The 112,139-nt window shown below is 66.6% G+C and carries 100 protein-coding genes and 1 tRNA gene (2 of these 101 only partly in view); 30 read left to right on the top strand and 71 right to left on the bottom strand.

Annotated elements, in window-relative coordinates; all coding sequences use genetic code 11:
• The 11 genes from METLW4_RS0114405 to METLW4_RS0114355 form a co-directional block, all read right to left on the bottom strand.
• Positions 1-389: the 5' portion of a hydrogenase accessory protein gene (locus tag METLW4_RS0114405; RefSeq protein WP_043332790.1), read on the bottom strand. Its footprint begins 52 nt before the window's first position; the window shows 389 of its 441 coding nt (coding positions 1-389); it begins with the start codon at positions 387-389; its stop codon lies beyond the left edge, outside the window.
• Positions 390-565: 176 nt separating this feature from the next.
• Positions 566-859: a HypC/HybG/HupF family hydrogenase formation chaperone gene (locus tag METLW4_RS0114400; protein ID WP_018266923.1), complete on the bottom strand. Its 294-nt coding sequence runs from the start codon at positions 857-859 to the stop codon at positions 566-568.
• Positions 860-872: 13 nt separating this feature from the next.
• Positions 873-1,094, bottom strand: a complete 222-nt coding sequence (locus METLW4_RS0114395; protein ID WP_018266922.1) for a hypothetical protein — start codon at positions 1,092-1,094, stop codon at positions 873-875.
• The gene (locus METLW4_RS0114390; protein WP_018266921.1) at positions 1,091-1,672 is read right to left on the bottom strand and encodes a HyaD/HybD family hydrogenase maturation endopeptidase; all 582 of its coding nucleotides are present in this window, start codon (positions 1,670-1,672) and stop codon (positions 1,091-1,093) included. Before METLW4_RS0114390 ends, METLW4_RS0114395 begins: the two co-directional genes overlap by 4 nt.
• A 103-nt stretch (positions 1,673-1,775) precedes the next feature.
• Positions 1,776-2,501, bottom strand: coding sequence for a Ni/Fe-hydrogenase, b-type cytochrome subunit (cybH, locus tag METLW4_RS0114385; protein WP_018266920.1), 726 nt, complete (start codon positions 2,499-2,501; stop codon positions 1,776-1,778).
• A 12-nt stretch (positions 2,502-2,513) separates the two neighbouring features.
• Positions 2,514-4,304, bottom strand: coding sequence for a nickel-dependent hydrogenase large subunit (locus tag METLW4_RS0114380; RefSeq protein WP_018266919.1), 1,791 nt, complete (start codon positions 4,302-4,304; stop codon positions 2,514-2,516).
• Between the two features lie 212 nt (positions 4,305-4,516).
• Positions 4,517-5,590: a hydrogenase small subunit gene (locus tag METLW4_RS0114375; protein ID WP_018266918.1), complete on the bottom strand. Its 1,074-nt coding sequence runs from the start codon at positions 5,588-5,590 to the stop codon at positions 4,517-4,519.
• A gap of 191 nt (positions 5,591-5,781) precedes the next feature.
• Positions 5,782-7,227, bottom strand: coding sequence for a nickel-dependent hydrogenase large subunit (locus METLW4_RS0114370; RefSeq protein ID WP_018266917.1), 1,446 nt, complete (start codon positions 7,225-7,227; stop codon positions 5,782-5,784).
• A complete protein-coding gene (locus tag METLW4_RS0114365) occupies positions 7,224-8,240 on the bottom strand; it encodes a HupU protein (RefSeq protein WP_043332789.1) in 1,017 nt (338 codons plus the stop codon). The genes METLW4_RS0114370 and METLW4_RS0114365 overlap by 4 nt, the downstream gene beginning before the upstream one ends.
• 42 nt (positions 8,241-8,282) lie before the next feature.
• Positions 8,283-10,517, bottom strand: coding sequence for a carbohydrate porin (locus METLW4_RS0114360; RefSeq protein WP_018266915.1), 2,235 nt, complete (start codon positions 10,515-10,517; stop codon positions 8,283-8,285).
• A gap of 133 nt (positions 10,518-10,650) precedes the next feature.
• Complete coding sequence (locus tag METLW4_RS0114355; protein ID WP_018266914.1) at positions 10,651-10,974, bottom strand: hypothetical protein; 324 nt, start codon at positions 10,972-10,974, stop codon at positions 10,651-10,653.
• A gap of 428 nt (positions 10,975-11,402) precedes the next feature.
• Here METLW4_RS0114355 and METLW4_RS0114350 point away from each other — a divergent pair, with 428 nt between their 5' ends.
• The 4 genes from METLW4_RS0114350 (at position 11,403) to METLW4_RS0114335 (ending at position 14,897) form a co-directional block, all read left to right on the top strand.
• Positions 11,403-12,818 carry a circularly permuted type 2 ATP-grasp protein gene (locus METLW4_RS0114350; RefSeq protein ID WP_371212331.1) on the top strand — a complete coding sequence of 472 codons (1,416 nt, stop codon included), beginning with the start codon at positions 11,403-11,405 and terminating at the stop codon, positions 12,816-12,818.
• A gap of 42 nt (positions 12,819-12,860) precedes the next feature.
• The gene (locus METLW4_RS0114345; protein WP_018266912.1) at positions 12,861-13,802 is read left to right on the top strand and encodes an alpha-E domain-containing protein; all 942 of its coding nucleotides are present in this window, start codon (positions 12,861-12,863) and stop codon (positions 13,800-13,802) included.
• A 48-nt stretch (positions 13,803-13,850) separates the two neighbouring features.
• A complete protein-coding gene (locus METLW4_RS0114340) occupies positions 13,851-14,672 on the top strand; it encodes a transglutaminase family protein (RefSeq protein ID WP_018266911.1) in 822 nt (273 codons plus the stop codon).
• Between the two features lie 140 nt (positions 14,673-14,812).
• Positions 14,813-14,897, top strand: a tRNA-Tyr gene (locus METLW4_RS0114335).
• Positions 14,898-14,923: 26 nt separating this feature from the next.
• Here METLW4_RS0114335 and METLW4_RS0114330 read toward each other — a convergent pair.
• Entirely contained in the window at positions 14,924-17,407 is a 2,484-nt protein-coding gene (locus tag METLW4_RS0114330; RefSeq protein WP_018266910.1) for a putative bifunctional diguanylate cyclase/phosphodiesterase, read from the bottom strand.
• A gap of 269 nt (positions 17,408-17,676) precedes the next feature.
• On the opposite strand from METLW4_RS0114330, the gene cobT reads away from it, so the two are divergent.
• Both cobT and METLW4_RS28325 read left to right on the top strand, forming a co-directional pair.
• On the top strand, positions 17,677-19,605 hold the full coding sequence (gene cobT, locus METLW4_RS0114320) for a cobaltochelatase subunit CobT (protein ID WP_018266908.1): 1,929 nt from the start codon (positions 17,677-17,679) through the stop codon (positions 19,603-19,605).
• Positions 19,606-19,958: 353 nt separating this feature from the next.
• Positions 19,959-20,108, top strand: coding sequence for a hypothetical protein (locus tag METLW4_RS28325; RefSeq protein ID WP_198033177.1), 150 nt, complete (start codon positions 19,959-19,961; stop codon positions 20,106-20,108).
• Positions 20,109-20,309: 201 nt separating this feature from the next.
• Here the strand turns inward: METLW4_RS28325 and rpmB are convergent, their stop codons facing one another.
• Together rpmB and METLW4_RS0114305 are read right to left on the bottom strand one after the other, a co-directional pair.
• A complete protein-coding gene (gene rpmB / locus METLW4_RS0114310) occupies positions 20,310-20,609 on the bottom strand; it encodes a 50S ribosomal protein L28 (protein WP_026191519.1) in 300 nt (99 codons plus the stop codon).
• A 197-nt stretch (positions 20,610-20,806) separates the two neighbouring features.
• Entirely contained in the window at positions 20,807-21,373 is a 567-nt protein-coding gene (locus METLW4_RS0114305; protein WP_018266905.1) for a nuclear transport factor 2 family protein, read from the bottom strand.
• Here METLW4_RS0114305 and METLW4_RS0114300 point away from each other — a divergent pair.
• The 4 genes from METLW4_RS0114300 to METLW4_RS0114285 all read left to right on the top strand — a co-directional run bounded on the left by METLW4_RS0114300 (position 21,372) and on the right by METLW4_RS0114285 (position 24,545).
• Entirely contained in the window at positions 21,372-21,635 is a 264-nt protein-coding gene (locus tag METLW4_RS0114300) for a hypothetical protein (RefSeq protein WP_026191517.1), read from the top strand. The two genes, METLW4_RS0114305 and METLW4_RS0114300, sit on opposite strands and share 2 nt — an antisense overlap.
• A 213-nt stretch (positions 21,636-21,848) precedes the next feature.
• Positions 21,849-22,739, top strand: coding sequence for an NAD(P)-dependent methylenetetrahydromethanopterin dehydrogenase (locus tag METLW4_RS0114295; RefSeq protein ID WP_018266904.1), 891 nt, complete (start codon positions 21,849-21,851; stop codon positions 22,737-22,739).
• A gap of 135 nt (positions 22,740-22,874) precedes the next feature.
• Entirely contained in the window at positions 22,875-23,384 is a 510-nt protein-coding gene (gene fae / locus METLW4_RS0114290; protein ID WP_018266903.1) for a formaldehyde-activating enzyme, read from the top strand.
• A 141-nt stretch (positions 23,385-23,525) separates the two neighbouring features.
• Positions 23,526-24,545 carry a hydantoinase/oxoprolinase family protein gene (locus METLW4_RS0114285; protein ID WP_018266902.1) on the top strand — a complete coding sequence of 340 codons (1,020 nt, stop codon included), beginning with the start codon at positions 23,526-23,528 and terminating at the stop codon, positions 24,543-24,545.
• Between the two features lie 5 nt (positions 24,546-24,550).
• Here METLW4_RS0114285 and METLW4_RS0114280 read toward each other — a convergent pair whose 3' ends face one another.
• The 7 genes from METLW4_RS0114280 to METLW4_RS0114250 form a co-directional block, all read right to left on the bottom strand.
• A complete protein-coding gene (locus tag METLW4_RS0114280; protein ID WP_018266901.1) occupies positions 24,551-26,131 on the bottom strand; it encodes an ATP-binding protein in 1,581 nt (526 codons plus the stop codon).
• Positions 26,132-26,346: 215 nt separating this feature from the next.
• Entirely contained in the window at positions 26,347-26,913 is a 567-nt protein-coding gene (locus METLW4_RS0114275; RefSeq protein WP_018266900.1) for a DUF4337 family protein, read from the bottom strand.
• Positions 26,914-27,001: 88 nt separating this feature from the next.
• A complete protein-coding gene (locus METLW4_RS0114270; RefSeq protein WP_018266899.1) occupies positions 27,002-27,571 on the bottom strand; it encodes a DUF447 domain-containing protein in 570 nt (189 codons plus the stop codon).
• Between the two features lie 151 nt (positions 27,572-27,722).
• A complete protein-coding gene (locus tag METLW4_RS0114265) occupies positions 27,723-29,117 on the bottom strand; it encodes a DUF6513 domain-containing protein (RefSeq protein WP_018266898.1) in 1,395 nt (464 codons plus the stop codon).
• The gene (locus METLW4_RS0114260) at positions 29,110-29,679 is read right to left on the bottom strand and encodes a flavoprotein (protein ID WP_018266897.1); all 570 of its coding nucleotides are present in this window, start codon (positions 29,677-29,679) and stop codon (positions 29,110-29,112) included. The genes METLW4_RS0114265 and METLW4_RS0114260 overlap by 8 nt, the downstream gene beginning before the upstream one ends.
• Positions 29,676-30,455: an amino acid kinase family protein gene (locus METLW4_RS28320; RefSeq protein WP_018266896.1), complete on the bottom strand. Its 780-nt coding sequence runs from the start codon at positions 30,453-30,455 to the stop codon at positions 29,676-29,678. Before METLW4_RS28320 ends, METLW4_RS0114260 begins: the two co-directional genes overlap by 4 nt.
• Positions 30,433-31,614 (bottom strand): (5-formylfuran-3-yl)methyl phosphate synthase, encoded by a 1,182-nt coding sequence (locus tag METLW4_RS0114250; protein WP_026191516.1) that lies wholly within the window; start codon positions 31,612-31,614, stop codon positions 30,433-30,435. Before METLW4_RS0114250 ends, METLW4_RS28320 begins: the two co-directional genes overlap by 23 nt.
• A 178-nt stretch (positions 31,615-31,792) precedes the next feature.
• Here METLW4_RS0114250 and METLW4_RS0114245 point away from each other — a divergent pair, with 178 nt between their 5' ends.
• Positions 31,793-32,476, top strand: coding sequence for a type 1 glutamine amidotransferase domain-containing protein (locus METLW4_RS0114245; protein ID WP_018266894.1), 684 nt, complete (start codon positions 31,793-31,795; stop codon positions 32,474-32,476).
• A gap of 84 nt (positions 32,477-32,560) precedes the next feature.
• Here METLW4_RS0114245 and METLW4_RS0114240 read toward each other — a convergent pair whose 3' ends face one another.
• From METLW4_RS0114240 to METLW4_RS0114210, 7 genes are all read right to left on the bottom strand, one after another.
• Positions 32,561-33,868 (bottom strand): bifunctional folylpolyglutamate synthase/dihydrofolate synthase, encoded by a 1,308-nt coding sequence (locus METLW4_RS0114240; RefSeq protein ID WP_018266893.1) that lies wholly within the window; start codon positions 33,866-33,868, stop codon positions 32,561-32,563.
• Between the two features lie 19 nt (positions 33,869-33,887).
• Positions 33,888-34,748, bottom strand: a complete 861-nt coding sequence (gene accD / locus METLW4_RS0114235; protein ID WP_018266892.1) for an acetyl-CoA carboxylase, carboxyltransferase subunit beta — start codon at positions 34,746-34,748, stop codon at positions 33,888-33,890.
• On the bottom strand, positions 34,745-35,641 hold the full coding sequence (gene trpA, locus METLW4_RS24935) for a tryptophan synthase subunit alpha (RefSeq protein ID WP_018266891.1): 897 nt from the start codon (positions 35,639-35,641) through the stop codon (positions 34,745-34,747). The genes accD and trpA overlap by 4 nt, the downstream gene beginning before the upstream one ends.
• A 53-nt stretch (positions 35,642-35,694) precedes the next feature.
• Positions 35,695-36,027 (bottom strand): type II toxin-antitoxin system PemK/MazF family toxin, encoded by a 333-nt coding sequence (locus tag METLW4_RS0114225; RefSeq protein ID WP_018266890.1) that lies wholly within the window; start codon positions 36,025-36,027, stop codon positions 35,695-35,697.
• Positions 36,027-36,278: an AbrB/MazE/SpoVT family DNA-binding domain-containing protein gene (locus METLW4_RS0114220; protein ID WP_026191515.1), complete on the bottom strand. Its 252-nt coding sequence runs from the start codon at positions 36,276-36,278 to the stop codon at positions 36,027-36,029. Before METLW4_RS0114220 ends, METLW4_RS0114225 begins: the two co-directional genes overlap by 1 nt.
• Positions 36,279-36,336: 58 nt before the next feature.
• A complete protein-coding gene (gene trpB, locus METLW4_RS0114215) occupies positions 36,337-37,584 on the bottom strand; it encodes a tryptophan synthase subunit beta (protein ID WP_018266888.1) in 1,248 nt (415 codons plus the stop codon).
• 72 nt (positions 37,585-37,656) lie between these two features.
• On the bottom strand, positions 37,657-38,304 hold the full coding sequence (locus METLW4_RS0114210) for a phosphoribosylanthranilate isomerase (protein ID WP_018266887.1): 648 nt from the start codon (positions 38,302-38,304) through the stop codon (positions 37,657-37,659).
• Positions 38,305-38,540: 236 nt separating this feature from the next.
• On the opposite strand from METLW4_RS0114210, the gene hpnH reads away from it, so the two are divergent.
• Entirely contained in the window at positions 38,541-39,692 is a 1,152-nt protein-coding gene (gene hpnH, locus METLW4_RS0114205) for an adenosyl-hopene transferase HpnH (protein ID WP_018266886.1), read from the top strand.
• Here the strand turns inward: hpnH and METLW4_RS0114200 are convergent.
• From METLW4_RS0114200 to METLW4_RS0114190, 3 genes are all read right to left on the bottom strand, one after another.
• A complete protein-coding gene (locus tag METLW4_RS0114200) occupies positions 39,633-40,343 on the bottom strand; it encodes a phosphorylase (RefSeq protein ID WP_026191514.1) in 711 nt (236 codons plus the stop codon). The genes hpnH and METLW4_RS0114200 overlap by 60 nt on opposite strands.
• A 7-nt stretch (positions 40,344-40,350) precedes the next feature.
• Positions 40,351-42,315, bottom strand: a complete 1,965-nt coding sequence (gene shc, locus METLW4_RS0114195) for a squalene--hopene cyclase (RefSeq protein WP_018266884.1) — start codon at positions 42,313-42,315, stop codon at positions 40,351-40,353.
• Positions 42,316-42,391: 76 nt separating this feature from the next.
• A complete protein-coding gene (locus METLW4_RS0114190) occupies positions 42,392-42,691 on the bottom strand; it encodes a helix-turn-helix domain-containing protein (RefSeq protein WP_018266883.1) in 300 nt (99 codons plus the stop codon).
• Between the two features lie 306 nt (positions 42,692-42,997).
• Here METLW4_RS0114190 and METLW4_RS0114185 point away from each other — a divergent pair, with 306 nt between their 5' ends.
• From METLW4_RS0114185 to METLW4_RS0114175, 3 genes are all read left to right on the top strand, one after another.
• A complete protein-coding gene (locus METLW4_RS0114185; RefSeq protein WP_018266882.1) occupies positions 42,998-43,369 on the top strand; it encodes a Rieske (2Fe-2S) protein in 372 nt (123 codons plus the stop codon).
• A gap of 91 nt (positions 43,370-43,460) precedes the next feature.
• Positions 43,461-44,213 carry a hypothetical protein gene (locus tag METLW4_RS0114180; RefSeq protein ID WP_018266881.1) on the top strand — a complete coding sequence of 251 codons (753 nt, stop codon included), beginning with the start codon at positions 43,461-43,463 and terminating at the stop codon, positions 44,211-44,213.
• A 99-nt stretch (positions 44,214-44,312) separates the two neighbouring features.
• Entirely contained in the window at positions 44,313-45,197 is an 885-nt protein-coding gene (locus tag METLW4_RS0114175; RefSeq protein ID WP_018266880.1) for a TetM/TetW/TetO/TetS family tetracycline resistance ribosomal protection protein, read from the top strand.
• A gap of 46 nt (positions 45,198-45,243) precedes the next feature.
• Here METLW4_RS0114175 and rpsD read toward each other — a convergent pair whose 3' ends face one another.
• From rpsD to METLW4_RS0114160, 3 genes are all read right to left on the bottom strand, one after another.
• Entirely contained in the window at positions 45,244-45,861 is a 618-nt protein-coding gene (gene rpsD / locus METLW4_RS0114170) for a 30S ribosomal protein S4 (RefSeq protein WP_018266879.1), read from the bottom strand.
• Between the two features lie 314 nt (positions 45,862-46,175).
• On the bottom strand, positions 46,176-46,547 hold the full coding sequence (locus METLW4_RS0114165; RefSeq protein ID WP_018266878.1) for a hypothetical protein: 372 nt from the start codon (positions 46,545-46,547) through the stop codon (positions 46,176-46,178).
• A gap of 138 nt (positions 46,548-46,685) precedes the next feature.
• Complete coding sequence (locus METLW4_RS0114160; protein WP_018266877.1) at positions 46,686-47,537, bottom strand: hypothetical protein; 852 nt, start codon at positions 47,535-47,537, stop codon at positions 46,686-46,688.
• A 284-nt stretch (positions 47,538-47,821) separates the two neighbouring features.
• Here METLW4_RS0114160 and METLW4_RS0114155 point away from each other — a divergent pair, with 284 nt between their 5' ends.
• Positions 47,822-48,127 carry a hypothetical protein gene (locus METLW4_RS0114155; protein WP_018266876.1) on the top strand — a complete coding sequence of 102 codons (306 nt, stop codon included), beginning with the start codon at positions 47,822-47,824 and terminating at the stop codon, positions 48,125-48,127.
• A gap of 12 nt (positions 48,128-48,139) precedes the next feature.
• Here the strand turns inward: METLW4_RS0114155 and METLW4_RS0114150 are convergent, their stop codons facing one another.
• Positions 48,140-48,385 carry a hypothetical protein gene (locus METLW4_RS0114150; RefSeq protein ID WP_018266875.1) on the bottom strand — a complete coding sequence of 82 codons (246 nt, stop codon included), beginning with the start codon at positions 48,383-48,385 and terminating at the stop codon, positions 48,140-48,142.
• Positions 48,386-48,622: 237 nt separating this feature from the next.
• Between METLW4_RS0114150 and METLW4_RS0114145 the strand changes: the two genes are divergently transcribed.
• The 3 genes from METLW4_RS0114145 to METLW4_RS0114135 all read left to right on the top strand — a co-directional run bounded on the left by METLW4_RS0114145 (position 48,623) and on the right by METLW4_RS0114135 (position 53,642).
• Positions 48,623-49,099, top strand: coding sequence for a MarR family winged helix-turn-helix transcriptional regulator (locus tag METLW4_RS0114145; RefSeq protein ID WP_018266874.1), 477 nt, complete (start codon positions 48,623-48,625; stop codon positions 49,097-49,099).
• Between the two features lie 77 nt (positions 49,100-49,176).
• Complete coding sequence (locus tag METLW4_RS0114140) at positions 49,177-52,365, top strand: efflux RND transporter permease subunit (protein WP_018266873.1); 3,189 nt, start codon at positions 49,177-49,179, stop codon at positions 52,363-52,365.
• Positions 52,362-53,642 carry an efflux RND transporter periplasmic adaptor subunit gene (locus tag METLW4_RS0114135; protein WP_018266872.1) on the top strand — a complete coding sequence of 427 codons (1,281 nt, stop codon included), beginning with the start codon at positions 52,362-52,364 and terminating at the stop codon, positions 53,640-53,642. Before METLW4_RS0114140 ends, METLW4_RS0114135 begins: the two co-directional genes overlap by 4 nt.
• Positions 53,643-53,651: 9 nt before the next feature.
• Here METLW4_RS0114135 and METLW4_RS0114130 read toward each other — a convergent pair whose 3' ends face one another.
• The 6 genes from METLW4_RS0114130 to METLW4_RS0114105 form a co-directional block, all read right to left on the bottom strand.
• Complete coding sequence (locus METLW4_RS0114130; RefSeq protein ID WP_018266871.1) at positions 53,652-53,900, bottom strand: exodeoxyribonuclease VII small subunit; 249 nt, start codon at positions 53,898-53,900, stop codon at positions 53,652-53,654.
• An 83-nt stretch (positions 53,901-53,983) separates the two neighbouring features.
• On the bottom strand, positions 53,984-55,336 hold the full coding sequence (locus METLW4_RS0114125; RefSeq protein WP_018266870.1) for a cytochrome P450: 1,353 nt from the start codon (positions 55,334-55,336) through the stop codon (positions 53,984-53,986).
• 22 nt (positions 55,337-55,358) lie between these two features.
• Complete coding sequence (locus METLW4_RS0114120) at positions 55,359-56,963, bottom strand: Dyp-type peroxidase (RefSeq protein ID WP_018266869.1); 1,605 nt, start codon at positions 56,961-56,963, stop codon at positions 55,359-55,361.
• A gap of 9 nt (positions 56,964-56,972) precedes the next feature.
• Complete coding sequence (locus METLW4_RS24930) at positions 56,973-57,956, bottom strand: hypothetical protein (protein ID WP_018266868.1); 984 nt, start codon at positions 57,954-57,956, stop codon at positions 56,973-56,975.
• A 45-nt stretch (positions 57,957-58,001) separates the two neighbouring features.
• A complete protein-coding gene (locus METLW4_RS0114110) occupies positions 58,002-58,667 on the bottom strand; it encodes a hypothetical protein (RefSeq protein WP_018266867.1) in 666 nt (221 codons plus the stop codon).
• 102 nt (positions 58,668-58,769) lie between these two features.
• A complete protein-coding gene (locus METLW4_RS0114105) occupies positions 58,770-60,173 on the bottom strand; it encodes a cation-efflux pump (RefSeq protein WP_018266866.1) in 1,404 nt (467 codons plus the stop codon).
• A 168-nt stretch (positions 60,174-60,341) separates the two neighbouring features.
• Between METLW4_RS0114105 and METLW4_RS0114100 the strand changes: the two genes are divergently transcribed.
• Positions 60,342-60,893, top strand: a complete 552-nt coding sequence (locus tag METLW4_RS0114100; RefSeq protein ID WP_157235138.1) for a TlpA family protein disulfide reductase — start codon at positions 60,342-60,344, stop codon at positions 60,891-60,893.
• Positions 60,894-60,899: 6 nt separating this feature from the next.
• On the opposite strand, the gene METLW4_RS0114095 is transcribed toward METLW4_RS0114100, so the two are convergent.
• The 4 genes from METLW4_RS0114095 to METLW4_RS0114080 form a co-directional block, all read right to left on the bottom strand.
• On the bottom strand, positions 60,900-61,442 hold the full coding sequence (locus METLW4_RS0114095; protein WP_018266864.1) for a GrpB family protein: 543 nt from the start codon (positions 61,440-61,442) through the stop codon (positions 60,900-60,902).
• Between the two features lie 10 nt (positions 61,443-61,452).
• Positions 61,453-62,031 (bottom strand): cob(I)yrinic acid a,c-diamide adenosyltransferase, encoded by a 579-nt coding sequence (locus METLW4_RS0114090; RefSeq protein ID WP_018266863.1) that lies wholly within the window; start codon positions 62,029-62,031, stop codon positions 61,453-61,455.
• Between the two features lie 17 nt (positions 62,032-62,048).
• Positions 62,049-62,240 (bottom strand): twin transmembrane helix small protein, encoded by a 192-nt coding sequence (locus METLW4_RS0114085; protein ID WP_018266862.1) that lies wholly within the window; start codon positions 62,238-62,240, stop codon positions 62,049-62,051.
• A 221-nt stretch (positions 62,241-62,461) separates the two neighbouring features.
• Positions 62,462-62,959 (bottom strand): hypothetical protein, encoded by a 498-nt coding sequence (locus METLW4_RS0114080; RefSeq protein ID WP_157235136.1) that lies wholly within the window; start codon positions 62,957-62,959, stop codon positions 62,462-62,464.
• Positions 62,960-63,141: 182 nt separating this feature from the next.
• On the opposite strand from METLW4_RS0114080, the gene METLW4_RS0114075 reads away from it, so the two are divergent.
• Entirely contained in the window at positions 63,142-63,732 is a 591-nt protein-coding gene (locus tag METLW4_RS0114075; protein ID WP_018266860.1) for a TetR/AcrR family transcriptional regulator, read from the top strand.
• Positions 63,733-63,818: 86 nt separating this feature from the next.
• Here METLW4_RS0114075 and METLW4_RS0114070 read toward each other — a convergent pair whose 3' ends face one another.
• The 12 genes from METLW4_RS0114070 to METLW4_RS0114010 all read right to left on the bottom strand — a co-directional run bounded on the left by METLW4_RS0114070 (position 63,819) and on the right by METLW4_RS0114010 (position 76,923).
• On the bottom strand, positions 63,819-66,290 hold the full coding sequence (locus tag METLW4_RS0114070) for a TIGR02302 family protein (RefSeq protein ID WP_018266859.1): 2,472 nt from the start codon (positions 66,288-66,290) through the stop codon (positions 63,819-63,821).
• A 115-nt stretch (positions 66,291-66,405) separates the two neighbouring features.
• Positions 66,406-67,491 (bottom strand): hypothetical protein, encoded by a 1,086-nt coding sequence (locus METLW4_RS0114065; protein ID WP_018266858.1) that lies wholly within the window; start codon positions 67,489-67,491, stop codon positions 66,406-66,408.
• The gene (gene ccoS, locus METLW4_RS0114060; RefSeq protein WP_018266857.1) at positions 67,488-67,646 is read right to left on the bottom strand and encodes a cbb3-type cytochrome oxidase assembly protein CcoS; all 159 of its coding nucleotides are present in this window, start codon (positions 67,644-67,646) and stop codon (positions 67,488-67,490) included. Before ccoS ends, METLW4_RS0114065 begins: the two co-directional genes overlap by 4 nt.
• 150 nt (positions 67,647-67,796) lie before the next feature.
• Entirely contained in the window at positions 67,797-70,091 is a 2,295-nt protein-coding gene (locus tag METLW4_RS0114055; RefSeq protein WP_018266856.1) for a heavy metal translocating P-type ATPase, read from the bottom strand.
• 7 nt (positions 70,092-70,098) lie between these two features.
• The gene (locus METLW4_RS0114050; protein ID WP_026191512.1) at positions 70,099-70,605 is read right to left on the bottom strand and encodes a FixH family protein; all 507 of its coding nucleotides are present in this window, start codon (positions 70,603-70,605) and stop codon (positions 70,099-70,101) included.
• Between the two features lie 10 nt (positions 70,606-70,615).
• Positions 70,616-72,064, bottom strand: a complete 1,449-nt coding sequence (gene ccoG, locus METLW4_RS0114045) for a cytochrome c oxidase accessory protein CcoG (RefSeq protein WP_018266854.1) — start codon at positions 72,062-72,064, stop codon at positions 70,616-70,618.
• A gap of 11 nt (positions 72,065-72,075) precedes the next feature.
• Positions 72,076-72,963, bottom strand: coding sequence for a cytochrome-c oxidase, cbb3-type subunit III (ccoP, locus tag METLW4_RS0114040; RefSeq protein WP_018266853.1), 888 nt, complete (start codon positions 72,961-72,963; stop codon positions 72,076-72,078).
• A 4-nt stretch (positions 72,964-72,967) separates the two neighbouring features.
• The gene (locus METLW4_RS0114035) at positions 72,968-73,120 is read right to left on the bottom strand and encodes a cbb3-type cytochrome c oxidase subunit 3 (protein ID WP_018266852.1); all 153 of its coding nucleotides are present in this window, start codon (positions 73,118-73,120) and stop codon (positions 72,968-72,970) included.
• A 3-nt stretch (positions 73,121-73,123) separates the two neighbouring features.
• The gene (gene ccoO, locus METLW4_RS0114030) at positions 73,124-73,882 is read right to left on the bottom strand and encodes a cytochrome-c oxidase, cbb3-type subunit II (protein WP_018266851.1); all 759 of its coding nucleotides are present in this window, start codon (positions 73,880-73,882) and stop codon (positions 73,124-73,126) included.
• A 12-nt stretch (positions 73,883-73,894) separates the two neighbouring features.
• Positions 73,895-75,550, bottom strand: coding sequence for a cytochrome-c oxidase, cbb3-type subunit I (ccoN, locus tag METLW4_RS0114025; RefSeq protein ID WP_018266850.1), 1,656 nt, complete (start codon positions 75,548-75,550; stop codon positions 73,895-73,897).
• A 339-nt stretch (positions 75,551-75,889) separates the two neighbouring features.
• A complete protein-coding gene (locus METLW4_RS0114015; protein ID WP_018266848.1) occupies positions 75,890-76,360 on the bottom strand; it encodes an SH3 domain-containing protein in 471 nt (156 codons plus the stop codon).
• Between the two features lie 167 nt (positions 76,361-76,527).
• A complete protein-coding gene (locus METLW4_RS0114010) occupies positions 76,528-76,923 on the bottom strand; it encodes a hypothetical protein (protein WP_018266847.1) in 396 nt (131 codons plus the stop codon).
• A gap of 303 nt (positions 76,924-77,226) precedes the next feature.
• Here METLW4_RS0114010 and METLW4_RS24925 point away from each other — a divergent pair, with 303 nt between their 5' ends.
• The 4 genes from METLW4_RS24925 to METLW4_RS0113990 all read left to right on the top strand — a co-directional run bounded on the left by METLW4_RS24925 (position 77,227) and on the right by METLW4_RS0113990 (position 91,980).
• Positions 77,227-82,386: a hypothetical protein gene (locus tag METLW4_RS24925; RefSeq protein WP_051079680.1), complete on the top strand. Its 5,160-nt coding sequence runs from the start codon at positions 77,227-77,229 to the stop codon at positions 82,384-82,386.
• Between the two features lie 161 nt (positions 82,387-82,547).
• Positions 82,548-88,418: an alpha-2-macroglobulin gene (locus METLW4_RS0114000; protein ID WP_245258456.1), complete on the top strand. Its 5,871-nt coding sequence runs from the start codon at positions 82,548-82,550 to the stop codon at positions 88,416-88,418.
• A gap of 251 nt (positions 88,419-88,669) precedes the next feature.
• Positions 88,670-90,760, top strand: a complete 2,091-nt coding sequence (locus tag METLW4_RS0113995; protein ID WP_018266845.1) for a transglycosylase domain-containing protein — start codon at positions 88,670-88,672, stop codon at positions 90,758-90,760.
• A 101-nt stretch (positions 90,761-90,861) separates the two neighbouring features.
• Complete coding sequence (locus tag METLW4_RS0113990) at positions 90,862-91,980, top strand: aromatic ring-hydroxylating oxygenase subunit alpha (RefSeq protein WP_018266844.1); 1,119 nt, start codon at positions 90,862-90,864, stop codon at positions 91,978-91,980.
• A 63-nt stretch (positions 91,981-92,043) separates the two neighbouring features.
• Here METLW4_RS0113990 and METLW4_RS0113985 read toward each other — a convergent pair whose 3' ends face one another.
• The 6 genes from METLW4_RS0113985 to METLW4_RS0113955 form a co-directional block, all read right to left on the bottom strand.
• Positions 92,044-93,036 (bottom strand): hypothetical protein, encoded by a 993-nt coding sequence (locus METLW4_RS0113985; protein WP_018266843.1) that lies wholly within the window; start codon positions 93,034-93,036, stop codon positions 92,044-92,046.
• A 132-nt stretch (positions 93,037-93,168) separates the two neighbouring features.
• Positions 93,169-94,227, bottom strand: coding sequence for a lipocalin-like domain-containing protein (locus METLW4_RS0113980; protein ID WP_018266842.1), 1,059 nt, complete (start codon positions 94,225-94,227; stop codon positions 93,169-93,171).
• Positions 94,217-96,679 carry an ABC transporter permease gene (locus METLW4_RS0113975; protein ID WP_018266841.1) on the bottom strand — a complete coding sequence of 821 codons (2,463 nt, stop codon included), beginning with the start codon at positions 96,677-96,679 and terminating at the stop codon, positions 94,217-94,219. Before METLW4_RS0113975 ends, METLW4_RS0113980 begins: the two co-directional genes overlap by 11 nt.
• Complete coding sequence (locus tag METLW4_RS0113970; protein WP_018266840.1) at positions 96,676-97,371, bottom strand: ABC transporter ATP-binding protein; 696 nt, start codon at positions 97,369-97,371, stop codon at positions 96,676-96,678. The genes METLW4_RS0113975 and METLW4_RS0113970 overlap by 4 nt, the downstream gene beginning before the upstream one ends.
• Positions 97,372-97,387: 16 nt before the next feature.
• Positions 97,388-98,380, bottom strand: a complete 993-nt coding sequence (locus tag METLW4_RS0113965) for a TonB family protein (RefSeq protein ID WP_018266839.1) — start codon at positions 98,378-98,380, stop codon at positions 97,388-97,390.
• Positions 98,381-98,682: 302 nt separating this feature from the next.
• Positions 98,683-99,180 (bottom strand): winged helix-turn-helix transcriptional regulator, encoded by a 498-nt coding sequence (locus METLW4_RS0113955; protein ID WP_018266837.1) that lies wholly within the window; start codon positions 99,178-99,180, stop codon positions 98,683-98,685.
• Positions 99,181-99,256: 76 nt separating this feature from the next.
• On the opposite strand from METLW4_RS0113955, the gene METLW4_RS0113950 reads away from it, so the two are divergent.
• On the top strand, positions 99,257-99,754 hold the full coding sequence (locus METLW4_RS0113950; RefSeq protein WP_018266836.1) for a PaaI family thioesterase: 498 nt from the start codon (positions 99,257-99,259) through the stop codon (positions 99,752-99,754).
• A gap of 47 nt (positions 99,755-99,801) precedes the next feature.
• On the opposite strand, the gene METLW4_RS0113945 is transcribed toward METLW4_RS0113950, so the two are convergent.
• From METLW4_RS0113945 to METLW4_RS0113920, 6 genes are all read right to left on the bottom strand, one after another.
• Complete coding sequence (locus METLW4_RS0113945) at positions 99,802-102,096, bottom strand: TonB-dependent receptor family protein (RefSeq protein WP_026191507.1); 2,295 nt, start codon at positions 102,094-102,096, stop codon at positions 99,802-99,804.
• 74 nt (positions 102,097-102,170) lie between these two features.
• A complete protein-coding gene (locus METLW4_RS0113940; protein ID WP_157235134.1) occupies positions 102,171-102,518 on the bottom strand; it encodes a hypothetical protein in 348 nt (115 codons plus the stop codon).
• 115 nt (positions 102,519-102,633) lie between these two features.
• Positions 102,634-103,767, bottom strand: coding sequence for a M91 family zinc metallopeptidase (locus METLW4_RS0113935; RefSeq protein ID WP_018266832.1), 1,134 nt, complete (start codon positions 103,765-103,767; stop codon positions 102,634-102,636).
• Positions 103,768-103,929: 162 nt separating this feature from the next.
• Positions 103,930-104,739, bottom strand: a complete 810-nt coding sequence (locus tag METLW4_RS0113930; protein WP_018266831.1) for a class I SAM-dependent methyltransferase — start codon at positions 104,737-104,739, stop codon at positions 103,930-103,932.
• 21 nt (positions 104,740-104,760) lie between these two features.
• Positions 104,761-106,035, bottom strand: coding sequence for a phosphoribosylamine--glycine ligase (gene purD, locus METLW4_RS0113925; protein WP_018266830.1), 1,275 nt, complete (start codon positions 106,033-106,035; stop codon positions 104,761-104,763).
• Between the two features lie 96 nt (positions 106,036-106,131).
• The gene (locus METLW4_RS0113920) at positions 106,132-106,365 is read right to left on the bottom strand and encodes a hypothetical protein (RefSeq protein WP_018266829.1); all 234 of its coding nucleotides are present in this window, start codon (positions 106,363-106,365) and stop codon (positions 106,132-106,134) included.
• 205 nt (positions 106,366-106,570) lie between these two features.
• Between METLW4_RS0113920 and METLW4_RS0113915 the strand changes: the two genes are divergently transcribed.
• The 4 genes from METLW4_RS0113915 (at position 106,571) to METLW4_RS24920 (ending at position 110,653) form a co-directional block, all read left to right on the top strand.
• A complete protein-coding gene (locus METLW4_RS0113915) occupies positions 106,571-106,924 on the top strand; it encodes a hypothetical protein (protein WP_157235132.1) in 354 nt (117 codons plus the stop codon).
• Between the two features lie 55 nt (positions 106,925-106,979).
• Entirely contained in the window at positions 106,980-109,682 is a 2,703-nt protein-coding gene (locus METLW4_RS0113910) for a sensor histidine kinase (protein ID WP_018266827.1), read from the top strand.
• A gap of 162 nt (positions 109,683-109,844) precedes the next feature.
• Positions 109,845-110,171 carry a hypothetical protein gene (locus tag METLW4_RS0113905; protein WP_157235130.1) on the top strand — a complete coding sequence of 109 codons (327 nt, stop codon included), beginning with the start codon at positions 109,845-109,847 and terminating at the stop codon, positions 110,169-110,171.
• Positions 110,172-110,335: 164 nt separating this feature from the next.
• Positions 110,336-110,653, top strand: coding sequence for a hypothetical protein (locus METLW4_RS24920; protein ID WP_018266825.1), 318 nt, complete (start codon positions 110,336-110,338; stop codon positions 110,651-110,653).
• A 14-nt stretch (positions 110,654-110,667) separates the two neighbouring features.
• Here METLW4_RS24920 and METLW4_RS0113895 read toward each other — a convergent pair whose 3' ends face one another.
• Positions 110,668-111,900, bottom strand: a complete 1,233-nt coding sequence (locus METLW4_RS0113895; protein WP_018266824.1) for a hypothetical protein — start codon at positions 111,898-111,900, stop codon at positions 110,668-110,670.
• 129 nt (positions 111,901-112,029) lie between these two features.
• Positions 112,030-112,139: the final stretch of a tRNA epoxyqueuosine(34) reductase QueG gene (queG, locus tag METLW4_RS24915; RefSeq protein WP_245258455.1), read on the bottom strand. Its footprint extends 1,108 nt past the window's final position; only the last 110 of its 1,218 coding nucleotides appear in the window; its start codon lies off the right edge, out of view — the gene reads right to left on this strand; its stop codon occupies positions 112,030-112,032.

Raw genomic sequence — 112,139 nt, 5'->3', positions numbered from 1 at the left:
GGCGGCGCGGCCTGCAATTGCAGCAGCGCCTCGATCCGCGAGAGATATTCGGACCAGTCATAGACTTTCGGCAGCACGCCCAGCGTCTCGCCGCCATAAGTCACGACGAGGCTCGGGTAGACGCAAACGCTGAAGCGTCCCTCCAGCGTCTTCTCGGCCGCGGGCGCGATGATGGCGGCGCGCAGCCGGCCGGCGAAGGCCTTGACCAGCTGTGGAAAGATGATCGCCACATCATGGGTCTCGCTGCGCTGCGCGGGATCGCCGCCGAAGAAGAGCAGAGAATGCGCGCTCGCGCCGGGCGGCGGCGTGAGAAAAGCGTCGATATTGGTCTCGTCCAGCAGAGCGACGCCGGATTTTTCGCTCAGCGCCAGCTGCAACGACCCGGACATGCGGTCCTCCCATTTTACTTTTGCCGAGGAGGCCGCAATCGCCATGCCATGGGCGGCTCGCGACGGCGACGCGCTAGACGACTGAGTCGAAAGAAGCTTTCCAGCAGGAGCCGAAGCCTCGGTAGGCTGTATCTGGAATTTAGCTTATCATTCTGGATAGCAGCTTTCCAGAGTGGTCACTTGCGCAGGAATTCGGGCAGCTGCGGCTCGCGGTCGACGAGATCGGCGAAAAGGTGATCGACATTCTCGCCGGCGAGGGCTTTTTCCACCGCATCCAGAGCGTCGTCGATTTGCGCGGCCTCGAGCGGGTCCAGAACGCGGACCGCCGTGCCGACATGGACCAGCACCTTGGTCCCGGCGGGCTGCGCGCCGACCAGCGCCATGGAGATGGCGTGGCGTTCGCCGCGCCGCTCGCACTGCGCTTCGAAGGCGTCACCTTCGACGACCGTCATGGGAAAGCCGACGCACATGCTCGAGGGTCCGTCAGCGCCAGGAGGAAGCGCGCCAGGGCTTGAACCAGAACGCCACGGCGACGACCATGGCGCCCCAGCCGAGCGTCATCGCCATGGCGAGCAGATGGTCCGGCTCGGTGAAAATATGGATGATGTCATAGGCGAGATCGTTCGGATGCTCGCCCGGATGGGCCATGGCCGTGGCCGGAAGCAGAAAAGCGGCGGCGGCAGCCGCGAAACGGATCGCCTTCATGGTCTCGTCTCCTCATCGGCGGCGCCGAGGCGCCTCTCATAGGCGCTGTGGTCTAGGTCATGCGCCAGCAGGCGCTGGAAGCTCTGCGCGCTCTCCGCGCGTGGGCGGAGCTCGACGCCCCATTCTGTCAGAGTCGCGACCGCCGCGTCGAGCGCCGGCTCGATAGATGCGACGACCGGCGGCGTCAACGGACCGCCCCAATCCTCGAGGTCCTGTGGCTGGCAGCCGATCAGCGCGAGGCGCGAGGGATAGCGGCCGAGCAGATCGGCGGCGGAGAGCACCTCCTGAAAGCCGGTCTGATGCAGGCTCATCTTCTTCGCGCCCATGAAGCGCGGAACCTCGCCGTCGCGCACGATGCGCAAGGTCCCCGGCTCTAGGCCATAGTCTATGGCGTCGAAGACGAGCAGCTGATCGCAGGCCTCGACGAATTGCACGAGATAGAGGCCCTGCGTGCCGCCGTCGAGAATGGTGACGTCGCCGCCCGTCTCATAGCGCGCATGGAACTCCTCCACCGCGCGCACGCCGAAGCCTTCATCGGCCCAGAGAATATTGCCTATGCCGAGAATGAGAGTGCGCATCGCGTCTCCTCAGCTGTGCTCGATCGCGAGCAGAGCGAAGCGATCCAGGGGCCGTCTCGCGACTCTGGATTGCTTCGTCCCGCAGCTCCGCGCAATGACGATCTCACTTGTCGGCCTCGTCGCGGAACACGCGCTCGCCGGAGATCATCGAGGAGATGAGGCTCTGGCGGGAGACGATATCCTCGCGCACGGCGGTGTAGATGTGGATGATGACGAAGAGAATGACGCCCCACATGGCGAGATGATGCCATGTGTGGACGTCCTGGCTGTTCGGCCAGATCGCGAACACCCATCCGAACAGCTTGTATTGCCAGCTGTCGCGGCCCTCGCCCTCGGAGTAGAGCGCGAAGCCCGTCACCACCAGAAAGGCCAGGTTGAGCATGAAGAGATGCATCACCAGATGGCCGAGCGGATTATGGCCGATGTATTTCTTCGGCTGCTTCACCAGGAAGGAATACCAGCCCGCCTCGTAGAGAATGCCCGACAGCCATTGGCGGTCCCACACCGGCAGATAGAAAATCTGCTTGGCGTGCTCATTGCCGACGAAGGCCCAATAGATGCGCAGCAGCAGCGCCACGGCGAGCACATAGCCGGCCGAGAAATGGGCGAAGCGTATATAGCCCATCAGGAACTGTGAGCTCGCTTCGCCGGGAGTCGAAGGCAGCGGCGAGGCGATGAAATAGCCCGTCGTCGCCAGCACGACGATCGCCGCCGCATTGATCCAGTGCCAGAGCCGCACCGGCGCCTCATAGACATAGACGCTCTGCAGCTCGGCGGCTTTTTCGCCGTGAGCGTCGAGCACGCCATGGATTTGCGTCGCCTCAGTCATGACCTCGCCTCCTCAGCGAACCTTGACTTGCGTCATCTCCTGGCCGTCCTCGCTCATCACATGCGTGGAGCAGGCGAGGCAGGGATCGAAGGAGTGGATGGTGCGCAGAATCTCGAGCGGCTTTTGCGGATCGGCCAGCGGCGTGTCCATCAGCGAGGCCTCGAAGGCGCCGATATTGCCCTTGGGATCGCGCGGGCTGCCGTTCCATGTGGTCGGCACGACGCATTGGTAATTCTCGATCTTGCCGTCCTTCACCTTGATCCAATGGGCGAGCGCGCCGCGCGGCGCCTCGGTGAAGCCGAAGCCCTTGGCCTCCTTCGGCCAGGCCTGCGGGTTCCATTTGTCGATATTGGCGGTGGAGGAATCGCCGGCCTTGATGTTGGCGATCAGCTTGTTCTGGAAGTGCTCCATCTTGCGCACCGCCCATTGCGCCTCCAGCGCGCGCGCCGCCGTGCGGCCGAGCGTCGAGAACAGCGCCGTCACCGGCACGCCGAGCTTCTTCAAAAACTCGTCGGTCGGCTCCTTGAACTCCGGCTTGCCCTGGGCGTAGCCGACGATATAGCGCGCCAGCGGTCCCACCTCGACGGCGTTGCCGCGCCAGCGCGGCGCCTTGATCCAGGAATATTTGCCGGCTTCGTCCAGCTCCTGAATATTGGTCGGCGTGCCCTTGGCGTTGGGGCCGAGCTTGTAATTGGGCTCGGTGACGCCGTCCCAGGGATGCAGTCCCTTGGTCTCGTCAGGATATTTGTACCAGGAGTGGGTGACGAACTCCTGGATCTGCTCGGGATCGGTGTGATCGACCGGGAAAATCTCTTTCAGATTGCCATTGAGGATCACGCCGCGCGGCAGGCCGAGATTGCCGGGGGAAAAGTCGTTGGCGTGCTCGGGAATATCGCCATAGGCCATGACATTCTTGCCGGAGAGGCCGCCGCCATAGAGCCAATCCTTGTAGAAGGAGCCGATGGCGAGCACATCCGGCAGATAGACCTTCTCGACGAAGTCGATCGACTGCTGAATGATCGAGGTGACGTCGTTGAGGCGCTCCATATTGATCGCGCCGACCGCGCCATTGCCATCGACATTGATGGCGCAGGGCACGCCGCCGACGAGCCAGTTGGGATGCGGATTCTTGCCGCCGAAGATCGTCTGGACCTTCACGATCTCCTTTTGGAAATCGAGCGCCTCGAGATAATGCGCGACGGCCATGAGGTTCGCTTCCGGCGGAAGCTTATAGGCCGCATGGCCCCAATAGCCGTTCTTGAACGGGCCGAGCTGTCCCGACTCGACGAATTTCTTCAGGCGGATCTGCAGATCCTTGAAATAGCCGGGCGAGGAGAGCGGCCAATCGGAGATCGACTGCGCCAGCACGGAGGTCGCCTTGGGATCGGCGGAGAGCGCCGAGACCACATCGACCCAGTCGAGCGCGTGAAGATGATAGAAATGCACGAGATGATCGTGCACCTGCAGCGCCAGCTGCATCATATTGCGGATGGAGTTGGCGTTCTCGGGAATGGTGATGCCGAGGGCGTTCTCCACCGCGCGCACCGAGGTGAGCGCATGTGTGCCGGTGCAGACGCCGCAGATGCGCTGCGTGAAGGCCCAGGCGTCGCGCGGATCGCGGCCCTTCAGAATGACCTCTATGCCGCGCCACATGGTGCCGGTCGAAACCGCGTTGCGGATCACATTGTTCTTGTCGACATTGACCTCGACGCGGAGGTGTCCCTCGATGCGCGTGACCGGATCGACGACGATGCGCTTGCCGGAATTGTCGAGATTGAAGCCGTTCGGCGTCTGAATGCCCATGATCGCGTTTCCTCGAGATCGGCCGTTGCCGGTGTAATTCTTGTCCAGAGTGGCCAGTAGGAGCTTCCCTCATCCTGAGGAGCGGCCGAAGGCCGCGTCTCGAAGGACGAGGGAAGCGTCACGCGCGCCCTCTGGAACTCGCCCCTCGTGCTTCGAGACGGCGGCTACGCCGCCTCCTCAGCATGAGGGGCGAGGGTTGCGCTGTCGCGCGATTACCCTTCGTGCTTGGCAGTGATGCGTTTCACCGCGGTGACGCCGGCATGGACGGCGACGGCGCCGCCGACGACGGCCGCGGCCGCGAGGCCCACCTCATCGGCGTTATGCTCTATGCCGAAATGGTTGATCTTGGTCAGCCGGTCGTAGAAGGAGCCCTTATCCCAGAAATCCTCTTCCGAGCAGCCGATGCAGCCATGGCCGGACTGGATGGGGAAGGAGACGCCGCCGTTCCAGCGCACGGTGGAGCAGGCGTTATAGGTCGTCGGACCCTTGCAGCCCATTTTGTAGAGGCAATGGCCCTTGCGCGCCGCCTCATCGTCCCATTCCTCCACGAACTGCCCGGCGTCGAAATGCGGGCGACGATAGCATTTGTCGTGGATGCGCTGGGAGTAGAACATTTTCGGCCGGCCCTGCCGGTCGAGTTCCGGCAGCCGGCCGAAAGTGGTGACGTAAGTGACCACGCCGGTCATCACCTCGGCGATGGGCGGGCAGCCGGGAACCTTGATGATCGGCTTGTCCTTGATGACCTTGTCGATCGGCGTCGCTTGCGTCGGATTGGGCTTGGCCGCCTGCACGCAGCCCCAGGAGGCGCAGGCGCCCCAGGCGATGATCGCCATGGCGTCCTCGGCCATCCATTTCAGCTTCTCGACGAAGGGCTTGCCGCCGTCGATGCAGAACATGCCGCCCTCGTTCAGCGGCGGATTGCCCTCGACGGCCAGAATATATTTGCCCTTGTACTTTTCCTTGGTTTCTTCCAGAATCGCCTCGGCCTGATGGCCGGCGGCGGCCATGATGGTGTCGTCATAGTCGAGCGAGATCATCGACAGCACGACGTCCTTGGCCAGCGGATGCGCCGAGCGGATGAAGCTCTCCGAGCAGCAGGTGCATTCGAGCCCATGCATCCAGATCACCGGAATGCGCGGCTTGGTCTCCAGCGCCTGCGCCATTTGCGTGGCGGCGGTCTGGCCGAGGCCGAGGCTCGCCGCGGTGAGCGAGCAGAATTTGGTGAAGCTGCGGCGCGTGACGCCCTGACGGCGAATGACGTCGTAGAAGGTTTCGATGGCGGCCATTTCCTTCCCCACCCTTGTGCAATGCGGCATTCGCGCGAAGGCGCCGCTTGGGGAGAGAACGGCAAGATGCGGGCCAGCGCGAGGATAAGGAGAATCTTTCCAGGCTCTCAGGCGATTGCCGAAAATCTCTTCGCTGGGGGAGGGCGTCACGACGAGAAGCCGCTTTCCAGTCGCGGAAAGAGTCTAGACAGTCAATGCGCCGTGCAGACCATGCAGGGGTCGAAGGAGCGCACGATATGCTGCACCGCGACATTGGTCGCGCCCTCGTCGCCCACATCGAGCCCGGCCAGCGCCTGCTCCAGCGGGCCGGGAGTGCCGGCGGCGTCGCGCGGCGAGAAATTCCAGGTCGTGGGCGCGATGATCTGATAGCGCTCGATCTGACCGTCGCGGAACGTCGCCCAATGGCCGAGCGTTCCGCGCGCCGCCTCGACGAAGCCGACGAAGGCGCCGTCGGCGAGCGGCGCGTCGGGCGCGCAATAGGGCTCGTTCGGCGCCAGCGCGCGCGTCCAATCCTCCATCGCCTGCGTGAGCAGCGCAATCTCCAGGACGCGCGCGACGATGCGGGCGAGGACGGTGGAGCGGCCGCCACGCGCGAGCAGGTCGCGGATCAGCGCATGGCCGGCGACGGCCTGGCGCGCCAGAGCGCCCACCTCCACCGCGCGGCCCTCGAGCCGCGGGGCCTTGGCGAAACTATAGGCCCCCTCGCGGTGAATGTCGGGAAGCGTGTCGGCGCGCGCAGGATCGGCGGCGGTGTCGCGCATATAGGCATGCGAGACATCCTCCTCGATGTGATCGAGCGGCGGCTCGCGCAGCCCGCCCGTCCTCGTGTCGAGAAGGCCGGCGGGGAAGCGATGGCCCTCCGGCCCGAGATAGGCGCCGGCCGAGAGCAGCAGGCCAGGGCCGCGTCCCATCTCCTCGAGGCGAAGATCGCGCGCGATGCGCAGAAAGGCGGAAAAATCGCCGGCGGCGCTGTCCGCGAAGCGATCGAGCTCCTCGATCGAGGAGAGGGCGGTCACGGCCTCGAGCGGCGCGGCGAAGAGCGTGCGCTCGAGAAAGCCGCGAAAATCCGCGAGCAGGGCGCGCAGCCGCATCTCGTCGCCCAGCGCCAGCGCCCGCGTCACGCCGCCGGCGCGGAAGGCGAGGCTGTGCGGCCATTTGCCGGCGATCAGCCCCATCGTCTCCAGCAGCCGCGCGCGCGCCGGCAGCGCCTCGCGCAGCGCCGCGCCGGAGACCGCCTTGAAGCGCGCCTCCGCGGCGCCGTGCCAGGGCCGGCCGGCATAGGCGGCGCGGGCGAAATCCGGCATGAAGAAGATGTAGAAATGCGTGAGATGGTCTGCGATATTCTCCGCCGCATGGGCGATATTGGTGGCGAGCAGCCCGTTGGGCGCAGGCGCGATCGGCTGGGCCGCGCGCAGCACGGCGGCGGCGGCCAGAGATTGCGAGACCGAGCAAATGCCGCAGATGCGTGGCGCGATCGCCAGCGCGTCCGCGGCCGGGCGGCCGAGCAGCAATTGCTCGAAGCCGCGATAGAGCGAGGCCGAGACGCGCGCCTCGCGCACCACGCCATTCTCGACGTCGAGCGTCACCTCGAGATCGCCCTCGACGCGATTGAACGGCCCGACGACGATGCGGCTCATGGCTTCTTCTTTTCAGAGCCCGGCGTCGGGGCGCGGGCGATATGGTCGCTGCGGGCGTTCTCGCGCACGCGTTTGGGCGTCGCCGATTTGGAGAGGGCGGCGAGCGCGACGAACCAGGCTTTGGGCATGTCGAGCGGCAGGCCGACGGGAATGCCGCCGATCTTGGGCGTGCGATGGACGCCGCGGGTCGCCTCGAAGCCCGGCGAGGTGCAGGCGATGCAGGTCGAGCCCGCCTGGGTGCAGGAGCCGCCGCCGTTCCATGCGCGCTGATTGCAGTCGCCGACCGCCTGCGTCGCCTTGCAGCCCAAATGCTCCATCAGGCAGCCGCGTTCGGAGAAATCCTCGGCGCTGGCCTTGAACTCGTAGAATTCATTGCGGCTGCAGCCGTGATGGGCGAGATGGTCGGCGAAAATGCGCGGCCGGCCGTAATCGTCCATATCGGCCTGCGTGAAGCGGCCGAGCGAGAGCGCGAGCAGCGTCTCCATGATCCAGCCCGGATGCGGCGCGCAGCCGGAGACATTGACGACCGGCAGCCCTTTGACCGAGCGATAATCCGGCCCCAGCGCCCCGCCGATATCGACGCCGGAATATTGCAGCCCGCTGGCGCCCGTGGGGTCGGGCGCGCCGGCGGGCACGCCGCCGAAAGCGGCGCAGCTTCCCACCGCCACGCAATAATCGGCGCGCGGCGCCAGCGCGCGCGCCCAATCCAGCATGCTGCGGCCGGTGCCGGAGAGCTTGTTGAAAAGGCCGGTGCCCTCCGGCCCGTGGAGGATGGAGCCCTCTATGCAGAGCGCGCCGAGCTTTTGCTCGCCGCGCTCGACGCGGGCGAGAATGGCGCGGGCTTCCTCGCCGGTCTCCTCGCTCACGCTCGGATGCCAGAGCAGGCGCATGCCCAAGCCGCGCAGCTCCTCGAACCAGCCGGCGGCGCCGCGCTCCAGCGTCGCCATGGTGCAGCCGCCGCAGCTGCCCGCCTGCAGCCAGAGCAGAGTGAAATCGTCGCGCGCCTTGGTCATCACCAGCCAATTGTAGAACAATCGGCCGAGACGCCCAAATCGTCAAAATTGCGCGTGCAGCCGCAGGCCGAAGATATTGACCGGCCCCCGCGCGGAATTATGCGCGGGATTGCCGATGAGCTGATAGTCGAGCGTCAGCTCGACTCCGTCGCGGACGTTGTATTTGTAATAGGTCTCCAGCACTTTCTCGCCGGCGTAGGAGAGCCTGCCGTCGCCGATATAGACGCTGGTTCCGCCGAGGCCGAAATAGCTCACGCGCGGGCCGGCGAGGCCGGAGAACACCATGGCGCCGCCGATTTCGTCCTTGTCGCGGTCCCACAGCGCGCCGGCGGCGGTGAAGCCGACCGAGAGCGAGCGGTCGATGTCGGTGTAGTCCACGGTCTCGAAACGTCCGTCGGACATGCTGGCGCGCAGGAAGACGCCGACCTCCTTGGAGAGCTGCTGCTGCACATTGAGTCCGCCGCCGACCTTCACATGGCGCTTGCGAATCCATGGATTGTTGACGTCCGGCGGAAAATTGCCGGTGAGATAGGCGAAGTCGATGGCGTCCTGCACCTTGGCGAGATTGCCATTGTCGGCGAAGGCCAGAAATTTGATCACGCCCGGCTGCTCGAGGAGATCGTAGCGCGCCTCGAATTCGGCGACGCCCATGAACTGGCGGCCGATCTGCGGCTCGATATAGGGGCCGTTGGGAATCTCGGAGAGCTGGAACAGGCCGCCGCGCGCCGTCCACCAATCCTGCTTCCACTCCAACGCCGCGCCATAGGTGTAGCCCCAGGAATCGGCGGCGTAGTCGAAGGCGGCGAGCGTGTTGACGCCGAAGTTCAAGAAGCCCGTCGTTGGATCATGGGCGTATTTGTTGTCGTCGAAAATATCCGGCACGCTGAACTTGCCGATGGTGAGGATCACACGATCCTTGTCCACCTTGCCCGACAGCTGATTCTGCGTCGATTCCAGCACCTCGTTATAGGAGCCGGTCTCGGGGTCCTCGACCTTCTCGCCGCCATTGAGCCCGATGATCTGGCGCAGGAAATAGCGTTGGAAGCGCATATAGGGCGCGGCGCGTCCGACTTTTGCGACGGCGCCGTTCACATAAGAGGCGGCGCCGACGGAATTGGCGAGGCCATAGCCCATGTCGACCTCGGGATTGAGATAGACGGCGCCGCCGTCCCAAACGCGCATGCCGAAGAACAGATTGCTCGTCGAGCCGGCGTCGGCGAGGCCTTTGGGCGGAAAGCTGTGCGAGCCGGAATAGAGCGCCGGAAATTTGGGATAGCCCTGCACGACCGCGGTCGTCTGACCGTGGAAGCTGTAGATCTCCTCGTTCTTCTTGTCGTCCTTCTCGTCTTTCTTTTTCTCGTCCTTCGCCTTTTTTCCGCGCTTGCCTTTCTCGCCGCGCTTCTTCGCCTTGTCGTCGCCGGCGGCGTCCTCGCTCTTGGCCGCGTCGGACGTCTTCTCGTCGTCGCTCTTGACGTCTGCGCGCGCTTCCTCCTGCGGATCGAAGCGGTAGTTCAGGCCGAGACGCATCACATGCGCCTCGCTGCGTTGGCGCGCGGCGAATTGGAAGGAGGAATTATTGTCGTAGACGCGGTTCTGCAATTGCTGATTGACGAAGAGATATTCGAGCCGCGCCGAGAAATGGTCGTCGAGCGTCTGCTCGATCCCGCCGCCGATCGCATATTTCATGCGCGAGGATTTGGAGAGCGGCGCGAAGAACAGGCCGAGCGGCCCCGCCCCATAGAAGACGAGATTGGACGCGCCGCGCCAGCCGCCGGCGGCGATTCCCCCAGTGGCGTAGAGCAGCGTGCGGTCGAAGGCGTAGCCGAGGCGCGCGCGAATGCTGGCGAAGTAATCGCCATTCTCGTCCGAGGTCAGCCCATAGGCCGTGATTCCGAGAGGGCGATAGGCGGCGGGCGCCGGAAAAATTCCGGTGGAAGCGCGGCGCAGGCCGAGAAAATTCAAATCGGTCTCTAGGCCATAGACCCAAGGCCCGTGCTGCCAGTCATAGCCGATCTGCGCGCCGAAGCTCGCTCCGGCGCGATCGCGATTCGGCGCCGCGAGGTCGAAGGCCCGGCTCGTGAAGCCGCTGCCGGCCTCCAGCGTTCCGCCGCTCGCAATGGGCAGGCCGCCGCCGGCGTTCACTCCGACATGCAGTCCGGCCCATGTGAAGGCGGGCGGGGCGGACGTATCGGACGGCTTGTCGGCGGCGGTCGACGGGCTCGCGCATTGGAGCGCGAGAGTCAGCGTCGCCAGAGCGGCGAGAATTCGGAAATGCATCGGCTCGTCGTTCGTTCTCTATGCGATTCGCATATTGGCAGAGTTTCATGTCGCACGCGCGAAAGAGAAAAACGTACGAGCGGAGCCTTTACAGTTCAGCGTCATGAAGCTTTGATGACGATGGAAGCGCCTTCTATCGCAATCCGATCGCGCGCGATGCGAGATATGCGGATGGGCTTTCGCGGCTCCATCGGAAGAAGCGCGCCCGGCGATGCGGAAAGCCGCGCTGGCGACTCTGCGCATCCTCGTCCTCGGCGCGGCCGGGCGTGTCGGTCTCCTTGTCCCAGAGGCAGACGGGCCGGCGCGTCGCGGCGTCGATCGCCCATGCGGCGCGCGGCCGCGTGCGGCGTCCGGCGAGATGCAGATCGCGCAGCTCCGCCGGCGCGGCGATAGGCGTGACGCCGCTCTGCGCCGAGCGCAGGCGGAGGGTCGCATAGGGGCGGGAAAACATCTTCATCGCTCTCGTCCTTCTGGCCTTTGTGGCGGCCGAAGGCGTGAGCGGCGGGGGAGCGCTAGGCTCTGGCGACGCCTCTCACGCGGTCCTTTCGGCCGCGGGCTTCTGTGTGAGGCGCGACGCGCGCAGACGAGGCTGCTGCGGTTGCGCCGAGGCGGCTGTCGCCGAGGCTACTGCCCATGAGTCCTTCGCAAGTGTGGATCGCCGAGCGACTCGAAAATCGCGCCGACGCTCTTGGTTTTGCGGCGCGCCGCATGGCTTGTCAACGACAAACGGATTAGAAGACGGAGCAGGTCGAAAAGGGTTTCGGCGACGCTCGAGCCGTCTGGCTCGCTTCTTGCCATGCTCTGCCGCAAAGGCGCATCGTCCGGCGCGCCGAAACCTCGAGGGAGAGCGAGAACGTGCTTTCGAAGGTGGCGAAATTCGATGAGATGGACGGCGTCGACGGCGTGACCCGCGTTCCTTATGAAAAGCTCGCCAAATGGCTCACCTCAGTGGAGCCCGAGTTTCTCGCCTCCCGCCGGGCGCAGGCGGAGCTTCTGTTCCGGCGCATCGGCATCACCTTCGCGGTCTATGGCTCGCAGGAGGCGACCGAGCGGCTCATTCCCTTCGACATTCTGCCGCGCATCATCGCCCGCGCCGAATGGGCGCAGCTCGAGAAGGGCCTGATTCAACGCGTGAAGGCGCTGAATCTGTTTCTCGCCGATCTCTATGGCCCGGGCGAGATTTTGAAAGCGGGCGTGGTGCCGTCCGAGCTCGTCTATCGCAATCCCGCCTTTCGGCCGGAGATGGCGGGACGCCGCGTGCCGCACGACATCTTCGTGCATATCGCCGGCATAGACATCATCCGCACCGACGACGACGGCTTCTATGTGCTGGAGGACAACGCCCGCACGCCTTCCGGCGTCTCCTACATGCTGGAAAATCGCGAGGTGATGATGCGCCTGCTGCCCGATCTCTTCGGGCTGCATCGCGTCGCGCCGATCGAGAATTATCCCGATCAATTGCTCGCCACTCTGCGCTCCGCCGCGCCGCGCGGGGCGGGCGCCGATCCGGTGAGCGTGCTGCTGACGCCCGGCCAATATAATTCGGCCTTCTACGAGCATTCCTTCCTGGCCGACAAGCTCGGCATAGAGCTGGTCGAAGGACGCGATCTCTTCGTCAAGGACGATGTCGTCTTTATGCGCACGACCGAGGGGCCGCGCCGCGTCGATGTGATCTACCGGCGCCTGGACGACGACTTCCTCGACCCGCTGGCCTTCCGCCCCGATTCAGCTCTGGGCGTTGCCGGTCTGATGGGCGCCTATCATGCAGGCAATGTGACGCTCGCCAATGCAGTCGGCACGGGCGTGGCCGATGACAAGGCCATCTACACCTATATGCCGGAGGTGATCCGCTTCTATCTGGGCGAGGAGCCGCTGCTGAAGAATGTCCCCACCTGGCGCTGCCGCGAGAAGGAGGCGCTTGCTTATGTGCTCGACCATTTGGGCGAGCTGGTGGTGAAGGAGGTCAATGGCTCCGGCGGCTATGGCATGCTGGTCGGCCCGCACGCCACCAAGGCGCAGATCGCGGAATTCGCGGCCAAGCTCGCCGACAATCCCACCAATTTCATCGCCCAGCCGACGCTCGCCCTCTCCACCTGCCCGGTGTCGGTGGCGAGCGGCGTCGCGCCCCGCCATGTCGATCTCAGACCCTTCGTGCTCTATGGTCCGAATGGCGCGAGCGTGGTGCCGGGCGGCTTGACGCGCGTCGCCATGACGGAGAATTCTCTCGTCGTGAACTCCAGCCAAGGCGGCGGAACCAAGGACACATGGATCATCGACGATGCGCCGCTCGCGCGCGCATGACGAATTCACAGTAAGAACAGCGCGCCGAAACGACGGGATCTCATGCTCTCACGCACCGCCGACAACCTCTTCTGGCTGGCCCGATACATGGAACGCGCGGATTTCCTCGCGCGCATACTGCAGGCGTCCCGGCGCCTCGCCACGCTTCCCCGCGCCTATGGCGGCGTGGAGACGGAATGGGAGAGCGCGCTGCTCTCCTCCGGCGCCGCGCCCGCCTTTCACGCGGCGGGGCTGACGGTCGACGAGGCCAATGTCACGCAATTTCTGGCTTTCTCGCCGGATAATCCGAGCTCGATCCGCAATTGCATCGAGCTCGCCCGCGTCAACGCCCGCGCCGTGCGCACCGCGCTCACTGTCGAGATGTGGGAGGCGATCAATGGCGCCTTCCTCGAGCTCAAGGCCTTCGAGCAGGCGAGCCGCTCCGCCGAGGAGGTGACGCGCTTTCTCGATTTCGTGAAGCAGGTCTCCGCCGCTTACGATGGCGGCGCGCATCGGACCATGCTGCGCAACGACGCCTATTGGTTCTCGCGCGTCGGCCTCTATCTCGAGCGCGCCGACAACACCGCGCGTCTGCTCGATGTGAAATATCACGTGCTGCTGCCGGAGACGGAGGCGGTCGGCGGCTCGCTCGACTATTTCCAATGGACGGCGATATTGCGCGCCGTCTCCGCGCACACCGCCTATCATTGGGTCTATCGCGACAGTCTGAAGCCCTGGCTCGTCGCCGATCTCCTGATCCTGCGGCCGGAGATGCCGCGCTCGCTCATCGCCTGCTATGAGAGCGTGGTGCAGAATCTCGATCGCCTCGGCAAATCGCACGGCAAGCAAGGCCCGGCGCAGCGCCACGCCCGCACCGTCTTCGGCCAGCTCGAGCATGCGACCATAGAGAATGTGTTTCACAACGGCCTGCATGATTTCATTCAGAGCTTCATCGCCGATAATCATCGGCTGGGGGCTCTGGTGTCGGAGCAGTATCTTTTCTAGAATGAGATGTGGCGGAGCCGGCGTTTCCGGCTCCCTTTGCGGTGTAAGATGCACATAAGAGTCAGGCGCGAGACGATCTATCGTTACGCGGAGCCGGCCAAGGCGGCGATTCAGAAGCTGGCGCTCACCCCGCGCAATTACGACGGGCAGCATGTTCTCGACTGGCGCATCGACGTCGATCGCGACTGCCGCCTGCGCGCCTGCGAGGACGCCTTCGGCAATGTCGTGCACAGCATTTATGTCGAGGGGCCGCTCGAGGCGCTGACCACCGTGGTCGAAGGCGCGGTCGAGACCTTCGACACCGCGGGCGTCGCGCGCGGCGCGATCGAGCGTTTTCCGCCGGAGCTCTATCTGCGCGAGACGCCGCTGACCGAGGCGGATCACGCGATCTGCGATTTCGCGCTGGCGGCGACGGCGCGCGAGAAGGAGACGCTGGCCAAGCTCCATGCGCTGGTCGGCGCGCTCCACGAGGCCTTCGTCGTGGCGGAGGAGCCGACCAGCGGAGCCGTCGCGGCTTCCGACATCTTCGCGCGTCGCCGCGGCTCGGCGCAGGATGCGGCGCATGTCTTCATCGCCGGCGCGCGCAGTCTCGAGATTCCGTCGCGCTATGTCTCCGGCTATGCGCTGCGCGCGGACGCCGGCGCGGCCGTCCACGCTTGGGCGGAGGCGCATGTGGCGGGGCTCGGCTGGGTGGGCTTCGACCCGACGCGCGGCGCCTCGCCAGACGAGAGCTATGTGCGCGTGGCCGTGGCGCTGGATCATCTGGGCGCCGCGCCGATTCGCGCCGCCCATTCCGGCGGCGGCGACGAGACGGCGGAAGTGCGCGTCAGCGTCGCCCGCGCCCAGGGCCAGTCGCAGAGCCAGTCCTGAGCCGGCGACGGGCCGGCGACGCCTTCGGTCATTTTCGGGTTGACAGCGGGGACGCAAATTCCCCATATGCGCCCTGCTTCACCGGCCCTTCACAGGGTCGTCGCTCGCGGGACCTATCCTCTAGGGTCCGTCGAGAAGCTGGGGGAATGTCCCGAGCGGCAAAGGGGGCGGACTGTAAATCCGCTGGCTATGCCTTCGTAGGTTCGAGTCCTACTTCCCCCACCATTCTCCCTCTCGCCGCGGCGCAGAGCTCACGCAGCGCTCATTGCCTTCGTCCAGATCTCGCCGTCGCCCTCCAGCATGCGACGCAGCTCCGCCGCAGGCGTCGGGCGGCTGAACAGAAAGCCCTGCATCTGCGTGCAGCCTTCCGCGCGCAGCCGCGCCAATTGCTCATGCGTCTCCACGCCCTCGGCCACGGTGGCGACGCCGAGGCACTGCCCGATCCCGGCCACTGCGCGCACGATCGCCCCGCATTCCTGATTCTCCGGCAGCTCCTTCACGAAGGAGCGGTCGATCTTGATCTTGTCGAAGGGGAAGGAGCGCAGATAGCTGAGGCTGGAATAGCCGGTGCCGAAATCATCCATCGATATGCACACGCCGAGGCCGCGCAGCTGATGCAGCACGGCGAGATTGGCGTGGTTTTCGGCGAGCAGCACCGATTCGGTGATCTCCAGCTCGAGCCGCTGCGGCGCGAGGCCGCTCGCCGCCAGCGCCGATAGAACCGACTGCACCAGCGAGCGCGAGCGAAATTGCGCGGGCGAGAGATTGACGCAGACGCCGATCGGCTCCGGCCAGCTCGCCGCCTCGCGGCAGGCCTCGCGCAGCACCCATTCGCCGATCGGCGTGATGAGCCCGGTCTCCTCGGCGAGCGGGATGAACTCATTGGGCGAAATCGAGCCGCGCATCGGGTGGAACCAGCGCAGCAGCGCCTCCGAGGCGACGATGCGATTGGTCACAATGTCGATGAGCGGCTGATAATAGATTTCGAACTCGCCGGCGGCGAGAGCATGGCGCAGATCGGCCTCCATCGTGCGCCGCACGAGAATGGAGGCCGCCATCTCCGGCTCGAAGAAGCGATGCAGCCCGCGCCCGTCCGCCTTGGCGCGGTAGAGCGCTATGTCGGCGTTCTTGAGCAGCGTGTCGGCGTCGCCGCTGTCGATGGGCGCGACCGAGACGCCGACGCTGGCGCCCACCGTCACCACATGGCCGTCCACCTCATAAGGCACGCTCGCCGCGCTCACGATGCGCTCGGCGAGACGGTCCGCCTCGCTCGCTCCGGCGCCCGCTTGGACAATGGCGAATTCGTCGCCGCCGACGCGCGCCACCATATCGCCCGGCGCCAGAGTCTCGCGCAGACGCTCGGCGACGGCGATCAGCAGCCGATCGCCGACCGGATGGCCGAAGGCGTCGTTCACATCCTTGAAGCCGTCGAGATCGAGATAGAGCACGCAGAGGCTCGCCGCGCCATTGTCGAGCCGCTGCAGCTCCTCGGTCAGCCGCGCGCGGAAGAGCGCGCGATTGGCGAGGCCGGTGAGCGGATCATGATGCGCGAGATGGGCGATGCGCGCGGCCTGCTCGCGCTGCTCGGTGACGTCGACGATGGCGAGCAATATCGCCGGACGATCGTCGAAGGCGATCTCGCGCGCGTAATTCTGCACCTTTATCTCGCGTCCCTCCGCTGTGCGATTGATCCATATGCGGTCCGAGGGACGGCGATTGGCCGGGCTCTCATGGGCGATCTGCACCGCCGGCCATTCCTCCTCCGCATAGAGGTCGAGCAAGGTGGCGCGAAGGAAGCGCTCGCGGGCGTAGCCGTAATGGGCGACCGCCGCGTCATTGACGGCCATGATGCGCAGGCTCTGCGGATCATGCACCCACATGGGCATGGGATTGCTCTCGAACAGCAGGCGGAAGGAGGCCTCGCGCGCCTTCAGCGGCGTGACGTCGGTGAGCGTCACGCCGACGAGATCGCCCATGGGCGCGGCGGAGAGCCGCAAATGCCGCGCGCCGCCCTCGGCCGACCGATGCGAGACCTCGAATGTGTCGGGCCGCGCCGATCGGAAAATGGCGGCGAAGCGCTCGAAGGTCCCGTCGCTCATCCAGGCCGGGACGATCTCGCTGATGCGTCGCCATTGCAGATCGCGCTCCGCGCCGCCGAAGAGCCGGCTGGCGCTGGCGTTGAGGCTCACAATGACGAAATCGACGATGTCGCGGCCGGAGTGGACGGCGGCGAGCGTCGTCAGCCCGCCGTCGGTGGCGCGATAGATGGCGTCGACGAGATCATGCTTGGAGGTCCGCTCACGCGCGAAGACGAGAAACAGCGTCGCGCCCCAATGGCTCGACATTGGGAAGGCGACGATCTCGCAAGTCTGCACCAGCCCGCCGCGAATGCTGCGCGCGATGGCCGCGGCCGGCGTTCCGCTCGCCTCCGCCGCTTCGAGCGCCTCGCCGATGGCGTCGCGGTAATTGCGCTCCAGCGCATCGAGCCGCAGGCCGCGCAGCGACGCGCCCAGCCAGGCCTCGAAGGCGCCGCCGCCGTAGGAGAAGGCGAAGCCGCCATCCGCGCCGCGCGCCGCCAGCGCCAGATCGTCGGCGAGCCGGCCGAGGCTGCCCAGGGCGATCTGCTCATAAGGCGGCAGGCCGCCGTCCGGCGCCTCGACCTGCCATTTGAAGCATAGCGCGTCGACGTCGCGAAATTCGGTGACGACTCCATATCGGGAGGCGGTCTCATGCATGGCTCGGCTCGGATTCGGGGGCTTCCGGCGCGAGAAACTGACCGGAAGCTTTGAAAAAACAGTAAAAATTTCAATAGCTTATGTTGAGATCATGTCATCCGCCCGTCACATGGAGTCCCAAATCGCTGATAGCGAAGGAGAAACTCGGGCGCCGCGGGAATTCGCGCGGGATTTCGTCTTCGCCGATTTTCATAACTGCCGATCCGGCATAGGCTATATAGGCGCATTCGCCCGCGGCGGACGCAGAGCTAACGATCGAACGGACTTCCATGGCATCCAATCGCAAACCAGCTTCGCCGAAGGAGGCTCCGCAGGAGCCGTTCAAGCGCGCCGTCGCCGGCGCGATGCGCGCTATGGCCAAGCGCGCGGAGCTGGAAGTCTCCTTCTCGCCGGAGCGCGCCATGCTGCTCGGCGCCGACGACAAGGCCAAGGCGCGCCTGCCGGAGCCGCCGCGTAAGCTCACCGCGCATGACGCCGCCATCGTGCGCGGCCACGCCGATTCCATCGCTCTGCGTCTCGCCTGCCATGATGAGACTGTGCATCGCCGCGTGCAGCCGCAGTCGCCCGACGCCCGCGCCGCCTTCGACGCGCTGGAGCAGGCGCGCGTCGAATCGATCGGCTCGCGCCGCATGGACGGCGTCGCCGCCAATATCGGCGCCATGCTCGACGACCGCTATCAGCGCGCCCGCTTCTCGGAGATCGAGACGCGCGAGGACGCGCCGCTCGAGGACGCCCTGGCGCTCATCGCGCGCGAGCGTCTGACCGGCATCGCGCCGCCGCCGCATGGCCGCAAGGCGGTCGATCTCTGGCGCCCCTGGATCGAGGAGCGCGCCGGCGCCGATCTCGACAAGCTCGTCTCGGCGCTCGAGAATCAGCGCGGCTTCGCGCAGCTCGCGCATCGCCTGCTCGCGTCCCTCGAGCTCGAGGGAGAGAGCGCGGGCGGCGAGGAGGACGCCGAGGAGCCGAGCGAGGACCAGCCGCAAAATCCCGACGAGGCCGAGGGCGAGGAGACCGAGGAGGACAAGCAGTCCGGCTCCTCCGAGATGGACACCGCCACCGCCTCCGAGGAGGCGCTGGAGAAGGGCGAGAGCGAAGCCGCCGAAATTCTCGACAGCGAGATGCTGGAGGAGATCGACTCCGGCGATGTGGACGAGGCGATGGAGACGCGGCGGCCGCCGACCTCCTCGTCCGATCGCTCCGGCGGCGAATACAGGGCCTACACCACGCGCTTCGACGAGACGGTGAAGGCGGAGGATCTCTGCGACGCCGAGGAGCTCGATCGCCTGCGCTCCTATCTCGACAAGCAGCTCCTGCATCTCTCCTCTGTCGTCGGGCGGCTCGCCAATCGCCTGCAGCGGCGGCTGATGGCGCAGCAGAACCGCGCCTGGGAGTTCGATCTCGAGGAGGGGATGCTCGATCCCGCGCGCCTGCCGCGTGTCGTCATCGATCCGCAGCAGCCGCTCTCCTTCAAGCGCGAGAAGGACACGAATTTCCGCGACACGGTGGTCACGCTGCTGCTCGACAATTCGGGCTCCATGCGCGGCCGGCCGATCACCGTGGCGTCGACCTGCGCCGATATTCTCGCCCGCACGCTGGAGCGCTGCGGCGTGAAGGTGGAGATTTTGGGCTTCACCACCAAGGCCTGGAAGGGCGGCCAATCGCGCGAGAGCTGGATCGCCGACGGCAAGCCGCCGAACCCAGGCCGGCTCAACGACATTCGCCACATCATCTACAAGGCGGCCGATGCGCCCTGGCGGCGCGCGCGCCGCAATCTGGGTCTGATGATGCGCGAGGGCCTGCTGAAGGAGAATATCGACGGGGAGGCGCTCGACTGGGCGCATCGCCGCCTGCTGGCGCGGCAGGAGCAGCGCCGCATTCTGATGATGATCTCCGACGGCGCTCCGGTCGACGATTCCACTCTGTCGGTCAATCCGGGCAATTATCTTGAGCGCCATTTGCGGCACATCATTCAGGAGATCGAGACCAAATCGCCCGTCGAGCTGATCGCCATCGGCATCGGCCATGACGTCACGCGCTATTACCGCCGCGCCGTGACCATTGTGGATGCGGAGGAATTGGGCGGCGCGATGACGGAAAAGCTCGCCGAGCTGTTCAGCGAGAACGCCGCGCCTGCCCCGGCGCGCGCTCCGCAACGCACGGCGCCGCAGCGGCCGCGCGTCCTCGCCACGGCGCCGTGACGGCTCGCGTAGTGCCCCCTCCCTCACCTTCCCCGCTGCGCGGGAGAGGGAAGGCGGCGAGGTTACGCGAAATGTCGATGAAGCGCGAAATGTGCTCCCTCTCCCGGTAGCGGGGGAGGGCTGGGGAGGGGGCCGTTCGCGCTGCGAATCGCCTCTCGTATTTCACCGAATGGTGAATGAGTTTAAATCGAGTTAATTTCGCAACCAGCGCTCAACCGCGCCGAAAACGAGTCGGCGGGGGAACCTTCAGGGCGGCTGTTGCATTAATATTTCGGCGCGACCGTCTGGTGCGCGTGCAGTGACGATCGGATGTCCGAGCGATCGGCCGTCCGAGAGTGACGAGGGAGTTGCGTATGATTTCCTTTGGCAAAGTTCGAAATGCGGGATTGCCCGCGGCGTCTCACGAACCGCTCGACGTCCAGAGGGTTCTCTGCGTCGCCGCGATCTTCTCGCTGGCCACCCTTCCCCTGCTGCTCAGCGTAGCTTTGTCGATCTGGGGCTGACCCGCCGCCCGGAGCGATTGCCGGCGCGCGGCTGGGGGCTCGTGTCGGCAAGGGCGGCTGCAACAGGAAAGACCCCGCGCCCTTGTCCAGGGCGCGGGGTCTAATTGTCTTTGAGCCGGATGAGAGCGAGCCTGAAGGCTCGCGGTCCGAAACGGCCCCTGGACCGCGAGCCTCAAGGGCTCGCATCCGAGGCCGTCGAGATCAGGCGGTCGCGGGGGCGGCGGCCAACTTCTTGACGATCTCGCGCTTCAGCGCGCGGGCGTCGTCGGAGAGTTCCGTGTCGCGCGCCTTGACGAGGAAGCCGTCCAGGCCGCCGCGATGCTCGACCGAGCGCAGAGCCGCCGCCGAGACGCGAAGGCGGACGGAGCGCGCCAGCGCGTCCGAGGCCAGCGTCACATTGACCAGATTGGGCAGAAAGCGGGTGCGCGTCTTGCGGTTGGAGTGGCTGACGAGATTGCCCGTCTGCACGCCTTTGCCGGTCAGTTCGCAACGGCGGGACATTGTCTTTTCCTTTCGATCGGCGCAGAGCGCGGGAGGCCGCGCCATTCGATGGCCGTATGACATGAAAATCGCGCAAAGGCCCCGCGCCCCGGGGGGCGAGCCCTTGGTTGGGTGGTCTTATAGAGGCAGGGGCGGCGAAAGGTCAACAGGCGATGTCGCCTTCATGGCGATCCTGTGAAGCTTCGGCGAACCCGCCGTCAATGCAGCGAGCGCGTCGGCGGCGCCTGCGGGGTGGGCGGCGGCTCGCTCTGGACCATCAGCGGGCTCGCCTGATGATGCACCAGCCGCCACGCGCCATCGACGAGCCGGAAGCTGTTGGTGGCGACGAGCGCCGCCTGGCCGACCATCTCTATGCAGACGATGCGTCCCTCGGAGCCGCTGAGCAGCGCGCGCTCGCTGCGGCGCAGAACCGGGTCCTGCATGGGATTGCGCAAAATCTCGCGAAAGGAGGCCAGCACCTGCTCGCGTCCGAAGATCGGCGGCCAGCCGGGATGGATGCAGCAGATTTCCTCATCGCCCCAGATCGCCGCCATCCCGTCCAGGTCCGCGGCGACGAAGGCTCGATAATAAGCGGCGTTGGCCGCGAGCAGAGACGCCTCGTCCGACATGGGCGCGAAGAATGCGCTCAGCTCGAGCCGATGGCAATAAAATATCTCGAGAAAAGCGCTGGCGGATAAGGCCTCGCGCGAGGCCTTGACGCCGTCTTGCGCCGCCCGATTTTCCCCAGCGGAGCCGCATCTGCGGCCAATGGGGGCATGAATCATGAAAATCGGCGGCTTTGCGATCGTCCTGCTCGCCGGCGCGCTCGTCGCCGCCGCTCCCGCCGAGGCCAGGCGCTCCGCCCGCCGTCCGGCCTATGCGCCGCCGCCGGCCGCCGCTCCTGTCCACGCCGCTCCTGCCTACGCAGCTCCTGCGCCCGCCTATGCCGCGCCCGTTCGCCCGGCGCCGGTCTGGGGCGCCGACGGCTATCGTTTCGATCCGCCGGGCGCCGGCTCCTCCTTCGGGTCCTCGCCTTTCGGCTATTGAGGCGGCCGCCGCGCCTGCGCTGTCCAGCGTCGGGACAATAGGCTGGACATTCGTCCCGTTCTGCGGTCTATGCGTCTCGCCATTCGAGACCGGGCTCCGCCCGCGCCCGCCGTCCCGGTATCGCTCATCCGAAAGCTTGGCTAAGCTCGAGCGTCACGCAGGGCGCGCAGCGCGCTCGCACGCCGGCAAGGACAGAAAGGTTAGGAATTTCCCATGGCCGCCAAATCGATCCTTCATATGTTGAGCACGCTGAAGCATATGAGCCCGTTCGACGTCAACATGGCGCTCGACGCGGGCTTCGACGTGGCGGTCCCCTATACGAATGTCACTCTCGACGAGGTGACGGCGCTGGTGCAGGACGCGATGTTCTCCCGCGCGCCCTCGGCCGCCCTGCGCACCGGAATTTTCTTCGCCGGCCGTGACGCCGTGCTCGCGCTCGACATGCTGGACGCCGCCGAGAAGGCGCTGCTGAAGCCCTTCGAGATTTCGCTGTTCGCCGACCCCTATGGCTCCTTCACCACCGCCGGCGCCATGGTCGCCTTCGTCGAGAAGGTGCTGCGCGACAAGAAGGGCCGCGAGCTCAAGGGCGCCAAGATCGTCGTCTATGGCGCGACCGGCGTCGTCGGCTATTCCTCCGCCGTCATCGCCGCGCTCGAGGGCGCCGAGGTGACGATCGTCGGCTATAGCGGCCTCGAGCGCGTGACCGCCCAGGCCGACGAGATCGAGAAGCGCTTCGGCGTGAAGGTGACGCCCGCCGACGGCAGCAAGGCCGAGCAGGTGCGCGCGCTTCTCGTCGAGCATGAGATCGCGCTCTGCGCGGCCCGCGCCGGCGTGCAGGTTCTGTCCGCGGAAGATCTCGCCGCCGCCAAATCGCTGCTCATCGCCGCGGACGTCAACGCCGTGCCGCCGCTCGGCGTCGAGGGCGTCAAGCTGCACGACAAGGGCGTCGAGCTGCCGTCGGGCGCGCTCGGCATCGGCGCGCTCGCCATCGGCGACATCAAATACGGAACGGAGGCCGGTCTCTTCAAGCAGATGACCACTTCTGACAAGCCGCTGCGTCTCGACTTCCGCCACGCTTTCGCGCTGGCGCGCAGCCTGCTCTGAGCCGCTCGAATCTGGATCGGGCCTCGTCCCGACGGTTTCGTCCCGACTTGCCGCTGTCATGCGAAAATGATTGATGACGGCGGCTCGTCTTCCCTCGCTCGGATTCCCCCAGCGATAAGCCATAAGGAAAAGAAAATGGCCGTGATCAACAAGCTTCTGGTCGGCGAGTCGCTCGTCGGCGAAGGCAATGAGGTCGCTCACATCGACCTGCTGATCGGACCGCGCGGCAGCGCCGCCGAGACCGCCTTCGCCAATGCGCTGGTCAACAACAAGGACGGCTTCACCACTCTGCTCGCCGTCGTCGCGCCGAACCTGCTGGCCAAGCCGAACACGATCCTCTTCAACAAGGTCACCATCAAGAACGCCAAGCAGGCCGTTCAGATGTTCGGACCGGCGCAGGCCGGCGTCGCCAAGGCCGTCGCCGATTCGGTCGCCGAGGGCGTGATCCCGCTCGCCGAGGCCGACGACCTCTTCATCTCGGTCGGCGTGTTCATCCATTGGGACGCCAACGACGACAAGAAGATCCAAGAGTACAACTATCAGGCCACCAAGGAAGCCATCGCCCGCGCCATCAAGGGCGAGCCGAAGGCCGCCGAGGTCGTCGCCAAGCGCAACGACGTCAAGCATCCTTTCGGCGCCAACTGACGGCTCCGACCGGATCGCATATCTTCGGGGGAGCCGCTCGCGGCTCCCCTTTTGCTTTTTGAGGGCGCGCGCAGAATTCCCCCTCTCCCCGCCTGCGGGGAGAGGGTAGGGGTGAGGGGCGCGATCGAAACGGAAAGGCTCATGGCCAGCGTCATCGGCTTCGACATAGGCGGCGCGCATCTCAAAGCCGCGCGCGCCATCGATGGGCGGATCGTCGAGGTGCTGCTGCTGCCCTGCAATCCGCATTACGGCCTCGCGCGGCTCGAGGGCGCGATAGAGGAGGCGGCCGCCCGGCTCGGCTCGGCCGATCGTTTCGCCATCACCATGACGGCCGAGCTCTCCGACGCGTTCGAGACGCGCGCCGCCGGTGTCGCCGCGATCGCCTCCGCGGTCGCCCGGCGCGTGAAGGGCGAGGCGCTGTTCTACGCCGGCGATGGCGGCTTCCTGCCCTTCGCCGAGGTTCGCGGCGCGGCGCAGGCCATCGCCTCCGCCAATTGGCGGGCGAGCGCGGAGCTGGTCGCGCGGCGCCTCCCGCAAGCGCTGTTCGTCGACATGGGCTCGACGACGACCGATCTCGTTCCTATTTCCGGCGGCCGCGTCGGCGCCATCGGCGGCGGCGACGCCGAGCGCCTCGCCAATGGCGAGCTGGTCTATACGGGCTTCTCGCGCGGCGATCCGCTCGCCGGCGTGACGCTCGCGCCCTTTGCGGGCCGCTGGACGCCGCCGGCGCGCGAGAATTTCGCGACCATGGCCGATGTGCGCCGCGTGACCGGCGATCTCGCCGCAGAGGACGCCGAGCCGACCGCGGACGGGCGCGGCAAGAGCGTCGCCGAGTCGATCGCCCGCCTCGCCCGGCTCGCGGGCCGCGACGCCGCCGAGGCCTCGCCCGCCCAATGGCGCGCCTTCGCCGATTTTCTCGCCCGCGCGCAAATGCGCTCGATCGAGGATCAGATCGCGCTGCTGCGCTCGCGCGCGGCGGTGGCGGAAGACGCGCCCATCATCGGCGCCGGCGTCGGCCGCGCGCTCGTCGCGCGCCTGGCTCTCTCCGAAGGCCGCGCCTATCGCGACATCGCCGAATTCATCGATGCGGTCCCGGAGGCCGCGAGCGCCGCCGCCGATTGCGCGCCGGCCTGCGCGGTCGCGCTGCTCGCCTCCGGCTGAGCGGATTATTCCGCGGCCGCGGCGCGCGACAGCAGAATGCGCACGCGCTCGGTCAGCTCCTCGAGGGTGAAGGGCTTGCGCAGAACTTCGATGTTCGATGCGAGATCGAGGCTGTCGAGCGATTTGCCGGCATAGCCGGTGATGAGCAATATGGGCAGATCAGGGTGGGCGGCGCGGGCGGCTTCGGCCAGATGGCGTCCGCTGACGCCCGGCAGGCCGACGTCTGTGACCAGCAGACATAGGCTCTGCTCCGACTCCAGCACCTTCAGCCCGGCGTTTCCGTCATCGGCCTCTATGACCTCGCAGCCCATCTCCTCGAGCGTGTCGGCGATCTGCATTCGCACTTCCAGCTGATCCTCGACGAGCAGCATCTTTCCGCAAGGCGCGGCAGGGCAGCCTTGCTTTTGCTCCACGACAGCCGCCTCCGCCGGCTGGACCTCCCTCTGATCGCGCCCGGGCAGATAGAGGCGCACATTGGTCCCTTTTCCCGGCGCGCTGTCGATGCGCACGAAGCCGCCGGACTGCTTCACGAAACCATAAATCTGCGAGAGGCCGAGGCCAGTGCCGCGCCCCGTCGGCTTGGTGGTGAAGAAAGGCTCGAAGACATGCGCCAGCACCTCGCGGCTCATGCCGGCGCCATTGTCCTTCACGCTGATCTCCACATAATCGCCGGGCGTGAGATCCGGGTCGGCGGGGTCGGCGGCCAAACGGCGATCCGCCGTCGCGATCTCGAGCACGCCGCCGGCCGGCATGGCGTCGCGCGCATTGATGGCGAGATTGAGCAGCGCGCTCTCGAGCTGCGACGGATCGCAGACGACGCTGCGCCGGCAGCGGCCGAGCCGCAGATCGAGCTCGACGCCGGAGCCGAGCGTGCGCCGCAGCATATCTTCGAGGCCGACGACCAGCCTGTCCGGCTCTATGACGCGCGGCAGCAGCGTCTGCCGGCGCGAGAAGGCGAGCAGGCGATCGATGAGATTGGAGGCCGAGCTCGCCGCCTTGCGAATGGCGGCCACCGAGGGGCCGATCTCCTCGGCGCGCCCGCGCGCCAATTGCCGCTCTATGACGCCGAGCGAGCCGATGACTACCTGCAGCACATTGTTGAAATCATGCGCTATGCCGCCCGTCAGCTGGCCGATCGCCTCCATCTTCTGCGCATGGGCCAAGCGCTCCTCGCTCTCCCGCAGCGCGGCGTTGGCCCTGCGCAGCTGATCGGGCGAGGGCAGAGCGAGAAAGCTCGGCAGCCACCACCACAGCGCGATCGAGGTGCCGAGCGAGGCGAGCCCCGTGGCCGCCTTGACGACTCCCTGCACGCCATAGATCGGCTTCCACAAGGTCACGACATCGAGCCAATGCGTGGCGCCGCAGAGCAGGATGAAGGCGGCGAACAGCCAGAGCAATGGCCGAAACACGAGATCCGCGCGTCTCTGCCCAATGATGACCAGCGCCAGCGGGATGGAGAAATAAGCCAGCGCGATCAAGCCGTCGGAGATCGCGAAGAGCCAGATCAGGCCCGGCTCCCAGAGGAGGCAGAAACCATGCGGCGTCAAATTGTCGACGCCGAAGAGCCATTCGCTCAATGCAAACATCGGAAGCACTCCACAAGCGGAGAGATTGCAATGGCGGCTGAAAAAGCAACCCGCGCTCCGCTGGCGACGAGACGGGCTCGGCGCCGGCCGTTCGTCGCGAAAAACGAGACAAATCTACGAAATAAAGAACGAAAACCGGCAATGCGCGGATTTCGGGCCGGCTTCGGCCGGGGCGTCCGCGACGCTGCGCCGCGGGCCCGGCCGAAGCGCCACGCTCAAATATAGGCGTAGCCGGCGAGAAGAACGCCAGAGGCGGCGAGAGCGAGGCCGGAATACCACGGCCATTTGCGGCCGCGGGTGATGATCGCGATCGTCGCTATGGCGATGGCTGCGTGCAGCAGCGTCACCGCCATGGTCAGAATATGGTGGCGATGCTCGTGATGCTCGGCCTCGTGCAAATGCTCCTCGACGCGATGCTCGAGCGCCTCGGCGTCGGTCTTGATCGCCTTGCTCTCGTCGTCATAGCGCTTGGCCTCGCGGGAGAGCTGATCGGCCTGCGGGCCGCCCTGCTTCGAGACCGCCTCATTGACGCTCTTCTTGATGCTCTTGGCCTGGAAGAAGGCCCATTGATCGCTGGCCTTGCTCTGGCTCAGCGCGGCGGCGTTCTGCGCGCCGAGCGTGGCGGCGGTCTCGATCGTCTCCAGGCTGCCGATGGTCGCTGCGACCACTGCGAATATCGCGATCGTCAGCGACACTTGCGTCATGAAGGGCGTGCCTTCATGGGCGACGTGCTCGGCGTGCTCGGCATGCTCGAGATGCTCTGTCGTCATAGCTTCGGACATGGTCCATCCTTCGTGAAAATTTGTGTCGAAATTTAATCGAGCGAGCCGCCGGCGCGCCGCGCCGTTCCGCCCCCGAGGGGCGAATCGGTCATTCCGACTGCGTTTGAAGATAAGCCTCGATCTTGGCCGTCACCAGCTCCCACGCCTCGCGTTCTCCGGCTCCGGCCGTCTTGTCGATCGCTATGCGGAGATAGGCCAATTCTGTGTCGATTTTTTCGCGGGGAAGCATTCCGAGCCGCGTCGCCAGAATAGCGGCCTCGACGACCGCCGATTGCGCGCGGTTGAACCCCAAAAAGGGCTTGTGGGGGACGATTTTTCTTATCCGGCAGAAAAAGCGCGGCCGCTGCGGGTCGGCCTCGTTACGGACGACTTCCAATTCGGCGTGGGTGAGGGCGGCGGCAAGGCGCGGCGCCGGCCAATCGGGGACCGGCTCCATCGGCCAGCCGCTCCTGCCGCAGACGCAGCCGGCGAAGATGCGCACATCATCGATGAAGCTCGCCGTGGCGAAAGGCGCGGCCTCGAGATTGGCGAGCGTCGTCGAGGGGCGGAAGGGCGCGATGACCCAGAACTCGCCGTCCTCTATGAGCCCGAGCGGCGCGATGTGATGCTGGCCCGTGGGGCCGACCGTGGTGACGACGCATTCGCGGATCATCGGCATCGGGCGCTGCTCCCGCTCGGCTCTCGCCCCCTCCCCAACCCTCCCCCGCTGCGCGGGAGAGGGGGCAGATTCCGCGGTTCATCGAGATTTCGCGCAACGCCCCGCAAAGCGGGGGAGGGTGAGGGAGGGGGCGCGTCCCGTGAGATATCCATCATTCCCTCGCCTTGCGCAGCGTATGCCCGGCTTCGCGCTGGCGCGTCTCGTCCTCCTGCGATCGATCCGAGGCGCAGCCGAAGTCGAGCGGCTCGTCCTGCCGATAGCGCTTGCCGAGACGAAAAGCGATTTCCGCCTTCATCAGTTCCGCGCCGAGATAGAAGGCGTGCGCGCCGTCCTTCTCGACCCCGAGCTCGGGAAAGAGCGACATGGCGTCCTGCGCCACGCGATGAAAGCCGCGCGCGTAAATGTGAATGCCGTCGGCCGCGACCTCTATGCGGAAATTGTCGTCGCGCAGCTCGCGCGCGAGCTCGGCGATCTCCTCCGGCGTCGCGGCGTAGGGCCGCTTATCGTGGATTTGCAGCAGCGCGTCGCTATAGCCCTTGGGCAGGGCGGCGTCGGCGCGCGCGGCGAACAGCATGCGCCGCGCGGCGTCATGCTCCTGCACCGTGCGGCGCGTGTGCGGGCTCACCTGCACGGTGAGCAGATGGCGAATGTCCAGCTCCGAGCACAGACCCAGCAGAACCGCCGTCACGCCCGACGAATCGGCGTCGGTCAATTCGGTGAGATTGCCCGTGCCCATCATCATTTCGGCCTGGGGCTCGCGGCGGCGCGTCTCGACATAGCGCTCTATCGAGGCGGCGAGACCGAAGTGAATGGGATCGAGGATCGGATCGAGAATATAGGAAACGCCGCGTCGCTCCGCGATGCGCGCGGCGCGTTGCAGAGAATCGAGATCGCCGTGCGGATTGGGCACGAGGATCGGAACCAGCGGCGAATTATCCGGCAATAGGGAGAGCGTATGCTCGTCGAGGCTGAGCAGATGATCGGCGCCGGCGCGCGCGCCGCGCTCCAGCTCCTCGCGCTTCGCCGAATCGAGGCTGACGGAAAAGCCGCGCGCTTTCAGCGCGACGATCGTCTCTTCCATATGCGGAAAGGGCGTGTCCGGCAGGCAGCCGAGATCGATGACGTCGGCGCCCGCCTCTTTCAGCATGGTCGCGCGCGCGACGACCTCCGCGACGCTCATGATGGAGGCGTCGACGATCTCGGCGAAAATGCGCATGTCATGGCGCGTGAGATCGGCCTTGCCGCCGCGCTTGCCCAAGAACGCCGGAAGATCGGCGATTTCCTCCGGCCCGCGCTCGAAAGGGGCGCCGAAGGCCTCTGCGAGAGCGGAGAGATCGGCGCGGCAGCGGCCCGGCAATATGACGCGATCGGCCGCGAGCGGGCGCGGCAGGCGGCGCAGGATGATCTCCTGCGTCATCAGCGCCGCGACCTTCACGCCTATGTCGTGGATGCGCCAGTCCCTCGCCTCCTCGCCGAAGCCCGCCAGCATGCGCTCGAGGCGCGGCAGGGCGAGATGGCCGGTGAGGAACAGCAGGCGCTCAGACATTCCCGATCGGCTCCCGAGCGGAAAGCTCGCGGCGCCGGCGCTCGACGGCCTCGTGCAGGGCGGCGAGGCTCTCGGCGACCTGCGTCCCCTCGAAGGTTTTCAATTTGTCGGTGTTCTCGAGGTCGACGCGGCGCGGATAGACCATCACCTTGCGGTCGGGCGCCTGCGTCTCCAGCTCCGGCGCCGTGTCGCAGGCGAAGACCACCGTCGGCACGCGACATTTGCCGGCCTGGGCGAAGACATTGGTCGCGAGATTGTCGGAGATGCCATAGACGAATTTGGCGACCGTGTTGGAGGTCGCCGGCGCCACGATCAGCGTGTGGTAATAGCTGTGATAGAAGCCGCCGACCGGAACCGAGCTCGCCGTCGTGTCCTTGAACACGCGCACATGGTCCGGCATGTCCTCGAGCCTGTGCTTGTACATGCGGATGACTTCCGCCGCCGCTCTGCTGACGAAGAGATCGACATGGTCGAGCGAGCGGATGATGTCGAGACATTCGGTGAAGAAATGTCCCGAGCCGGTGAGCGCCCAGCCCCAGCGCGGCGTGACGACCTTTTTCATGATGCGATGCTTTGCTCTCTGGTGAAATCGAAGCGCGCGCCGGGAAGGCCGCCGTGCGCCAATGTTTCTTCCGCCTCCCGCAGCGCCGCGGGGCCGGCGATGAAGACGTCGAGCCCGCGCGCATATTGCGCGAAGCAGGGATCGACGATGGACTGCGCCATGATGGCATCGCCGCTGAAGCTTCCCTCATCCTGAGGAGCCTGCGAAGCAGGCGTCTCGAAGGACGAGGGAAGCCTCAGCGCCGCCGGCTCCCGCGTGCTTCGAGACGCGGCCTGCGGCCGCTCCTCGGCATGAGGGAGGGGGCTGAACCCGATCGGGTCGACGCTCTTGATGACCAAAAGCGCGCGCGCTCCCGCCTCATGCGCATACCAGGCCGCGAGACTGTCGGACGTCATGTCCCAGCTCGCTGGAATCTGGGGATTGGCGCGCGTCATCGCAACCGGGCTCCACACTGCGATCGCGCCCTGCGCATGCGCGGCCGTCGCCTCCCGCAGCGTCGCGGCGAGACGGAGGCCCGGCTCGAGATCGCAGAGCGCGCGGCCATATTGCTCCATGGCCATTATGGCCATGTCATGCGCGGCCGCGTCGGAGAAGCGCAGCGCCTCTTGCGCGCTGCGCACGGCGTCGGCGAAAGGGCCGCCGCCGGGAACGATGGCGAGAGGGCCGGGATAGCGCCGCAGCGCCGCCAGCCATTGGCGCAAGGCGGGGGAGGCGGCGAGGCTTCCGCCGAGCTTGACGACGAGAGGCGGCGTCTCAGCGCTCGGGCTCGGCGGCATCGGGAAGGCCTGGAAAGAGGTTGTGAACCTTGGCGGTCTCGGCCTGGCGCTCGCGGCGGATGCGAATGCCGACCGCGCCCGGCGCGACATCGAGCTTCTCCACCTGCACGGTCAGCGCCTGCACGCGCTCGTGCCGCAGCACCAGCTCGGCGAGGCGCTCGGCGATCGTCTCCACGAGCTCTATGTGGCCCGAGGCGAGGATCATCTTGATCGCGTCCATGATGACGTCATAGGAGAAGACATTGCGCATGTCGTCGCCGCCGGCGGAGACGCGCGTCACATCGACATCGACGTTGAAGCGCACGCGCTGCGTGCGGCCGCGCTCGAAATCATAGGCGCCGATCTCGACCGGAATGACGAGATCGCGCACGAAGACATGGTCGATCTCGCGCGTGCGCTCGCGGCTCTCGAGATAGCCGTGGCCGACCACCAGCGACCAATCGACATTGGCGGCGAGCGCCGAGCCCTTGCCGCTCGCCCGCGCCGGGCCGCCGGGGATGAGGTCGCGGATCAGCGCGACGGCCGTGGCGTCGAGCGCGCTCTTGCGGTCGTGGTCGCGGCAGAGGGCGCCGCGAAAGCCCATCACATCGACGCCCGTCACCAGAAGGCGCGGCACGTCCGGCGCCTCCAGCGAGCCGGCGAGCCCCGCCTCGAGGCCGAGCGCATGGCAGCGCTCGACGAAGGAGGAGAGCGCGCCAATGTCGAAATGCTCGATGAGCCTTCCCTTGCCCTTGTGCGCCGTGTCCAGCAGCGCGCCGGCGAAGCCCGCCGCGGCGAGGCGCGGCAGCACGTCGAGGTCCGGCCCGAGATCGGCGAAGAGCACGGCGACGAGCCGCACCCGCTGCGCGATCGGCGCCAGAGCCGCGATCAGCGCATCGGCGTCCGGCGTCGCCGGCAGCGCAAATTTGACGAAAGCGACGCCGAGCGCCGCGGTCTCCTCGATCGCCGCGCGCGCCACGGCTGGATCATGCGGCAGCTCGACGACGGCGCTGACGGGGCGGCGGCCGGCGACGGCGCGCAGGATCGCCGCGATCTCGGCCGAAGGCAGAGCGCCGAGAGCGCCGCGGGCGGCGTCCTTGCAGTCGATGACGTCCGCTCCGCCGGCGGCGGCGATCTCGGCTTCCGCCACGCTGGCGACGCTCGTCAACATCAGGGTCATCGATCAGGCGCTCTTTCGATCTCGCCTCGGCCCGCGACGGGAGAGGCAGGACGCTTGTGGAGCAAATTCTTCCGAAATCCAAGTGGCGCCGCAGGCGAATTCGAGTGGTAGCCCGCGGCTGGGCTCCTTATCTTCCGGCGAGCGCTTGCGCGAAAAAGCGAGACGACGGAGCGGCCCCATGAAAATTCTCATCGTTCTCACATCGCATGATCGGCTCGGCGACACCGGCCGCAAGACCGGCTTCTGGCTGGAAGAGCTCGCCGCCCCTTATTACGCCTTTGAGGACGCCGGTGCGACGATCACGCTGGCCTCTCCCGCGGGCGGCCAGCCGCCGCTCGACCCAAAAAGCAATGAGCCGGATTTCCAGACCGACCTCACGCGACGCTTCGAGGCCGATGCGGCGGCGAAGGCGCAGCTCGCGCGGACGGTACCGCTCGCCGAGGTCCGGCAGGAGGATTTCGACACGGTGTTCTATCCCGGCGGCCATGGTCCGCTCTGGGACCTCGCCGAGAATGCGCATTCGATCGCGCTGCTCGAATCCTTCATCCGCGCGGGAAAGCCCGTCGCCCTCGTCTGCCATGCGCCGGGCGTGCTGCGCCATGTGAGCGCGCCGGACGGAAAGCCGCTGGTCGCGGGCAAAAAGGTGACGGGCTTCGCCAATAGCGAGGAGGAGGCCGTGGGCCTCACAGAGATCGTGCCGTTTCTGGTGGAGGACGAGCTGCGCGCGAAGGGCGGGCTGTTCTCGAAAGGCGCGGACTGGGCGCCGCATGTGGTGGAAGATGGATTGCTTATTACCGGACAGAATCCGGCGTCCTCCGGTCCGGCCGCCCGCAAGCTGCTGGAAGCGCTCGCGAAAGGGTGAGGCTCTTTCAGGCGCGGACCCTCATCCGACCCTCGCTGACGCGAGGGTCACCTTCTCCCGCAAGCGGGAGAAGGGAGAGTCCTGTCACTCTATGACGGAGCCGTTCAGCGCCAGCACGCCGGCGGCGAGATAGAGCGAGCCGGCGATCAATATGCGCGGCGGAACCGCATAGCTGCGCTGCGCGATGATCGCCAGCGCCTCCTCCACGCTCTGCGCGGCCGCCGATCTCATGCCCTCGGCGCAGGCCAGGGCGGCGATCTCTTCCGGCGGCCAGCTCTTATGCTCGCCTTCCACCGGCACGGCGACGACCTCGCCGGCGAGGCCGACGAAATGCCTTATCAGCGCGCGAATGTCCTTCGTCACCTGCGCGCCGCAGACGAAGACCAGCGGGCGGGCGTTCTTCTCCTCGAATTGCGCCATGGCCTCGGCGAGCACGCGGCCGCCGTCGTCATTATGGCCGCCGTCGAGCCAGACTTCCGAGCCCGGCGGAACCAGATCCGCCACGCGTCCGCGCGAGAGCAATTGCAGTCGCGCCGGCCATTCGGCGCGGGTGAGGCCCGCCTCTATATGCTCGGCGCCGATGTGCGGCGCGACGGCGCGCAGCGCGGCTATGGCGCCGGCGGCGTTGGCCTGCTGATGGCGGCCGGGCAGGCGCGGCAGCGGCAGATCGAGCAGGCCGCGCTCGTCCTCATAGACGAAGCGGCCGTTCTCCTCGCGAATATGGAAATCCTCGCCGGCGATGGAGAGCGGCGCGCCGACGCGCCGCGCCTCGCGCTCCAGCACGTCGCGGGCGCCGTCATGCTGCTGAAAGCCGATGATCGCGGGCGCGCCGCGCTTCAAAATGCCGGCTTTCTCATAGGCGATCTTCTCGATCGTATCGCCGAGAAACTCGGGATGGTCGCGCGAGATGGAGGTGATGATCGTCGCCTTGGGGCTCTCGATCACATTGGTCGAATCATAGCGCCCGCCGAGGCCCGTTTCCAGCAGCAGCCAATCGGCGGGCTCCTCGGCGAAAAGGGTGAAGGCGGCGACGGTCGTGATCTCGAAGAAGGTCACGGGTCGCTGGCCATTGGCGCGCTCGCAATCTTCCAGCGCCTTTTGCAGGCGGGCGTCGTCCACCAGCGTTCCGGCGAGGCGGATGCGCTCGTTGAAACGCAAGAGATGCGGCGAGGTGTAGACATGCGCGCGCTGTCCGGCGGCCTCCAGAATGGCGCGCAGAAAGGCCAGCGTCGAGCCTTTGCCATTGGTGCCGGCGACATGGATGATCGGCGGCAGCCGGCGCTCGGGATGGCCCATTTCGGCCAGCAGCCATTCGGTCCGTCCGAGCGACAGATCGATCTTCTTGGGATGAAGGTCCAGCAAGCGCGTCAGAATCGCGTCGCGCTGATCCATGATATCTGCTTTCGTTCCGTCAAGCCGCGCGGCGCGGCGCTTTGGTCAGCAGCGCGCAGAGCCGGGCCAGCGTCTCGCGCATTTGCGTGCGCGGCACCACCATATCCACCATGCCATGGTCGCGCAGATATTCGGCGCGCTGAAAACCCTCGGGCAGCTTCTCGCGAATCGTCTGCTCGATGACGCGCGCGCCGGCGAAGCCGATGATCGCGCCGGGCTCGGCGATGTGGACGTCGCCCAGCATGGCGTAGGAGGCGGTGACGCCGCCGGTCGTCGGATTGGTGAGCACGACGATATAGGGCAGGCGCGCCTCGCGCAGCCGGCGCACGGCGATTGTGGTGCGCGGCATCTGCATCAGCGAGAACATGCCCTCCTGCATGCGCGCGCCGCCGGAGGCGGTGAAGATGATGAAGGGCGTGCGCTTCTCTATGGCGTGCGTCATGCCGGCGATGATCGCCTCGCCCGCCGCCATGCCGAGCGAGCCGCCCATGAACTCGAAGTCCTGCACCGCGACGGTCACGGCCGCGCCCTCGAGCTTGCCATAGGCGATCGTGACCGCATCCTGATGGCCGGTCTTGAGGCGATATTCCTTGATCTTGTCGACATAGCGCTTGATGTCGCGGAACTTCAGCGGATCGCTCGGAACCTCTGGCGTCGGCACCACTTCGTGCTCGCCATTGTCGAAGAGGCCGGCGAGCCGCGCCTCCACCGGAATGCGCATGTGATAGCCGGAGCCCGGCACGACATAGAGATTGTCCTCTATGTCCTTGTGGAACACGAGCTGGCCGCTCTCCGGGCATTTGACCCAGGCGTTCTCCGGCGCCTCGCGCTTGATGAGGGCTTTGATCTTGGGCGGAACGACGTTGGAATACCAGTTCATGACCAGAGCCTCGCGATCGCTCCCAGGGCGCCTTTCAACGAGAAGGGCTCGTCCTTCTTCGCCTCTTGAGACCGCGCGCCGCGCACGCCGCGGGAGAGATCGGCGACGAGGCTCGTCACCGCCTCCACCGTCCGCGGACCGGCGCGATTCTCGGCGTCGAGCGATTTCGCCAGCGCATCGACCAGCGCCGAGCCGACCACCACGCCATCGGCATAGCGCGCGATCTCGGCGGCGTTCTCCGCCGTCTTGACGCCGAAGCCGACGGCGATGGGCAGAGGAGTGCTGCGCTTGATGCGCGCGACCGCCTCCGACACGCCAGAATAATCCGAGAGCGCCGCGCCGGTGATGCCGGTGAGCGACACATAATAGACAAACCCGCTCGTGTTTTCGAGCACTTTGGGCAGGCGCTTGTCATCCGTGGTGGGCGTCGCCAGGCGGATGAAATTCAGCCCCGCCGCGCGCGCCGGCAGGCACAGCTCGGCGTCTTCCTCCGCCGGAAGATCGACGATGATGAGCCCATCGACGCCGGCCGCCTTCGCCTCCTCGAGGAAGGCGGGCACGCCATGCACATAGACGGGGTTGTAATAGCCCATCAGCACGATCGGCGTCGCCTGATCCTGCGCGCGGAAGGCGCGGACCAGCTCGAGCGTCTTATTGAGCGTCATGCCCGCATGCAGCGCCCGAAGGCCCGCCGCCTGAATGGCGGGGCCGTCGGCCATGGGATCGGTGAAGGGAATGCCGAGCTCGATCAGATCCGCGCCGGCCTCGGGCAGGCGCTTCAATAGAGCGAGCGAGGTCTCGAGGTCCGGGTCGCCCGCCATGACGAAGGTCACGAGGGCGGCGCGGCCCTCGGCGCGCAGGGCTTCGAAGCGGGCGTCGATGCGTGTGCTCATGGCCGCAGGCGATAGCATAGGGGAGGGCGAAGGGGAATGGCGGGGGTGGGGCGTCATTCCAGCAATGTCGTGAGCCGGGCGATCACCTCATTGACGATATAGTCGGGAGCGCTCTCGAGCTTGCGGGCGCCGCGGGCGCGAAGATCTAGCGTCCGCGCCTGATCGCAGCGGACGACGCCATCGGTCGAAAGTCCGCTGCCCGTGAGCGGAACCGTGAAGCCGGTTGCGCGAGCGAAGCCGCCCCCGCCGGTGATCGGCACGCAGAGCGGCGCCCCGGTGTGGCGGTTGAAGCGGCTCGCCGAAACGATCATCACGCAACGGCGGCCTTTTTGCTCACGCCCTTCGGTCGGATCGAGATCGACGAGGTAGATGTCGCCTCGATCCATCAGAGAAGTTCGCGGCCAACGGGCGGCGAATTCATCCAAGCTTCGTCCTGGTCGGAGACAGAAGGGGCCTCTTCGGACAAAAGCTCGTCGAGCGAATAGCGGCGCTGGGGTTGCGGCTCGACGATCAGGCGACCGCCCTCGATCGAAAGGCCGACGGTCGATTCGGCCGCGAGCTCGAGCGCGCTGAGCATGGCGGGCGGAACCGCCACCATGATCGAGCCGCCGACTTTTCGTAACTTGGCCGTCTGCATCGCTCTGCCTTTCTAGGGTTATATAAAAATATAACCCCGGCCGGCCCCGCCGACAAGCTCACATCCCGCCCAAATGCTCCGCCACGGCGAAAATATCCTTGTCGCCGCGTCCGCACAGATTCATCACCATGATGTGATCCTGCGGCTTCTGCGGCGCCAGCTCCATCACCTTGGCCAGCGCGTGCGAAGGCTCCAGCGCCGGGATGATGCCCTCGAGCTTGGAACAGAGCTGGAAGGCGGCGAGCGCCTCCTTGTCGGTGGCCGAGAGATAGGTCACGCGGCCGATGTCGCGCAGCCAGGAATGCTCCGGGCCGATGCCGGGATAATCGAGGCCGGCGGAGATCGAATGGCCTTCGAGAATCTGGCCGTCGTCGTCCATCAAGAGATAGGTGCGGTTGCCGTGCAGCACGCCCGGCCGTCCGCCCGCCAGCGAGGCGGCGTGGCCGTTCTCGACGTCCAGGCCATGACCGGCGGCTTCCACGCCGTAAATCTCGACCGAGGCGTCGTCGAGGAAGGGGTGGAACAGGCCGATGGCGTTGGAGCCGCCGCCGATGCAGGCGACGAGCGAATCGGGCAGCCGCCCTTCCGCCTCGAGCATCTGCTCCTTCGCCTCATTGCCGATCACCGATTGGAAATCGCGCACCATGGCGGGGTAGGGATGCGGGCCGGCGGCGGTGCCGATGCAATAGAAAGTGTCGGCGACATTGGTCACCCAATCGCGCAGCGCCTCGTTCATCGCGTCTTTCAGCGTGCGCGCGCCGGACTGCACCGGGCGCACTTCCGCGCCCAGCATCTTCATGCGGAAGACATTGGGCTTTTGCCGCTCGACATCGACCGCGCCCATATAGACGACGCAATCGAGGCCGAAGCGCGCGCAGGCGGTGGCGGTGGCGACGCCGTGCTGGCCGGCGCCGGTCTCGGCGATGATGCGCTTCTTGCCCATGCGGCGGGCGAGCAGAATCTGGCCGAGAACATTGTTGATCTTATGCGCGCCGGTGTGATTCAGCTCGTCGCGCTTGAAATAGATCTTGGCGCCGCCTTCGCCGCCGACCGCCGCTGTGAGGCCGCGCAAATGCTCGGTCATGCGCTCGGCGTAATAGAGCGGGCTCGGCCGGCCGACATAGTGCTTCAGCAGGCTGTCCAGCTCGGCCTGGAAGGAGGGGTCGGCCTTGGCTTGCGCATAGGCGCGCTCGAGGTCGAGGATCAGCGGCATCAAGGTCTCGGCGACGAAGCGTCCGCCGAACAGGCCGAAGCGGCCGTTCTCGTCCGGGCCGTTGCGGAAGGAATTGGGGGTCTGGTCGTTCATGTCGGTCCTCCTCGCCTCGGCTGCGGCGCTGTCTTAGACCCTCCGCCGCTCCGATGAAAGCGCCGTAGATCGTCAGACAGATGCGCCGCGCGCCGCCGTGACAAAGGCTGCGATCTTCGCCTCGTCCTTCACGCCCCGCTCGCGCTCGACGCCAGAGGACACGTCCACCGCCGGCGCGCCGGTCAGCCGCAGCGCCTCCGCCACATTGGCGGGGTCGAGGCCGCCGGAGAGCATCCAGTCGCCGTCGCCGTAGCCGCGCATCAGCTCCCAATCGAAGACCATCCCGGCCCCGCCGGGAACGGCGGCGTTCGGCGCGGGCTTGGCGTCGAAGAGGAGAATGTCGGCGGTCTCCCGAAAGGCCGTCGCGCGCGCGACATCCGCGGCGCCGGCGACGCCGATCGCCTTGATGATCGGCAGCCCGAATCGCGCCTTCGTCGCGGCGACGCGCTCGGGCGTCTCCGCTCCGTGCAATTGCAGAAGGTCCGGCGCGAGAGCGGCGACGATCGCGTCGAGCGTGGAATCGTCGGCGTCGACGGTCAGCGCCACTTTGCGGATGCGTCCCTGCGCGACCCGGCCGAGCTCCCGCGCCGTCTCGAGCGTGATGTGGCGCGGGCTTTTCTCGAAGAAGACGAAGCCGGCCATATCGGCGCCGGCGGCGATCGTCGCCTCGAGCGTCGGCGCGGTGGACAAGCCGCAGATTTTGACGATCACGCCCGCCAAACTTCCCTCTCGCCGTTTCCGTTTTCGGGCCGCGACCCTATCATGATCCGCTCGGGCCTGAAAAACGCCATATCCTCGGGTTGAAGTCGCCGCAGCCGGCGATCTCGGCCGCCGGTTTGCGCAGTCGAGCTTTCGTGTTAGACGACACGTTCCGACGCTGTCTTTGTCGCGCGTCGAAGCCGGGCGGCCTCCGCGCCGCTCTGTCGAAGAGCCGGTCCCTGGAAGGAACAGCTTTCTTGTCCATTCCGCTTCGCTACATCATGTCGATCGGGGGCTATATCCTCCGCCAGCATCTCGCCGGCCGGAAGCGCTATCCGCTGGTGCTGATGCTCGAGCCGCTGTTTCGCTGCAATCTCGCCTGCGCCGGCTGCGGCAAGATCGACTACCCGGACCATATTCTCGATAAGCGCCTCTCGGCGGAGGACTGCCTCGCCTCGGTGGACGAATGTGGCGCGCCGGTCGTCGTGATCGCGGGCGGCGAGCCGCTGCTGCACAAGGAGCTGCCGCAGATCGTCGAAGGCATAATGGCGCGCAAGAAATTCGCCATCGTTTGCACCAACGCCCTGCTGCTGGCCAAAAAGATCGACCAGTATAAGCCGAGCCCTTATTTCACCTGGTCGATCCATCTCGACGGCGACGAGGAGATGCATGATCGCGCGGTGAGCCAGACCGGCGTCTACAAGCGCGCGGTGGAGGCGATCAAGCTGGCGAAGTCCAAGGGCTTCCGCGTCACCATCAACAGCACCTTCTTCCAGGACGCCGATCCGGCCCGCGTCGCCGATTTCTTCGACGAGGTGAAGCGCATCGGCATAGACGGCATGACGGTGTCGCCGGGCTACGCCTATGAGCGCGCGCCCAATCAGGCGCATTTTCTCAATCGCGCGCGCACCAAGGAGCTGTTCCGCGGCATTCTGAAGCGCGGACGCGGCGGACGCGACTGGGCCTTCGTGCAATCGGGCCTGTTCCTCGACTTTCTGGCCGGCAATCAGACCTATCATTGCACGCCCTGGGGTAATCCGGCGCGCACCGTCTTCGGCTGGCAGCGTCCCTGCTATCTTCTGGGCGAGGGCTATGTCCCGACCTTCAAGCAGCTGATGGACGAGACTGATTGGGACTCTTACGGCGTCGGCAATTACGAGAAATGCGCCGATTGCATGGTCCATTGCGGCTTCGAGGCCACGGCGGTGAAGGACGCCGTCGCGCGTCCGTGGAAGGCGGCGCTGGTCGCTCTGCGCGGCGTGAAGACGGAAGGCGATTTCGCGCCCGACATCTCGCTCGAGAAGCAGCGGCCGGCGCAATATGTCTTCGACAAGAATGTCGCGACGCTGTCAGAGCTCCGAGAGGCCGAGGCTAAGGAGCGGGCCGAGAAGACGCCCACAGCGGCCTAAGGTCGCCGATGATTTGCGAAAGTCCAGACCGGCGAGAATGAGATCGCCGATCTGGCGCGGCTCGCGGGCGAGATCGCGAAACACCGCGCGGAAATCGACGCCGCCGTCCGGCGTGACGGCGGAGGTGGCCAGCGGCGGCAGCGCCCGCGCCGCCGGATCATTGACCACGCGCACCACGGCCAGCGGCAGGCGCCGGCGCTCGGCGAAATCGGCGGCGATGTGGGTTTCCATATCGACGGCGGCGGCCCCGGTCCGCTTGCGCAGCGCGGCTTTGGCCCTGGGGTCGAGCACGGGCGCCTCGACGCCGGCGATGACGCCGGAGACGATCTTGCCGCCCGAGGCGCCGAGACCTTCGCTCAAAATGGACGACAGCTCGGCGCTCGTCTCATAGCGCTTGTTCTCGGCGACGACCGAGGCTCCGATGACGACGTCGCCCGGCCGCAGCGCCGGATCGAGCCCGCCCGCTATGCCGAAGCTGACGACGCCGGCTAGCGCGAAGCCCTGCGTACGCTCGAGCGCGGCGCGCAGGCCCTCAGTGTCGGCGCCGCTGCAAATCGGCACCAGACCTTCGCCCTCCGCGCAGGCGCGCTCGCTGAGCAGCCCCGTGATGATGAGGAAGCGCGGGGGCTCCACCTCATCCGGGCCGTCCAAGCGACGATTAGAGTCCGGTCTGGACAATTTTGCTGTTGCCCCTTTCGAGGTTACGATAGCGCGCGAGCGCCCACAGCGGGAAGAATTTTGCGTAGCCGTGATAGCGCAGATAGAAGACGCGCGGGAAGCCCGTGGCGGTGTAGCGCTCCTCCTTCCACAGGCCATCCGCATCCTGATTGGCCTGCAGATAGGATATGCCGCGGGCGACCGCCGGATGGCCGACCTCGCCCGCCGCCATCAGCGCCAGCACGCCCCAGGCCGTCTGCGAGGGAGTGCTCGGCGCTTTCTCATAGCCGCGATAGTCGAGCTTATAGCTGTCTCCGTCCTCGCCCCAGCCGCCGTCCTCGTTCTGGATCGCGACGAGCCAATCCACGGCGCGGCGCATGGCGCGATGTTCCGGCTTCAGCCCGGCGGCGTTGAGCGCGCAGAGCGTCGACCAGGTCCCGTATATATAGTTCATTCCCCAGCGGCCGAACCAGCTGCCGTCCGGCTCCTGCTCGGCGAGCAGGTAATCGACGCCGGCTTTCATGCTGGGGCTGGTCTCGATCGTGTCGCCGAGCTGCGCCAGCATGGAGACGCAGCGCGCCGAGACGTCCGAGGTCGGCGGATCGAGCAGCGCGCCATGATCGGCGAAGGGAATGTGGTTGAGATAATAATATTCATTGTCGGCGTCGAAGGCGCCCCAGCCGCCATTCTTGCTCTGCAGCCCTTCGACCCATTCGCGCGCGCGGGCGATGCGCTCGTCATAGGGCCGGTCGGAGCGGCCGGCGTAGGAGCGATCCATCGCCGTCACCACCACGGCGGTGTCGTCGACATCCGGGTAATAGGCGTTGGCGTATTGGAAGGCCCAGCCGCCGGGGCGCACATTCGGCCGCTGCACGGCCCAATCGCCCTTCACATCCAGCACCTGCAAGGGCGCGAGCCAGTCGAGGCCGGCGCGGGCGCGCGCCTCCTCCGCCTCACCGCCGACCTCGAGCAGCGTGTGGCAGGCGAGCGCCGTGTCCCACACGGGCGAGACGCAGGGCTGGCAATAGGCCTCGTCCTCCTTGACGACGAGCAGACGCTCGATCGATTCGCGCGCGAGCCTGATGCGCTCGTCGTCGGCGGGGACGCCGAGAACCTCATACATCAGCAGGCTGTTGACCATGGCGGGGAAGATGGCGCCGAGACCGTCGACGCCGTTCAGCCGCTGCGTGACGAAAGCCTCCGCCGCCTTTATCGCGCGCTGGCGCGGGCCTTTGGGAAAATAAGGATCGGCGGCGCGCAGCAGCCTGTCGATCGCGCCGAAGAATGCGACCAGCGCCGGATGCTGATGCGCGCCGGTCGGCCATTTCTTCACCTCGTTCGGCGGGGTGGTGAACAGCTCGCCTATATGCACGCCGAGCCGATTGACGGCCTGCGGCTTCAACGTCTGCAGCACGAGCAGCGGCACGAGGACGGTGCGGCCCCAATAGGAGATCTTGTCGATATGGAAGGGAAACCATTTCGGCAGCAGCATGATCTCCACCGGCATGGCCGGCACGCCGCGCCAGGGAATCTCGCCATAGAGCGCCAGCAGCGCGCGTGTGAAGACATTCGTGCGCGCGGCGCCGCCATGGCTGAGGATCGCCTCGCGCGCCCGCTTCATATGCGGCGCGTCAATGTCGTCGCCGATCATCTTCAGCGCGAAATAGGCCTTCACGCTGGCGCTCATATCGAGGGCGCCGTCGCGGAACAAAGGCCAGCCGCCATGCGCGCCCTGGATACGGCGCAGATAGACGGCGATCTTGCCCTCGAGCGCGTGATCGATCGGCTCGTCGCGGAAATGGCGCATCAGCACATATTCGGCCGGAATCGTGGCGTCGGCCTCGAGCTCGAAGCACCAATGGCCGTCGCCTTTGGCGAGCGCGCGCAACGCGCCGGAAGCGCGCGCGATGCTCTGGTCGAGCGCGTCGTCGCGCTTCGGCTCGATCGCAAGGGCGGTCGCGGTCATATTTTCGCGCTCCTTCGCAGCTCGGTCATCACGATCCCTTCGTCTCTCGTTTTTCTAAAAGAATGGTCTATTCGCGTCACAGACGCGCGACGCGCAGCGCCGGGGCCTCCGCGCCGCTCGGCGGCTTGACGACGATCTCCACGTCCTGTCCCAGCGCCACCAGAAAACGCAGCAGCCGCTCGACCGAGAACTGGCGGAAATCGCCGCGCAGCATTTTGGAGACGTCCGGCTGCTTGACGCCGAGCAGGCCGGCGGCCTCCACCTGCTTCAAGCCGCGCTCCTTCATCAGCCGGCCGATCTTGCCGATGAGCTGCGCTTTGAGCGCGTTTTCCGCGCGCGCGCCGGCGGCTGCTTCGTTAGGCTCGGGCGCGTTCATTGATCCGGGTCCTCGAAAATTCGGGGGGAGCCCCCTCCCTCACCCTCCCCCGCTTCGCGGGAGAGGGGGGCTGTCGACGTTTCGCGAAGCATCGATGAAACCCCGACTCTCCTCCCTCTCCCGCGTGCGGGGGAGGGTCGGGGAGGGGGGCGCAGCGCGCGCGATCCTCTCTCGAAACCGCTTCGTATAGTGATCTAACCATATCGTCAAGCGTCGGATCAGGCTGGCTCATCGCTTGCTACCCGATTTCACGGGTCCGCTCCGGGTCGCACGGAGCGTGGATGTTTGTTCGAAAGGGATCAGCCCATGGACGATCTGTTTGTGATTTGTCGCACAGGCCACATAGAGGACGGCCAAGCCCATGGCTTCGTCCTGATGCGCGCCTATGACAACGGCGACACCAATCCGTGGCCGATCATCATCACGCGCAAAGGCAACAACTTCTACGGTTTCGAGAATTCCTGCCCGCACGAGCAGATGCGTCTCGACACTTCACCCGGCAATTTCCTCGACGAGTCGGGCAATTTCCTCGAATGCGGGCAGCATCGCTCCCAATTCGACCTCGACACCGGCCATTGCTTCATCGGCCCGTGTCAGGGCGGGAAGCTGACGCCGCTTTCGCTCGTGATCGACGACGGCGACGTCTGCATCACCGGCGTGCTGCTGGCCGACGAATGAAGGCGGGCGCCGCGCCCGAGAGAGGGGCTCGGGCGCGAGCGCCCAAGCATAGACCTGGGACAGCAAAGACTGGGGACAGGAAGGATATTCCATGACGGACATGGCGGAACTGCAAAAGCGCAAGCAGCCTCTCAATCTGGCGATCGTCTATGTCGATCCCGACGCCTTCATCGCCAATTATGTGGGCTGGCTGGAGATCACGACCTTCATCACCGCGCTGCGCGCCGGCGATGTGACGGTTCCCGCCGACGGCTTCACGCCCAAGCTCACGGACCAGCAATTGAAGGCCGCCGCGGCGGTGACTTACGGCGGCGACGCGGTTTTCGCCTTCTTCATGACGGCGGCGCTCAAGGGCGACAAGGCGGCTGCCGACAAGGTCGAGGCGGCGCTCACCGAGGCCCTGGGCAAGGATTTCCCCGGCTCGACCTCGCTGTGGGCCTTCCGCACGCCGATGGACCCGCCCATCAGCCTCGAGGATCACGTCGGCGCCGCCGGCAAGAAGATGCTGCTCGGCGACATTCCGCCGCCGCCCATGCGCGCCAAGGAGAATTGGAACGCGGGCATTCGCTTCTTCGAGCAGGCGCGCAAATCCAACTTCGTCCATGAGATCATGTATCCGCTGGCCCTGTGGAGCCGCGAGCGCTGGACCGAGACGCTGGAGAAGGGCATCTCCTTCCTCACCCATATCGAGGACAATGTCCCCGTGCTGCGCGAGGTGCTCGAGGAAAAGCGCAATGATCAGGCATTCGTCGCCAATCTGCTGCTGAAATTGGCGCCGGCGATCGATCAGGAGCTGACCGAGGATATGGAAGGCTTTCTGCGCTCCCTCGCCCGCCGAAACTGAGCGAGCGTGGGCGCGGCGTATGACGTCCTGTCATACGCCGCCGCTAGCCTCGCCTGCTTCCGATTCGCCGCCGGCGATGGGAGAAGTGGGGAGGCCGTCATGAATAATTCGCCGCTGCTCGTCTCGGTGACGATAGAGCCCGAGCACGCCCGCGATTGGGAAGAGCTCGTCGAGGCGCTCGCGCGGCTGTCCGCCGGCGCGCCCGGACTGCGCGTCTCCGATCTCGATGCGATCGGCGGAACGCAGGCGCTGCTCGAGGCGGCGAGCGAGGAGCGGCTGCGAGAGATCGTCGCGCGCTTCCAGGAGCTGTCGCCCGTCGAGGCGATCATCGGCCCGCCGCGCGTCGCCTATCGCGAGCGTCTGTCGCGGCGCCAGGAAATCGATTTCACCCATAAGCGGCCCGGCCAATACGCCCGCGTGAAGCTCGTCTTCGACACGGATGGCGCGGGCGGCGAGATTTTCGAGAATCGCGCGTCGGAGAGCGCCGTTCCGGCCGAATTCGTCGATGGTGTGGAGCGCGGCGTCGTCTCTGTGGTGGAGAGCGGCGTCATTCTCGGCCGGCCGGTGGTGGAGCTGAAGGCGGCGCTGGTGGACGGCGCCGGCCATGGCTCGGATTCGTCGGTGCTGGCCTTCGAGATCGCCGCGCGCGCGGCGACGCGGGAGGCGCTGGCAAAGAGCAGCGAATTGCTCGAGCCGATCATGAGCGTCGAGATCGTGGCGCCCAATGACGTCGCCGACGCTGTGATCGCAGATTTGCGCGGCCGGCGCGCGCAGGCGCTGAAGGCGGAGCAGGGCGACGAGACCACGCGGATCACGGCGACCGCGCCGCTCGCGGAGCTGCTCGGCTATGGGGATGCGCTGAGCGCGCTGACCAAAGGGCGCGCGAGCCATAATCTGCGCTTCGGCCATTATGCACCGATCGCGCCGGAGGACGACACGCCCTTCCGTCCCGCGGCCTCCGCGCGGCCCAGCGCGACGGCCTGACGATAGAGATACGCCGGCCCGAAAGCTCCGGGCCGGCGAAATTCGATCAGCGCGAGTAGAACTCGATGACCAGATTCGGCTCCATCTGCACCGGATAGGGCACTTCGGAGGGGAGCGGCACGCGCGTGAGCTTGGCCGTCAGCTTCTGATGGTCGACCTCGTAATATTCCGGCACGTCGCGCTCGGCGAGGCCGACGGCCTCGAGGACGATGACGAGCTGGCGCGAGCTCTCCTTCACCTCGACGACGTCGCCCGGCTTCACCAGATAGGACGGAATGTTCACCCGGCGGCCATTCACCTTGATGTGGCCGTGGTTGATGAACTGCCGCGAGGCGAAGACGGTCGGCACGAATTTGGCGCGATAGACCACAGCGTCGAGACGGCGCTCGAGCAGGCCGATCAGATTGTCTCCCGAGTCGCCCTTCAGCCGGATGGCCTCCGCATAATATTTGCGGAACTGCTTCTCGGAGATATTGCCGTAATAGCCCTTGAGCTTCTGCTTGGCCTTGAGCTGCGTGCCGAAGTCGGAGGGCTTGCCCTTGCGGCGCTGGCCGTGCTGGCCGGGGCCGTATTCGCGACGGTTCACCGGGCTCTTCGGGCGGCCCCAGATGTTCTGTCCGAGACGGCGATCGATCTTATATTTGGCTTCGGCGCGTTTCGTCACTTGCCGGCGTCCTCTTCCTTTTCGCAGCCTCGCAAAAGCGCGAAAGCGAGACGCCGCGCCCTGCCTCGATCAGAGGCGAGCGTCGCCGAACCACGTTCCCGCGCGACGAGGCATGCCTCTCGCGTCAAAAGAACGCGCCCTCCTCTGCCGGAAACCGGCCGACAGGCCGCTCAGGAGCGGCCACGGGTGCGGGCCGGCGAAGGTTTCCCCGCGCCGGACTGGGGGTCATTATCCGTGCAGGCGGCGGAAGTCAAGAAAAAGGCCGGCTCGCGCAGCGCGGGCCGGCCGAAAACAACGGAGCCTCGAGGCGGCGCTCAGGGCCACCAGATCGGCGCAATGCCGTCGCGATAGGGCAGAACCTCGAAGCGCCGGCGGTTCGGCAGCGTCTCCTGCATGAACCAGCTGCGCTGATTGTCCTCCATCGGCTGATAGGCGAAATAGGTCGCATCGACCAAATAGCGATTGGTCGAGCCGACCGGGACGACCGGGCCGGGATCGAGCCAGCTGCGGCGCGGAACGACGAGCGGCTGGCGAACATAGGGGATGGGGCCGGTCGCCACGACGATTCCCTCCGCGGGAATGAAATGACGATGCGCGGAGCGATGCGTTTTGGCGAGCGCCTCGCCCGCCGTCGCGAGGGCGAGAAGGCAGGCGAGTCCGGCCGACAAACTAACGAAATGACGCATCCTCATCTCCTGATTCCGATATCGACAGGATCATAACCAATCGCGTCGCCGAGCGATACCGGCGGTCGCGAATGGCGCCTCATGAAAGCTGAAAGCGGTCCGACGAAAACGCCGAACCGCCCCTAGGTAGGCATGCGCTCAGTGGCGCGCCGCGCGTTTTTTCGCGGCGGGCTTGGCGGGCTCGCCGTCGCTCGCGGGGGCGGCGGCGAGGCAGCCCGGCCCTTCCGTCTTGGGGAAGGAGCGGGCCAGCGCCTTGTTGTCGCCGGCGGGCAGATAATAGATGCGATCGAGCAGGCAGCCCATCGCGCGGCGGTCGATCGGCTTGGCGCCGGCGCCGCAGGCGATGCCGGCGATCTCCATCGACAGGCTGGCGTTGACGAGGCGCATGGCGAGGCAGCTGCGCTCGCCGGCCGCCGCGGCGGCGACGCCGCCCTCGCGCAGCGACAATTTGATCTCCGCCGCCTCGAAGGCGCCCGCGCGCGTCACCAGCGGCGTCGGCTGGCCGATGCGGACCACGCCGAGGCCGGCCTGGGCGGCGTGGCGCGCGACATCTAGGAAGAAGTCGGAATTGCCGAGCTTCTCGCCGGCGGGCTGCAGAATATCGAGCCGCAGATAGGGCCGGCCCGTGTCGAAGGCGCCGAAGGCGTGCGTCTCCTGGCGGCCGCCCGAAGGGAGCGGCTGATCGAAGGTGATTTTCGGATCCTTGTCGATCTCGGGCGCCTCGAGTCGGAAGGCGGCGACGCGTTCCGCGGGGGCCGCGGGCGCAGAGGCCGGCGCATTCGCATAGCGAGGCGCGGGGCTCGCCGTCGGCGCGGCGGCGGGCGCTGTCGCGGCCTCCTGCGACGGCGCGCGGACGAAGGCGAGCGCGGCCAGCAGCACCAGAAGCGCCGCGACGCCCATCGACACTGCGGCGAGATTGCCGAGCGGACGCGCCCTCAGTGGGCCGGAGGCATAGGGGAGGTCGTCACCGCTGGAAGCGGACAAGCTCATGACTCTACTCCAACCGCCCGTCTCGAGCGGGCTTTACACATTACGATCGGGCCGAAAGTCCCGAAAAAGACTTATCTGGTCCCGAACATTGGCGTTAAGCGTAAACATTCCGTTGAACATAGCCGTGTTTTCGCTTTTCGACGCGCCTCGCGCGCGGCCGCGCGCGGCGCGCCCAAGGCCTCGAGCCAAACTTCGGCCAAGAAGCTCCGAAAGAGAGAGGAGGTCAGATACGAAGATCGGCGCGACACCAGGTCGCCCTCACCCTGCAATATCGAGGAAACAGCATGAAGATTCTCGCAACGGCGGCCGTTGTCACCTTGGTCTCTTTTCCGGCATTCGCCGAAAAGGTCGCCGTTGGCTGCCAGCTGGTGTCGCAATACAGTGAAGATCAAGTCGGTTATCTTCTGGGCGAGGCGCGCTCGGTCATCGGCGATCAGGAAACCAATCGCATCTACGGCCATTACGTCAGCCTGCGCAGCGCCTGCCAATATGACGGAAACGCCACCCGCGTGGTAAATCTCCCGCCCGCCTTGCGCGATCTTCTCGCCCAGAACGGCGTCGACATCCGCCGTTTCGCGCGGCGCATGTGAGCCGCGGGCGCCTCAGTGACGGCGGCCGCGCTTCTTGGCGGCCGCGGCCCCCTGAATCTGCGCCTTGCAGGCGCGGCTGAGCCCGCCGATATTGGCCTTCAGGCAGCTTTCCACCGCCGCGGCGTCCGGCACATAGCGCTCGCAGAATTTATAGGCGTCGTCCGTGCAGGCCGAGCGCTGGCGGGCCGACCCGCGTTGCGCGGCGTCGGCCGAGGCCGCGCAGATCAGCAAGAATGTGCAAGCCAATAGCAGCCTCATTCCTGTCATCCTCCCATTTGGCTCCGCGCCCGATGGCTCGGACCGCCTCGGCGCCGAATTGCCATAATTACGATAGGCGCGACGGCGCGCGCGGCAATCGGCTCCTGCCTTCATCCTAAATAGGGCCAAAATTTTCTTCCGTAGGGCGGGGGTGGCTCGGGCGGGGCTTGAATTCGGCGCGCCGCACCTATTTAATAAGCACGCTCATCAAAAGCATTGCTATAGAAAGCGCGCCTAATGCCCTCGCCGCCGCCAACGACCTTCTGCTTTCTGCTGCATGACGCGGCGCGGCTGATGCGCAAGCGGTTCGAGCAGAATGCCCGCGAATTGGGCCTGACCCGCGCGCAGACCCAGGCCCTGGCCTATCTGTCGCGCAATGAGGGCGTCAGCCAGTGCGTGCTCGCCGAAATGCTCGATCTCGAGCCCATCACCCTCGGCCGCACGGTCGATCGGCTGCAGGCGATGGGTCTGGTGGAGCGTCGTCCGCACGAGACCGACCGGCGCGTCTGGCTGCTGTTCCTCACCGATGCGGCTTGGCCGCTGGTCGAGGCCATAGCGCCCATCTCCGAGGCGACCCGCCAGGAGGCGCTGGTCGGCGTCAGCGACGAGGACCGCGCGACATTGATGCGCGTGCTGGAGACGGTGCGCGGCAATCTGATCGAGAAAATGAGCTGCGCGACGAAAAAGCCGAAGGCGCGAAGCGCGGTCGGCTGACGACGGTCGAGGGATCGGACGAGGCGAGAGCGAAGCGGACGGCGGCGCCCGCAGCGTGGTGAGAGTGGAAGGCGTCCATGGAACTCGTCAAATATGCGCTGAAGTTTCGGCTGACGTTCTACGTCCTGGCCATTTTGACGATGTTCGTCGGCGGCGCGGCGATCGTGTCGACGCCCAAGGACGTGTTTCCGAACGTCGATATTCCGGTCGTCACCGTCATCTGGACCTATACGGGCCTCTCCACAGCCGAGATGGAGAGCCGCGTCACCACCTACGCCGAGCTCACCACGACGAACAACGTCAATGGCATCCGCAATATGGAGAGCCAGACGCTGCAGGGCGTCGCGGTGATGAAGATCTATTTCCAGCCGGATGTGAACATAGAGCTCGCCCTCGCCCAGGTCGTGTCGGCGATGAACTCCATCCGCGCGCTAATGCCGCCCGGCATCAATCCGCCGACCGTCGTGCGCTACTCGGCCTCGCAGGTTCCGGTCATTCAGCTCGCTCTGTCGAGCCAGACCATGAACGAGCAGCAGCTCTACGATCTGGGCCTCTATCGCGTGCGTCAAGCGCTGACCACGACGCCCGGCGCGACGCTGCCGACGCCCTGGGGCGGCAAGCAGCGCCAGATCATGGTCGATCTCGACACGGCGACGCTGCAGGCGCGCGGCCTCACGCCGCTCGATGTCGTCAACGCCATCACCGCCGGCAATCTGGTCGTCCCTTCCGGCCTCGCGAAATTCGGCGATCTTCAATATGTCATGCGTCTCAATTCGACGCCCGACGCGCTGACGACGCTCAACAATATTCCGATCCGCGTCGCCGATGGCGCGCCGCTGCTGATCCGCGACGTGGCGCAGGTGCGCGACGGCAGCCCGCCGCAGCAGAATATCGTGCGCGTCGACGGCTCGCGCGCCGTGCTGCTGACCATATTGAAGAATGGCAACGCCTCGACGCTCAATGTCGTCGAGAATGTGAAGGCCGGCATCGCCAAGCTGCGCGAGGCGATCCCCAAGGACACGAATATCGCCGAATTGTTCGACCAATCGGTCTTCGTCTCCAATGCGATATCGGACGTGCTGCACGAGGGCGTCATCGCCGCGGGCCTCACCGCGCTGATGATCCTGCTGTTCCTCGGCTCCTGGCGCTCGACGCTGATCGTCGTCATCTCCATTCCGCTGTCGATCCTCGCCTCGCTCGCCGCGCTCAGCGCGCTCGGCCATACGATCAACATCATGACGCTCGGCGGCATGGCGCTCGCGGTCGGCATATTGGTGGACGACGCCACTGTCGCCATCGAGAACACCTATCGCCTGTTCGAGGAGGGCAAGGATTTCCGCTATGCGGTGGCGGAGGGCGCCGCCGGCATCGCCAAGCCGGCGCTGATCTCGACGCTGGCCATTTGCGCCGCCTTCGTCTCCGTGCTCTTCCTCACCGACGCCGCACGCTTTCTCTTCGTGCCGCAGGCGCTGGCCGTCGTCTTCGCCATGCTGGCCTCCTATTTCCTGTCGCGAACGCTGGTGCCCATATTGATGGACCAGCTGCTCATCCATGAGCATCACGCGGAGAGCGAGCGCGAGAGCGATGCGCGCCGCACCGGCTTCGCCGCCATTCTGACGCGCATTCAGCTCGGCTTCGAGCATGGATTCGAGAAGCTGCGCGGCCAATATGCGCTGCTGCTGGTCGCTGTGCTGCGCCACAAGGGCCGCACGCTCGCCTTCGTCGCCGGCGTCTTCGCCTTCGGCGCTTTTCTGTTCGTCTCGGTCGGCGAGGATTATTATCCGCAGATCGACGCCGGCCAGATGACGCTGCATGTGCGCGGCCGCTCTGGCCTGCGCATAGAGGAGACCGAGCGCCTGTTCCAAAAGGTGGAGGACGTCATTCGCGAGACGATCCCGCCGCATGATCTCGCTCTGGTCATCGACAATATCGGCCTGCCGCAGATCACCTATAATTACGCTTTCTCCGACGGCACCACGGTCGGCTATAATGACGGGCAGATCATGATCTCGCTCGCGCATGGCCATGCGCCGACGGCGGACTACATGCGCAAGCTGCGCGAGATTCTGCCGCAGCGCTTTCCCGATTCCATCTTCTATTTCCAGCCGGCCGACATCATCACGCAGATCTTGAACTTCGGCCTTCCCGCGCCGATCGCGCTGCGCATCGTCGGCCGCGACGCGCCGGGCAATAAGATCATCGTGCGCAAGCTGCTGGATCGCGTGAGGCAAGTGCGCGGCGTCGTCGACGCGCATATTCACCAGATTCTCGACGCGCCGGAATTCTTCGTCGACATAGATCGCTGGAAGGGCCAGCAGCTCGGCGTCAGCGTCCAGCAGATCGCCAATAATGTGAATATCTCGCTGTCCTCCTCCTTCCAGGTGACGCCCAATTTCTGGGCCGATCCGGTGACGGGCATTCCCTATCAGGTGGCGGTGCAGACGCCGGAATATCGTATCGCCTCGCTCAACGCCTTCGCCAACACGCCGATCTCCGATCTCACCGGCGCCTCCTCGGCGCAGGTCGATCTTTTGACCAATGTCGCGCAATGGAAGCGCGGCGTGGAGCAGAGCGTCGCCACCCATTCCAACACCCAGCCGACCTATGACGTCTACGCCAATATTCAGGACCGCGATCTCGGCGGCGTCGAACGGGATTTGCGCAAGGCGATCGCGGAGATCGAGCCGGAGCTGAAGCCCGGCAACTACATTGTCATTCGCGGACAGATCGATAGCAAGAATCAGGCATTCGCGCGCATCGGCCTCGGCCTCGTCGCCTCGATGATCTTCGTCTATCTGCTGATGGTGGTGAACTTTCAGAGCTGGGGCGATCCTTTCGTCGTCATTCTCGCTCTGCCCATCGCCTTCTGCGGCATCGTCTTCGCGCTCTACGTCACCGGCACGACCTTCTCCATCCCGTCGCTGATGGGCGCCATCATGTCGGTCGGCGTCGCTTCGGCCAATTCCATCCTGCTCGTCACTTTCGCGCGCGAGCATAGAGAGGCGACCGGCGTCTCCGCGGAGGAGGCGGCGATCGAGGCCGGGCTGACGCGAATTCGTCCCGTCATCATGACGGCGACGGCGATGTTCGTCGGCCTTCTGCCCATGTCGCTCGCGCTCGGCGAAGGCGCCGAGCAGAACGCCGCGCTCGCCCGCGCGGTGATGGGCGGCATCGCTTTCGGCACATGCTCGACACTGCTTTTCGTGCCTTTCCTCTATTCGCTGCTGCGACGTGGAGAGGTGCAGCCTCCGAGGGACTATCTATGACCGAGATGTCGCAGCCGCAGGGACGCGGATTCGCTTCGACCGGCGTCGGCGTGCATGAGGCGCCGCCGCCGCCGCGCCTGCGCAAGCTCCCCTTCCTTCTTCTTCTCGCGCTTCTCGCGCTCGTGCTGCTCATCGGCCTGCGTCGCCATGCGGCGCAGGAGCATGACGCGCAGGCGTTTCAGCAGGAGCAGGCCAATGCGACGCTCAGCCTGCGCGCCGCGAAGGTGACGAAAGTCGCCGGCCCCGTGCATATCGAGCTGCCCGGCCAGACTCTCGCCTGGGAGCAGGCGAGAGTCTTCGCGCGCGCGACGGGCTATATCGCCGAGCGGCGCGTCGATATCGGCAGCAAGGTGAAGCAGGGCGATCTCCTCTTGCGCATCTCCGCGCCCGATCTCGATCAGCAATATGCGCAGGCGGTGGCGCAGCTTGCGCTCAACAAGGCGCAACTCCTGCAATCCAAGGCGCAGGTCGAGCAAGGCAAGGCCAGTCTCAACCTCGCCAAGCTGACCTACGGCCGCAGCTCGCAGCTCGTGAAAAACAATTACGAGAGCAAGCAGAACAACGACGTCAACGCCGCCAATGTCGAGACGCAGGCCGCCAATCTGCAATCGGCCGAGGCGGGCGTCGAGGTCGCGCAGGCCAATATCGCCGCGGCGCAGGCCAATGTGGATCGGCTGAAGCAGCTCGTCGGCTTCAAGGACGTCACCGCGCCCTTCCGCGGCGTGGTGACGGCGCGCAACATAGAGGTGGGTGATCTCGTCAGCGCCGACGCCAATAGCGGCACGCCGCTTTTCTCCCTGGCGCGCGACGATATTCTGCGTGTGCAGGTTTCAGTGCCGCAATCGGAGGCGGCGGGCCTCGTCGATGGTCTCGAGTCCAAGGTCGAGGCGCCGGAGATGCCCGGCAAGAGTTTCAAGGGGCGCATCGCGCGCAACGCCAATTCGCTCGCCTCCGCCTCGCGCACACTGCTCACCGAGGTGGATGTGCCCAATCCGACCGGCGAGCTGCGTCCGGGAATGTTCGTGCGCGTCGTGCTCGACATTCCGCGCCCGCGGCCGCTGGTGAATGTTTCCGCGCAGTCCATCCTCTTCGGCGCGGAGGGGCCGCGCGTCGCGGTGATCGGCAAGGACGATGTCGTGCGCCTCGCGAAGATCAACATCGCGCGCGATTTCGGCACCAATGTCGATGTCGATCAGGGATTGACGGGCGACGAGACCGTCGCCCTCGACCCGCCCGCCGATATTCGCGACGGCCGCAAGGTGACGATCCGCAAGTGAGCGCTGGAATCACTCGACGTCGAGCGGCGCCGTCCCCTTGGGCGCGCCGTCGGCGCCGAGCGTGATCTTCTCTATGCGGGCCTCGGCCTCGCGCAGCAGCGTGTCGCAGCGCTTCTTCAGCGCCTCGCCGCGCTCATAGAGCTTCACCGAATCGTCGAGCGAGACGCTCGCCTTCTCGAGCTTGCCGACGATCTCCTCGAGCTCCTGAATCGCCTTCTCGAAGGGCAGGGCGTCTATATCGGCGTTGGCGTCGGACACTTGGGCTTTTCCTTCGGCGCGGCGGAGCGCATTTCCCTCTCGTCATCGGAGAAGGGCGACGGGCGCCGCGCTCGAGCCGCCCGTCAGTCGCTCTCTACCACGAAATGCTGCGGGAAGGGCGTCGAGACGTCGATTTGGCCCGCCGCGCCGGCTGCGCGGCGCAGATTGGGCCGCGCCAGCACAGGGCGCAGAATGGCCGGGATCACGGCGCGGTTGATATAGGCGCCGAAGCATGTGTGCATGCCATAGCCCCAGAGAATGTAATTGCCCCAGGGACGATCGACGCGGAACTCGTTCGGCTTGTCGATCTGCAGCGGATCGAACATGGCCGAGAGATTGGAGGCGAGCACCATGGCTCCCTCCGGGATCTTGCGGGCGCGGAAAGTGTTGGCGGCGATCACCGTCGAGCGGTTGGCGCGGCGGTAGATGACCGGATTGACCGGGTTGAAGCGCAGCGCCTCGAAGAGATAGGCGCCGAGCAGCGCTTCGTCGCCGGCCACGGCCGCGGCATGGGCGCCGGCGAGCGCCTCCGGCCGGTCGAGCAATTGGTCGAGCGCCTGCACCGAGGCTTTGGAAATGGTCGGGATCGCGCCGATGACGAGGCCGATGAGATTGTCGCGAATGGCGATGTCGTCGAATTCCGGCGCGCCCTTCTGCAGCTCCAGCGCGCGGCCGAGCACATCGTCCTTCTTCTCGCCGCTCGCCTTGCGAGCGGCTATAGCGGCGTCGATCGCCGCGCGAAGATCGGCCGCGGCCATCAGCGCCTTGGTCTCGATCGCCGGCTCGCCTTTGAGATCGACGAACAGCCACCAGAACAAGCTGGTCGCCCATTGGATGGCGTCGGTCTCGGCCTGGGCGGAAACGCCGAAATAATCGGAGACGATGGCGGCCGGAACGCGCAGCGTCAGCTCTTGCGGCACGTCGATGCGCTTGGGGAAGGCGCTCGCATAGGCCTCGGCGCGGGCGCGGGCGAGCGGCGTCACCAGAGCCTCGACGTCGTCGCGGCGCATGGCGAGCTTCATCAGCGATGTGTCGTGCTGATATTGCGCCGTGTTCTGCATGCCGAGGAAGAAATTGGCGCCGCCGGTGATGGCGCGCATCTTCGGCTCATAGACGACGGCGAAATCCTCCTCGCGGTCGAGCACCTCGATCACATCCGTGGCGCGCAGGACGAAGGCCGTGCCATTGTTCTCATAGCTGGTGATCAGCTGCTTGCCGATCACGAAATTGGGCCGCACCGCGCGGACGATGGCGCAGATCGCGATCAGCGAGCTCGGCCGCGTGAGCGCTCCGATCAGGCGCTCCTTCAGCGTTCCCTTGCCGGTGACGAGCGCGCGCGCCGTCGTCGCGATCAGCGAGAAAAGGGCGACGACCGCGTCGAGGAGCGTCAGCGCATAGGCGCGCAGCGCGGCGAAGATGTTCTTCAACAAGGTCATCGTCTTTTTCCCGCTGGGGTCTTCAGGTCGGATCGACCGTGCCCATGCCGATCATGCGCAGAGCGGTGAGGCTCGGCACGAAGAAATATTCGCCGCCGCGCGTCTCCACGAATTGCGGCAGACCCTCGGCGACATAAGGCGGCTTGCCCGAGTCCTGCTCGGACGTCACCACGAATTTGGCCTTGGGGCCGTTGCGGGCGTCGCCCTGCGAGTGATTGCCGACGATGGGGCAGGTGTCATTGCCCGCATTGGCGTCGAGGCCATAATGAATCCATTGCTGCTGCACGAATTCGAATTGGCGCGCGAGGCTCGAGCAGACGACCAGCATCACAATGCCGTGATCGCCGTCATCCGTCGCCTCCGGGCCGGAGGAGCCGTAGGGCAGGCCGCGGCGCAGGATGCGACGGCGATTATTGAGCACGGAGCCCGACGCCAGCTTCGGATTCGTCTGCACCCAAGGGTCGAGCGCGTCGCGCGTGTTCACGCGGCGCGTATGCGACGTCATCGGGCATTGCTCGCCGTCGAGGTCCTTGCGATAGGTGAAGTCGACGAGCTCGCGCTCGCGCTCCGACGAGCCTTCCGGGAATTTCTCGTTGAAGGCCTGCCATTCGGCGAAGTCCTTCGCCTTCATCAGCGGCACGCCGTCCGACCAGCGGCCGGCCATTTTGGCGAGCAGAGTCTCGCGCGCCTCGACCACGGGAATGCCGCGGAAGGCGGCGAATTTCTCGGCCTGCTCGCCGATGAACCTGTTCCACGCGCCGACATGCTCATGCAGCTTGCGATAGGCCATGAAGGTGCCGTTGCGGCTGAAGGCGAGCGGCATGGCGGCGCCGGGAATCTCCTGCGCCTCGTCGGGATAGCCGAGCAGGAATTCGCCCGCCGCCAGCGCGCGCCAAGCGCCATTGCCATCGACGGCGCCTTGGCCGATCGCGGCGCTCTGCAGTCTGTCGGCCGGATATTGCCCCTCGAACACCGGATCGCTGATGCCGTCAGAGAAGCCGAAGTGCTCCTTGGGCGTCGGCTTGCCATTGGCGTCGAAGATCGCCGAAATATCCTGATAGGCCGTCTGCTCCTTGCCGGGCGGATTATGGCCGGCGAGCACACTCACGCCATTCTCCGCGGCGAGGGCGACGATCGCCTCCGTCGTCGCGTCGAGATCGGCCGCGCTCGCCGTGTAATGCTGGTTGAGCACGATGAGAATATGGACCGCGGCCTCCGGCGGCTTGCCTTTGTTCTGCCAGACGGTGTCCCATTTCTCCTGCCAATGGTCGCCGCTGAAATCATCGCCCAGCATGCGCGCGCGGGCGGCCATGCCGTCGATGAACTCGTCCGGCAGGCCGCGCAGCGTGCGCGTCGGCACGCCGAGCATGAGCAGGCCGTAGAAGGTGAAAGCGACATTGACGGCGACCGCCGGCGGACGAACCGCATCGCCGACGCTCGCGCCCGCCAGCGCCGTGGTGACGCGCGGCAGCAGCCTGGTCACGAAATGGCGGCCATTGGCGGCGCGGCTCGTCTTCGAGTCGCCGCCGATGTTCAGCAGAATTGTGCGGCCCTTGAAATAGCCCTGCTTGGGATAGGCTTCGAGAATATTGCCCTGAATATCCGCGAGGTCGAGAACGACTGACATTTTCCGCCCCTAGATTCCGATTGCGCCCGGCTTTTGCGTCGGTCCTTCGACATCGCCCGGCTTGTTGGCGTCGATGAAAGCTTTGAAAGCGTCATAGAGGCGCTGCGCCGAAGCCGAATCCGTCCCGGCGGCGTCGACTTGATTGTCGATGGCGAAGCGCGTGAGCTCGCGACGCAGATAGAGCGCCTTCAGCACATCCGGCAAAGTGGAGTCGGGCGCCGCGGGGAAGGGCTTTTTGCCGAAGTCGAGAATGTAGAGATAGATGGCGAGGCCCGCGACGCCGACGCCGGCGGCGATCGCCAGCAGCGCGCCGATGAAGCCGTGCAGGAAATGCGGCAGCAGCCAGAAATAGACCAGCGCCGCGGCGGCCACGAAAATCCCGAGACCCGCGAGGCCCACCGTCTTCAGCGACACATTCGGCAGCTTGTCCGCCGGCACGCCATGCGCCCAATAATCATGGAAGGGCATGGTCGTCTCGATCTGGCAGTCGGCGACATATTTGGCGAAGCTCGCCGCATCGCGCACGCGCGCCTCGAAGCCGAGACAATATTTGAAGACTTTTCGCAGCTCGCCTTCCGATTGCGTCCACAGATCGCGAAGATAGGCGTCGCGCTCGGCGTCCGAGCCGGTCTTGGAGTCGAAATCGGCGGAGAAGAACAGGAAGGGACAAGAGAGGTGATCTTGCGGCTGCGCGATCACCGGATTGAGCATGTCCTTGTATTTCTGGTCGATCGGCAGCTCGGGGCTGGCCGCGACCAGCAGCGTGTTGGGCTGCTCGCGACCATTGTAGTCCACGTCGTCGATCACGACGAGACGCGCGAAATGATTGGTCGTGTTGGTGGCGAAAGGGCTCCTCTCGCCGCGCGGCATCAACGACAAATGCTTGCGCAGAGCGTGCACGGGCGAGGTGGGGACGCCATCCTCGACGATCGTCGCCGTGCTGACGGGAATGAGCGTCGTGAGGAAATAGGCTCCGCTATCGAAGGTCGGCATGACGGCCTCTTTGAAAACGTGAATTCTGTCTGGCGGACGGATGCGTCAGCGGGCGCTCGTCGCCAGCTCGCCGGCGAAGTGCAGATAGTCCTCGCGATTGATCTCGGCGTTTTCCGTATCATTGCTGGCGACCGGCGCGCGACCTTCGTAGCCGAGGTCGTTCTGCACCGTGCAGAGATAGCGGACGTAGAGCGCGCGGAACTGTTCTGGCGTCGAGGCTTGCAGATTCGCCTCGAGCTTCAGCAGCGCCTCGCGCACGCGCAGGGCGGCCGTCACGTCGCGCTGCGCGGCGCCGGGAACGGAATTGTAATAGTAATTGGTGTCGATCTGATTGGCGCGAATGTAATTCTTGAACGGCGTGATCGGCACGGAATGCGGATATTTCGTGCTCGTGTACCAGAGCAGATCGAGGCCATTGGGCAGGCCGTCGGCGAAGGCGTCGATATATTGGTCCCAGGTGCCGTTGAAATTGCTGCAGAACAGCAGATAGTCATTGGCGAGCTGCTGCTTGCCCTGGCCGAGATCGGGCCATTGGTCGCGCTTGATGATGGCCCAGCGCGCGAAATGGATGAAACGCAGTCCGAGCAGGCCGCCGAGCGAGGAGGGGATCGACCGCGAGATCATGAAGCTGAAGCGATTGAACCATGTCCGCCAGGGCTTCATCGGCGTAATGACGTTCATTCCATAGGCTTTGCCCGTGACGTTCGACATGATCTCGGCCTCGAAAAATCTATTCCATTATTCCGCGCTACGGATAGCTGCATTCTGCTCAAAAGACAATATGGACACTGCGCGCCGCGCGCTCCGGCGCGCTCAGGAATGGTCGTTTATTTCCGCATGTCCCGCAATTCGAAGGATGTTCGGAAATTCGCCGCGCACCGCCCGCTCCACCTCGTCGACGGCGGCGTGCGTGGCGTCGACGGAGAGCTGCGGATCGACGCAGCAGTGGTAATTGACGACGAGCCCTTCCCCCGTCTCGCGCGCGCGAACGTCGTGGACATTCACCACCTTTCCGCCCCGCGCGGCGTGACGCGCGAGCGCGTCGGCGATGGCGCGGCGCGTCTGCGGCTCGGCGTCCTGGCCGGTGAGCAGATGCGGCTCGGAAGGCTCTATATGCGTATCGATCTCGATCGCCTCGCCGAACTCCTCGCGGATCGCCTGCTCGAGGTCCGAGGCGATCTGATGCGCGCGCCCATGCGACATGCCGCCGTCGAGCTCGAGATCCAGCGTGATGGAGAGGCGCTCGCCCACCGTCTGCGCGATGATGTGATGCACTTGTATGCGGCGCCGCGCGGCGACGAGCAGAATGCGCTCCAGCACGGTCTCGTCGTCGAGCGCGATCGGGCGCGTGGCGAGGGTGATCTGCGCGCCGGGAATCGCGCGGATGATGGCGGCGTTGGCCTCTTCCTTTATGCGCGCGGCGCGCTCCAGCGGCAGCGTCCGCGCGACGCCGATGACGGCCTCGCCCATCACCATGGGGCCGGCGGTGCGCAGGCGCAGGCTCTCCACCGCGATCACGCCGGGAGCGGCGCGCAGAATGTCTTGTATTTGCGGCACCAGCTCCTGCGGCGCGGCGTCGAGCAGCGTCGCCACAGTGCGGCGCCCCAGCCTGTAGCCGGCGATGGCGATGAAGACCGCGACGCCGAAAGCCGCGAGCGCGTCGCCCTGCGCAAAGCCGGCGCGCGTGGCCGCGAGGCCGACGATGACCAGCGCCGAGGAGACGAGATCGCTGGTGAAATGCAGCGCGTCGGCGGCCAGCGCGTCGCTCTGCGTCTCCTCGGCGACGGCGCCGAGCCGCCGCGCGCGCGCGAAATCGACGACGATGGAGAGAATCAGCACGGCGAAGACGGGCCAGCCGGCGTCGATCTCGACATCCGTGTCGCCGAGCCGCTGCGCCGCCTGGCCGGCGACCACCAGCGCGAGGCCGAAGAGCAGGCCGGTCTCGATCAGCGCGGCGAGCGATTCGACCTTGCCATGGCCATAATGATGCTTCTCGTCCGCCGGCTTCTCGGCCTGGCGCACGGCGACATAGGTCAGCACTGTGGCGGCGACGTCGGCGGCCGAATGGCCGGCCTCCGAGATCAGGGCCAGAGAGCCGGAGGCGGGCCCCGCCGCGAGCTTGGCCAGCGTCAGCACGGCGCTCGCGGCGATCGAGGCTTTGGCGGCCGCGGTCTTGCGCGCGGCCGCGTCGGTCGAGGTGTCGGCTGTGTCGGACATGGGCGGATCGGTTGGTCGGCGCGCCGCCGCGCCGCGGGTCCCAGACTTAACAACACAATGCGACAGGCGCAAATCATCCGCCGCATTTTCCGTCGCTAAGGGCGCCGCTCGCCTCTGCGGCCGATTTCCGCTAAGGGTAGGAGGGGGCGCGACAAGGAGCGAGAGACGATGCGGCCGAGGATCAGACATGCGCTATTGGCCGCCGCCGGCCTCGCGGCCTGCGCAATGGCGCAATTCGCATGGCCCCAATTCGGACGGCCGCAATTCGGATGGCTACCGGCCGCGCAGGCGCAAGAGGCGCGCACGCAGGAGGTGGCGCCTTTCGCGCGCGGCTCTTTCGAGGCCATCCGCAAGGCGCACGCCGGCCGTCCGCTCATTGTGCATTTCTGGTCTGTGACCTGCGTCATCTGCGTCTCGGAGCTCGCCGAATGGGGCAAGCTCGCGCGCGAGACGCCGGGCGTCGATTTCGTCTTCGTCAACGCCGACCCGGAGAGCGATCGTCACCGCGCCTTGGCGCGCATGGAGAAGGCGGGGCTGAAGCAGTCCGTCAATTTCGCTTTCGCCGATCGTTTCGTCGAGCGGCTCTATTTCGAGGTCGATCGCCATTGGGAGGGCGAGCTGCCCTTCACTGCTTTCGTCGCCGCCAATGGCTCCCTGCGGACGGAGATCGGCGCGCTGACCGATCTGAAGCTCGCGAGCTGGATCGACGGCAAGCGCTGAGGCGGCTCACTTCGCGAGCGGTCGATTCCTCTCGCGCCAAGCGAGCGCCTCGCCTTCCATCGCCTTCACAAAGGCGGCCTTCTCATCGGTATAATCGTGCGAATTGTCCGGGTGCAGCGCGCTGGCGCGGCGCTTCTCCCGCTCATAGGCGCGCGCCGCCGCGGGATGCGCGCGCAAATAATCGCGAAAGGCGAGATGGCGCGCCACATGCGGCGAATTGGCCGCGAAGAAATGCACATTGGCGAGGCGCGCTCCGGCGGCGTCCGAGCAGGTGCAGAAGCGCCTTCCTTCTATTCCATAGTCGCCATGCCACTCATAGCCGAGCGCCTCCACCTCGCTCCGCCGCTCGTCGAGCGTGGCGAGATCGCTCACCACGGGCAGAAGATCGATGATGGGCTTGGCTGTGAGGCCCGGCACAGAGGTCGAGCCGATGTGATGAACGGCTTCGACCAGCGGGCCGAGAGCCTTCAGCCGCTCGGCGCGCTCGGCGGCGAGCTGCGCCCAGCGCGGATCGTGAGCGCTGAGAATGACTGGGAGCGGCGCGGGCATGGCGGGCGTCTCAGCGCGTCGCGCCCGGCGTCCACAGCACGTCGCCCCTGCCCTTGTTCGCATAGCGCGCGGCGACGAAGAGGAAATCCGAGAGGCGATTGACATAGCGCAGCGCCACGGCGCCGACCGATTCCTCCGGGGCGTTGGCCAGCGCCACCATTATGCGCTCGGCGCGGCGGCTCACCGTGCGGGCGAGATGGAGATTGGCGGCCGTCGGCGTTCCGCCCGGCAGCACGAAGGATTTGAGCGGCGCGAGCGTCGCATTCAGCTCGTCGATCTCGCGCTCCAGCCGATCGACTTGCGATTGCACGATCGCGAGGCTGTTCTCCGGCAGAGTCTCGCCGGGCTTGACCGGCGTCGCCAGCTCCGCGCCGAGATCGAAAAGATCATTCTGTATGCGCGCCAGCATGGCGTCGAGCGCCGCGTCCTCGCCCGTGGCGAGCCGCGCGAGGCCGATGGCGGCGTTCGTCTCGTCCACTGCGCCATAGGCCTCGACGCGCAGATCGTCCTTGCGGCGACGCTCGCCGCCGACGAGGGAAGTGGCGCCGGCGTCGCCGCCGCGCGTGTAGATCTTGTCGAGGCGGACCATTTTCGGCGGCTCTTGCTCTAGTGACGAAAGGCGAGGATCGCCAGGATCAGCAGCAGAGCGCAAAATTGCAAGCCCACGCGCCAGCGCATGAGCTTTTGCGAGAGATTGCCGTCGCCCCCACGCAGCACATTGCCGAGGCCGAGCAGCACGACGATGGCGACGACGGCGACCGCGCCCATGACGGCGATATTGGACCAGCTGGACATCATAGGGCCGCACCCTCCCGCAGGCGCTCGCTCTGTTGCGCTTCAATGACTAATGGAGCGGGGGGCGATGGGCAAGCGGGGAGCGCGAGGCGGGGGATTTCGGCTCGGCGTCGAGCGGGCGATCCTCCTATTGCGCGCGTCGAGCGCGTGGAGTCGATCCGTTCGCTGCGAGAGAACCCGCCGGGCCGCAAAGCGTCGCCCGGCGGCGCTTTTTTTGAAACGCCCTATTTGCAGATGTCGCCGACATAGCGGACGAGGCCGACCAAATTTTCTGGATCGCGCAGGTCGACGAGCCCGTAACTGTTGAACTGCCCTTTGTAACCCTTCAACGTCCCGCGGGTCACATTTTCCTGGATGTGGTAGGAAATCTCGATCATGTATCGACCGGGTTTTCCCGGCACGGCGGTAAGAACGGCCAGATCCTTGGTCTGAAAGGCGCCGCCGTCGTCTCGACCGAAATAATGCTCCATATCCATTTCGAGACCGGTCGGGGTTTGTCGTTGCGCGATGATCTTTCCAGCCGCCGTGTTCACGCTTCCGGTCAGCGCGGCGGAAATGATCATCGGATTGTCTCCTTCTGCAAAAAAATTCGGTATCGCTACGCCGCCGATCGTCATGCAGGTCTGGTTTGCCGCCTGGGCTTTTCCTGCTTGGGCTCCCGACGCGGCCGTCAGCGCGATCGCAGACGCGATGGCGGATCGGAATAGGATTTTCTCGAGCATGAGATTTTTCTCCTGATTTATGCGGCCAGAACGCCGCGCCATTCCGCAATGGCGATCGTCGGTCGGGGCATTGCGCCCCGGCTGCTCTAGAAATATAACGATCGATATATCAGACCTAGGATAACGACCGCTATCTTGTCAACGAGAAATATAGCGATCGTGATAAAAGCCATCGAGGGCGGATGTCTACGAAGAAGGAGCAGACCCGCGAGCGCATGCGCGACGCGGCAAGTCGGAGCTTCCGCAGCCACGGGTATGCGGGGGTCGGCGTCGACGCCATCGCCAAGGCCGCGGGCGTCACCTCGGGAGCCTTTTACGCCCATTTCGGCTCGAAGGACGGCGCGTTTCGCGATGCGCTGGAACTCGGGCTCGACGAGGTGATCGGAGCCATTCCGCAGTATCAGAGCGAGCACGGCGCCGACTGGGTGCGAGCCTTCGCCGATTATTATCTCGGCAAGGCTCATCGCGACGATCTCGCATGCGGCTGCGCGATGACGACCCTTTCGCCCGAGGTCGCGCGATCGGAACCCGAGGTAAAAGCCCTCTTCGAAACGAAAATGAAAAAGATCGCAGGCCTCGTCGCCGACGGCTTGCCGGGCGGAGACGAGGAGCAGCGACTCTCTCGCGCCTGGTCGATGCTCGGCGTTTTGATCGGCGGATTGACGCTGGCGCGTTCTATGAAGAGCAATCGGCTGGCGGAGCAAATCGCCAAGTCGATTCGCCGAGCCGCTGTCGACGCCGCCGCCTCGCTCCGAGCGGGGGAGGACGACTGAAAGGGCCTTCGCGCTCGGCTTCGACTGGATCGATTACGTCGCCTCTCCGTGCGCCTCAGCGGCGTCGCGGTCCGTCACAGCGCGCCTCACCGCCGCAGCAGCCGCTCGAAATAATCCAGCTCCTCCGCCGGGCGCTCGGGCTGGCCGAGACGACGGCGCAGCTCCTCCTGCACGCGGCGGGCGCGCACGGCGGGCGGCAGGCCGAGCGGATCGTAATGGCCGGCCTCTTGGCCGCGCTGGCGGCCGGTCGGGCGGCCGAGCGGATCGGCGCCTTCGCCGGGGCGCATTCCGGCGCGGCGGCCCTGGCGGCCGTTCTGGCCCTCGCCTTCTTCCCCCTCGCCCTGCATGCGGGAGGCGAGCTGGTCGGCCCCGCGGCGCAGCGCCTGCAGCGCGCGGCCCTGGGCGTCCACGGCGCGGCCGGGTCCCTCGCCGCCGGGGCCGAGCGCCTTCTCGGCCTCCTTCATCGCCTTGTCGGCGTCGGAGAGATCGGGCGAGGCCTCGCCGGCGCGGCGCAGCCGGTCCTGCTCGCGCTCCAAGCGGTCGCGCAGCGCCTTCTGCCGTCCGCGGGCGTCGTCGGAGGAGGAGGATTGGCCCTTGCCGCCGCGTCGCGGCTCGCCGCCGGATTGCTGTCCGCCGGATTGCTGGCCGCGATTGGTCTCGTCGCGCAATTGCTGCTCCTCGCGCGTGAGCTTATCGAGCTCGTCCAGCGCGCGCGACATTTCCCGCGCGCGCGGGTCGGCGCGGCCAGCCTGCGCGGGGCGAAGATTTTCCAGCACATCCTGCAGATCGTCGAGCAGTCGCTGCGCCTCGGCGAGATCGCCGGCGCGCTCGGCCTTCTCGATCTCGCTCAGCATGGCCTCGAGATCGTCCGGCGTCAGCACGCGCTGATCGCCCTGCTGCTGCGGGGCGGAGCGCTCGGCTTTCTCGCCGCTCTTTTGGCCGAGGCCGCTCAGGAATTTCTCCAGCGCCGCGCGCATGTCCTGCGTCAGTCTGGCGATCTCCTCCTCGCTGGCGCCGCGCGCCAACGCCTCGCGCAGCTCCTTTTGCGCCGCGCGCAGATCGCGCTCCGCCTGCGAGACGTCGCCTTCCTCGAGAGAGAGCGCCATGGCCCACAAAAGATCGGCGACTTCGCGCAGATCGGCGTCGTCGCGCGCCGCTTGCAGCCGCGCCTTGGCGGCGCTCAGACCCAGGAAGATGGAGGAGGGTGTCTCGAACAGCGCCGAGCCCAACGACAGAGCGTCCACCGCCGTCAGCACGCGGGCGGAATGATCGGGGTCGAGCGCCAGATTGCGGCGCTGCTCGGCGAGGGCGCGGGCCAGCGGCTTGGCGAAGCGGCGCTCCGGCAGAGTGACGTCCAGCGGCGCGGAGAAGCCGTCATTGCCGCCCTCGTCATGGGCGACCAGCGTCAGCGCGACGCGCGCGCCGGCCCAGGGGTGGTCGGAGAAGTCGAGCGTCGCCTTGGCCTCGCCGAGGCCGCCGCGGGTCGGCGGCACGGGCAGAGCGAGGCGCGGCGGCGGATAGAGCGAGCGGCTCGGCCGCGCCGAGCCGGGCAAAGCGGCGACCGCCTCGCCGGCGATGACGCCGTAATCATCGTCTGTGCGAAAGCCGAGCGTCATGGTGCCGCGCGCATTATTGCGCGGCGGCTGCGTGATCTCGATGGTCGGCGGGCGGTCCGGGATCGCCTGAATGCGGAACTCGCCCGCGCCGCGCAGCGCCAGCGCGGCGTCGCCGGCGAGCTTGAAACGCTCCTCGGCCTCGCCGCCGGGCTGCTTCTGCTTGCCGCTCTCGATCGGCGTGAGGCCGCCGCTGGTGGTGGCGGCGCCGCGCGCGCCGAGGCTGCGCAGCACCAGAGTCGAATTCACCGGGACCGAGACCTGCGCCCAAGGCCCTTCGGCGCGTTGCGGCAGCACAATGGGCGGCCGGCCCGTATAGGCCGGCGGCTCGAACCACGCGTCGACCCGCGCCCCCGTCGCCGAGGCGGGGCCGCTCTCCCAATCGAAGGCGGCGAGCAGCCGCGTCTCGCGATCCGGCCCCGCGACAAAGGCCGCGGCCACGGCCGCCACCAGAGCGGCGGCGCGCAGAGCGAATGGATCGCGCTGCGGCAGGCCGGGGTCCGGCGGCGTCACTTCTATCGCCGCGAGCTTGCGCTCGAGCCGGCTGCGATGCAGCGCCCAGAGCGAGCGCGTCGTCGGATCGTCGACGCCGCCGGCGAGCGTGTCCTCGAGCGACGCCGCGGGCCGATGCTCCGCGCCGGGCGAGGCGTCGAGACGCGCCAGAGCCTCGCGGCGCCGCGGCGCGCCGGCGAGGAGGCCGCGCCCGAGGATCCATAGAGCCGCCAGCGCGAAAGCGCCGACGCCGAGCGCCCGCGCGCTCGCGCCGACGCCGAGCCAGAGGCCGGCGAAGGAGACCGCGAGAAAAACCAGCAGCAATGTGGCGAGCCCAGTGGCGACGCGCGCCAGCCGCTCGAGCGCGAGCGCCGCCCGCGAGCGCCGCACCAGCGCCTCCAGCGTCGGCGAAGCCTCGCCGCGGTCGCTCTCTTTCTTGCGCCAGAAGCTCATAATTCTCGTCCTCGCCGGGCAATTTAGCGCGCGAGCGCCGGCCGCGCAGGCCCGTCCCGGAAGGGGAGTCTACGCCGATTTCAGCAATTTGCGAAAAGCATGCGGCGAAATCGGGTCAAAGCGCCAGCGCGCCCGCGGCCGCCGCGCCGAGCAGGCAGAGATCATGCAGCGCCAGCGCGGCCGGCGGCGGCCGGCGTCCCGCGTGCAACAGCCGCAGCACGCCGATATTGGCGAGCGACCAGGCGGCGCCGATCGCCGCCATTCCCGCCGCCAGAAGCGCGGGCGAGGCGGAGAGGCGCAGCAGCGCGAAAGCGCCGGCCAGCAGCAGGAGGCCCGCGCAAAGGCTCTTCAGCGCAGGAAAAAACGCCGGCCAGCGCGCCGCCAGCGCGGCGGGGCCATACATTGCGAGCAGATGCCAAGCCATCGCTCCGCCGATGAAGCTCTGGCCCGCTCCGCAGAGCGAGAGCGACAAGGGGCCGCGCAGCATGGCCGCCGCCATGATCGCCCAGGCCGCCGCGCCGGCGAGCGTCAGCAGCGCGAATCGGAGCGTCAGCCAATCGCGATCTTCTTCCTCTTCCTCGTCCCGAGGCTGCGCGAAGCCATGCGGCGCGCGCACCGCCAGAGCGAGCGCGAAAATCTGCAGCAACGAAGCGCAGAGCAAGGTCGCCGCTCCGCCTCCTGCGAACTCTGCGCAATACGCCGCGAGCGGCGCCGCCAGCGCGGCGAGCGCGCCGCCCGCCAGCACGCTCACTCCGCCCCGAGCCGAGGCCGCTATGTGGCGATAGAAAAGCCCGAAGCCCTGCGCCAGCCCGAGCCATAGCGCGCCGAGGCATAGCGCCGGGAAATGTCCGCGCGTCATGCCGAAGGCGGCGAGCAGCCCGCCGCCGACGCCGAGGCTCGCCCCCAGCGCGAAGGCGGCGCGCCGTCCGAATCCGTCGACCAGCAGCGCCGCCGGAAAAGAGGCGAGCGCTGCGCCGATGAGCATCAGCGCCAGCGGCCAGCCGATCTCATCCGCGCGCGGCGCGATGAGCAGCGCCGCCTGCGGCAATTGCGAGAGCGCCAAAGCCTGCGCCAGCACGCCGAGCCCGAAGCCGAGCGCGAGCCGCAGCGTCGACGGCGCGTCGTCGGTCTCGTCCATGCGCGGGCAGAGACAGAGCGTCTCGCTCGGCCGCGCGAGCAGCGGATCGAATTGCAGGCTCATGATCGCCCATCCTCGACGTCATCGTCGGCGAGCGCGCGCGCGGCGGCGCCTTCGAGATCCTCATATTGGCCCGCATTCAGCGACCAGACGAAAGCCGCGAGGCCGAGCGCGCCGAGCAGCAGAGCGAGCGGAACGAGAAAGAGAAGGACATTCATGCGGGCGACTCTCTTTTCTGCTATGCGTCGATGCGCGTGGCGCAGGGCGATCTGGTCGACGCGAGAGTCGGCGCATTTACCCTCCCCTTTAGGGGGAGGGTCGGACCGCGATAGCCCGGCGCTTGCGACGGGCGTTCTTTATAGAACGCCCTATGGCGGTCCGGGGTGGGGTTCCGCGGCGACGACTCGGGGCGTCACCCCCTCCCGATCGCCTTCGGCGCTCGACCTCCCCCCTCGAGGGGGAGGTAGAAAACACCTCTTCCGGCGTGTGTCTCGTTCACCCGATCCATTCGCGCCGCCGGCGCGCAGCGCATTGAGCGTGACGATGAGCGAAGAGCTCGACATCGCGATGGCGGCGATGAGCGGCGTCAGCAATCCCGCCATTGCGAGCGGCGCGGCGACGATATTGTAGAGCAGCGACAGAGCGAGATTTTGCCGCATCAAGGCGCGGGCGAGCCGCGCCGCGTCGATCGTCGTGACGATGGGCGCGAGGCCATCGCCGAGAAACACGGCGTCGGCCGCCGCTTGCGCGATCTGCGTCGCGTCGATCGGCGACAGCGACACATGAGCGGCGGCGAGCGCCGGCGCATCATTGATCCCATCGCCGATCATGAGAGTTTTGCGCCCCTCGTCGCGCAGCGCCTCGAGCCGCGCCACCTTATCGGCGGGCTTCAATGCGCCGCGCCATTCCGTCACGCCGAGCGCGTGCGCCGCCGCCTCCACCGGCGCGGCGCGATCGCCGGACAAGATCAGCACGCGCAAGCCGCGCCGCCGCAGCGCGTCGATCGTTTCGCGCGCATCATGGCGCAATGTCTGCCTCACGCCCAGCAGAGCGACGCGCTCGCCATGACGAAAGGCGATGACGGATGCATCTTCGTCCGTCGCGATTTCATCGACGCCGCAGAAGCGCAAATCGCCGAGCCGCGCCTCGACGCCCTCCACAATGCCGATAACGCCGGCGCCGCGCTCCTCGCGCGCGCCTTCGATCGCCATGGCGCGCGGATATTCGCGCGCCACTGCGCAGGCGAGCGGATGGCGGCTCGAATGCGCGAGCCGCGCGGCGAGCGCCAATAGCTCCGGCTCGATCTCCTGCGCATTGACGACGCAGGGCTCCGGCGTCGTCAGCGTGCCGGTCTTGTCGAAGACGACCGTGTCGATCTCGGCGAGACGCTCCAGCGCATCGTCGGAATTGAGCAGCACGCCGGCGCGAAACAGCGCGCCGCTCGCGGCGACCTGCACGGCGGGCACGGCGAGGGCCAGCGCGCAAGGGCAGGTGACGATCAGCACGGCGATGGCCGTCACCAGCGCATCATGCAGCGAGGCGCCGGCCGCGAGCCATGCGAGCAGCGCGCCGAGCGCGGCGAGATGAACGAGAGGCGCATAGAGGCGCGAGACGCGATCTGCGAGGCGCAGATAGCGCGAGCGCGCCGCCGTCGCTTTCTCCACCAAGCGCTCGATCTCGTCGATGAGCGAGTCGCCGGCGGCGGCCTGCACGCGCATCGTCAGCGCGCCGTCGAAATTCAGCGCGCCGGCATAGACCGCATCGCCCGCAGAAACGCAGCGGCGGCGCGTCTCGCCGGTGACGAGGCTCTCATCGAGGCTCGCCTCGCCGGAAAGAACGACGCCATCGGCGGGAATGCGCTCGCCTGGTCGCGTCAGCACGCGATCGCCCGGCGCCAGCGCGGCGAGCGGAACATAATTTTGCGCGCCGTCGGCGGCGATGCGGCAAGCGGCGGGCGCGCGCAGCGCGGCGAGATTGGCGGCGACGGCGCGCGTCTTGCGGCGCATGGCGCAATCGAGATAGCGCGCAAGCAGCAGAAAGGCGAGCAGCATGGTCGCCGAATCGAAATAGGCGTGCGGCGCATGGGTGAGCGTCTCATAGACCGACATTGCGAGCGACAGCAGCACGCCGAGCGAGATCGGCACGTCTATGTTCAGCCGCCGCGCGCGCAGCGCGGCGAAGGCGCTGGCAAAGAAGGGCTGGCCGGCGAAAGCCGTGGCGGGCAGAGCGATGAGCGCGGAGACGCCATGGAAAAAATCGCGCGTCGCCTCGTCCATATCGCCGCCGAGCCACACGGCCTCGGACAGCATCATAACATTCACCGTGGCGAAGCCGGCGACGGCGAGGCAGCGCAGCAGGCGCCGCGCCGTCTCGCGCTCCGCGTTCTCGCCGCTCTCGCGCTCGAACGGCCGCGCGCGATAGCCCATGCGCCGCAGCCTTTCCGACACGGCGGCGAAGTCGAAATCGGGCGCCGTCCATTCCAGCGAGAGGCGTCGATCGGCGTAATTCACGCGCGCCGTGACGAGATCGGGAATGGCCTTAAGCGCCGCCTCGATCTCGAAAATGCAGGCGGCGCAGGTCATTCCGTCCAGCGCCAGCTCCAGGCGCAGCGCGCCATTGCGGTCGCGCGTCGCGAGAGCGGAGAAATCGACGTCCATGGTCATGACGCGCTCAATCGATGCGGATACGACTCTTCGAGCGGAACATTTCGCGGCCGTCGCGCGTCGCGACCAGCACGAGATCGCGGAAGCCGGATTCGATCACGATCGGCGCCTCATAGCGGCCCGGCGCAATCTCAGCGAGATCGACCGCGACATCCTTGCGGCCGTCGACCGGCGCGCGGATTTCCGCCGTCAGCTTCAGCCCCGACAGGCCGCCATTTTCATCGCGCAGCGTGACCGAGACGAGATTCTCCCAGGCGCCGCGACGTAGAATCGTCGCCTCCACCTTCCAGTCGCGCGCGCTCTGCGCGCGGGCGCCGGCTATGTCGAGATTATAGGCGAGGCCTCTCTCATAGGCGCGGCTCACCTCCTCGCCGCGGAAAGTGGAGAGGGCGGCGTAGATCATCACGGCATTGACCGAAGCGACGACGCCGAAGAAGAAGACGAGCAGCAGCAGAACCTGCCAACCGCCGAGGCGACGCTGGGGCGCCGCGCGCATCAGATTTATGTGCGACATGGCTTTTTCCTCACGGGGTCACGAACACGTCTTTCATTGTGACGGATGCGTCGCTCTCCAGCTCCTTGGAGGTGAAGAGGATCGGCGTCTGTCCCTTGGCTCTGCGCGCGCCGCGCCATGTGACGAGCACGCGCGTCTCGCGCGTCTGATCGGCGCCGACGCCGACGATCATGCGGCCTTCGGCGTCGGGCTCTACGCCGACGATCTCCACCTCGGCGTCCTCGACGCCGCTCGTATCCAGAAGAAAGCGGCGCGGCTCGGCGCTCATATTGGCGAAGCGAATGGTGTAGGCGTTGCGAATGCTGCCATCCTTGAGCGTCACGGCGAGAGGGTTGCGATCATGCAGCACGGAGAGGGCTGCGTCCTCGCGCGTCGCCAGCTTTGCGGTCATGAGCGCGCCGATCGCGAGAATGAGCGCGACGTAGACGATGGTGCGCGCGCGCAGCGGCTTGTAGACGGGCGCCTCGCCCTTGCGGCGGCGCTCGCAATTCATCTGCGTGTCATAGGCGATGAGCCGCGCCGAGCGGCCGATCTTCGCCATCACGGCGTCGCAGGCGTCTATGCACAGGCCGCATTGCACGCAGCCGAGCGAGGCGCCCTGGCGAATGTCGACGCCCGTCGGGCAGACGGCGACACATTGGCCGCAATCGACGCAATCGCCGGCCGGCGCGCTGGCGAGGCGCAGCGCGCTCGCCTGCTTCAGCGACATGCGCGGCTCGCCGCGATCATAGCGATAGGTGACGTTCAGCGCATATTCGTCGGTGAGCGCGGCCTGTATGCGCGGCCAGGGGCACATATAGAGGCACACCTGCTCGCGCATATGGCCGGCGAGCATATAGGTGGTGAAGGTGAGAATGCCGATCCAAATATAGGCTTCCGAGATTCCCGGCTGGAAGGTCGCGAGCTCATAGACCAGCGTCGGCGCGTCGGCGAAATAGAGCACCCATGCGCCGCCGGTCCACCAGGCGATGAGAAGCCACAGCGCATGCTTGGCGATTTTCTCGCGCCAAATCTTCGCGCTGCGCGGGCCGGCGTCCTTGCGGGCGCGCTCGCGCGCGTCGCCTTCTATCCAGCGTTCCGCGGCGAGATAGAGATCGGTCCACACGGTCTGTGGACAGAGATAGCCGCACCACACTCGCCCGGCGAGCGCGTTCATGAGGAACAGAACCAGCGCGGCGAGGATCAGGAGGCCGGTGAGATAATAGACCTCCTGCGGCCAGATCTCGATGAAGAAGAAATAGAAGCGGCGATGCGGAAAATCGACGAGCACCGCTTGCGACGGGGCGCCGGGGCCTCTGTCCCAGCGCACGAAAGGCAGCAGATAATAGACCGAGAGAGTGAAGGCCAGCAGCCCCCATTTGATGCGGCGAAACGCGCCTTCGACCTCTTTCGGATAGATCGCCTTGCGCGGCGCGTAGAGCGAGCCGCTCTTCGCCTTGCCCATATCGGCGCTCGTCATTTTCTGCTCCCTCACTCGCCGCCGCCGAGCGTATGCACATAGATGGTGAGCGCCTTGATCGTCGGCTCGTCGAGGCGATCCTTCCACGCCGGCATCACGCCGCCGCCGCCATTGGCGATGCGGCTCGCGATCGTCTCCTTGTCGGAGCCGAACAGCCACAGAGCGTCGGTGAGATTGGGCGCGCCCATGTCGTGATTGCCCTTGCCGTCGACGCCATGGCAGACGGAGCAATTATCGTCGAAGAGCTTGGCGCCTTGCGCCGTCGCCTTGCCGCCGGGAAGCTTCGCCATCGCGCGCACTTGATCGGCGACGATGGAAATCTGCTTCGCGTCGAGCATTCCGTCGCGGCCGAAGGCGGGCATGGTCTCGCTGCGCGTCTCCTTGTCGGCGTCCCAGCGCACGCCATGCTCTATGGTGCGGCGAATATCGGCGAGCTTGCCGCCCCACAGCCAATCATCGTCATTGAGATTGGGATAGCCCTTCGCGCCCTGCGCGCCGGCGCCATGGCAGCCGGCGCAATTATTGGCGAAGGCGGCGGCGCCGAGCGCGCGCACCGCGCTGAGCAATTGCGGCCGGGCCTCTATCTCCTCCAATGGCGCATTGGCGAGCCGCTCCAGCACAGGACCGCGAATCTCGTTCAGCTGCTCCATGTCGCGCGCGACCGATGCGCGCGAATGCCAACCGATGAGGCCCTGCGTGCCGCCGGAAAGAGTCGGCAGCGCCGGATAGGCGATAAAATAGCCGATCGACCACAGGATCGTCGCATAGAAGGTGACGACCCACCAGCGCGGCAGCGGCGTGTCGAGCTCTTCTATGCCGTCCCATTCATGGCCGGTCGTTCTGGTCTTGGAATGCGGATCGATGCGGGCCGCGTCGCTGTGAGCTTGTCGCGTCGACATGTCTTCAGTCCTCTCGCAATGGCGTCTCGGCGGCGCGTCGGAATTTTTCGCGATTGGAGGGCCATAGCGCATAGGCCAGGACTCCGGCGAACAATGCGACGAAGAAGAAAAGGCCCGAGCTCGCCGAAAGCTCTCGCCACGATTCGTAAGTGGTCATGGCTCACCTCACATTCACTGCGGCTTTGTCGTCATAGAGCTTGAAATTCACCGAGACGCCGAGATGCTGCAGATAGGCGATGAGCGCATCCTCCTCGGTGACGCCGTTCTTGCCGGTCTGATCGTTGACGACGACATTGGGGTAGCGGCGGCGCAGCGCCTCGGCGCCCGGATCGTCCGGCGCGCTCTGCGCCGAAAGATCGGCCTTGGCGTTGTCGATCTGCGCATCCGTGTAGGGCACGCCGACGAGGCGCAGCGTTTTCATCTGCTCCACGATATGCTCGGAGTCGAGCGGCGCCTGCGCGAGGAAGGGATAGCCCGGCATGATCGACGCCGGCACGACGGAGCGCGGATCGCGCAAATGATCGCGCTGCCAATCATTGGAGTAGCGTCCGCCGACGCGCGCCAGATCCGGTCCGTTGCGCTTGGAGCCCCATTGGAACGGATGGTCATACATGCTCTCGGCGGCGAGCGAGTAATGGCCGTAGCGCTCCACCTCGTCGCGCAAGGGGCGGATCATCTGCGAATGGCAGGTGTAGCAGCCTTCGCGCACATAGATGTTGTAGCCGGAAAGCTCGAGCGGCGAATAAGGCCGCACGCCTTCCACCTTCTCGATCGTGTTGTGCAGATAGAAGAGCGGCACGATCTCGATGATTCCGCCGATCGAGACCAGCAGAAGGATCGCAAGCAGCAGCAGGATCGAATTGGTCTCGAGCCGCTTCTGCAGGCCGCCGGTCGGCGCGTTGCGCGCAATGTCGGACATGTCTCTCTCCTCTTATTGCGCGGGGGCGGGAAGGGGCGAGAATTCTGTCGCGCTCGCCGCCGAAGGCGCGCGCAGAGTCTTGTAGATATTGTAGACCATGATGAGCGCGCCGATGAGGAAGAGGCCGCCGCCCGCCGCGCGGATCACATATTCGGGATGCAGCGCCTCGGTGGTCTCGATGAAGGAATATTCCAAGAATCCCTGCGGCGTGTAGGCGCGCCACATCAGCCCTTGCATGATGCCGGCGACCCACATGGCCGATATGTAGAAGACGATGCCGATGGTCGCGGTCCAAAAGTGCCAGTCGACGAGCTTCAGCGAGTAGAGCTTGCGGCCGAAGACCCAGGGAATAAGACAATAGAGTGCGCCGAAGGACACGAAGCCGACCCAGCCGAGGCTGCCGGAATGCACATGGCCTATGCCCCAATCGGTGTAATGCGACAGCGCGTTCACCGCCTTCACCGACATCAGCGGCCCTTCGAATGTCGACATTCCGTAGAAGGCGACGGAGACGACGAGCATGCGCAGCACGGGATCGGTGCGCAGACGGTCCCATGCGCCGGAGAGAGTCATGAGGCCGTTGATCATGCCGCCCCAGGAGGGCATCCACAGCATGATGGAGAAGGTCATTCCCAGCGTCTGCGCCCAATCGGGCAGCGCCGTATAGTGCAGATGATGCGGGCCGGCCCAGATGTAGAGGAAGATCAGCGCCCAGAAGTGTACGATGGAGAGGCGGTAGGAATAGATCGGCCGCTCGGCGCGCTTGGGCACGAAATAATACATTATGCCGAGAAAGCCCGCGGTGAGGAAGAAGCCGACCGCGTTATGGCCGTACCACCATTGGATCATCGCATCCTGCACGCCGGCCCAGACGATCACCGATCTCGGCGAGAAGACGGAGATCGGAATTTCCGTGTTGTTGCCGAGCACCAGAACCGCGACCGTCACGATGAAGGCGAGATAGAACCAGTTGGCGACATAGATGTGCGGCTCCTCGCGCTTGGCCAATGTGGCGAGGAAGACGATGAGATAGACGACCCAGACCACGACGAGCCACAGGATCGCATACCATTCCGGCTCGGCGTATTCATGCCCGCGCGTGACGCCCAGCAGATAGCCGGTGCCGGCGATGAGGATGAAGAAATTATAGCCGAGGACAACGAACCAGGGCGCGATATCTCCGGCGAGCCGCGTGCGGCAAGTGCGCTGCACGACATAGAAGGAGGTGGCGAGCAGCACATTGCCGCCGAAGGCGAAGATCACCGCCGATGTGTGCAAGGGCCGCAGGCGCCCGAAGTTGATCCAGGGCAGATCGAGATTGAAGGCCGGGAAGGCGAGCTCCAACGCGATATAGAGGCCGACGGCGAATCCGGCGACGCCCCAGAACAATGCGGCGAGCGCGCAAAAGCGGATCGGGCCGTAATTGTAATTGGGCCGCCCGTCGATGAAGGGCGCGGGCGCCTGTGCGCCGCGCAGCTCGTAGCGCTTCAGCAGAGCGAAAACGGCGACGATGGAGCCGAGCCCGAAGAGAGCGGCGTGGAAGGCGTAGGCCGGCGTATGCGCGCGCGAGGCGACGAAGCCTGAGAACGCCGCGAAGGCGATGAAGAGAAGCGTCAACGTCGCTTCTGAAAAGGTGACGGATTTTGCGGGAGCGTCATTCGGCGCCATGGGAGGGATCCTCGCAGACTGGCGGGAAGGCGTTGAGCGCGTGTCGCGCGCCATGCCTTTCGTCTTTGATCACGCGTAAGAGTCTATCGCTCGCGCGGCGATGCGATTTGACATCGATCAAGAAATGCGGCGTGCGTCCCGCGCTGCGCACAAATGTCACAGGCGAATGAAAATCGTGCGCTATTTTCCCTGGAATTCTGGGACTTTCGCACATGCGCTTCGCAGCGCGCAAACGTCATAAAACGAGACGCGCGCTTATTTGTCGCAATGCTCGGCGCCTGCGCGCGCGCGAAGGCGCGCCGCGCGCGACGACGTTCTCACGTCGGCGATTCATCTCTGTCAGAACCAGCCGAAGCCCGGTCGCCAGACGGCGTTGCGATACCAGGGCACATAGCCGCCGGGAAATCCGTAGCGCCATTGCACGGCGTTGGCTCCCTCATAGGCCCAAGGGCCGGTGTACCATGGACCGGCGGAGTCGTAAGGATCATAGAGCGGCGGAATGTCGCGCCGCCACACATAGGCGCCGAGCGGCGGCAGAATGGGCGTCTCCACCGGACGCGCGTCGATCGCGACGAGCGCCGGCTGCGCGACATAGCCGGCGGACCCCGCGTAAGTGACGCGGCACCAATCGCCGCGGCAGGAGGCGACCTCGAGCACGGCGTCCGGGGGAATGGCGAGAAGAGCAGCGAAGCTCAGGCCGGGGCCGGAGCGCAGATTGACGAGCTCGCCGACCTTGGCGGGCTTTCCCTGCGTCTGCGACGAGAAGAGAAGGACAGGCGCGCAGAGGCAAGAAAGGAAGAAAGAGCGCATGGAGCCTCGCTCGAAACGAATTTTAAAAAAAGATTCGGCTTCGAAATTCTAGCATCGAAAGAAAGGACGCGCGCTCGCTTTCTGTCCGCGCATCTCGCGCGCTGCGCACGTACGAAACGGCGCGCGGAAGCCTGTTCCGCGCGCCTGCTCGTCTCACCGCGTCGCGATCACTCGAAGATGCGCAGCGGGGCCGTGATGAGGCCGACCGGAGCCGCGACCGGAGCGGGCGCGATGGCGACGGCCGGAGCCGGCGCGACGGCGACCACCGGAGCGGGGGCCACGACGACCGAGGTGACGACCGGCCGCACGACGATCGGACGCGCGAGCAGCGAGCTGGCGATGAAGCCGATCTTGCCGGCATAGGCGACGCGCGACCAGCCGCCGATGTGGCCCTGCACATCGACCACCGCCTGCGGGGGAACCGCGAGGATGGGCAGGAAGTCGACGCCCGGACCCGTGCGGAAGGCGGCGAGATCGGTGACGACGCGCGGGAAGGCCTCGGCCGAGGCGACCGTGCCGAGCAGGGCGGCGGCGGCGAGGACGGATGCGATTTTCGATTTCATTCAAGACCTCCGTAATAGGCATGCCGTTCGGCAATGATGATGCCTCACGACGGCGCAAGTAGCGCGCGCCGGGCCGGAGACAGGGGCGCGGCGCAAATTCACTTTCTCTCGAGGTTAACGGCGGCGCGCGCGATCTCTTAGCGAAGCGTCACATCGGCGTCGTATTGTGCGGTCGCGCACGGCGGCGCCTCGAAAAAGCGCGTTTCCTTCCGCCCATGGAGAGGCGTCGCGCGACAGTCCGGCTCGACTCGGAAACAAGCGGCGGCGTAAGCTCGAGCGTTGCAAGTCGCGGCGGAGGATGTCATGTTGCGCATGATCGGGGCTTTGCTTCTGAAGATCGCAATCGCTTTCGGCCTGTCCTGCCTGTCGCTCGGCGCCTTCGTCTCCTATGCGGCGTCGGAGCCCGCTCCCGCCGCCAAGACGCGAGTGGAGCCGGCGCGCATCGAGCAGCACGCCGCCCCCGGCCGATTTTCCGTGAGCGAGGCGCCGGCCGATCGCGACGGCTTCGCGCTTTTGACCATTCCGGCGCCGGGCCGATACGCAATCGCCGCGCATAGCGCCTCGGGCGTGGCCATTGGACTCGTCGATATGATCGCCGGCCCCGGCGAGACGGCGGGCGCCGCGGGCCAGCGCGACGGGCGGCTCGATCTGCTGCTCGACGCCGGCGTCTACAAGCTGCGGCTCTTCGGCGCGAAAGGCGCGGCCGGCAAGGCGCGCCTCACCGCCGAGGCGTTTCAGGAGCAGGGCGCGCGCGAGGCGCTGGCGCCGGGCAAGACATTTTCCGCCGAGCTCGGCGATCTCGCCCAGCGGAGCTATTCGCTCGAGGTCGGCGCCTCGGGCCGCGTCGGCGTGGAGGCGCTGGGCCGCGCTTTGCGCGATCTGCGTTTGTGGAAGGCGAGCGGCGAGCTCGTCGATCTTTCGCCCGCGCGCGCGACGATCGAGACGCGGCCCGGCCGTCAGATGACCCGGCTGCGGCTGGAAGGCGCGGTCGAGCCCGGCCGCTATGTCGCGACCGCCTATGGCGGCGAGCCCATTGTCTGGCCGGAGGGCGGCGCGGCGCAGCCCTTCCTCCTGCATCTCCTCGAGCCCGCTTCGCTGGCGGCGGGCGTCGCCAATGGCGTCATCGGCGCTTTCGGCTCGGCGCGCTTCGAGGCTCCGGCGAGCTATGACACATTCCGCCTGGAGCTGCCCAAGCCCGTCGCCGCCCGCCTCGAGGCGCGGCGCGGCGCCGGCGTTCCGGCGTCCGCCGCGATCGACAAGATTAGCCGCGAGCCGGTCGCGATCGTCTCGCTCGGCGGCGATGGCAAGACTTCGGGCGTCGTCGAAGTCTCCGGCCTCGAGGGGCAGCCGTTCTCGCTGCGGGCGATACGCCGGGCGAGCCGCGCGCCGATCGAGACGGAAGGCGCCAATCTCGTCGCCATGGACGTCGCCGGCGAGGGCGCCGACGAGGTCCCCGCCACTGCGCTGCTGGCGCGCACGGAAAATGGCAAGACGCGCGTGCTCGCGTCGGACCTTCCCAAGATCGGCGGCGGCCGCGCCTATCGCGGCAAGTTCAATCTGCGCGGGCCGACCACTCTGCTGTTCGAGGCGATCGACAGCGGCCCGGTGACGATCTCGGCGCAGGGGCCGCGCCTGCGCGCGCTCATCGAGCCCGCTTTCGGCGCCGCCGCGCCGCGCGCCGATGGCCGCCTGCCGAGCCGCTATGATCTTCAGGCGGGCTTTTATGTCCTCTCGCTCGAGCCGCTGGAGGGCGCCGTCGGGATCGTCGATCTGACGCTCGGCCCGCCCGGCCTTTCACCGGAACTGCCCCCGCGCCCGCCCGCCCGCGCGGCGATTTCCTTCGGCGAGCAGAGGCTCGACCGAAGCGCCGCGCATTTCATTCTCGCCAATAGCGCGCCGGGCCTGCTGACAGGCCCGCGCGTCATCGCTTTGCCGGCCGATCTCGAGAAGGGCGCCGCGCCTTTGTGGCGGCCGGCCGCGACGGAATATCTTCTGCCGGCGCGCACGCCGCGCGGCGGCAGGATTCTCGTCGTCGACGACAAGGGCGTGAGCGCGCCCGTGCAGATCACGGAAGAAAAGATCGAGAACGACAATCGCTTCGCGACCATTCGGCTGCCGGCGCGAGCGGAGCCGGGCGCGCTCGCGCTCGTCTATGCGCGTGATGTGGAGCCGGCCGCCGCAGAGGCGGCGAAGGAGCGTCCGCCGGCGACGATTTCCGCCGCCAAGCCCGCCTGGCTGGATCTTTCCCGCGACGAGACGCGGGAGTTCCGTTTCGATGTGGCCGAAGGCGGGCTCTATCGCGTCGAGACGCTCGGCCGACTGCAGACGCGCCTCACGCTCGGCGCCGCGCTGGCGCCGCATCTCGGCGAGGGCGAGAACAATGGTCCCGGCCATAATGCGCTGGTGACGAGCTATTTGCGCGCCGGCGCCTATCGCGCCGCCGTCACCGCGCGCGAATCCGCCGGTCATCTCGGCCTTTCGGTGAAGAGCGTGGCGATGACGACGACGGCGCCCATCGTCGGCGAAGGCGCCGCGCGCGCCGCGCTCGACGGCGGCCACGGCGCCGTCGTGCCGATCGATATTCCCGAGGACGGACTCTATCGGCTCGATCTCGCCGGGCTCGGCAAGGAGTGGCGTGCGCGGCTCGAGGAGGCGGACGGCTGGCCGCTCGCCGCGCCCGGCCCGTTGACGCGTCTCACCCGCCGTTTCGAGAAGGGAAGCTATCGCCTCGTCGTGCTGCCGGAGGATGTCGAAGGCCGCTTCGTCGCGCGCCTGCGCAGGATCGTGACGGCGGCGCCGCTCGAGGGCCATGGACCGCATGCCTTGCCCTTCGACGCGCCGCAGAAGCTGCAATGGCGCGAGCCTCTCGCCAAAAGCGCGCCGCGCGACCCGGATGTGTGGAGCTTCGCGCTCGCCGGCGACTCGGACATTATGCTCGATGTGAGCGATGGCATGGTCGCGGAGATTTTCGACGCGGCGCGCAAGAGCGTCGGCAAATTCGCCGGCGGCCGCAAATTTTCCGGCAGGCTCGCCGCCGGCGCCTATCGCATCGAGGCGCGCAGCCTCGCCCATGACGATCGTCTGGATTACCGCATCGCGCTCACATCGACGCAATTGCAGCTGGGCGCGCCGCGCTTCGTCGATCTGCCCGCCGCTCTGCCTTTCTCCATCGCGCGCGATGGCGTCGTCGATATTGCAAGCTTCGGCGACAAGGAGCTGATCGGCTTGCTCGAGGATGAGAATGGCGCGGTGATCGAGCGGCTCGAGGGCCGCGCGGAAGATTGGAACGTCTCGCTCTCCCACCGCCTGCCCGCAGGCGCCTATTGCCTGCGGCTCGATGAGCTGAAGGGCGCGCCGCGACCCGCGGCCGCCGCCGAGGAGCAGAATGACGAAGGCGAAGGCGCCGCCGCGGAAGGCGAGGAGGCCGCGCAGGAGACGGAGGAGCCGGCAGAGCCCGAGGGCGTCGAAGTGAGCCTCGCTCTGCCCGTCTCGGCGCCGGCCGAGGCGCTGACATTCGCCGGCGTGAAGACCGTCTCCGGCGCCGGCGCGCATGAGCTGGCGCTGCCCGCCGCGCCGGAGGGGCGGCTGATGATCGTCGCCGCGCAATCGACGCGCGAGACGGCGCTGTCGATCGAGAAGCGCGAGTCCGACGGACGTTGGCGCGTCGTCGGCCGCGAGCGTGGCTTCGCGCCCGTCGCCGCCTGGCCGGCGGAGAGCGGCGAATGGCGCGCCAGCGTCTGGACCATCGGCGGCGCCGACGCTCCCGTTGCGCTCGCCGCGCGCAGCCTGGCGCGCACGCCGCGCGGCTTCGGCGACATAGCGCTGGAGCCGGCGCCGATCGAAGGGCTCGCGACAAAAATCTGCGTCGGCCTTGTCTCGGCGCCGTCTTCGACTCTGGTCGCGATCGGCGCCGCGCCGGCCTCGCTCGTCGCGGGCTCGGCGGCGGGGCGCCTGCTCGCCCCGGCTTCGGCCGGCGCGCTGGCGCCGCAATCGGAAAGCCTGTGGCTGCTCTCGCAGGGCGATTGCGGCGCGAGGGCGCGCGTCGTCGCCTTCGCGCCCGGCGGCGCTGAAATAGCGCTCACCCTCGGCGAGAGCGAGCGCGCCATTCTGCCCGCCGCCGCGCCGCCCTCCGGCAAGGCGCGGCTGTGGCTCGCGCGTTCGGCCTTCGGCCAGCCGGGCGTCTCGGCGGGACGCGGCTTCGCCGTCGCGCCGGGCGCGGCTCTGGCGCTCGCCGGCAAGGAGCCGCCGCGTCTGTGGAACGCCGGCGACGCTCAATCCTTGCGTCTGACGGCGCGCGCGATCGATGTCGCGCTCGCCGCGCCGCTTCACGCCAGCGCGCAATTCTCCGGCGTCATTCCGCCCCTCACGGCGCAACCTGTCGCCTTCGATAGCGCCGGCGCTCTCGCGCTCGATCTCGCGAGCGGCCTCGCCGCTTTCTCCGGGCCGGAGGAGCCGCGCACCTTCGCCGCCTTCGCCGATGGCGCGCCGCTCTCGCGACGGCTCGAGGGCGCCCGCGCGCTATGGCTCGTCAATCTCACCGACGCGCCCGCGCCCGCGCGCGTCGCCTCCTCGTCCGAACGCCATGAGCCGATCACGGCGAGCCGAGCGATCAAGCGCTTCTACGGCGCCGCCGGCGAGACGGCGCATCTCGTCGAGGCGCAGGCGGGCGATCGGCTCGTCACGGCCGGTGGAGAGGCGGTGTTCACCGGCGTCGATGGACGCGTGCTGCGCGGCCGCTCGCTCGCGCTCGCCGGTCCGGGAGAGGCGACCATCGCCCATGCGCCCGGCCTCGTCGCCGCATGGATCGAGCGCGCCGGCAAATCGCCCTGGCCCGCCGCCGCGCCGCGCGACGTGACCGCGCCTTTCGGCGCGACGCTCAGCGGGGAAGCGCAGGCATTCGCGCTCGATGTCAGCGCGCCCGTCGTCGTCGACATTCGCACGAGCGCGCCGGCGATTCTCGCCTTCACGCAGAATGGCGCGCGCGAGGTGGAGACATTCCCCGCCGGCGTGGAGCTGCATCGTTACGCCGCGCCCGGCCGCGCGCTCATCGAGATTTTTTCGCCGCATGACGGCCCGCTTTCCGGCGCGCTGAGCATTGCGACGACGCCGGTCATTCCGGTGACAGATGGCGTCAATGATCCGATCGCGCTCGGCCCCGCCGGCGCGGCCCTCTTCACCTTCGAAGTTGCGAAGGCGGGCGAGATCGGCCTCGGCCTGCGCGCCGAGCCGGATCGCGCCGCGCTGCGTCTTCTCGACGCCGCCGGCAAGACTCTCGGCGAAGGCGCCGCGCAGATTCTGCGTCTCGAGCCCGGCCGCTATTTCGTGGAGGCGCGCGCGCCCACTGACGCGCCCGCCACGATAGTGCGCCTCGCTCTGCGCGGCCTCGCGCCGCCGCCCTCCGGTCCGCCGCAGGAAGTGGCGGCGGAGTTTTTGGAAAAGGCCGGAAGGAAGAGCGGCAGATGAGCTTTCCGCATTCGACAAACGCCCTCAGTCCCATTCGAGGCTCGGCGATGAAACGCATTCTTTTTCTTTTCTCGAATCTCACCGCCGTCATCGCGAGCGGAGCGAAGCGATCCAGAGTCGCAGGGCGACCCCTGGATCGCTTCGTCGCTTCGCTCCTCGCGATGACGGGCGCCCTTTGCAGAGGCGCTCTGTCGCGCGCGCTCCTCGCTTTGCTTCTTCTCTCCGGTCTCTGCGTCTCCGCGCCGCTGCGCGCCGAGCCGGCGCCCTTCGATCAATTGCGCCGCGCCGATGGCGCGCGCATCGTGCCGGACAAATTTCTGCGCAGCTTCGACCCCATCACCATCTTCTTCGATCGCGACATCGGCCCCAAGGCCGGCGGACCGGAAGACGCGCATGAGAAATTCGCCAAGCTCTCCGGCGAGCCCGCCGGCGAATGGCGATGGATCGGCGCACGCGCATTGCAATTTCGTCCAGCCGAGCCGTGGAAGCCACTGCAGCGCGTCGACATAGAGGCGGGCGCCGCGGCGACGCGGCTCGTCGCGCTGCTGCCGACGCCCTCTTCCACCAATCCGACCGAGAGCGCCGATCCGATCGCCGATCTCGAGCAGATCACGCTCACTTTTCCCGAGCCCGTGGACATCGCCGCGCTGGCGCGGATGCTGACGATCGAATTGCGTCCTGCGCCCGGAATCTCGCCGCTCGGCGGACAATTGCTGACGCCGAAGGACTATGACATTCGCCCGCTCGAGCGCGCCGATCGCAACGCCGCGCAGAGCGTCGCCATTCGCTTGCGCGAGTCGATCCGCGACGGGCGCGTCGCGATCTTGCGCTTGAAGCTCGCCGACGAGCCGGGCCTCGACGATGAGATATTCGAATTGCGCGCGCGTTCCGCCGCGCCTTTCGCCGTCACCGAGGCGAGCTGCGGCCGCGGCTGGAGCGACGACAAGCAGGACGGCGTGCTGCGCTGCGCCTTCGGCTACGCCGTCCCGCCGGCGTCGGCTTCATCGGAGGGCGAGGAAGACTCCGCGCCCGTTTCCAATTACCAGCCCGCCAATCGGCGCCGGCTGACATTGAGCTTCACCGAGCAGCCGGGCGAGATCGATATTTTGCGCGCGCGCGAGGCGCTGCGCATCTCGCCGCCGGTCGACGATCTCTCTGTCGAGATCGACCACAAGCGCCTCAATGTCTATGGCAAGTTTCTATCCGATCGCGTCTATGAGCTGGCGCTCGCGCCGGGCGCTCTGAACGACGTCAGAAAGCGCGCGCTCGCCTCGCGCTTCGCGCTGCGCTTCGCTTTCGATCGCGACCGCCCGGCGCTCGCATGGGACGCCGCGCAAGGATTGGTCGAGCGCTTCGGACCGCAATTGCTGCCGCTGCGCGGACGCGGCTATGATCGCGCCGATATTCGCATTCATGCGATCGATCCGCTCGCGCGCGACTTCTGGCCTTTCCCCAAGAGCGGCGTCGAGACGGAGGACAGCGCCGCGCCGCCGCTGCCCGGCAATGAGCCCGCGCATTGGGCGGAGACGGATGCGCCGGAGGCCGAGGCGATCGCCGCGCGCATAAAGGCGCTGGGCTCGCCCGCCGTTTCCGCGCTGCTCGATCTGCCGATCCGCCGCAATGGCGCCGATGCGAAATTCGGCCTCGATCTCTCGAGCGAATTCGCCAAGATCGCGGGCGCCGGACAGCCGGGAACCTATCTCATCGGCCTGCGCGCCGTGGATGAGAAGAAGCGCCATTGGCTGCGCGCGCAAGTGACCGATCTGTCGCTGAGCGCGATAGAGGAGCGCGCGCGCGTGCGCTTCGTCGTCACTTCGCTCGCTACTGCGCAGCCTGTCTCCGGCGCGGAAGTGCGGCTCGAAGGCGTGAAGGGCGAGAAATTCGTCACGCTCGCGCGCGGGACCACCGACAATTCCGGCTTCTTCGCCTTCGATCCCGGCAAGCGCGCGGAAGCCGATGTGCGCCGCATCGTCGTGACCAAGGGCCTCGACACGCTCCTATTGGACGCCAATGACGGCCCCTCCGAATATGCGCGCGAGAATTGGACGAAGCCGGATGGCGCCTGGCTCGCCTGGACCGCGAATCCGCAGGAGCCGCGCAAGGAAGAGCCGCGCACGCTCTGCCATGTCTTCGCCGAGCGGCCGATCTATCGGCCCGAGGAGCCGGTGCACATAAAGGGCTTCGTGCGCGCCTATCGCGATGGCGCTCTCGCCATTGCGAAAGCCGGAGGCACGCTGGTCGTCTCCGGCCCCGGCAATCAGGAATGGCGCATTCCGGTGAAGCTCGACGCGGCGGGGAGCTTCTATCACAAATTCGACGCGCAGACGCCGGCGACCGGCGATTATTCGCTGCGTTTCGAGCCCGATGGCGCAAAGCCGAAGAAGAGCGAGACGAAAGGCGATGAGGCCGAGCCGAGCGAAAGCGCAGAGGCCGAGGGCGAAGCGCCGCAGACCGCCTCCTGCGGACAGTTTTCGTTCAAGAAAGAGGCCTATCGGCTGCCGACATTCGAGGTGGCGCTGAACGCGCCGCAGATCGTTCCGCTCGACGGCGAGTTCAATGTCGATCTCATCGCGCGCTATTTCGCCGGCGGTCTCGTCGCGGAACGGCCGGTGAAATGGCGCGCCGTGCAGTTTCCGCATGTGTTTCAGCCGCCGGGACGCGAAGGCTTTTTGTTCTCGAGCGACGCGCGCTTCTCCGGCGAAGGCAAGTTCAAATCCTCGCCGGTGCTGGAGCGTGACGCGCGCACAGACGCCGGCGGCGCCTCGCGCATGACCTTCGACACGACGATAGAGCCGACCGCGCAGCCGCGCCGCTATTCGATCGAGGCGACCGTCACCGGCGACGATGGAATAGAGGTGCGCAATGTGCAGAATGTCATTGCCGTTCCGCCTTTCGCGCTCGGCGTGAAGCTGCCACGCTATGTCGAGCGGCCCGGCGCGGTGACGCCGGAGTTTCTCGCGCTCGACGGCAAGGGCGAGGCGGTGGAAGGACTCCCCGTCACCATGCGCTTCATCAAGCGCAATTGGGCGTCGACGCTGCAGGCGTCCGATTTCGCGCAGGGCGCGGCGAAATATGTGACGCAGGTGATCGAGGACACGCTCCTCGAGCGCAAACTGACGAGCGCGAAAGAGGCGCAGAAAATCGAGCTGGAGGCGCGCGAGGCCGGCGTTTATGTCGTGCAGCTGGAAGCCTATGATCGCATCGGCCGCCGTCAGCAGGTGAGCGTCGATTTCTTCGTCGGCGGCAATACGCCCGTGACCTTCCAGCGTCCTCCGGCTTCCACCGCGACCATCACGACCGACAAGCAAGCCTATGCGCCGGGGGAGACGGCGACGCTCATCGTTCAATCGCCGTTCCAGAACGCCAAGGCGCTCGCCATCGTCGAGCAGCCCAATGGCGTGTTCGATTATCAGCTCATCGACATCGCCAATGGCTTCGGGCGCTACACGCTCGCGCTGCGCAAGGAGCAGACGCCGAAGCTCGCCGTGCATTTCCTCATCATGCGCGGACGCTTGAAGGACAGCGCGCCGCCGCCGGCCTCCAATATCGACCAGGGCAAGCCGGTGACAATCGCCGCGACCAAATGGATCGAGGTCACGCCGGTCAAGAATATCGTGACCGCGAAGCTCGATTATCCCGCGAAGGCGCGGCCGGGGCAGGAGGTGGAGGTCACGCTTCGTCTTTCCGATGATCTCGGCAAGCCGCTCGCGGGCGAAACGACATTTTGGATGGTGGATCAGGCGGTGCTGTCGCTCGCCAAGGAACGGCCGCTCGATCCGCTGCCGGATTTCATCGTCGAGCGCGAGACGAAGCTCGCCGCGCGCGACACGCGCAATCTCGCTTTCGGCAAGATTCCGCTGGAGGAGATTCCCGGCGGCGACGCCGGCCTCGACGAATGGGGCGCGGAAACCAATGTCAGCGTGCGCAAGAATTTCACGCCCGTGCCGATCTATCTGCCGAGCGTGAAAGTGGGCGCCGATGGAATCGCCAAAATCAAGGTGAAGCTGCCCGACTCGCTCACCGTGTTCAAGCTGCGCGCCAAGGCGGCGAGCGGCGCCGATCGCTTCGGCTATGCGACGGGCGAGATGCTCATTCGTCAGGAGCTCGTCGCGCAGCCCGTGCTGCCGCGCTTCCTGCGGCCGGGCGATGCGCTCGATGTGTCCGTGCTCGCGCGCATCGTCGAAGGACCGGGAGGCGTCGGCAGAGCCTCGATCGCCGCGGAGGGGCTGACGCTGGCGAGCAATGCGCCGCAGGCTTTCAGCTGGATCGCGAACAAGCCCACGCGCATAGACGTCCGCGCGAGCGTGCCGGAGCCGGCGCCCGGCAAGGAGAGCGTGAAGCTGAATTTTCGCGTGGAGCGCGACGCCGACCATGCGCGCGATGCGGTGGAGATCGAATTGCCGATCAGGCCGGATCGTCTGCCGGTGCGGCGCTATGAGATCGTCGAGATCGCGCCCGGCGAGAGCAAGACCCTCGCGGCCGCGACCGACGCCGCGCGGCCCGGCTCCTTCCGCCGTGACGTGACGCTCGCCGGCGATCCCGCTCTGGTGCGGCTCGTCGCGGGATTGAACGCGCTCGTCGAATATCCTTACGGCTGCACGGAGCAGCGCCTTTCGCTCGCGCGCTCGGCGCTGGCGCTCAAAAATTTCACGCCGATTCTCTCGGCCGCGGGGCTCGAGAGTCGTCTTTCCGGCGATGTGCGCAACACGATCCGCGCGATCGATCAAGCAGTCGACGCCGATGGGCTCGTCGCCTTCTGGCCGCGCGCGCGCGGAAATGTGTCGCTCACCGCCTGGGCCTATTCTTTCCTCGTCGGCGCAGAGCGCGCGGGCGAACCGATCGACAAGCCGCTCGCCGATCGTCTCGCCAATGTGTTGAAGCTGTCGCTGCGCTCGGATTATCCACGCCTGCTCTCTGGCGAGGAATTGCGCGAGCGCGTCGAGGCGCTGATCGCGCTCGCCGACGGCGGCAAGCTCGACGAATCCTATGTCGCCGAGCTGTCGCGCCATGCCGATTTCATGGCGGGCGTCAGCGTGGCGGAGCTGACGCGCGCCGCCGTGCGCGCGCAATCTGGCGATCGGCGCATCGTCGATTCCTTGCTCGATTCGCTGTGGAGCCGCGTGAAGATTCTCTCACGCAATGGCGCGCAATATTATGCGGGCCAGGCGGCGGACGGCGGCAATCCGGTGATTTTGCCCTCCGAGACGCGTTCGCTGGCGGAGATGCTGCGCGCCGTCACGGTCGCCTCGCCGTCCGATCCGCGCGCGGGGCTGTTGCGCGACGCATTGCTGCGATTGGGCGAGGGCGACGGCTGGGGCTCGACCAACGCCACCGCTGCGGCGATCGACGCGCTGGCGGAAGTATGGCGGCGTCCGCAATCGCCTCTGCAGATCGAGCTCTCGCAGGAGGGCGCGCCGTCGCGCCTGCTGACGCTGGACGCCAATAATCCCATCCTGCGCGAGAGCGGCGCGGCGCCTTCGGCGCTGACGATCGTCAATCGTGGAGCGGCGCCGATCGTGGCGCTGGTCGAGACGCGCTACGAGCCAAAAGAGAGCGGCGCGAAGGCTCTGCCGGTGAGCGAAGGCTTCGCGCTGACGCGCGACATTCTGCGCGTCGGCAAGGCGGATGCGCCCTTGGAAAAAATCGCCGCGGAGAATGGCGTCGTGAAGCTCGCCATCGGCGATGTGATCGAGGAGACGGCGGAGCTCGTCAATCCGCAGGATCGCACTCATGTCGCGATGTCGCTGCCGTTGCCGGCGGGCTTCGAGCCTTTGAATCCCAATCTCGCGACGGCGCCCGCCGAGGCGCAGCCGTCGATTGCGCCGACACTGGCGCCGACCAGCGTCTCCTTCGGCGACGATCGTGTGTTCTATGCTTACGACCAATTGCCGAAGGGAGCCTATCGTTTCGCCTTTCGCGCCAAGGCGCAGACGGCGGGCGCTTTCACCGAGCCGCCGGGCGTCGTCGAGACGATGTATAAGAAGGGCCTGCAAGCGCAGAGCGCCGGCAAGCGCGTGGAAATCGCGAAGTGAGGAAGGTTCGCGGATTCCTTCTCCCGCTGCGCGGGAGAAGGCAGCCCCGCGAAGCGGGGTCGGATGAGGGTTCTGGCGGACCGGACCCTCATCCGTCGCGCATTCGCGCGACACCTTCTCCCACGAGTGGGAGAAGGAGGGGGCCCGTTTTTTTCTTATCATTCTTCATCGTTGTCGCACTCTTTCCGGCTGCTTTTCTTGCGCAGGCGGCGCTTTCCCGCGCCGCTCTTTCCGCGCCGCGGCCGACGCCGATGGTCTATGATCGTAACGGCGCTTTTCTTACGCAGATCGGCGCGCGTGATGCGGCGCGGATCGACTATGGCTATTGGCCGCTGCGCGAAATTCCGCCGCGCGTCGCGCTCGCGACGCTCGCGCTCGAGGATCGGCGCTTCGCCTCGCATATGGGCGTCGATGCGCGCGCTCTGCTGCGCGCGGCCTGGCGCAATCTCGTCGGACGCAAGCGCCGCGAGGGCGCCTCCACCATCGCCATGCAAGTCGCGCGCATGCAAAATCCCGCGCCGCGCAGCTTTGCCGCCAAGATCACGGAGGCGGCGACGGGGATCGCGCTCATCGCGCGCCATGGCCGTCAGGCGGTGCTCGCGCATTATCTGCGGCTCGCGCCCTATGGCAATGGCAGCCATGGAATCGCCCATGCCGCGCGCTTTTACTTCGACAAGCCCGTCGAAGATCTCTCGCTCGCGGAGATCGCTCTGCTGGCCGCCGTTCCGCAATCGCCCGGCCGCATGAATCTCTTTCGCGAGAGCGGGCTCGTCCTCGCGCGGGCGCGCGCCGCTCGCGCGCTCGGCTATTTGTCGCGCGAGGCGCTCGTCGAGCCCGCGCAGATCGCGCTCGCGACACAGCAGCTCGCGAGCTTGCGTCCCATCGGCGCGGCGCGGCGGCCGGATGCGCTGCATCTCTCGCTGCGCTATGAGGCGCTGGCGCGCGAAGGCCTCATAGCGCCCACCTCGCCGCATGATCCGCGCATCGGCGCGACCATCGATCTCTCATTGCAGGACAAGCTCGCGCATCTCGCGCGGCGTTATCTCTCGCTCTGGCGCTCCGCCGGCGCGCGGCAAGTCGCGCTGATGGTGGTGGAGCGCGGCGCGGGCGCCGTGCTCGCGGACATAGGCTCCTCCGATTATCGCGACTGGCGCGACGGCGCCATCGATTTCACCCGCGCGCTGCGCTCGCCGGGCTCGACGCTGAAGCCTTTCGTCTATGCGCTCGCATTCGAGCGCGGCGTTCTGGAGCCCACCGATCTCCTCGCCGACGTTCCAGAGGGCGCATCCGGCGTCAACAACGCCGATGGCGCTTTTCTCGGGCCGATGCTGCCGCGGCAGGCGCTCGCCAATTCGCGCAATGTGCCGGCGACCAATCTCATGCGCCGCGTCGGGCTCGAGGCGAATTTTCAATTTCTGCACGATCTCGGCCTGCATGATCTCGAGGCCCCGGCCGAATCCTTCGGCCTCTCCATGGCGATCGGCGCATTGCCGACCAGGCTCGAGCATCTGATGCGCGCCTATGGCGCGCTCGCGGAAGATGGCGTGCTCTCCGATCTCGTCTTTGCGAAAGAGCAGCGACGGCGCCGCTCCATTCGCGTGATGTCGAGCGACACGGCGCGCCTCGTCACCTCCATGCTGGCCGATCCGCTCGCGCGCTTGCCGAGCTTTCCGCGCTACGGGCCGCTCGAATATCCTTTCGCCGTCGCGGTGAAGACCGGCACGTCGCAGGCCTATCGCGACGCCTGGACCATCGCCTATTCGCGCAAGGCCATTGTCGGCGTATGGATCGGGCGCGGCGACGCCGGCGCGATGAATCGGCTGAGCGGCGCCGCATCCAGCGCGCGGCTCGCGCATGCGGCGCTGACGCTCATCCATGGCGCGAAGGCCGGCGAGATCGAGACGGAATCCTTTCCGCCGCCGCAGGGCCGCGTTCCGGTGGAAATGTGCCTCGCCGGCGGCCGCAGCGATGGACGCTGCGGGGAGACGCTGGTCGAATGGGTGAGGCCGCAAATGGCGCCGCCGACGCGCGGCGCAATGGAGCTCGCCGCGCGGCCGGCGTCGCGCGACGAGACTGTCGAACTCGCCATCACGACGCCCGAGCATAAAACGCATGTTTGGCGCAATCCAGAGCTGCCGCCGGAGCTCAATCGTCTCGCATTGCGCGCATCGGCGCCGGGCTCCGTGGAGCAGATACTCTGGATGGTGGACGGCCGGCCGTTTCGGCTCGCCGACGCCAATGAGCCCGTCTATTGGCCCATGCAGCCGGGGACGCATCGCATTCAAGCGCGCCTGCCGCTGCGGCCCGGCGCGTCCCATATCGTGGAAGTGACGATCGAATGACAGGCGTCCGGCTTTTTCACGAAGGAAGTGAGAGGTTTACCCCGGCGGGCTTTTTTATTATGAGGCGTGCTGCGTGAGATTTCGGGTCGATGGAAACGGGCATGGCGGACGATACGGCGGCGACGATTGCGACCGATGCCCGGACGGCCGTGTCCCGCGATATACGCAAGACCGCTCTCGATCCGAATTTCTGGTATCCCGTCGCGCGCAGCGCGGATGTGCGCAAGGGCAAGACGCATCGTTGCTCTTTCGCCGGCGATCCGATCGTGCTGGCGCGCGGGCGTCGCGGCGTGTTCGCGCTCGAGGATCGTTGCGCGCATCGGCAAGTGCCGCTCAGCGCCGGCGTGGTCGAGGAGGAGACGATACGCTGCGGCTATCATGGCTGGGCCTATGACGCGAGCGGCGCCTGCGTGTCGCTGCCCTATGCGGCCGATTGCAGCCGCGCCGCGACCGGCGTGCGCAGCTATCCGTGCCGGGAGGCCTATGGGCTCGTCTTCGTCTTTCCGGGCGACGCCGCGCGCGCGGAGCTGACGCCTTTTCCAGATGTGCCCTCGGCGACCGACAGCCGTTACAAAATCCGCTATCTGAACCGCCGCGCCGGCTGCCATTACAGCTTCATGCACGAGAATCTGATGGATATGAATCATCAGTTTCTGCATCGCCGGCTGATGGGCGGAATCAAGACCTATTTTCTCGGCAGCCGCAGGGGCGACGCCTGGGCGGAGGCGACCTACAGCTTCCGCCGCGTCAGCGGCCGACAGCCCTTCGGCGAGAATTTCATTCTCAATCGCGGCAAATGGCGCTTCAAGCGCGCGCCGCTTTCGGCCGAGGCGCTGGCGACGCCGCCGGGCGATCGAATGGTGATCCGCACCGACTATCCCTATCAGACGCTGAAATTCTTTACCGCGGGCGCGCGCGAGCCGGCGCTCGATCTGTGGAACTGCTATATTCCGGTCGATCGCGCGCAGAAGATCAATCACACTTTCGGCATGATCATGATCAAGCGGCCGGCGAAGCATTCCTTCCTGCTCGATCTCTTCTGGCCCGCGATCGTCTGGTTCACCAATGGCATTTTCGCGGAAGATCGCTGGATCTGCGAATTGGAGCAGGCGGCTTTCGACGCGCAGGGCGAGGATCGCAATCAGGAGATATTTCCGGCGATCCTCGATCTGCGCAGCGTGCTCATCGAGAATGGCCTGCCGTTGCCCGATCGTGGATAGAGCGTTTTGAGCCGAAGGGCGTTGGAAACGCGTCAAAGCAGAGGCCTAGAATCTTTCCGTGTTTCACGCGCGCAGCGGCAGATGCGACATTCGCAAGAAGGCGGAGACGAGCTTCACCATCAAGCCGACGAAGCCGGAGCCGCCATAAAAGCCGGTCTTGTTGAGCTGCACATAGACATAGGCCGGCCGGTCCGAGCGATTGGTCAATTCGCACACCAGGAAGCCTTCGCGCGCGCGCATCGATTCGAATAAAATGCCCGTCGCCTCGGCGAACTCGCGCAGGCGCGTGCGCACGGGCTTGGTCGCGAAGGCGATCGGCGCATCGTCGCTCGCCTCCGCGTCGTCGGGATGGCGCAGGCTCGTCGGGCGCAGCTTGGAGTCGATATTCTCTGTTGCGGCGATGACATTGCCGAGCGCGAAATCACGGCTCTCGCCGGGCGCGAGGCGCTCGCACCACACCATCGTGCGGCCGGAGAGGCAGAGAATCGCTTGCCGTTCCGCGTCGTCCGTCTCTTCCGCGCGATAGACATAGGGCGCGCGCGCCCAGCTCATCGTGGCGGCGTCGCAGGGCGTCGAGCGTATCGCTACCTCGGCCGAGGAGCAGAGATAGGCGGGCTGCAGAAACTTTAGCGGCGGCGCGCCGTCGCGCGCGAGCTCGGAGAGATCGATCTTCTCGACGACATTGCCGTCGCCGGCGGAAAGGAGAATCTGTCGCTGATCGGCGAGGGTGGTGACGCGGTTGAGCCGCACGTCGCCGCCGCCGCAGAAGATTTGCAGAAAGGCGCTGCCCTCATTGGCGAAAAAGGAGCGTGGCGGAATCTCGTGCGGGCTCTGGCGCGGAATTGTTCTCACGCCCGGCCAGCGGCAGACGGAGCGATTGGGACGATCGAAGAAGGAGGTGTTCGGCCCCAGCGTGACGACGAGGCCTTCCTGTCCTTCCAGCAAGCGAAAATCGCTTTCGCCTTCGACGAGGACGGGACGATCGCGGCTGAAGAAAGGATTGCGCGCAATGGTGCGCAGGCCGAGATCGAGGAAAAATGTCGGCGATAGATACATGCGTGAAATCCCCTCGGCGGAGCGCCGCCGGAACGGGTCCAGCGCGAGCGTTGCGTCAGAAGAAAGCGTCCCAGTATGGATAGAGCCGATGACATTCGGATCAAGCTTTGGCGGCGAAACGAGGCCGAAGCGTCAGTAGCCTGTCATCTCGAGATAGCCGACGCCGTTCTGCGCGCCGGAAAATGAGATAGGCCCTTCGAAATAGCCGACGCCGACGCTCATGAAGCTCTGCGAATTGAGGGGCTTCGTCTCTATGTCGAGATGCAGGCTCGCCACGCGCAGGCGCCAGCGCAGCGGCAGCAGGCGGCCGGCGACGAGGCCCTGCTCCAAAGGCTCGAGGAAAATATCGTCACGCGTGAGCGCGCGCGTCGCGCCATCGGCCGTGATGAAGCTTCCCGAGACGAAGGGAAGCGTCTTGTCGCTGCGCAGACGAAAGAGCATCAGCTCGCCGCCGCCGTCGAGATGCAGCGAGAACCAGTCCCAGCCTTTCTGATCCGCGGCGAGCGGGCGGCTGCTCCATTCGTGATCCATCCAGGCGTGGCCCTTCACCTTGCGCTCGGCGCCGTCTATGGCGAGCGCGCCTTCGACGGTGAAGAAGGGCTGGCTGTAATAATAGGAAGCCTGTCCGCTCTCCGATTTGCGGCTGAAGCCCGCTTCGCCATGCAGAGCGAGCGGCTTTTCGGCGGTGAGCGAGAGCGTGTAGCGAAAGCGCGGCGCGATGGCGGAGATTGTTCCGCCGGAGAGATTGGGCTCCCGCGCGGAAAAGGACCAATTGTCGATAAAGGCGCGGAATGGCGCCGCTTCGACGTTCGCCTGTCCCACGCCGCCGCGCGCGCGCGTTTCGGCGAAGAGATGCAGCGCATCCGTGGTGACGGCGGCGTGCGCGACGAAAGCTTGCGGACTGTCCCAGCCTTCGCCGTCATGCGGCGCGCGCGCGTGACGGAACAAGGTCCATTGCGCGCCATAGGCTTTGCCGCTCTCATCCGTCAGATTGGCGGTGAGATACCACCATTCGATGCGAAATTCTGGATGCGCGCCATGATCGCGCGGAAAGACGAGCGTATGGCCCTTTTGCGGCTCGGCGAAGCCCTGCGCGTCGTCGCCGAGGCCTGCGAAGCCGGCGGCGCGCGCTGGCGCAGTGGCGCAGAGCGCCAGCGCGAGGAGAAGTGTGCGCAGCGTTTCAGCGTTCATTGGCGAAGACCGCGAGCAGCGACGCCGGCGCGATGCGCGCGAGACGGCGAATGGGCAAGAGCGCGGCCAGCGCGGCGGTGAGCAACGCCAGCGCGAAGACCTCGAGCCATTGCGATGGAAAAATGTGAAAGGGCAGGCGCCAGCCGAAAGCGCGCACATTGACGATGGCGACGAGATCATAAGCGAGAGCGAGGCCGAGCGGCACGGAGACGAGCGCCGTCGCCGCCGCGAACAGCGTGACGCGCGCGAGCTCCAGCGCAGCGAGGCTGCGCCGCGAGACGCCCGCCGCCCACAGCGGCGCGAGCTGCGGGACGCGCGCCGCAGCCAGCGTGGTGAGGCTGGCGAAAAGCGCGATCGCCGAGACGACGAGCGTCAGCGCGTCGAGCGCGGCGGTGACGGCGAATGTGCGCTCGAATATGTCGGTCGAGCGCTGCTTCAGCGCCGCCTGATCGATGATGCGCGCGACGCCGGCGCCGAATTCCGCTTGCAGAGCCAGCATGATCTCCGGCGCAGTCTCGGAGCGCGCGCGCAGCATATAGTCCAGCCGGCGCGCGTCCGGCCAGCGCGACGAGAGCGCGTCGTGATCGACGCGGAGCTGGCCTTTGGCGGCGCCATAATCGGGATAGATTCCGACGATCTCGACGCGCCAATCACCAGTCGGCGTCGGTATCTCCAAGGTCGAGCCGAGCGAGAGGCCGAGGCGCCGCGCGAGCTGCTCGCTGACGAGCGCAGAATCGCCGCGCGCGACTCTGCTCCACGCCTCGGCGCGCGCTTCGAGCAGCGGAAAATGCGCGCTGAAGGTTTCGTGCGGCGGCGCGCCGACGATCTCGACGGGCCAGAAGTGAAGAGTCGTCTTCGCCTTGCACAGCGGCAGGACCGCGGCGACGTCCTTACGGGCGGCGAGCCATGTCTCGATACGGCGTGCTTGCGCGTCGCTCGCGGCCTCGAAATAGATTTCCGCGACGAGGCGCTGGTCGAGCCATTGTGTGAATGTCCGGCGGAATCCCTCCACCATGGAGCCGACGCCTATATTGGTGGAGAGCGCGAGCAGCAGCGCCATCAGCGCCAGCGAGAGGCCGGGGAGCTGCTGCAGCGCATCGGCGAAGAACCATTTGGCGAGCGGTCCCTGCGCGCGTCTTTCGCCGAGCCGCAGCATTGCGGCGAGCGGCAGCGGCAATGCGAGCGCGGCGCCGAGCAGCAGCCCGGCCATGGAGGCGAAGCCCGCCTCCATTCCCTTACCCAAGAGCAGCGCCGCCGCCGCGCCGATGAGCGCGACAATGGCGAGCGCGGACTGGCGATAGAGCCAATGTCGCTGCGCCTCGCGCCAGGCGAAAGGTTGCGCAATGGCGAGCACCGGCAGGCGCAGAGTCTTGACCAGCCCGCTCGCCGCCGCGATCGCGGCGCCGAGCAGCGCCATGCCGACGCCGGAGAGCCACCAGGAGGGCGCGAGGCCGAGCGCGCCGTCGAGCTCGGCGCCATAGAGTCCCTCGAGGCTGGCGGCCATGTTGGGCAGCAGCGCGGCGGCGATGAGATAGCCGCCGGCCATTCCCGCAGCGCCGGCGAGCAGGGCGAGCAGCGTCAGCTCCGCGACCAGCGCCAATGTGAGCGCGCGCAAGGAGGCGCCGATGGCGCGCAGCGTGCGGATGATCGGCAGGCGTTGCTCGAAGGCGAGGCCGAAAGACGCATGCGCGATGAACAGGCCCACCACATAGGCCAAAAGGCCGAAGGCGGTGAGATTGAGATGAAAGCTCTCGGTGAGCTTGGCGAGCTCCGGCGCCTCATCCGCCTCCGCGCGGCGAAGAGGCTCGTCAATGATGGATTCGAGCGTGGGCGCGCCCGCCGCGGGCTCCTCGGCGAGCAGCAGGCGCGACAGCCGCCCCGGCCGATGCAGCAGGTTTTGCGCGACGCCGATGTCGACGACGATCATCCCCGGCGCGAGATCTTTGGCGATGGCGAGCGGCGGCAGCCGATCCGTCTCACTGATCGTCGGCGTCGCGCCTTCGACGAGGCCGAGCGCGCGCAATGTCTGCGGCGCGATCAGCGCGCGGCCGGGCGGGCCGAGGAAGTCATTCAGATCCTCGCCCGCCGGCATTTTGTCGCTGGAGATTTTCGGCAGAGTCAGCGGCTCGACGCCCAGCAGGCGAATGGATTTGTCGCCGAGGCGGATCGTTCCCTCGAGAAGGGGAGACGCCTTCCAGCCGGCGCGCCGCAGAGCGATGAAAACATCCTGCGCGAAAAATCCGCCGCTCGCCGCAACGAGGCTCGGCGCGCCGCCGAGGCCGAGCGCGCCGGCCGCGCGATCATAGCTGCGGCGCGCTTGATCGTTCAGCGCCGCGACGCCGCTCCACAGCGCCGTCGCGACGGCGAGGCCGACGAAGAGCGCGGCGAATTGGCCGGGGCGTCGACGCCAATGGCTGGCGAGCGTCGCCAGCGCATAGAAGAATTGCCTCACGGCGCCAGCCTTCCGCCTGCGAGCGTCGCGCGGCGATCGAGCCGCGCTGCGAGCCGGGCGCTATGCGTGACCATCAGCACCGCCGCGCCCGCCGTGGCGGAGAGCTCGAGCAGAAGATCGAGCACCGCGTCGCCTGTGGCTTCGTCCAGATTGCCGGTCGGCTCATCGGCGAGCAAGAGGCGCGGACGCGGCGCCAGCGCACGGCCGACGGCGACGCGCTGCTGCTGCCCGCCCGACAATTGCTCGGGATAGCGATCGAGCAGAGCGGCGAGGCCGAGGCGCTCGGCGAGCGCGTCGCGCCAGTCGCGATCGTAGCGCCCGGCGAGCCGCGCCTGCAGCGAGAGATTGTCGCCGACGGTGAGGCTCGGCACGAGATTGAACTGCTGAAACACGACGCCGAGCGTCTTGCGGCGCAGCGCCGCGCGGCCTTCGTCGTCGAGCTTCGTCACTTCGGCGTCGTCGATGTGAATGGCGCCGCCGTCGGCATGGTCGAGACCGGCGACGAGATGCAGCAACGTGCTCTTGCCGCTGCCCGACTCGCCCATCAGCGCGAGGCTCTCGCCGGCGCTGAGCGCGAGATCGACGCCGCGCAGCACGGGCAGAGGACCCTGCGGCCCGAGATAGGATTTGGAAAGCCCCGTCACGCGCAGCAGCGCGCCCTCTACTGCCGCATCACGCGCGGGCGCCGACATCACGCTCAAAACGCCCTCATTTCGGATCGAAGTGGAATTGAATGCCGCGTGGATGGCCGTAGGGCGGCGCAGGGAAAGGCGCGGCGCGTCGCACGGCGGCGAGCGCGGCGTTGTCGAGCTCGGCGAAGCCGCTCGAGCGATAGACCGCCTGATGGGTGAGATGCCCGCCCTCGTCGATGAAGAACACGACGACCCCGTGATTGGGCGTCGTCTTGTTGCGCAGGGACGGAGGCACGGTCATATGCCGCATGATGAGACCGAAGAGCACGGAGAGATAGGTGGTCTTCGCCGTGCCGCCGCTGACCGGCGCCGGCTTGGAGGAGCCGGAGAGCTTGAAGTCCGGCAGCGGCTCCAAAGAGGCGAGCTGATCGGCGATGGATTTGGGCTTGGGCTCCGGCGAGGCCTTGATCTCGACCTCGCCCTGCTTGTCGTCGATGCGCGCTTCCTTCTGCGGCTCGGCCTGCTCGACGATCTCGGCGTCGGCCTTGTCCTCCTCCGCCTTGGGGGCGGCCGGCGCGGGCTCGGCCTTGGCCGCCTGCTGCTTTTGCGGATCGGCGGATTTTTCCTGCGCGGGCTTGGCGGCGTGCTGCTCGTTCGGCGGCTCGCGGCGGGCGGATTTGGTCTCCTGATCCGGCGCGTCGCGATCGGCCTTCTCCTGATTCGGCGCGCGCGGCGCGTCGAAGGCCGGCTTCTCGTCGTCGACGAGCTTTTGCGGCGGCGGCGGCTTTTGCTTCTGCTTCTCCTCCGGCTTCGGCTCCTCCTTCTCGGGCTCCGGCGGGGGAGGCTCTTGCGGCTGCGGCTGCGGCGCTTCGGCGACGACCTCCAGCGGAATTTCCTGCTCTGTGGTCGGGCTCTCGCTCGACATCAGCAATTGCTCGAGCAGAAAAGCCGCCAGGACGAGAATATGAGCGAGAGCGGACAGGATGATGGGCGCGAGCCGGCGCCTCGCAGGCGCCTCGCTCGCGGGCGGCGTTGTCAGACGTTCGGCCGGGTCCGCTCTCAAGCTCATGTCAGAAGCGACATTCGAACGCCGCATTGCGGAAAAACGACGGCGAGAGCTTCGCATTCGAGCCAGAAAAGCTCGATCCGGCGAGGAAGGACGCGCCGCCCGCCTCCGTTCCGCGAGAATCTCCGGCGACGCCGGGCGCGACGATGAAAAAGCTGCGCGTCATCGAGCCGACGATCCAGAAGAGACGAGAGAGCAATCACACGAAACCGGCCGCAGGTTCAACCCCCGATCGAGCCGGCGGGGCCGCTCGCCGTGGCGCGTTCATTGCGCCGCAGCGAGAATAGCGGGCGCAGCGGAGCGCGTCATCTCGGGAGTATTTCCGAAGGCGAGGGAAAGCGGGCGCGCAGCTTCTCATCGGCGCCGGGGCCGGGAACGACCTGCGCCTCCCGGGGCGCCAGAGCGGCGCCGCTCGCGCCAGTCACGCGCAGAGCGGCGATCTCCGCGCCGGTCTCCCGTTCCAGCAGGCGTAGCGGCGGTCCGGCCGGCGCCGCCCAGCGGTCGCCCCATTGCATCAGCGCCACCAGAATTGGGAAGAGATCGCGGCCCTTCTCGGTCAGGCGATAGTCGCGCGGATTGCCGCGCCCCGGCATGTCGATGCGCTCCATCACGCCGCAAGCGACCAGCTTGGACAGCCGCTCGCTCAGCACATTTTTGGCGACGCCGAGATTGCGCTCGAACTCGCTGAAGCGGCGCACGCCGAAAAATGCCTCGCGGACGATCAGCAGCGTCCACCATTCGCCGACGATTTCCAGCGCGCGCGCCACGGAGCAGGTCTGGGAGGGGAAATGATCGTTTCTCATCGCTTCGCCGTTTATTTAGTATCTTGACGAAACTAAATATATGCCGCAGTTTCAAAAGGCGAGAGGAGATCGCCTCATGTCCGAGGAAACGCAGACCCATGTCGCGGGAGCCCTGCCGTTGGAGCGCTTGGGCTCGATGAGCGGGTTGGAAGTGGTGAGAGCCATGAGCGAAGGTTCCTTGCCCGTGCCGCCGATCATGCTTCTTTTCGCTTTCCGTCCGGTCGAGATCGAAAGCGGGCGCGTCGTCTTCGCGGCGGCGCCGGACGAGCGGCATTATAATCCGCTCGGAACGGTTCACGGAGGCTATATCTCCGCGCTGCTCGACTCCGCCATGAGCTGCGCCGTGCATACGCTGCTGCCGCCGGGCCAGCTCTACACGACGCTGGAGCTGAAGGTGAATTTCACCCGCGCCGTGACGGCCGACGCCGAGATTCGCGCCGAGGGGAAGGTGCTGCACCATGGCCGCAGCATCGCCACGGCGGAGGCGCGACTCTTCGACACGCGCGAGCGCCTGCTCGCCCATGCGACGACGACCTGCATGATCTTCGCCGCCGGCCGCACGCCGAACGGCTGATGAGCGCGCAGGGGAAGGGCGCAGCCGCGCCCTTCCACCACTGCTTTTTAGAATTTGAACCGCACCCCGCCCTGTATCGCGCGCGGCTGGCCCGCATAGATCGAGCTGGTTCCGTTCTGCGCGAGCACGAAGCCGGGGTTCTGAAAGCCCGAGGTGAGCGAGTTGGAGATCACCGTCGCCGAGGCGACATAGGTCCGGTCGAACACATTGCGCACCTCGATAAAGGCGGAGATGTTCTTCAAAAAGCCGATCGAGACGTCACGATCATAATGCAGATTGAGATTGACGAGGCCATAGCCCGGAATGGTGAGCTGATTGCCATTGTCGATGAAATAGGAGCTCTTCAGCACATATTCCAAATAGGCGCCGACGCCTTTGAAGTCGCCTTGCGGAATGTCGTAGCCGATGCGCGTCGTCAGCTCATGCGGAGCGACGCCGGGGATCTTATAGCCGGCGCGGTCGAAGTAGGAGCTCGGCCCGCGCTGCTCGATGAAGCTCGTGAAGATCTGATTATTGTAGGCGTAATTGGCGAGCAGCCGCCAACCGTCGAAAGGCCGCCAATCGAGCAGGAATTCCGCGCCGCGATGGACCGAGCCCGGCGCATTATAAGTGTAGTTCTTGAGGCCGTTGCCGGGCGACTGCGTCAGCATCTCGTTCTGATACCATTCGTAGAAGCCGTTGAGCGTGACTTTCAACGTCTCCGTCGGCGTCCAGTCGAAGCCGGCGTCGAAGCCCGAGTTGCGCTGCGATTTGAGGCCGGTGTTATTGCCGTCGAGCCCCTGCTGATTGACGAAGAGAAAGCCATATTGCGGCGTTCCATAGCCGCTCGAGGCGCGGGCGTAGAACTTCCACTCGCGATCGGGCCGCCATGTCACCGAGGCTTCCGGCGCGAAATTCCAATAGGTGCGATTGGCCGGCACGGCGGTCAGCGCGCCGGAGGGATAGGAGACGGACGAGGACAGCGCGGCGACCTTGCTCATCTCGCTCGCGAGAGCGATGACGCCGGTCACATCCGGCGCCAGCTCCAGCTCCTCGCGGAAGCGCGCGCCGAGATTGGAATGCATGATCTCCTGCTTATTGGTGAGCAATGGCCCGAGATCGCCATTGCCCCAGCCGAGCAGATTTTGCGAATAGGTGGTGAAGCGCGCGTGATTGTACCAGACGCCGAAATTGCTGGTCAGCTGCTGGCCCTGCAGCGCGCCGTGATGGGTGAGATCGGACGATATGTTGATCGAGGGCGCGTCGCCATAAGTGACCGGCGTGTCGATCGGCTGATAGAAATCCTTGTCGTCATAGATGAATTGCGTGCGCAGCACGGTCTGCGCGTCTATGTCGTGCGCCCAGCGCAGGCCCAGCATGTCGCGCCGGTCGTTGCGATGCCAGCCCGATTGCAGCGCGGAGACCTGCGCCGTCGCGCCATTGGTTCCGTTGAGGAAGACGGCCGTCTGTCCGCAGAGGCTGCGGCTGATCGCGGTGGAGGGCGTCGGCAGTCCGTAGCAGCCGCGCTGATAGGGATTGAAATAGAACTGATTGAGCGACATGCGCGCCGGCACATTGCCGTAGAGCTGATTATGGACCCATTTGAAGGTGAAGCGATCGGTCGGCGTCGCCTCGTAGCTCGCCTTCAGATTCACCGTCTGCGTGTTGAAATCCGTATGGGTGGTGGAGCCTTCGCCGCGCGCGTCGCTGGCGAAGAGGGCGATGTCGAAATCTCCGTATTTCTTGCCGATGGCGGTGTAATTGGTGAGATAGCCGAAGCTGCCGGCCTCATGGCCGGTCTCCACGCCGTCGATCTCCGCGCCGGTGCGCGTGCGGAAGTTGATGGCGCCGCCATTGGCCCAATTGCCGAACAGAGCGGAGGAGGGGCCGCGATAGACGTCGACGGCCGCATAGGCGTGCGGATCGGTGGTGTCGGTGCGCGAGAATCCGTCCGGCTGCGTCATGGTGAAGCCGTCCTCGAGCAGCACGATATTGCGCAAGGCGCCGCCGATGCGCGCGCCCGAGCCGCGAATCGACAGCGTCATGTCGCGCGGACCATTGCCCTGCTTGAAGGAGACGCCGGGGCTGTATTCGACGAGATCGCCGATGGTGACGAGCGGCGAGGTCTTGAAATCCTCGCGCTTGACGGTGGTGAAGGTCTGTCCTGTCGGATCGCGATAGACGGGCAGCGCCTTTTTCTCGGGAGAAAATCCCGGCGCGGCGATGGTTTGTCCTGCATCGCGCGGGACGCCTTCGCCGGCGACGTCGATGGAGGGAAGCGCCTCCTGCGCCATGGCGGAGGAAAGAGACGCGACGATGAGCGCGCCGGCGGAAACGCCGCGCGAGAGAATGCTTCTGGTCATGACGAATTATCTCCTGGCGCGGCGTGTGCGCGCGCGGGTCTAAAGGGTGTGGCGGCGAAGCCGCGTTCGACCGATCAGGAGAAGGAGGGCGGCGCCCGCGAAAGCCAGGGCGTGGTCGGCAGAGCGACGCCGGCGCGACGCGTGGCGTCGGCGCGCGCCGCGAATGACGGCGTGTCGGGAGCTGCGAATTTGGCGACGCCGCACAGGATCGCGACGAAGAATGTCACATCGCGTCGTGTGGTCGCCTGCAGGCAGCAGCAGCCTGAGCCTTCGCGCCTATGGTCGGAGTCGGAGGCGTGATGCGAGAGCGCGCAGATTTCCGGCTCCGCGGCGACGAGCGATGCCTCGTCGACATAGGCCGCGCGCGCGGCGAAGCCGGGCGCGACGCTGATCGCAAGTCCGAGAAGCAGGGACAAAATCACGACGATGCGCCCGAATGTCGGGAGCCCTCTCGCGCTGAATCTCTGCCGTCGCTTCGTCATGGCTGCATAATCGGCAGCCGCCCCGAACTGTCAAGTCTCAGGCGCGGATAGAAATTCAGGCGCCGTCGACGAAATAGGAACGACGCGCGCCCGATCTCGGCCGATGACGAAACTCATATTCCCGGATCGGATTGAACTTGGGCCGGCTTTCGGGAAGCATCGCCAAATCGCGATAAAAGCCGGTCTGGCTGTTCATGAAGCGCGTGATGAGAGCCTCGGGAGACATGCTCGTCTTGCCGGGATTGTCGTAGAACGCGTCCGGGTTCGTCATGACATCCCAGTTCTTCGGCGGAGCGGCGATCACATAGAACATGGTCTCGCCATTCACCTCGACTTTGCCCGGGCGACCGCCGGGGCCATCATAGGCTCCGCGTAGAGCCACGCCCTTTTCCGACAGATAGAGATTGGTCAGCATCGTGGCGAGATATTCTTCCTCGTTTCCATAACCGCCGCCTCCGTCCACGGGGAGCCGCGTCTGCAGGCCGCGCAGCTCCCGCGTCACATGGATGAGCTCATGAAACAGCACTTCGTCTGGCAGCGCTCCAGTGGAAGAGGCGTTTTCGGCCAGCCAATCCGCGGGCGAATAGTAGAGCAGGACATCGGAGCCTCTCCCCGTGCCGACGCCGCCGGTGGGCGCGTTGTCGTCGCCACGGATCGGCGCGCCTTTCGCATAGGAAGCCGCATTATTGCCGCGCAAGCCGTCGGTCACATATCCGAGGTCCGTCTTGGGAAAAATCGGCCGCGGCGCGGCGTTGAGCGGGCCGGGCAGCAACACATGCGCCCAATGATCATGCGGCATGATCGAAACGGAGCGACGTCTATTGGCGGCGATCTCCCCGAGCAGCGCCTGCCCGGTCTTGGCGCCCCGGATCGGCGCGAAGGCTTCGACGACATCCTGCTGATATTTATGCGCGGCAAATCGGTATTCGTGAACGACTTGTGGGAATGGACGTTGGCGGACGGCCGTGCGTTTGAAATGCGGCTGCGACGAAGCGAGGAACCGTGACGGGCCTGGCTGGCTATAGGTGGCGAGCCAATCGGGCAAAGAGTAATAGGCGATAAAAATATTGGGATAATTCTTGTCGAGCGGCGTCGAGGCGGCGCGCAGCAGCTCCCGCGCCATGCCCGGCTGCGCGCTTTTCTTCACGAAATCGGCTGCTTCGTCATGATCCCAGCTGTCGTCGCTCATGAAACGGCTCCTTACGAAATTCCGATCGACATGCGCCGTAAGGAGCTTTTCGATCGTCGAAATGGCGTTCGGACAAATTTCGTCAATCTTATCGAAGGGCGTAACGTATCGAAGCCTTTCGGCTTCACAATGGCGACAATAAGGCCGATGCTCGGTCGCGCGTCAGGCGAAGGTCACGCGCGTGATCGCGGGCATGCGCTCGCGGAAAAACGCGAGGCGCATGAGCCCGCCGAACAGCAGCGCGCGCCATCCGCGATACAATCTGTAGTCGAAATGCTCCACCGTCTCGATCGCCGCCCAGCTTCGCAATGTGGGCGCGATCTCGCTGCGGTCGATTCCCCAGGGCATGGGCGGGATGGTGAAATTCAGCGTCAGCTTGCGGCCCTTCAGCGTCTCTTTCGAGAGCCAGCGCGGCACATGGTCGAACAAGAGGCTCGCCTTCGGAAAGCGCTGCGCCATGTCGCGCAGCAGCGACGCTGTTTCCTCCGGCGGAAGATACATGAACAGCCCTTGCGCCGTGACGAAGACGGGGCGCCCTTGCGGAACCTCCTCGAACCAGCGGCGGTCGAGCGCGCTCAGCGCCACATGGCGATGGCGCTCGTCGGGCTCTATGAAGCGCTCGCGTATGGCGATCGACTCCGGCAGATCGACGGTGATCCACAGCGCCTCGCCCGTGTCGGCCACGCGGAATCTGTGAGTCTCCAGGCCTTCGCCGAGATTGACGATCACGCCGTCTGGGTGCGCCGCCAAAAAGGCGCGCAGCGCCGTGTCGAAGACGAGGGCCCGATTGGCGTGCGAGGGCTGCGGCTTGCCGAAGCTCGCCTCATAATCATAGTCGAGCGCGTGATAAATTTCGACGAGCCGCGGATCATGCAGCAATCCGTCCGGCCGCAACGCCTCGCCGGCGCGATTGTGCAGCGTCCACAACATGGTTTCCGGCACGCCGGTGAGATTGGGCGCGATCTTGTCCATGCGGCCTCCTCCTCTCGCGTTTCATGTTTCGCGCGCGATCGCGCGCCAGCCTATGTCGCGGCGGCAAAAGCCCTCGGGCCAGTCGATCGCGTCGACGCCGCGATAGGTGAGCGTCTGCGCCGCCTGCGCCGTGTCGCCGAGCGCGGTGACATTGAGCACGCGTCCGCCGGCGGCGACGAGCGCGTCGCCCTCGCGCCGCGTGCCCGCATGGGTGACGAAGACGCCGTCGATCTCGCCGGCGCGCGCGAGTCCGTTGATCGCCGAGCCCGTCAGTGGCGTTCCCGGATAGCCTTTCGCCGCCAGCACCACGGTGAGCGCGGTCTGCGGCGAGAAGCGCAGCGGCTTCTCCGGCAGCGCGCCCGTGGCGGCGGCGCGCATCAGCGCCAGCAGATCATCCTCGAGGCGCGGCAGCATCGCCTGCGTCTCGGGATCGCCGAAGCGCACATTGAACTCGATGAGCTTCGGCCCATCCTTCGTCAGCATCAGCCCGACGAAGAGCACGCCTTGAAAGGGCGCGCCCATCTCGCGCATGGCGCGCAGAGTCGGCGCGACGATCTCGCGCATCACGCGCGCCTCTATCTGCGGCGTGAAGGCGGGCGCCGGAGAATAGGCGCCCATTCCGCCCGTGTTCGGCCCCGTGTCGCCGTCGCCGACGCGCTTGTGATCCTGCGCGGATGTGAAAGGCAGCGCGCGCTCGCCGTCGCAGATCACGAAGAAGGAGGCCTCCTCGCCCTCGAGCTTCTCCTCTATGACGACTTCCGCGCCGGATTTGCCGAAGGCGCCGGAGAACATGGCCGCGACCGCCTCCTCCGCCTCCTCGAGAGTCTCGGCGACGACGACGCCCTTGCCAGCGGCGAGACCGTCCGCCTTCACCACGATCGGCGCGCCCTTCGCGCGCAGATAGGCGAGCGCTTTCGCCTCATCGTCGAAGCGCTGATAATCGGCGGTGGGAATGGCGTTGGCGCGGCAGAGATCCTTGACGAATCCCTTCGAGCCCTCGAGCTGCGCCGCAGCCTTGGACGGTCCGAAGACCGCGACTCCCTTTGCGCGCAAGAAATCGGCGAGCCCTTCGACGAGCGGCTGCTCCGGCCCGACGACGACGAGCTCTATGCGCCGCTCTGCGCAGAAGGCCGCGACGGCGGCATGATCCGAAACATCGAGAGGCGCGAGCTCCGCTATCTCTGCGACGCCGGGATTGCCCGGCGCGGCGTAGAGTCGAGTGAGAAGCGCGCTTTTCGAGAGCGCCCGGGCGATCGCATGCTCGCGGCCGCCGGAGCCGATGAGGAGAACATTCATCCTGTGATCCGGGACAATTGAGGTCGGCCCTTCAATAGGGCCTCGCGTCGCCGGACGGAAGAGGGCGGCGCATCGCGCAGCCCGCGCTCTGCGATATCACGCCTTTGCGAGATCTCCGCCGCGCGGGCCGGCGTGGCGCGCCCTCATCAGGCGACGGCGGCGCAGCAGCAGGATGAGCGCGCCCGCGCGGGTCGCGGGTCTCGGGACGAGTCTCGGGGCGAGCGCGGGCGTCGCCTTTCGCTCCCAGGCGCTTCGATAGATGCGCCAGGCTGCGGCATAGGCGACGGTGAGCGCAGAGCCGGCGATCGCCGCGCTGATGATCTGAAACATGCTCGTCTCCTCTAGAAGGTGAACGGCGGCACGATGCGTCGCCTCGCCGTAAGGAAGCCATTCGCGATTTGCGGGAGGCGCATAAGGGCTGCGTAAAGATCGAGCGTGAGCGCGAGATTTCTGGCTATTGACGAGGTCGGGCCGGTGGTGGCGTCTATTTCAAAGTCGAACGACCAAGCGGGGGCCGAACATGCTTCGAAAGGTGATGAAGCTATTCGAAATGTGGTCAGGACGTGTTGGCCGCGTCGAGTTGACGGGCGAAGGACTTCGCTGTTGTGATGCTAGAGACGGCGAGCATCTCATCAAGTGGGAAAGCCTCCAGACCATAGAGGGATTCAAGCGTGACCAGATCACGACCGATCTGATCTGTCTCGCGATCACCTATTACAACGAGACAGAAAAGATTGCTGAAATCAACGAGGACATGAAAGGCTTCTTTGAAGCGGCGAGCGAGTTGGAACGGCAGAGGTTTCTCGAGCCGAATTGGTGGAAGCTCGTTAACTCACAACCTTTTCAGGTGCAGAAATTCGTTCTTTTCACTTCGTCGGGTTCTTATTGATTCGCGTGAATCTGGGCCGTATTCAACCCATGAATGTCATGAGAGCTAAAGGACAATGGCGGAGACGGGAAGCGAATTCGAACGTCGGCCGGACCCGGACGCGCTGCTCGCGCTCGCCGATCGCGAGAAGCGCGGCAAGCTGCGCGTCTTTCTCGGCGCGGCGCCGGGCGTCGGCAAGACTTACGCAATGCTCGCTCGCGCTCGCGCCTTGAAGACCGATGGCGTCGATGTCGTCATCGGCCTCGTCGAGACGCATGGGCGCCGCGAGACGGAGGCGCTGACGGAAGGCCTCGAGATTCTGCCGCGCCGCAAGATCGAATATCGCGGCCGCACGCTCGAGGAGTTCGACGTCGACGCCGCGCTCGCGCGTCATCCGGCGCTCATCGTCGTCGATGAGCTCGCGCACACCAATGCGCCGGACAGCCGTCACCCGAAGCGCTGGCAGGACGTCGAGGAGCTGCTCGACAGCGGCGTCGATGTGTGGACCGCGCTCAATATTCAGCATCTCGAGAGTCTCGCCGATGTCGTCTCGCGCATCGCCGGCGTCGCCGTGCGCGAGACGGTTCCCGATCGCGTGCTGCAGGACGCCGCCGATGTCGTGCTCGTCGATGTGACGCCGGACGAGTTGCTGCAGCGCTTGCGAGAGGGAAAGGTCTATGTGCCCGACATGGCGCGCCGCGCCGTGCAGAATTTCTTCACGCCGCGCAATCTCACGGCGTTGCGAGAGCTGGCGCTGCGCCGCACGGCGGAGCGCGTCGACGATCAGATGGTCGATTATCTGCGGCAGAACGCGATCGAAGGGCCATGGGCGACATCGGAGCGGCTGCTCGTCTGCGTCGGCTCCGATCGTCTGTCGGAATTCGTCGTGCGCGCCGGCGCGCGCCTCGCGACCGGGCCCAATGCGCCTTGGATCGCGCTGCATCTCGAGCGCGCGGGCGAAGAGGAGCAGGACGCCGAGCGCGCGCGGCGCATCGACGAGGCGCTGCGATTGGCCGAGCGTCTCGGCGCGACGGTGGAGCGCGTCTCCGGCCATGATCTCGCCGGCGAGGCGCTGAGATTCGCGCGGCGCGAGAACATCACGCAGATCGTCGTCGGCCGCTCGCGCGCCGGTCAGCTTGCGCGGCTGTGGCGCAAATCGCTGACAGACGAGATCGTGCGGCGCTCGGACGACATCGCCGTGCAGGTCATCACCGAGAGCCGCGCGAAAGCCGAGGAAGAAGCGCGGCCGCGCAAGGCGCGCTCCGCTCATGGCGAATTCTGGCGCGGCGTCGGCGCGACATTCGCCTCCGTCGCTTGCGCCACGCTCGTCGCCTGGCCGCTCGACATGTGGCTGCATCTTCCCAATCTCGGGATGATCTTTCTCGCCTCCGTCGTGTTCTGCGCGCTCGCCGCCGGCGTGTGGTCGGCCGTCGCGGCCTCCATTCTGTCCTTCTTCGCCTTCGATTTTTTCTTCGTCGATCCGCGCTATGAATTCACCATCTCGCAGGCGCACGAGTTTTTGTCGCTGCTCGTCTACACTTTCGTCGCCATAGTGACCGGCACGCTCGCCGGCCGCGTGCGCGAGCAATCGCGCGCCATGCGCGCGCGGGCGGAGGCGGCGCAATCGCTGTTCGAATTCTCGCGCAAATTGTCGAGCGCGGCCTCGCTCGACGAGGTGATGTGGGCCGCCGCCATGCATGCGCAAAAGGCGCTCGACGCAAAGAGCGCGGTGCTTCTCGCGCCAGACGACGGCGAGCTGACGATCGCCGCCGCCTGGCCGCCGATCGACCAATTGGACGCGAAGGAGGCGGGCGCCGCGCGCTGGGCCTATGAGCGCGCCGAGCCGGCGGGACTGCGCAGCGGCACGCTGCCGAACATTCGCTTCGCGTTTCGTCCGCTGGCGACGACGCGCGGCGTCGTGGCGGTGATCGGCCTCGAGCCGAAGAATGCGCAGGAGCCGCCCTCGGCGCAGAACGAGCGCATGCTGACGGCGATTCTCGAGCAGACGGCCATAGCGGTCGATCGCGCGCTGCTGGTGAGGGAATCGGTGCGCGCCGCCGCGCTCGAGGAGAATGAGAAGCTGCGCAGCACGCTGCTCGCCTCGCTCTCGCATGATCTGCGCACGCCGCTCGCCTCCATCACCGGCGCCGTCACCAGCCTGCGCCAGCTCGGCGATCGGCTCGCCGATACGGATCGGCTCGATCTGCTCGTGTCCATAGAGGAGGAGGCGGCGCGGCTGTCGCGCTTCGTCGTCAATCTGCTCGATATGTCGCGCATCGAATCGGGCGCGCTGGCGCCGCGGCGCGAGCTCGTCGATGTCGGCGACGCCGTGCGCTCCGCGATGGAGCGCAGCCGCAAGGAGTTTCCGCAGCTGAAGGTTTCGGCGAGCCTCGCGCCCGATCTGCCGGCGATTCGCGGCGACGCCGGCCTGCTGGCGCAGATCGTGTTCAACCTGCTCGACAATGCGCATAAATATGGCGGCGGCCAGGCCTCGGTCTACGCCCGTCGCGACGGCGACGAGCTGCTGCTCACCGTGACCGACGAAGGGCCGGGCGTGAAGCCGGCCGATCTCGAGCGCATATTCGAGAAATTCTACCGCGGCGGGCGCATCGACGGGCGCAAGGCCGGCACGGGCCTCGGCCTCTCCATCTGCCGCGGCCTCGTCGAGGCGATGGGCGGCTCCATCGTCGCGCAGAGCCCGGCCATCCGCCGCAAGGGCACGCGAATCGCGCTGCGTTTTCCCATTCCCGAGCCGCCGCGCCGCGACGCTGTGGCATGAGCGCATCACCCGTCGAAAATTAGAAAAACGCGCGGGGCACGGCCACGTTTTCGCCGTTCATTTACGTTTTCTGGCTTTCATCGACGCGCTCGGCGCGCGGCTAGTGGGCGCGACTCGGGGACAGGCCGTCCGAGCGACGCCCCTGGTGTGATGGAGAGAGTCATGAGGGAGATTTCGGCACGAAAATTCGCGGGCGCGCTCGTCGCGCTCGGCCTCGGCGTCGCGCCGATCGTGACGGCCGCGCCGGCCGCTGCGGGCGATCCGGGCGCGGCCATCGCCGCGGGCATCGGCGGCTTCGCGCTCGGCGCGCTCGCCGGCGGCGCAGCGCGTCCGGTTGCGCCGCCCCCGCCCTATTATGGCGCGCCGGCCTATTATCCGGCCCCGGTCTATGAAGCGCCGCCGCCCTATCGCTGCTGGCGCGAGCGTCGCCCGGTGTTCGACGAATATGGCGTCGTCGTCGGCTATCGTCCCACCCGCGTCTGCGAGTGAGGCGCGAGGAAAGGCATTGAGGCGAGGCTCCGGCCTCGCCTTTCGGTTTCTACGGTCTCTGCAACCATCGCCGACGTCGCCGCGTTACAGCCCATGAGAGGCGCGGCCGACGCTTCGGGGAGAGTTCCTCGCTCCAGTCGGCCCTTCGCCGGGAGCGTCGAATCATGGTGTCGAGAAATTCGGTCCTGTCGAGAAATTCGCGAATTCTTCTCGCCGTGACGGTCGCGGCCAGCCTCGGCGCGTCCGTCGCCGCCACGCCGTCGCTCGGCGCGCGTTTCGAGGCGCCTGCTGCGCCCTCTCTCATCACCAGGACGACGCTCGGCGACAGCGCGACCGTGCTGCGTCCCTTCGGCGATGGTCCGGCGATTCTGATCGGCCGCGCCTATGGCGCCGATGACGAGGATTGCGTGCTGGCCGTCACTCGCGTCGAAGGCTCGGACGGTCAGGTCAGCGTCGCCCGCGGAATCGCCTGCCCGCAATAAGAAGCGTCAAAGCGTCATCGGACGACGAGCCGTCCCATTCCGCCATTGGGCTCGAGGCGCGGGCGGCGCGTGCGGAACTGCCCCTTCAGCACGAGAGCATAGGCGATTGCATTGAGGCCGGCGAGCGTCAGCCACCAGAGCTGCTCGGCCGCCGGTCCCAGCACGCAGATCGTCAGACCCGTCGCCAGGCCGCCGAGCAGGAAGGGCGCGAGCACCGGCCGTGTCCGCCCGATGACATAAAAGGCGCGGGCGACGACGGCGGCGAGGCCGAGCGCGCCGAGAACGCCGAGATCGAACCACACTTGGAACAGCATGCTGCGCGGCGTGTCCGGGTAGAGATAATGCCCGGCGACGCCGAAGACCGCCGCGCCGAAGCCATGGCCGATGAGGAGCCGCGGCCCGTCATTGGCGATGATTCGTCCCCATGTCTCGAGCGGGGCGGCGAAGGTCGGCAGCCGCTCGGGCGCGACGAGATGCACGAGGATGGGCGCCAGCGGAGCCAGCAGGATCAGCGCCGCCGAGAGGATCGCCAGCAGCGAGCCGGCGCGTCGCGCCTTGCCGAAGGACAGCGCCAGCGCCAGCGCGCCGACTATCAGCGCGGGCAGCGCATTGGGCGCGCGCGCCAGCAGGCAGGCGGCGACGCTGACGAGAGCGAGAAGGGCGGCGGACACCCAGCGTCCGCGCAGCGCCAGCGCGCCGAGCGCCGGCCAGATCGCCAGCGCCAGGCCGAGGCCGGCGCGCTGCAGCGCATTGCTGTCGAGATCGAGCGGCGGATCGCCGCCATTCGCCGAGAGCAGAGCGACGGCGGCGAGGGCCGCGGCGGCGGCGCCGGTGCCGATCGGCAGGAGATTGAGATTGGAGGTCTTGGTGCGCGCCGGCAGCAGAGCGCAGGCGGCGGCGACCAGCGCCAAGGTCGCGGCGCTCTTGGCGTAGCGCTCCGCCGGGCCGGCGCCGAAGGGCGTCCAGGCGAGCGACAATCCCGTCCAGCCGACAAAGAAGAAAGCGGCGAGGGCGGTCGGCGTCAGCGCCAGCACGGCGATCTCGCGCAGCCGCCGCGACTCCGGCGCGAGGCTGGCCGAGAGCAGCAGCAGCGCGGCGCCGATGGGCAGCAGTATATAGATGGTCTGCCGCGTCAGGATCGGCGCGAGCTGCGAGATGATGAACAGCAGCATGATGCTGAGACGCGCCAAAAGGCGCGCCGCCTCGGCGGCTGGATCATCTATTGTGCGTCGCGAAACATTGGGCATGGCGGCGGCGTTCGGCGTGAGGCGCGCGCCCGAGGGCGGCGCAGAGAACTCTACTGTTTGTGCTGCGGCGAATCCATGGATGCGCCGGCGTTGCGCCGCGGCAATCTGCGTCGCGGCGTCACTTTTTCGTCAGGTGTGTCCTTTTGCCCACTCGTCGCGCACCGCTACGTCTTTTTCCTCGGCGAGAGCTTTCCCGGCGAGAGCGGAAAAATCTCCCGCAGGGAGAAGCCGCGCCAGCG

This window comes from Methylosinus sp. LW4 (assembly GCF_000379125.1).
In the GTDB taxonomy this organism is placed as follows: Bacteria; Pseudomonadota; Alphaproteobacteria; order Rhizobiales; family Beijerinckiaceae; genus Methylosinus.
Note: the sequence above shows the minus strand (reverse complement) of the source record. Positions and strands in the feature narration are given on the sequence as shown.

Coding starts and splice junctions, on each gene's coding strand:
- METLW4_RS0114400 (WP_018266923.1), bottom strand. CDS start 859: ATGTGCGTCGGCTTTCCCATGACGGTCGTCGAAGGTGACGCCTTCGAA.
- METLW4_RS0114395 (WP_018266922.1), bottom strand. CDS start 1,094: ATGAAGGCGATCCGTTTCGCGGCTGCCGCCGCCGCTTTTCTGCTTCCG.
- METLW4_RS0114390 (WP_018266921.1), bottom strand. CDS start 1,672: ATGCGCACTCTCATTCTCGGCATAGGCAATATTCTCTGGGCCGATGAA.
- cybH (WP_018266920.1), bottom strand. CDS start 2,501: ATGACTGAGGCGACGCAAATCCATGGCGTGCTCGACGCTCACGGCGAA.
- METLW4_RS0114380 (WP_018266919.1), bottom strand. CDS start 4,304: ATGGGCATTCAGACGCCGAACGGCTTCAATCTCGACAATTCCGGCAAG.
- METLW4_RS0114375 (WP_018266918.1), bottom strand. CDS start 5,590: ATGGCCGCCATCGAAACCTTCTACGACGTCATTCGCCGTCAGGGCGTC.
- METLW4_RS0114370 (WP_018266917.1), bottom strand. CDS start 7,227: ATGAGCCGCATCGTCGTCGGGCCGTTCAATCGCGTCGAGGGCGATCTC.
- METLW4_RS0114365 (WP_043332789.1), bottom strand. CDS start 8,240: ATGACCAAGGCGCGCGACGATTTCACTCTGCTCTGGCTGCAGGCGGGC.
- METLW4_RS0114360 (WP_018266915.1), bottom strand. CDS start 10,517: ATGCATTTCCGAATTCTCGCCGCTCTGGCGACGCTGACTCTCGCGCTC.
- METLW4_RS0114355 (WP_018266914.1), bottom strand. CDS start 10,974: ATGAAGATGTTTTCCCGCCCCTATGCGACCCTCCGCCTGCGCTCGGCG.
- METLW4_RS0114350 (WP_371212331.1), top strand. CDS start 11,403: ATGGACGGCGTCGACGGCGTGACCCGCGTTCCTTATGAAAAGCTCGCC.
- METLW4_RS0114345 (WP_018266912.1), top strand. CDS start 12,861: ATGCTCTCACGCACCGCCGACAACCTCTTCTGGCTGGCCCGATACATG.
- METLW4_RS0114340 (WP_018266911.1), top strand. CDS start 13,851: ATGCACATAAGAGTCAGGCGCGAGACGATCTATCGTTACGCGGAGCCG.
- METLW4_RS0114330 (WP_018266910.1), bottom strand. CDS start 17,407: ATGCATGAGACCGCCTCCCGATATGGAGTCGTCACCGAATTTCGCGAC.
- cobT (WP_018266908.1), top strand. CDS start 17,677: ATGGCATCCAATCGCAAACCAGCTTCGCCGAAGGAGGCTCCGCAGGAG.
- METLW4_RS28325 (WP_198033177.1), top strand. CDS start 19,959: ATGATTTCCTTTGGCAAAGTTCGAAATGCGGGATTGCCCGCGGCGTCT.
- rpmB (WP_026191519.1), bottom strand. CDS start 20,609: ATGTCCCGCCGTTGCGAACTGACCGGCAAAGGCGTGCAGACGGGCAAT.
- METLW4_RS0114300 (WP_026191517.1), top strand. CDS start 21,372: ATGAAAATCGGCGGCTTTGCGATCGTCCTGCTCGCCGGCGCGCTCGTC.
- METLW4_RS0114305 (WP_018266905.1), bottom strand. CDS start 21,373: ATGATTCATGCCCCCATTGGCCGCAGATGCGGCTCCGCTGGGGAAAAT.
- METLW4_RS0114295 (WP_018266904.1), top strand. CDS start 21,849: ATGGCCGCCAAATCGATCCTTCATATGTTGAGCACGCTGAAGCATATG.
- fae (WP_018266903.1), top strand. CDS start 22,875: ATGGCCGTGATCAACAAGCTTCTGGTCGGCGAGTCGCTCGTCGGCGAA.
- METLW4_RS0114285 (WP_018266902.1), top strand. CDS start 23,526: ATGGCCAGCGTCATCGGCTTCGACATAGGCGGCGCGCATCTCAAAGCC.
- METLW4_RS0114280 (WP_018266901.1), bottom strand. CDS start 26,131: ATGTTTGCATTGAGCGAATGGCTCTTCGGCGTCGACAATTTGACGCCG.
- METLW4_RS0114275 (WP_018266900.1), bottom strand. CDS start 26,913: ATGTCCGAAGCTATGACGACAGAGCATCTCGAGCATGCCGAGCACGCC.
- METLW4_RS0114270 (WP_018266899.1), bottom strand. CDS start 27,571: ATGCCGATGATCCGCGAATGCGTCGTCACCACGGTCGGCCCCACGGGC.
- METLW4_RS0114265 (WP_018266898.1), bottom strand. CDS start 29,117: ATGTCTGAGCGCCTGCTGTTCCTCACCGGCCATCTCGCCCTGCCGCGC.
- METLW4_RS0114260 (WP_018266897.1), bottom strand. CDS start 29,679: ATGAAAAAGGTCGTCACGCCGCGCTGGGGCTGGGCGCTCACCGGCTCG.
- METLW4_RS28320 (WP_018266896.1), bottom strand. CDS start 30,455: ATGCCGCCGAGCCCGAGCGCTGAGACGCCGCCTCTCGTCGTCAAGCTC.
- METLW4_RS0114250 (WP_026191516.1), bottom strand. CDS start 31,614: ATGACCCTGATGTTGACGAGCGTCGCCAGCGTGGCGGAAGCCGAGATC.
- METLW4_RS0114245 (WP_018266894.1), top strand. CDS start 31,793: ATGAAAATTCTCATCGTTCTCACATCGCATGATCGGCTCGGCGACACC.
- METLW4_RS0114240 (WP_018266893.1), bottom strand. CDS start 33,868: ATGGATCAGCGCGACGCGATTCTGACGCGCTTGCTGGACCTTCATCCC.
- accD (WP_018266892.1), bottom strand. CDS start 34,748: ATGAACTGGTATTCCAACGTCGTTCCGCCCAAGATCAAAGCCCTCATC.
- trpA (WP_018266891.1), bottom strand. CDS start 35,641: ATGAGCACACGCATCGACGCCCGCTTCGAAGCCCTGCGCGCCGAGGGC.
- METLW4_RS0114225 (WP_018266890.1), bottom strand. CDS start 36,027: ATGGATCGAGGCGACATCTACCTCGTCGATCTCGATCCGACCGAAGGG.
- METLW4_RS0114220 (WP_026191515.1), bottom strand. CDS start 36,278: ATGCAGACGGCCAAGTTACGAAAAGTCGGCGGCTCGATCATGGTGGCG.
- trpB (WP_018266888.1), bottom strand. CDS start 37,584: ATGAACGACCAGACCCCCAATTCCTTCCGCAACGGCCCGGACGAGAAC.
- shc (WP_018266884.1), bottom strand. CDS start 42,315: ATGACCGCGACCGCCCTTGCGATCGAGCCGAAGCGCGACGACGCGCTC.
- METLW4_RS0114190 (WP_018266883.1), bottom strand. CDS start 42,691: ATGAACGCGCCCGAGCCTAACGAAGCAGCCGCCGGCGCGCGCGCGGAA.
- METLW4_RS0114185 (WP_018266882.1), top strand. CDS start 42,998: ATGGACGATCTGTTTGTGATTTGTCGCACAGGCCACATAGAGGACGGC.
- METLW4_RS0114180 (WP_018266881.1), top strand. CDS start 43,461: ATGACGGACATGGCGGAACTGCAAAAGCGCAAGCAGCCTCTCAATCTG.
- METLW4_RS0114175 (WP_018266880.1), top strand. CDS start 44,313: ATGAATAATTCGCCGCTGCTCGTCTCGGTGACGATAGAGCCCGAGCAC.
- METLW4_RS0114165 (WP_018266878.1), bottom strand. CDS start 46,547: ATGCGTCATTTCGTTAGTTTGTCGGCCGGACTCGCCTGCCTTCTCGCC.
- METLW4_RS0114160 (WP_018266877.1), bottom strand. CDS start 47,537: ATGAGCTTGTCCGCTTCCAGCGGTGACGACCTCCCCTATGCCTCCGGC.
- METLW4_RS0114155 (WP_018266876.1), top strand. CDS start 47,822: ATGAAGATTCTCGCAACGGCGGCCGTTGTCACCTTGGTCTCTTTTCCG.
- METLW4_RS0114150 (WP_018266875.1), bottom strand. CDS start 48,385: ATGAGGCTGCTATTGGCTTGCACATTCTTGCTGATCTGCGCGGCCTCG.
- METLW4_RS0114145 (WP_018266874.1), top strand. CDS start 48,623: ATGCCCTCGCCGCCGCCAACGACCTTCTGCTTTCTGCTGCATGACGCG.
- METLW4_RS0114140 (WP_018266873.1), top strand. CDS start 49,177: ATGGAACTCGTCAAATATGCGCTGAAGTTTCGGCTGACGTTCTACGTC.
- METLW4_RS0114135 (WP_018266872.1), top strand. CDS start 52,362: ATGACCGAGATGTCGCAGCCGCAGGGACGCGGATTCGCTTCGACCGGC.
- METLW4_RS0114125 (WP_018266870.1), bottom strand. CDS start 55,336: ATGACCTTGTTGAAGAACATCTTCGCCGCGCTGCGCGCCTATGCGCTG.
- METLW4_RS0114120 (WP_018266869.1), bottom strand. CDS start 56,963: ATGTCAGTCGTTCTCGACCTCGCGGATATTCAGGGCAATATTCTCGAA.
- METLW4_RS24930 (WP_018266868.1), bottom strand. CDS start 57,956: ATGCCGACCTTCGATAGCGGAGCCTATTTCCTCACGACGCTCATTCCC.
- METLW4_RS0114110 (WP_018266867.1), bottom strand. CDS start 58,667: ATGTCGAACGTCACGGGCAAAGCCTATGGAATGAACGTCATTACGCCG.
- METLW4_RS0114105 (WP_018266866.1), bottom strand. CDS start 60,173: ATGTCCGACACAGCCGACACCTCGACCGACGCGGCCGCGCGCAAGACC.
- METLW4_RS0114100 (WP_157235138.1), top strand. CDS start 60,342: ATGCGGCCGAGGATCAGACATGCGCTATTGGCCGCCGCCGGCCTCGCG.
- METLW4_RS0114095 (WP_018266864.1), bottom strand. CDS start 61,442: ATGCCCGCGCCGCTCCCAGTCATTCTCAGCGCTCACGATCCGCGCTGG.
- METLW4_RS0114090 (WP_018266863.1), bottom strand. CDS start 62,031: ATGGTCCGCCTCGACAAGATCTACACGCGCGGCGGCGACGCCGGCGCC.
- METLW4_RS0114085 (WP_018266862.1), bottom strand. CDS start 62,240: ATGATGTCCAGCTGGTCCAATATCGCCGTCATGGGCGCGGTCGCCGTC.
- METLW4_RS0114080 (WP_157235136.1), bottom strand. CDS start 62,959: ATGCTCGAGAAAATCCTATTCCGATCCGCCATCGCGTCTGCGATCGCG.
- METLW4_RS0114075 (WP_018266860.1), top strand. CDS start 63,142: ATGTCTACGAAGAAGGAGCAGACCCGCGAGCGCATGCGCGACGCGGCA.
- METLW4_RS0114070 (WP_018266859.1), bottom strand. CDS start 66,290: ATGAGCTTCTGGCGCAAGAAAGAGAGCGACCGCGGCGAGGCTTCGCCG.
- METLW4_RS0114065 (WP_018266858.1), bottom strand. CDS start 67,491: ATGAGCCTGCAATTCGATCCGCTGCTCGCGCGGCCGAGCGAGACGCTC.
- ccoS (WP_018266857.1), bottom strand. CDS start 67,646: ATGAATGTCCTTCTCTTTCTCGTTCCGCTCGCTCTGCTGCTCGGCGCG.
- METLW4_RS0114055 (WP_018266856.1), bottom strand. CDS start 70,091: ATGACCATGGACGTCGATTTCTCCGCTCTCGCGACGCGCGACCGCAAT.
- METLW4_RS0114050 (WP_026191512.1), bottom strand. CDS start 70,605: ATGTCGCACATAAATCTGATGCGCGCGGCGCCCCAGCGTCGCCTCGGC.
- ccoG (WP_018266854.1), bottom strand. CDS start 72,064: ATGACGAGCGCCGATATGGGCAAGGCGAAGAGCGGCTCGCTCTACGCG.
- ccoP (WP_018266853.1), bottom strand. CDS start 72,963: ATGTCGACGCGACAAGCTCACAGCGACGCGGCCCGCATCGATCCGCAT.
- METLW4_RS0114035 (WP_018266852.1), bottom strand. CDS start 73,120: ATGACCACTTACGAATCGTGGCGAGAGCTTTCGGCGAGCTCGGGCCTT.
- ccoO (WP_018266851.1), bottom strand. CDS start 73,882: ATGTCCGACATTGCGCGCAACGCGCCGACCGGCGGCCTGCAGAAGCGG.
- ccoN (WP_018266850.1), bottom strand. CDS start 75,550: ATGGCGCCGAATGACGCTCCCGCAAAATCCGTCACCTTTTCAGAAGCG.
- METLW4_RS0114015 (WP_018266848.1), bottom strand. CDS start 76,360: ATGCGCTCTTTCTTCCTTTCTTGCCTCTGCGCGCCTGTCCTTCTCTTC.
- METLW4_RS0114010 (WP_018266847.1), bottom strand. CDS start 76,923: ATGAAATCGAAAATCGCATCCGTCCTCGCCGCCGCCGCCCTGCTCGGC.
- METLW4_RS24925 (WP_051079680.1), top strand. CDS start 77,227: ATGTTGCGCATGATCGGGGCTTTGCTTCTGAAGATCGCAATCGCTTTC.
- METLW4_RS0114000 (WP_245258456.1), top strand. CDS start 82,548: ATGACGGGCGCCCTTTGCAGAGGCGCTCTGTCGCGCGCGCTCCTCGCT.
- METLW4_RS0113995 (WP_018266845.1), top strand. CDS start 88,670: ATGGTCTATGATCGTAACGGCGCTTTTCTTACGCAGATCGGCGCGCGT.
- METLW4_RS0113990 (WP_018266844.1), top strand. CDS start 90,862: ATGGCGGACGATACGGCGGCGACGATTGCGACCGATGCCCGGACGGCC.
- METLW4_RS0113985 (WP_018266843.1), bottom strand. CDS start 93,036: ATGTATCTATCGCCGACATTTTTCCTCGATCTCGGCCTGCGCACCATT.
- METLW4_RS0113980 (WP_018266842.1), bottom strand. CDS start 94,227: ATGAACGCTGAAACGCTGCGCACACTTCTCCTCGCGCTGGCGCTCTGC.
- METLW4_RS0113970 (WP_018266840.1), bottom strand. CDS start 97,371: ATGTCGGCGCCCGCGCGTGATGCGGCAGTAGAGGGCGCGCTGCTGCGC.
- METLW4_RS0113965 (WP_018266839.1), bottom strand. CDS start 98,380: ATGAGCTTGAGAGCGGACCCGGCCGAACGTCTGACAACGCCGCCCGCG.
- METLW4_RS0113955 (WP_018266837.1), bottom strand. CDS start 99,180: ATGAGAAACGATCATTTCCCCTCCCAGACCTGCTCCGTGGCGCGCGCG.
- METLW4_RS0113950 (WP_018266836.1), top strand. CDS start 99,257: ATGTCCGAGGAAACGCAGACCCATGTCGCGGGAGCCCTGCCGTTGGAG.
- METLW4_RS0113945 (WP_026191507.1), bottom strand. CDS start 102,096: ATGACCAGAAGCATTCTCTCGCGCGGCGTTTCCGCCGGCGCGCTCATC.
- METLW4_RS0113935 (WP_018266832.1), bottom strand. CDS start 103,767: ATGAGCGACGACAGCTGGGATCATGACGAAGCAGCCGATTTCGTGAAG.
- METLW4_RS0113930 (WP_018266831.1), bottom strand. CDS start 104,739: ATGGACAAGATCGCGCCCAATCTCACCGGCGTGCCGGAAACCATGTTG.
- purD (WP_018266830.1), bottom strand. CDS start 106,035: ATGAATGTTCTCCTCATCGGCTCCGGCGGCCGCGAGCATGCGATCGCC.
- METLW4_RS0113920 (WP_018266829.1), bottom strand. CDS start 106,365: ATGTTTCAGATCATCAGCGCGGCGATCGCCGGCTCTGCGCTCACCGTC.
- METLW4_RS0113915 (WP_157235132.1), top strand. CDS start 106,571: ATGAAGCTATTCGAAATGTGGTCAGGACGTGTTGGCCGCGTCGAGTTG.
- METLW4_RS0113910 (WP_018266827.1), top strand. CDS start 106,980: ATGGCGGAGACGGGAAGCGAATTCGAACGTCGGCCGGACCCGGACGCG.
- METLW4_RS0113905 (WP_157235130.1), top strand. CDS start 109,845: ATGAGGGAGATTTCGGCACGAAAATTCGCGGGCGCGCTCGTCGCGCTC.
- METLW4_RS24920 (WP_018266825.1), top strand. CDS start 110,336: ATGGTGTCGAGAAATTCGGTCCTGTCGAGAAATTCGCGAATTCTTCTC.
- METLW4_RS0113895 (WP_018266824.1), bottom strand. CDS start 111,900: ATGCCCAATGTTTCGCGACGCACAATAGATGATCCAGCCGCCGAGGCG.